The sequence below is a fragment of the Pseudomonas sp. JQ170C genome, from assembly GCF_035581345.1.
Lineage (GTDB): Bacteria > Pseudomonadota > Gammaproteobacteria > Pseudomonadales > Pseudomonadaceae > Aquipseudomonas.
In genome coordinates, this window is sequence record NZ_CP141608.1 from 4,863,881 (window position 1) to 4,977,517 (window position 113,637).

Genomic DNA, 113,637 nt, shown 5'->3' on the forward strand with positions numbered 1-113,637 from the left:
TTGCTCATCGCCCAGGCGACGCCCCAGGTCAATGTGCTCGGCAACGTAGCCATCGGACACATAGCTGGTCGTCAGGCGCGTCAGCGGCACATCGCCTGCGCGCTTGGGCACCAGGTTGATCACCCCGCCCACCCCGCCATTGGGCGCCATGCCGGTAAGCAGTGCCCCCGGCCCCTTCAGCACTTCGACCCGCTCAAGAAACTCGGTGGGGGTGTGGCCATCCGGCGCCAGGCCGTACAGGCCATTGACGGCGAGCTCGGTGGAGTCGAGCGAGTAGCCGCGGATCATGAAGTTCTCGTAGGTATGGCCTTCACCGGTACTGAAGCGAATCGACGGATCGTTGCGCAACACGGCGCCCACCGTGCCGCTCTGCTGGTTTTCCATGGCCTGGGCGGTGTAGGCAGAGACGTTGAACGGGGTGTCCATGATGTCGCGGTTGCCCAGTATCCCCAGGCGCGCACCACGGGCGACCTGGCCGCCGCTGTAGGCTTCGGGCAGGCCATCGGGAGTGCTGGCGGCGTTGATGTTCAGTTCACCGAGGGTCAGTGCGCCGTTGCTGTCGAGGCTGCGCAGGATGATCACGCCGTTTTCTTCGCTGGCGACCAGGCCGGTATTGGCCAGCAGCCGCTGCAGGGCCTGCTGCAAGGTGAACTCGCCGTGCAGGGCCGGCGCGCTGCGCCCGGCCAGCAACTGGCTGTCGGCGGCAATGGCCACGCCGGCTTCACGGGCCAGGGCGTGGACGGCGCTGTCCAGGGATTGCCCCGGCAGGTTCAGGCTCAGGGTCGGACCGCCAGTGTTCAGCGCCGCAGCCAGGGTAGTTGCCGGCAACAGACTGGCACTCCCCAGCGCACAGGCCAGCACCAGGTGGCGAAGGGTGCCGGGGAAAACCGCAGCGGCTGCCGGGCGGCCAGCCCGGGCGTGGAAAAACGACATGATCTGTCCTTGCAGAGGTGGGTTCGTGGATGAAGACGGGCCACCACGCCGTTACCCCTCAAAACTTTTGGTTCTTCACGGATTGGCGGGAACGTTTGGCTTGGGTGGTGGCGGTGGCGGTGGCGGTGGCGGTGGCGGTGGCGGTGGCGGCGGTGGCGGTGGCGGTGGCGGTGGCGGTGGCGGTGGCGGTGGCGGTGGCGGTGGCGGTGGCGGTGGAGCTTTATCCATTTTGTAGGGTGACGCCACTGGCCCTTCCGCCCTTACGGCGGCTTACTTTTTTTCAGTCGAAAAAAAAAGTAAGCAAACAATTCTTGCCCCACCAGGCCCTACGCTTCGCTTCGGGTCCCCTCGCTACGGTGTCGCTACGGGGCATTGCGAGCTACGACTTGCTTCGCCAAGTCTACGCTTCGCAACTTCGGCTACGGCCGAAGGCGCTTCGCGCTAGCCCCTACACGACACCTCCGCTCGGCCCTTCTGGTTAACGGGGCGGGTGGATCAAGATCAAGAGCACAATTCGCTGCGCTCTTGCTTTTGGACCCCGGTGAATCAGTAGGCACCGCTCTTTTGCTCTTTTGCTCTTTTGCTCTTTTGCTTGTGCTTTGGCGTTTGCTTTTGATCTTGCTTTTGATCTACCTGCCCCGTTAACCAGAAGGGCCGAGCGTAGGTGTCGTGGAGGGGTGAGTGCGAAGCACCTTCGGCGATAGCCGAAGTCGCGAGACGTAGAGTTGCTTGCAACTCGTAGGCCGCGATACCCCGTAACGACACCGGAGTGAGGGGACCCGGAGCGAAGCGCAGGGCCCCTGGTGGGGCGAGAATTTTTTGCTTACTTTTTTTTTTTTCGACTGAAAAAAAGTAAGGCGCCGTAAGGGCGCAAAGGTGACTCAGCGCCGCCTTGGCAAATGGATAAACCCGCAGCACTAAAAGCCACAAACCCACAAACCCACAAACCCACAAAGAACATCAAACCCGTAAATCCGTGAAGAACCAAACTTTTTTGCCGAACGCTGCACGCCGCGTTCAGCGCAGCGCCAGATGACGTTGCCCGCCCTGTTCCAGCAAGGTCACCGGCAGGATTCTGGGCAAGGTCTGCAAGAGCATTTCCGGCCGGTCACTGGGGAAGCTGCCCGTCAGGTGCAGACGCCCGGCTTCGACACCCAACGTCACCGGCTGCAGGGCATAGGCATTGAACTCGGCAATCACCTCGCTCAGCGGCGCTTCGGTGAACGACCACCAGCCATTGCGCCAGTGACGTTCATCCGGCGCAGCCTGGGCGCTGGCATCGAACGCCTGCAACTGGCCCTGCTCACCCAGGCGAATCCGCTGCCCGGCCTCCAGTACCTGTTCACCCCCGTGCAGGCCACGTACCGCGACCCGCCCTCGCGCCACCGCGACGTGAATCTCACCGCCCCGATCGCTGACGGTGAATGCGGTGCCCAGTACCTGCACCTCACCCAGCCGGGTGGTAATCAGGAAGGATCGCAACCGTTCGCGCGCCACATCGAAATAGACGTTGCCCTGAAGCAAGCGAACCTGGCGCAGCCCGTTGCTGTACTCCACCCGCACGCTGGTCTCGGCTGCCAGTACCAACTGGCTGCCATCGGGCAAGTGCTCGGTGCGCGGGGGTTCGGCATGGACAGTCTGCAGCAGTCGATCGAACTGCGGCACCCGCTGCCACAACCAGCCCAGCCAACTGGCGCCGGCCACCAGCGCGAGCACTCCGCCGCCCTGGCGCAGCAAACGCCGACGACCGAGATTGACCGGCTCCGGCGTCACGGCCGTGCGCAGTTGTGGCGTCAGCCGGTGCACCAGCTGCCAGCGCTGCTCGGCTTCCTGCCAGGCCCGCTCGTGCTCACCGCTCTTGCTGCGCCAGCGCTCCAGTTGGCCGCGCACCTGATTGACCCGCTCGGGGTCGTCGCTGTGCAGCGCGGCCAGATACGTCAATGCCTGCTGCACCTTGCGCGGGGAAGCGGGGGCCGAATCAGGCATCGCGGACCGCCAGGCTCAGCTCGGAAAGATCGAACACCGCCCGGCCGATATGCAGCTCGACCGCCTTGGCCGACAGCTCAAGCTCGGCACACACCTGGCGATGGCTATGGCCATGCAGGCGCACCCGCACGAACACCTCGCGGCGCAGGCGCGGCATGCGTTCGATGCGCTCGATCAGCTGTTGCAGTTGCTCACGGGCAATGAGGATGTCTTCCACACTCGGCGTCAGCACATCGGCGCGGGTCAGCCAGTCTTCCAGGGCCGATAGTTCGTTGCTCCGACGCCGGTGCTGGTCGATGCACAGGTTGCGCGCGGCCTGAAACAGCAACGCCCGGGCATTGATGACCGGGGCGTTGAGGGCATGGGCATAGACCTGGGCGAAGCTTGACTGGGCGATATCGGCGGCATCATCCGGATTGCGAAGCCGGCCGCAGAGGTAGCGACGCAGGTCGCTGTAATGCGCCAGCAAGTCGTGGACGACCTCCGGCAAAACTGCGGCGCAGGCGGTCCAGGGCGAGGAAAGCGAAGTCATTGAAGGCCGGCGTGAAGGAATGAAATGAAGTCATGAATAGGAATTCATATCATTCTCACATGATTGCGCGGCCTTGTGCCAGCCCTCAGGAGCGCGGCATCAGCCCCGGCAAGGCATGCATCAGCGCGTTGATGGCAAAGCCGATGAACATCACCCCGCAGGCACGGGTGATCCACAGTTCATAGCGGGTATAGAGGGTGCGCACATGACGGGCGCCGACGATGGCGATCAGGATCACGTAAGCCAGCAAACCGCCGAGAAAACTCAGGGCGATCAGCGCCGGCAGCATCGACCACTCCAGGGTTTCGGCGCGACTGGAGATCAGTGCGGTAAAGGTCGCCACGGCCACCGGATAGGCCTTGGGGTTGGTCAGGCCGAAGACGATGCCATGCCAGAACGGCTTGCGCACCGGCCCTTGCTCGCCGTTGCCACTGCCCGGGCGGCTGCGCAGGGCGCGCAGGCCGAGCCAGAACAGGTACAGGCCGCTGAGCAAACCGAGGATGTCGAACACCGAGCTGCCGATCTGCCGAGCGCCGACGATCGCTACCAGCGCCGTGCTGCACCACAGCACATCGCCCAGCAGGTGCCCGCAGAGAAACCCGGCCCCGGCCTTGCGCCCGCGGGATGCGCCAATGCCCAGCACCGCAAGCACGCCCGGGCCCGGGGTAATGCCATAGATGAATCCGGAGGCCAACACGGCAAACAGCAGCGAAAAGGTCATGGGCGAGGGAATCCTGAGCGATTGCGCAAAGCGCGGAGTCTACGGTAGCCGCAGGCGCCAGGCCAGATCCTCAATAGCCGTTGGCCTCGAGAATCTGCGCCTCGCCGAGCGCTGGCGAACGCGAGTAATAGCGCAGCAATTGGCCGCTGCGGTTGGTGAAGATGCCATCGACGCCGGCCGCCATGACCTTGTCGAAATCCACCGCCTCATCGACGGTGTACACATGCACCAGCAAGCCCTTGTCGTGGCTCATGCGGTTCATCCACGGCTGCACCAGGTCGGCATAACTCTGCGCACCGCCCGCCGTGCGAGCCGCAGACGGCCCGGTACCGATGGCACCGGCTGCCCTGGCGTAATCGAGCCAGCGCTCGAACTCGGCGTTGCTCCGGGGTTGCTGGCGGGCATAGAACGCGGCCTTGTCGGTTTCACCCGACTCGGCGAAGGTCTGCCCCGATGCCGATGCCATGCCCCCCTTGCCCACCCACAACAACAGTATCTTGGGCACCTGCGGCATGTGCTGGTGCAGCAGCGCCAGGCTGCTGCGATCAAAGCTCTGCAACACCACCCGACCGGGCTTGTCCAGCCAGCCACGGGCCTGCAACTTCGCCTTCAGGTCCGCTTCGATACCGGGGAACAGGCTGGGCACCTTGGTCTCGATGTACAGCCCGGGGCGGCGCTGCGCATTGCCCTGGGCGATGTCCATCACCTCATCCAGGGTGAGTATCTGCAGGCCCTTGAAGCGCTCGCGCGCCCGTTCGGGGTAGGCCTGATTGAACCAGCTGCCGGCATCCAGTGACTTGAGTTCGGCCAGGGTGAAGGCACTGACCGGGCTGCCCTGGCGCTCAGGAAAACGCTGAGCCACATCGCTGGTGCGTAGCAGATCGTCGTCGTGCACCGCCACCAGCACGCCGTCCCGGGTGCGCTGCAGGTCCAGCTCCAGATAATCGGCGCCCAGCTCCCGGGCCAATACATAGGCCGGGGCCGTGGACTCCGGCGCATCGAACGAAGCGCCGCGATGAGCGATCACCGCCGGGTACGGAATACCTTGCCTGGCCGCCAGTTCACTGCCCTGCCCCGCGTTGACCAGCCCGGCCAGCGACAGCAACGCCAGACAGCACCCCCTGCGCACACCCTTGCCCCCCATGAGCATTCCTCTTCATTGATTGCGAACCCAGCATAGTCGCCGAGCCTGATGACAGGGTGGTTGCGTGCTAAAGTCGCGCCGATCGAAACACATGCCCAACAGAGAACCCCATGCCCCACGCCGACCTCGACGCCAGCCTCCACCTCTGGCCAGATCTGAACCGTGCACACCCCAGCACCGGCCTGCTGCTGGGCAACGGTGCCAGTCGTGCGCTGTGGCGACCGTTCACTTATTTTTCGCTGTTTGAAGAAGCCCAGCGGGTGCGGCACAAGCCCCTGAACCTGACCGACCAGGCGCTGTTCAAGTCCCTGGGCAGCGAACTGTTCGAGCCGGTGCTCAGTGCCCTGAACGCCACGGTGCGCATCAACGCGGCCCTGGCCATCAGCTCGTCGGCACCGCTGAACCGCTACTACACCATCAAGGAAGCCCTGATCCACGCCGTGCGCAGCGTGCATGTTCCCTGGCGGTTGCTGCCGAAGAGCACCCTGCAGCGCCTCAACGCCGAGCTGCGCACTTACCAGAGCGTCTATTCGAGCAACTACGACCTGCTCTGCCACTGGGCCGCCAGCCAGGCCCCGGAAGGCTTCCAGCCGTTATTCGATGAAGAGGGCCACTTCGACATCCGCCAGACCCGCCGCCCCGGCACCCGCCTGCTGTACCTGCACGGCGGCCTGCACCTGCTCAAGCAACCGGATGGCACCACCCGCCAACGCAGCGCCAGCGATGGCCAGTTGCTCGACGGCTTTGCCGTAAACACCCCGGGTGATGTGCCGTTGTTCGTCAACGAAGGCAGCAGCGACGACAAGCTCAAGGCCATCCGCAGCTCCGACTACCTGAGCTGGTGCCTGGGCGAACTGGCCGTGCATCAAGGCGGGCTGTGCCTGTTCGGCCAGCACCTGGACAGCAGCGACCGTCACCTGCTGCAGGCCATCAAGCAGGCACGCCCGGCGCACCTGGCCATTGCCATACGGCCCTTGAGCGAGGCGTCGATCATCAGCCAGAAGCAGCACTACACCCAGCGCTTTGCCGACGCGCCGGAACTGGCGCTGCACTTCTTCGATGCCAGCAGCCACCCCCTGGGCGCCGCCGACCTTGAAATTCCGGTGCCGGTGACAGCGCGCAAGCGCCGTTGAGCCGATACGATTTACTCATAGCAAATGACAATTATTCTCGATACCATTCGCGACTTTCCATCCCGGTCCCTCCTGGAAAGCTTGCATGCAACGCCGCAAACCCGACCCCATAGCCCATGACACCTGTCGTGGGTTCTATGCCGACATCCTGCATTTCTTGCGCAAGCGCACAGACAATGCCAACGATGCCGCCGACATGACCCAGGACGTTTTCACCCAGTGGCTGGGGTATCGGGATCGCGCCCGGGTGGAGCAACCACGGGCGTTTCTGTTCCAGATGGCGCGCAATTTGTTGAGCGATCATTGGCGTCGGCAGAAGGTGCGCCACACCGTGCTCGAAGAAAGCACCGAGGCCAATGAACAGGCACCGGCCGACACCCGCAGCGACCCGCTGCATCATGCCCAGCACCAGCAACGCCTCGAACAATTGAAGCAGGTGCTCGCCGACCTCTCGCCGCGCCGCCGCGAAGCCCTTATGCTGCACCGCTTTGAAGGTTTGACGCAGGCGCAGATCAGTGAGCGCATGGGGATTTCGGTAAGCATGGTGGAAAAACACATCGCTGCTGCCCTGCTGCAGTGCAAGCAACGCCTGGACAGTGACAACGGCATGGAGCAGCCCGAATGAACCCCACTCTCGACACCGACAAGCCCTCGGTCGATGCCCAGGCTGCCAGCTGGTTTTCCCACAACCGCAACAAGCCTTCGCGCGATGCGCGCAAGGCATTTGCCCAGTGGATGCAGCACCCCGAACATGCGCGCGCCTACACCCAGTTTGAACAACTCTGGGATGACCTGGCGCTGCTCAAACGCATGAACCAACCCGTGACGCTGGTGCCGCGCAAAGTGCGGAACTGGCGCCCGGCACTGGCGACTGCCGCAGCCCTGGTGTGCGCCTTGCTGGTGGGCAACCTGGGCGTGGTACCTGCTCACTCGACACAGAGCGTGGCGGTGTCCGACGAGCAACCACGAACCCTGACACTCCCCGATGGCAGCCAACTGAGCGTCAACGCCCACACACGCCTGCGCATCGACTTTGACGCCGAACGCCGGCTGATTCACCTGGACCAGGGCCAGCTGTACATCGACGTCGCCGCCGACAAGGAGCGCCCGTTGTTCGTCGATGCCGGCAGCGCCATGGTGCGCGTGGTCGGCACTGCCTTCGACCTGCGCCGCGGCCAGCGGGAGCTGGTGCTGAGCGTGGCCCACGGCCAGGTCGCCCTCGACACACCCGGCGAGGAGCGCGACCCGGCCCTGCTCGGCGCACGCCAGCGCGCCGTCTACGACCCCGCCCGCGGCAGCCTCAGCGTGCAGCCCGTAAGCGATCAGGAAGTGGCCGACTGGCGCAGCGGCCACGTGACCTTTCGCGACCGCGAGCTGAGCAGCCTGATCGATGAGATATCGCTCTACCGGCCAGCGGCAATCGTGCTGGCCGACCCGGCGCTGGGCCGTCACAAGGTGTCGGGCAATTTCGCGGTCAACGACCCCGATGCCCTGCTCAATGCCCTGCCGGCCCTGCTGCCGGTCAATACGGTGACGTTGGCCGACGGCCGCCTGCGGATCGAGCGCAGGTAAAAATCTGAGAATATTTTTCATTCGCATATGAGGATTTTGCGCAACACCACGTCTTCCTCCCGTCTGCGTATTCATTGCAGGCCTTTTTGGCCTTTGTTGCCGTACTGGGGGATTTCATGTTGTCTGCGTTTCGTCCGTTCACACCCTTGTCTGCCCGTCCAACGCTGCTGGCAGCCTGCCTGGCCCTGAGCCTGCAGACCGAGGCGGCGCCGGTGGCGATCAACCTGCCGGCGCAATCGCTGGCCGTGTCGCTGAGCCAACTGGCCCAGCAGGCCAAGGTGCAGTTGCTGTTCGACGAATCGTTGCTGCGCAGCGTGCAAGCCCCGGCACTCAAGGGGGCTTTTGAAGCCGAAGACGCCATCGCCCAACTGCTGCGCAACAGCCGCTTTGCCGTGGTCAAGGTCGGCAGCACCTACGTGGTACGCCTGCGCGAAGACAACCCGACCGCCGACAACGGTATCCAGCTCGGCGCCCTGAGCATCGTCGGCGATGGCCAGCAAGTGGACCCGAGCACCGTCGGCCGCTCTACCCTGACCCAGGAAGAGATCGACCGCTACCAACCCAGCAACATTCCCAGCGTGCTCTCGACCCTGCCTGGCGTGAACATGGGCGGCTCGGCCAAACCCGGCGGCCAGACCATCAACATCTGGGGCCTGGGCGACGCCGAAGACGTCCCGATGACCGTCGACGGCGCCACCAAGAGCGGCTTTGAGCGCTATCAGCAGGGCACCGTGTTCATCGAGCCGGAGCTGATCAAGGACATCGAAGTCGAAAAAGGCCCGCACTCGATCTACACCGGCAACGGCGGCTTTGGCGGCAGCGTCAACATGACCACCAAGGATGCCCCGGACCTGCTGCAGGAAGGCCGCAACAGCGGCGCGATGGTCAAGTACGGCTATGCCAGCAACGATCACCAGCAGGTGTACAGCTCGGCCCTGTTCGGCCGTACCGATGATGGCCGCATGGACGCCCTGGTCTACCTGACCAAGCGCGACGGCGGCGACATGAAACTGGCCGACACCCTGCCCGATCCCGAGAATGACTACCCGATCAACCCCAAGCGTCTGCCCAACAGCGCCCTGGACCTGGACGGCGCGCTGCTCAAATTCAACCTGCACCTGACCGACGAGCACAGCCTGGGGTTTTCCTGGTCGCGCTCGGAAAGCGAACGCTGGGCACCGTTCTCGTCCACGTCCTACCCGACGCCGCCGACCCAGTCCGATATCGACAAGTACGGCTACGACAACGCTCTCAAGCGCTTCCTGGCCAATCGCACCACCACCGACACCACCTGGTCGACCACCTACAAGTACCAGCCCATCGAAAACCCGCTGGTAGACCTGCAGGTGAAGTACTCGGTGTCGGATACCGAGCAGACCGACGAGCGTAATGAAACCGCGTTCTTCCAGCCGGCCACCGGCGGGCGCAAGATGGACACCGAGTACACCGACCAGATGCTCGATGTGCGCAACACCAGCCTGTTCAACACCGGCCCGCTGGAACATGCGCTGTCCGCGGGGTTCCAGGTACGCCGCCACGAGCGCGACACGCAAATGTGGATGCCGGGCAAGACCTACGACGTACCCAAGTACAACTACGGTCTCTATCAGCCGTACTTCATGCCCAGTGGCAGCGTCGACAGCCAGGGGTACTTCATCCAGGACGCCATCACCCTGGGCGAGGTGACGCTCACGCCGTCCCTGCGCTACGACCACGTCGCCAACAAGGGCAAGGAAAACCAGGCGCCGTACTACAACGACCCGAAAATGGGCCACGACTACAGCGAGAAGACCTACAGCGGCTGGTCGCCGCGCCTGTCCGTGTTCTGGAAAGCCAGCGAGCAGACGGCCTTCTTTGCCGACTACAGCAAGACCTGGCGCGCCCCGGTGCTGGATGAGCAATACGAAGTCCAGGGCATCGGCAGCCGCACCGCCAGCAGCCGCAACCTGGACCCCGAACGCATCACCGCCCTGCGTGCCGGCAACATCACCAACCTGTCCAATGTGTTCACCGACCAGGACCGCGTGCTGATCCGCACCACCCTGTTCCGCAACGAGATCAAGGACGAGATCTTCAAGGCCACCGGCATCGGTTGCCCGGAGCAGCTGGTCGACGGCGAGAGCATTTCCAAGGTCTGCGGCGGTGGCTTGATGTCCAACTACCGCAACATCAAGGGCGTGACCATCAAGGGCTTCGAGGTTGAAAGCTTCTACGACTCCCCCTACCTGTTCGGCTCGGTGTCGTATTCGTGGATCACCGGTCGCCATGAAGGCGCCTACACCAACCCCTGGGGGCCGGACGTCTGGGCCAAGGACATTCCCGCGCCGAAATGGATCACCACCCTGGGCGTGAAGATCCCCAGCTGGGATGCCAAGGTGGGCTGGCAAGCGCAGTTCGTGCGCAAGACCGACCGCCTGCCCAGCGACAACTACCGCGAAGGCCCGGGCAGCGCCCTGGGTGACCGCTACTACGACCACTACGCCAACGAGGACTACGAGATCCACGGCCTGTTCGCCAACTGGAAACCCCAGCAGCCGTACCTCAAGGGCACCGAGGTCAACCTGACCATCGATAACCTGTTCAACAACGACTATCGCTCCGAACTCAGTGGCGCCTACGCCTACAGCCAGGGCCGCAACGCCAAGGTCAGCATCACCCGTTTCTTCTAGGCCGGGCGAACTGTACGGATGAACTTGTGACCAACTGTAACAAGATCATCCGCGCCGCCTGTGGCTCAATGGACGTACTTACCCGCCACAGGCGCTTGCCATGTCCAGCCGCGAAAACACCGGGATGGCCCTTGGGCTGCTCGGTGTCATCATTTTCAGCCTGACCCTGCCCATGACCCGAATCGTCGTGCAGGAACTGCATCCTTTGCTCAATGGCCTGGGCCGCGCCCTGCTGGCGGCGATTCCGGCGGCGGCGCTGCTGCTGTGGCGGCGGGAAAAGTGGCCAACCTGGCAGCAGATCAAAGGCCTGAGCCTGGTGGCGCTAGGTGTGATCCTGGGTTTTCCGGTGTTTTCGGCCTGGGCCATGCAAAGCGTGCCGGCCTCCCATGGCGCCCTGGTCAATGGCCTGCAACCGCTGTGCGTGGCGTTCTATGCCGCCTGGCTGTCCCATGAGCGTCCGTCAAAAGCCTTCTGGGCCTGTGCCGCGCTGGGCAGTGCGCTGGTGTTGGCGTATGCGGTCATCATGGGCGCTGGACAGATTCAGGCCGGTGACCTGCTGATGCTGGCAGCGATTGCCGTGGGCGGGCTGGGCTATGCCGAAGGCGGCAGGCTGGCGCGGGAGATGGGAGGCTGGCAGGTGATCTGCTGGGCGCTGGTGCTGTCGGCGCCGTTGCTGCTGGGGCCGGTGGTGTACCTGGCCTTGCAGCATCAGGGACCGGTGAGTGCCAAAGCCTGGTGGGCGTTTGGCTATGTGTCGCTGTTCTCGCAGTTCATTGGCTTCTTTGCCTGGTATGCGGGGCTGGCGCTGGGCGGGATTGCGCGGGTGAGTCAGATCCAGCTACTGCAGATCTTCTTCACCATCGCCTTTTCGGCGCTGTTCTTTGGCGAGCAGGTCGAGCCGATTACCTGGGTGTTTGCGGCAGGCGTGATCGGCACCGTGGTGCTGGGGCGCAAGACCCGTGTGTACCCGGCAGCGCAAACCACCTGACAGCACCGACTCTGTAGCCGCTGCCGCCAGGCTGCGATCGGCTGCGCAGCAGTCGCCGACGGGCCTTGGATGGTGGCCGCTTCGCGCCCAATCGCAGCCTCGCGGCAGCGGCTACCACACAGCTCAGGCCTGGGCGTTGATCAAGCCATCGGCCTGTAGCAACGTCTCCAGGCAATGCTCCTTGACCCCGTAGAATTCCTTGAGCTGCCGGATCTTCTCCAGCAAGGCCGTCGGGTCCACCGGCGTCTGGCGCTTCACCGCCAGGATCATCTTGTTCTTGTTGGTGTGCTCGAGGGAGATGAACTCGAACACCTTGGTCTCGTAGCCACAGGCTTCCAGGTACAGCGCTCGCAGGCTGTCGGTGAGCATTTCGGCCTGCTGGCCCAGGTGCAGCCCGTACTGCAGCATCGGTTTGAGCAACCCCGGGGTCTGCAATTGCGGGCGGACCTGTTTGTGACAGCACGGCGAACACATGATGATGGCCGCGTCACAGCGGATGCCGGTGTGAATCGCATAGTCGGTAGCGATGTCGCACGCATGCAGGGCAATCATCACGTCGATGGCGGCAGGCACCACACTGCGTACATCACCGCACTCGAATACCAGCCCCGGGTGCTCCAGGCGCGCAGCCGCTGCGTTGCACAACTCGACCATGTCCGGGCGCAATTCGACGCCGGTGACCTGGGCCTCTCGCTGCAGGGTGTTGCGCAGGTAATCGTGGATGGCGAAGGTCAGGTAGCCCTTGCCCGAGCCAAAGTCCGCCACGCTCAGGGGCTGGTCGGCCGCCAGCGGCGCCGAAGCGAGGGCATGGGAAAACACTTCGATGAACTTGTTGATCTGTTTCCATTTGCGCGACATCGACGGAATCAGCGCGTGCTGCTTGTCGGTCACGCCCAGGTCGTGGAGAAACGGCCGGCTCAGTTCCAGGTAGCGCTTTTTCTCGCGGTCATGCTCGCCTGCCGGGGCCTGCAGCGTTTGCTGCACGGCTTTGCTGTGGAGCATCGGCTTGCCCTTCTTGCTGAACTCCAATTGGGCTTCGTCGCTCAGGCTCAGCAGGTGCGCATTGCGAAACGAACCCGGCAGCAGCTCGTCCACCAGCGCCAGGGCTTCATCATTGGCCAGGTTGCGGGTGATGTCGCGCGTCTTGTAGCGGTAGACCAGCGACAGGCAGGCCTGGCCCTTGACGGTCAGCGGCTTGGCGATGATTCGCTGCAGGGCTTCGTCGGTGCCGACATGGCGCGCCAGCACCAGCTTGATCAGGGCGTTCTGTTGCAGGCTGGTGGCGAGCAGGCTCAGAAACTGCGCACGCGCATCCGGCGCGGCCTGGGCGGTGGGGGTATCGGACATCGGGGTGGGTGCCTCGGGTTGCGGAGGGAGCGGCTAGGCGCAATGGCGGGCATTTTACGTGGATGGCCGCCCCGCGCACAGCTTTTGTCGATCAGCGTTCCCGGCTCAGACCAGCACCACCAGGCGGTTGGGCAGTTCGTTGCGCTCGTGGGTCAGGGGCACATGCTGGCGCAGGAGCTCGCCACAGGCCTCGATGCAACTGACAAAACCCTGCAGGGTCTGCCCCTGGCGCACCTGCTCGGTGAAGCGCTGGACGATGCCTTCCCACACCTCGTTGCCCAGGTGCCGGGAGATGCCCTCATCCACCAGGATCTCGACGTAGCGCTCAGCCTCGCTGACAAAAATCAGCACACCGGTACTGCCCACCGTGTGGTGCAGGTTCTGTTCGAGGAACTGCCGCCGGGCAAGGTTGGAGGCGCGCCAGTGGCGTACCGAACGTGGAATCAGGCGGGTGGTGAGGCTGGGAAGGCGAAACAGCAGGCACAGTGCAAGAAAGGTCAGCCACTGGACGATCAGCAGGCTGTTAACGCTGAACCAGCCGGTGAGATAGAACAGCAGGCCCGGCACCAGCAGGGCCACCAGGCTGGCCCAGAGCAACGGGATATAGGCGTAGTCGTCGGCGCGACTGGCCAGCACCGTGACCAGCTCCGCGTCGGTGTGCTGCTCGACCCGGGCAATCGCCTCGGCGACCTGGCGCTGTTCGTGTTCAGTGAGCAAAGTCATGTGCAGGTGTTCCCCTTGATTGTTGTTCTACCAGCCACCGGAGGACCCACCACCACCGAAACCGCCGCCTCCCCCGCGGCCGCCACCCAAGCCGCCAAAACCACCGCCGAATCCGCCGCCCATGCCGCCACGACCGCCCCGGCCGCTGCCGCCAAGGCCCATGGACTGCAAGGCAAAGACAATCACGATCAGCAAGATGAACAGGCCGACGGACCAACCCGGTGCCTCGTCCCCGCCCCCGCCGCCCTGGGCCCGTGACGGCTCGGCCAATGGATTGCCACCCAGCACCTGGAGGATTGCCGCCGTTCCCTGGACGATGCCCAGGCTGAACTCGCCGCGACGAAATGCCGGTGTGATGATGCCGTTGATGATGACGGAGGCCTGGGCGTCGGTCAGGCGCTCTTCCAGGCCGTAACCGACTTCGATGCGCAGCTTGCGCGCCTTGGGGGCGACGATCAACAACGCCCCGTTGTCCTTGCCCTTCTGGCCGATGCCCCAATGGCGCCCCAACTGATAACCGAAGTCTTCAATGGGCAAGCCTTGCAAGTCATCGACCGTCACCACCACGACCTGCTCGGTGGTGGCCTGCTCGTGGGCCGCCAGCATACGTTCGAGCTGGCTGCGGCTACCGGCATCGAGCAGGCCGGCGTTGTCCACCACCCGGCCGGTCAGGGCCGGGAACGTCGGCTCGGCCTTCAACGGCGTGACGATGAACAGCGCCAGCAGCAGCGCCAGATGCACCAGGCGCATCAGAATTTCACTTCAGGGGCTTTGTCGGCGTCGCTGGCAGTGGCCTCGAAGTTCTCCCGCAGCGGCAGGCTGCTGTACATCACGGTGTGCCACAAGCGGCCCGGGAAGGTGCGGATCTCGGTGTTGTAGCGCTGCACGGCGGCAATGAAGTCCTTGCGTGCCACGGCGATGCGGTTTTCCGTGCCTTCGAGTTGCGACTGCAAGGCCAGGAAGTTCTGGTTCGATTTCAGGTCCGGATAGCGCTCCGAAACCACCATCAACCGGCTCAGCGCCCCGGTCAGCTGCGACTGGGCCTGCTGGAACTGCTGCAGTTTCTTCGGATCGTCCAGGGTGCTGGCATCGACCTGGATCGAGGTGGCCTTGGCCCGCGCTTCAATGACCGCCGTCAGGGTTTCCTGCTCCTGCTTGGCGTAGCCCTTGACCGTTTCGACCAGGTTGGGAATCAGGTCGGCGCGGCGCTGGTACTGGTTCTGTACCTGGGCCCAGGCGGCCTTGACCTGTTCGTCGTAGTTGGGAATGTTGTTGATGCCGCAACCGGACACAAGGCTTGCGAGCATCAGCAACAGCCCCACCCTGATGCCCTTGAACTGGATTACCTGCATTTTGCCTTGCTCCTTGATCAGCGTGAGTCATCGTACTTGAGGCATAATCCGTCACCGCCGCTGGATCGTAATGGCCCGATCGGCTAAAAGATGCCCCAGCAAACTACAACAATAGCCGCTTCCCCAACTTCGGCTGGGCAGTATCACCGTGAACACTGCCGCTAGCCCCGAGAACTGAATTCAATGAACAAGCTGTGTTTGCTGGGCCTTCTTGTCAGCCTGGCCAGTCAGTCGGCGTTTGCCGAAACCCCTGCCGAGCCGCTGAAGAACAAACAGGCGTTCATCGCCGACCTCATGCAGCAGATGACCCTGGACGAAAAGATCGGCCAGTTGCGCCTGATCAGCATCGGCCCGGAAATGCCCCGGGAGATGATCCGCAAAGAGATCGCCGCCGGGCGCATCGGCGGCACGTTCAACTCGATCACCCGCGCCGAAAACCGTCCGATGCAGGACGCCGCGGGCCGCAGTCGCCTGAAGATCCCCATGTTCTTCGCCTACGACGTGATCCACGGTCACCGCACCATTTTTCCGATCAGCCTGGCCCTGGCGTCGAGCTGGGACATGGGCGCGATCGCCAAGGTCGGCCGGGTTTCTGCGCTGGAAGCAGCCTCCGACGGCATCGACATGACCTTCGCACCGATGGTCGACATCGCCCGCGACCCACGCTGGGGCCGCACCAGTGAAGGCTTTGGTGAAGACACCTACCTGGTCTCGCGCATCTCCAAAGTGATGGTCGAGTCGTTCCAGGGCAAAAGCCCGGCAGAACCCACCAGCCTGATGGCCAGCGTCAAGCACTTCGCCCTGTACGGCGCAGTGGAAGGCGGGCGCGACTACAACACCGTCGACATGAGCCCGACCAAGATGTTCAACGACTACCTGCCCCCCTACCGCGCGGCCATCGACGCCGGCGCCGGGGGCGTGATGGTTGCCCTGAACTCGATCAACGGCGTACCGGCCACCTCCAACACCTGGCTGATGAACGATCTGCTGCGCAAGGACTGGGGCTTCAAGGGCGTGACCGTGAGCGATCACGGCGCGATCACCGAGCTGGTGCGTCATGGCGTGGCCCGCGATGGCCGCGAAGCCGCCAAGCTTGCCATCAAGGCCGGCATCGACCTGAGCATGAACGACTCGCTGTACGGCGAAGAGCTGGCCAGCTTGCTCAAGGCCGGTGAAATCAACCAGGCCGACATCGACAACGCCGTGCGCGAAGTGCTCGGCGCCAAGTACGACATGGGCCTGTTCGCCGACCCGTACCGTCGCATCGGAAAGGCCAGCGAAGACCCGGCCGATACCTACGCCGACAGCCGCCTGCACCGCGCCGAGGCCCGTGATGTCGCGCGCCGCAGCCTGGTGCTGCTGGAAAACCGCGAGCAGACCCTGCCGCTGAAAAAGGCTGGCACGATCGCCCTGGTCGGCCCGCTGGCCGACGCCCCCATCGACATGATGGGCAGTTGGGCCGCCGCCGGACGTCCGGCCCAGTCGGTGACCGTGCGCGAAGGCATGCGCCAGGTGCTGGGCGACAAGGCCAAGGTGATCTACGCCAAGGGTTCCAACGTCACCCACGACAAGGCCATCCTCGATTACCTGAACTTCCTCAACTTCGACGCGCCGGAAATCGTCGACGACCCACGTCCTGCCGCGGTGTTGATCGACGAAGCGGTCAAGGCTGCCAAGCAGTCCGACGTGGTAGTGGCGGTGGTTGGCGAGTCGCGTGGCATGTCCCACGAGTCCTCCAGCCGCACCACCCTGGAAATCCCGGCCGCCCAGCGCGAACTGATCAAGGCCCTGAAGGCCACCGGCAAGCCGCTGGTGCTGGTGCTGATGAATGGCCGTCCGCTGTCGCTGACCTGGGAGCGTGAGCAAGCCGACGCCATCCTCGAAACCTGGTTCAGCGGTACCGAAGGCGGCAACGCCATCGCCGATGTCCTGTTCGGCGACTACAACCCCTCGGGCAAGCTGGCGATCACCTTCCCGCGCTCGGTCGGGCAGATCCCGATGTACTACAACCACCTGAGCATTGGCCGCCCCTTCACCCCGGGCAAGCCTGGCAACTACACCTCGCAGTACTTCGAGGAGCCCAACGGCCCGCTGTACCCCTTCGGCTACGGCCTGAGCTACAGCGACTTCAGCCTCTCGGCGCTGACCCTGTCGAGCAAGACCCTGAAAAAGGGCCAGAGCCTCGAAGCCAGCATCCAGGTGAAGAACACCGGCAAACGTGACGGCGAAACCGTGGTTCAGCTGTATGTGCAAGACATCGCCGCCTCCATGAGCCGCCCGGTCAAGGAGCTCAAGAACTTCCAGAAAGTCATGCTCAAGGCCGGTGAAGAACGCACCGTGCGCTTCACCCTCAGTGAAGATGACCTGAAGTTCTACAATACCCAGCTGCAATGGGCAGCCGAACCTGGCGAGTTCAACGTTCAGGTCGGGCTGGACTCTCAGGTCGTGCAGCAACAGCGCTTCGAGCTGCTGTAAACCGTTGTCACGCTCCAGGGGAAGGCCAGGAGGCCTTCCCGAACCGCCGGGACTTGCACCATGCCTTATTCCTTTCGCGCCCTGCGTCTGGGGCTGATCGTTTTCTTCATCCTCGCCGGCACCCTGTTCACGGCTGGCTGGGCCATGCACCACGCCAAGCGCCAGTCGATGGTCGAGGAAGCCGGTCGCGCCAGCCAGCAACTGGGCCTGTATGCCACCTCGCTGCAGACCCTGATCGAACGCTACCGCGCCCTGCCCGCCGTACTGGCCCTGGACCCGGAGCTGATCAGCGCCCTGCAGGGCCCGGTCGACGGCCCGGTACAGGACGCCCTCAACCGCAAGCTTGAGCGTATCAACGGCGCGGCCAACTCCTCGACCCTGGAACTGCTCGACCGTACCGGCCTTGCCGTGGCAGCCAGCAACTGGCGCTTGCCCAGCTCCTACGTCGGCTCCAACTACGGCTTTCGCCCCTACTTCAAGCAGACCCGCAGCCAGGGTACCGGCCGCTTTTATGCCGTGGGCGTGACCAGCGGCGTGCCGGGCTACTTTCTCTCCAGCGCGGTGATGGACGAAAACAGCCGCTTTCTCGGCGCCATGGTGGTCAAGCTGGAGTTCCCGGAGCTTGAACGCGAATGGCGCCAGGGCAATGACATTTTGCTGGTCAGCGATGCGCGCGGAATCATCTTCATCGCCAACCAGGACGGCTGGCGCTACCGCGAACTCCAGCCCTTGAGCAGCGCCGACCGTGCCGAGCTGGCCGCCACCCGCCAGTACGACAAGCAACCGCTGGTGCCACTGCAGCACCAGGTACTCAACCGTTTCGACGACAACAGCCACCTGATGCGCGTGCAGGGCCCCGAAGGCACCACAGAGTACCTGTGGGAGAGCCTGCCCCTGGAAACCGAAGGCTGGACGCTGCACCTGCTGCGCAAACCCCAGGTCAGCGAAGACGGGCGCAATGCTGCCCTGGCGGCTGCGGCCGTGTGGCTGAGCCTGGTGTTCGCGCTGTTGTTCATCAGCCAGCGCCTGCGCCTGGCCCGCCTGCGCCAGCGCAGCCGCGAAGAACTCAAGCGCCTGGTCGAAGAGCGCACCCGCGACTTGCGCACCGCCCAGGAAGGCCTGGTGCAATCGGCCAAGCTGGCCGCCCTGGGGCAGATGTCGGCGGCCCTGGCCCATGAAATCAACCAGCCGCTGACCACCCAGCGCATGCAACTGGCGACCCTGCGCCTGCTGCTCGACAACCAGCGCTACGACGAAGCCCGCCGGGCCCTGGAGCCGCTGGAGCAAATGCTCACGCGCATGGCGGCCCTCACCGGTCACCTGAAGACCTTCGCCCGCAACAGCCCCAGCGGCCTGCGCGAGCGCCTGGACCTGGCCACCGTGGTCGATCAGTCGCTGCAACTGCTCGATGCGCGGATTCGTGCCGAACAGGTGGATGTCGCCTTGTACCTGGCTCGCCCGGCCTGGGTGCGCGGTGATGCCATCCGCCTGGAACAAGTACTGATCAATCTGTTGCGCAATGCCCTGGACGCCATGGCCGGCAAGCACTTCAAGCGCCTGGAAGTGCGCATCGAAGCCCAGGCCGATCAATGGCGCCTGAGCGTACTCGACAGCGGCGGCGGCATTGCCGCCGAACACCTGGCCAATGTCTTCGACCCGTTTTTCACCACCAAGCCGGTGGGTGAAGGCCTGGGCCTGGGGTTGGCGATATCCTATGGCATCATTCATGAGGCCGGTGGGCGCCTGTCGGTCGAGAACCAACCCGGCGGCGCCTGCTTCAGCCTGACCCTGCCCTGCGATCCGGAGCCTTGATGTTCAATTCGGTAATGGTTGTCGATGATGAAGCCAGCATCCGTACTGCCGTGGAGCAGTGGCTGAGCCTGTCAGGCTTCGATGTACAGCTGTTCAGCCGTGCCGAAGACTGCCTCAGGCAACTGCCTGGGCACTTTCCCGGCGTCATCCTGAGCGATGTGCGCATGCCGTGCATGGACGGGCTGCAGCTGCTTGAACAGCTTCAGGCCCGCGACCCCGACCTGCCGGTGATCCTGCTGACCGGCCATGGCGACGTGCCCATGGCGGTGGAGGCCATGCGCAATGGCGCCTACGACTTTCTCGAAAAGCCCTTCAGCCCGGAAAGCCTGCTGGGCAGCCTTCGCCGCGCCCTGGAAAAACGCCGGCTGATCCTGGATAACCGCCGCCTGCACGAGCAGGCCGACTTCAAGGCGCGCCTGGAACTGAACCTGCTGGGCATGTCCCAGGGAATGCAACAGCTGCGCCGCCAAGTGCTGGACCTGGCCAGCCTGCCGGTCAATGTACTGATTCGCGGCGAGACCGGCAGCGGCAAGGAACAGGTCGCACGCTGCCTGCACGACTTCGGGCCGCGGGCCGACAAGCCGTTCGTGGCCCTCAATTGCGCTGCCATTCCCGAACAATTGTTCGAGGCCGAACTGTTCGGCCATGAAAGCGGTGCGTTCACCGGCGCCCAGGGCAAGCGCATCGGCAAGCTCGAATACGCCAACGGCGGCACGGTGTTTCTCGATGAAATCGAGAGCATGCCCCTGGCCCAGCAGGCCAAGTTGTTGCGCGTCCTGCAGGAGCAGAAGCTTGAACGCCTGGGCGCCAACCAGAGCATCAGCGTTGATCTACGCATCATCGCCGCGACCAAACCCGACCTGCTCGAAGAAGCCCGCGCCGGGCGCTTTCGCGAAGACCTGGCCTACCGCCTGAATGTCGCCGAACTGCGCCTGGCCCCCCTGCGCGAGCGGCGCGAAGACATTCCGCTGTTGTTCCAGCACTTTGCCCGCAACGCCGCAGAACGTGTGGGCCGTACCGCCCCCTTGCTCAGCGGTGCGCACCTGGGCCGGCTGCTGAGCCACGACTGGCCCGGCAACGTCCGCGAGCTTGCCAACGCCGCCGAGCGCCACGCCCTGGGCCTGGGTGACCCTGTGGTTGCAACGGTGGAGTCCGGCCAGTCATTGGCCGCCCAGCAGGAAGCCTTTGAGGCCCAGTGCCTGCGTGCCGCCTTGAATCGGCACAAAGGCGAGATCAAGGCAGTGATGGAAGAGCTGCAGATCCCCCGGCGCACCCTCAACGAAAAAATGCAGCGCCACGGCCTCCAGCGGGAAGATTTCCTCGGCCCCCACTGACGCCCGATGAGCGGATTCTTGCCTATCACCCCTCGGCCAATAGGCGGATTTCCGCTTAACGCGCTGCGAAAACCCTTCTAGAACGGGCCTTCGGCACCTGGCACAGCTCCTGCTATAGACCTGCCAGGCTGCGTTTCGGCGCGCTCCACAAAAACAACTAGAAGGTTCCGTCCATGGACAACTCCTCTACCCTGCCTGCTGGGGCGGCTATTGCGCCTGCCGCAGAAAAAACCACCCGTAGCCGCCTCAAGTCGATCTTCAGTGGTTCGATCGGCAACATGGTCGAATGGTACGACTGGTACGTCTACGCCGCGTTTTCCCTCTACTTCGCCAAAGCCTTCTTCCCGGCCGGCGACACCACCGCACAACTCCTGAACACCGCCGCGATCTTCGCCGTGGGCTTCTTGATGCGCCCGATCGGCGGCTGGCTGATGGGTATCTATGCCGACCGCAAGGGCCGCAAGGCGGCGCTGATGGCGTCGGTATTGCTGATGTGCGCCGGTTCGCTGGTCATTGCCCTGACCCCAGGCTATGAAACCATCGGCGTTGCCGCCCCTGTCCTGCTGGTGGTCGCCCGCCTGATGCAAGGCCTGTCGGTGGGGGGTGAATACGGCACCTCGGCCACCTACCTCAGCGAGATGGCCACCAAGGAACGCCGTGGCTTCTTCTCCAGCTTCCAGTACGTGACCCTGATCTCCGGCCAGCTCATCGCCCTGGCGGTGCTGATCGTCCTCCAGCAGACCCTGACCACCGAGCAGCTGTATGCCTGGGGCTGGCGCGTACCCTTCGTGATCGGCGCCCTGTGCGCGGTCGTGGCCCTGTACCTGCGTCGTGGCATGGAAGAAACCGCCTCCTTCACCAAGAAGGAAAAGTCCAAGGAAAGCCTGATGCGCACCCTGATGCGCCATCCCAAGGAACTGGCAACCGTGGTCGGCCTGACCATGGGCGGCACCCTGGCGTTCTACACCTACACCACCTACATGCAGAAGTACCTGGTGAACACGGTGGGCATGAGCATCAGCGACTCGACCACCATTTCGGCGGCCACGCTGTTCCTGTTCATGTGCCTGCAGCCGATCATCGGCACCCTGTCCGACAAGATCGGCCGTCGCCCGATCCTGATCGCCTTCGGCGTGCTGGGTACCCTGTTCACCGTCCCGATCCTGACCACCCTGCACACCATCCAGAGCTGGTGGGGCGCGTTCTTCCTGATCATGGCGGCGCTGATCATCGTCAGCGGCTACACCTCGATCAACGCCGTGGTCAAAGCCGAACTGTTCCCCACCGAGATCCGCGCCCTGGGCGTCGGCCTGCCTTACGCCTTGACCGTGTCGATCTTCGGCGGCACCGCTGAATACATCGCGCTGTGGTTCAAGAGCATCGGCATGGAAACCGGTTTCTACTGGTACGTGACTGCCTGTATCGCCTGTTCGCTGCTGGTGTACCTGTTCATGAAGGACACCCAGAAACACTCGCGAATCACCACTGACTGAGGCGTCGGCCAAAGCCAGCAAAGAAGGGGCGTCCAGCGATGGACGCCCCTTTTTTCGTTTAACGGGCAATTAATCCGGTGGATTCATCGTGGGGATGTGGATCGCGGGGCAAGCCCGCTCCTACCGGTAGGAGCGGGCTTGCCCCGCGAACATACATCGAATTAACAGATTATTAAGCGCATGTTTTTGCGCTTTTTAATCAATTTAATCGGCGTAGCATTGAACCCATAGAAACAAACAACCTTCACCCCCCCGGAGCAACGACCATGAAAAGCAAACTGATCCTGACCCTGGCCTTCTCGGTACTGGCTGCCAACGCTTTCGCCGAAGATGGCTTCGACCGCACCAACGCCCACAGTTTCAGCGCCATCCAGAGCCAGTCGGCTACGTATGCAGAAGATGGTTTTGATCGCACTGGCGCTGCCAAATTCGCCGAAGACGGTTTCGATCGCACTGGCGCTGCCAAATTCGCCGAAGACGGTTTCGATCGCACCGGCGCTGCCAAATTCGCCGAAGACGGTTTCGATCGCACCGGCGCTGCCAAATTCGCCGAAGACGGTTTCGATCGCACCGGCGCCGCCAAATTCGCCGAAGACGGCTTTGATCGCACTGGCGGTGCCCGCTTCGCTGAAGATGGCTTCGATCGCACCCAGGCCCACCGCATCAGCTAACCCCTGATGGGATGCAGTCAGCCCGGCTTCGGCCGGGCTTAATCGTTTTCAGCCAGGTCAAGCCTTGGCACACTAGGCGCTTTCTCACAGGGAAGGCCTTACGGCCAGCGCAGATGTACTACTACGAACCCGCAAAAGGCCACGGCCTGCCCCACGACCCTTTCAATGCCATCGTCGGCCCGCGCCCCATCGGCTGGATTTCCTCCCAGGATGCCGAAGGCCGGCTAAACCTTGCGCCCTACAGCTTTTTCAACGCCTTCAATTACATTCCGCCGATCATCGGCTTCTCCAGCGTCGGCCGCAAAGACAGCCTGAACAACATCGAGAAGACCGGTGAGTTCGCCTGGAACCTGGCCACGCGCCCGCTGGCCGATGCCATGAACCAGAGCTGCGCCGCCGTTTCGCCCGAGGTCGACGAGTTCGCCCTGAGTGGTCTGACCCCCGTGGCGTCCAAGGTGATTGCCGTACCTCGGGTGCAGGAAAGCCCGGTGTCGTTTGAATGCAAGGTCACCCAGATCATCCAGCTGCAACGGGCTGACCAGGTGCTGGTGCCGAGCTGGTTGATCCTGGGGGAAGTGGTGGCGGTGCATATTGCCGAGCATCTGCTCAAGGACGGCATCTACGATACCGCCGCGGCGCAGCCGATCTTGCGTGGGGGTGGTCCTGCGGACTACTTCGAGCTGGGCAACCTGTTCAAGATGGCCCGCCCGCAGGTCAACGGCTGATTACCAGACCAGCTCGGCGTCGTCGCTGACGCCCTGCAGGCGCTCAAGCTCGGCGCAGGCCGCTTCGTCAGCAGCCAGTGCGGTCTTGAAGGTCTGCCCTTCAAGGACTTTGTGAAAGCGCGGTGCGCCAGTGGCGCCCAGGCCTTTGACGGCGATTGCTGCGTTATAGCCGTCTTCACCGCGCACGGCTGCCGAAACGGCTTCAAATTGCGAAAACTCTTTACGTGCCATGTGCCTCAAATCCACATCGGTTGCCTGAAAGCACCATTCTAACCCGCAGACGGCTCGCCAAAGGTATGCAGGTCGAGGCTGGCGACCACCTGGGCCTGAACCAGCTCGCCGAACAGGTCCAGCGTCGGCGAGGCAAAGTAGCCGCTCATCGCCTGGTGATCGCTCCAGAAACCGCTCAACAGCCACAGATCGGCATCGACCTGGGACTGTTGCAGGTTGAAGTGCAGGCAGCCCGGTGCCTGTCTCGACGGCTCGAGCAGTTGGCGCAAGCGCTCGCCCAGTTCCACTGAACGACCGCTGCTGGCCCGGATAAAAGCAAGGTGGGTGACCGAATGCGACGAGGTCATGAGCATCTCTCCTAGAGCAGCCAGTTGTTGTTGCCAGGCTGCACAGGTTAGGCGACGCCTCGCGCGTGCCGTTAGGCCATTCCTGTCGTGCGCTTGCCTGATCCTGCGCGCGGCAGGATCAGGCAAGCAGACGACAGCATCCGGCTAGCGCCACTGCTTGCACAAACCTATGCTGCACAGGTTCTTATCCGGAAGCGTCGCCATGACCACTGCCACCCCCGACCGCCTGATCCTCGATCCCGCACTGGAACAGCAGCGCCAGGAGCTGGCGGACCTGGTGCGTCGCCATGCCCCGAGCGCCTCCAGCGTCGAATCGGCTATCGAAGACCTGTACCTGGTGCAGTACACCGAAAGTGTCCGCTCGATGTCGGCCCTGGCCCAGCCGGCGCTGTGCATCCTTGCCCACGGCAGCAAGGAGATTTGCCTGGGCGATGAGCGCTACGTCTATGACCCGCTGCACTACATGGTGCTGTCGGTGGCATTGCCCATCAGTGGTGTGTTGCTGGAGGCGAGCCCGGAGAACCCGAGCCTTGGTGTGCGGATGAACATCGATCCTGCGCAGATCAACAACCTGATCGCCGAGGCTGGACCCATGGGCGTGCCGGGGCTGCCTTCGGGCAGGGGCCTGTATGTGGAACGCACCGATCCGCAATTGCTCGATGCCTTGCTGCGCCTGATGCGCCTGCTGGATACGCCCAAGGACATCCCGGTACTGGCGCCGCTGATCCGCCGCGAAATCCTCTACCGCCTATTGCGCGGGCCACAGGGTTGCCGGCTGTATGAGATTGCCATGTCCAGCAGCCAGACCCATCGGGTGTGCCAGGCCATCGAATGGCTGAACCAGCATTTTCATCGCCCGCTGCGTATCGATGACCTGGCCCGGGAAGTGAATCTGAGCAGTTCGACCCTGCACCACCGCTTCAAGGCAGTCACCTCCATGAGCCCGCTGCAATACCAGAAGCAGCTGCGCCTGCAGGAGGCGCGGCGGCTGATGCTCAATGACGGGCTGGAGGCGGCGGTGGCCGGGTATCGGGTGGGCTATGAGAGCCCGTCGCAATTCAGCCGCGAGTACAGTCGCCTGTATGGCGCGCCGCCGGTACGCGATCTGGCACGCTTGCGCAGCACCCTGTAGGAGCGGGCTTGCCCCGCGAGAGGCCGTTACATCCAGCCCGTCTGGTATTGCCTGGAACACGCTATCGCGGGGCAAGCCCGCTCCTACACGGCCCGCACCACATGCTTGATTTCCTGGAACGCACTCAAGCCCCAAGGCCCGAGTTCCCGCCCGATGCTGCTCTGCTTGTAACCTCCCCAGGCGGTCTGCGGGAAAATCACTTGCGGTGCGTTGATCCACACCAAGCCCGCCTGCAAGGCATTCGCGACCCGCTCAGCGGCATCCAGGTCCTTGCTGATGACACTGGACACCAGGCCGAACTCACTGTCATTGGCCAGGGCAACTGCCTCGGCTTCATTGGCCACCGGCCGCACACACAGCACCGGGCCAAAAATCTCCTGGCGCCACAGCGCGCTGTCCAGCGGCACGTCGGTGAACACCGTAGGGCTGATGAAATAGCCGCAGGGAAGATCCAGCGGACGCCCCCCACCGCACAGCAACCGGGCACCGGCCTCCAGGCCCGCTGCGATATGCCCTTGCACGCGCTGGTACTGCAAGGCGTTCACCAAAGGGCCCATTTCGCTATCGCCGGTGAACGGCTCGCCGACCCGGATCGCCTCAGTGCGCGTTTTCAAACGGGCGATAAAGTCCGGGTACAAGGCCTCGGCGACCAACACCCGGCTGGTTGCCGAGCACATTTGCCCAGCGTTGAAAAAGCCGCCCAGGCAGGCCAGCTCAACCGCCAATTCAAGGTCGGCATCCTCCAGCACCAGCAATGAGGATTTGCCGCCCAGTTCCAGGCTTACGCCCTTGATGGTTTCAGCGGCGCGCTGCATGACCTGCACACCCACCGCGTTGCTGCCGGTAAACGAAATCTTGGCGATGCGCAGGTCCGCCGCCAGCGGGGCGCCTACGGCGATACCGGTGCCGCACACCAGGTTGAACACGCCCTGCGGCAAGCCGGCTTCGGCAATGATCGCCGCCAGTTCCAGCTCTGCCAGCGGGGTGACTTCCGACGGCTTGAGGACCACACAGCAGCCGGCTGCCAGAGCGGGCGCCAGCTTCCAGGCCGTGGTGACCATCGGGAAGTTCCACGGCACGATCAGCCCCACCACACCACAAGGCTCACGTCGCAGGCGGGCGACAAAGTCGTCGCTGGGCAGTGCCACCGCGCTGTCCTGCGCGGCGTCCAGGCCATCGGCCAGTTCGGCGTAGTAACGGAAGGTGGCGATCACATCGTCGACATCCAACTGCGCTTCGCCCTGCGGCTTGCCGTTGTTGCTGGCCTGCAGAAACTCCAATCGCTCACGGCGTTGCTCGACACCCTCGGCGATGGCCCGCAGCACCTTGGCGCGCGCGGCGCCGCTGCTGCCCGACCAGGCGCCAAGGGCGGCCTTGGCCGCCACTGCGGCGCGGTCCACGGCGGCCCCGTCGCCGCCGGCCACTTCAGCCAGCAACTGCTCGTTGCTCGGATTGATCACCATCAGCGGATGCGAGCCGTGTTGCCACACACCGTCAATGTAGAGACCTGGCAGCTTCATCATGCTTGCACCGCCTGCTGCCACTGTTGCTGGTCGATTTCGATCAGGCTTGGGCCCTTGCGGTCGCACGCCTGGCGCAATGCTGCACGCAACGGCTCGACGCCTGCCACGGTCTCGGCGGCGCAACCCAGCGCTTTGGCCACACCGATGAAGTCCGGGGTGTGGATATCCACGCCTACCGGCTCAATGGCGCGGTTGACCATGTATTTCTTGATTTCTTCGTAGCCCTGGTTGTTCCACAGCAGCACGATCAGCGGCACCTGCGCTTCGGTGGCACTGGCCAGTTCGGGCAGGGTGAACTGCAAACCACCATCGCCAATCAGGCAGACTACCGGCGCCCGCTCGTTGATGGCTTCAGCACTGCCCAGCCAGGCCCCCATGGCCGCCGGCAAGGCGTAGCCCAGGGTGCCGTAGCCGGTCGAGGCATTGAACCAGCGACGCGGCTGGTCCATGTCCAGGGTCAGGTTGCCGGTGTAGACCGGCTGGGTCGAGTCGCCGACCAGAATCGCGCCCGGCAGGGTGTCGAGCAGGGTCTTGAGCATGCGCGTCTGGCTGTGCATCGGCAGGTCCCAGTCGGCCAGCAGCGTTGCACGCAAACGCTCGGCGCGACTGGCGCCCCAGTCACTGCCGCGCACGGGCGCCGGCAGTTCGGCCAGGGCCACCAGCAAGGCATCGGTGGCGACCGTGGCGTCAGCCACCAGGGCAACCTCCGGCGGATAGTTGCGCACGGTCTGGTCCGGGTCGATGTCGATACGCAGCAAGCGGCCCGGAATCTCGAAGCCGCCTTTGAAGGTGACGTCGTAATCGGTTTCGGCAAGCTCGGTGCCGATGGCCAGCACCACGTCCGCCTCGGCCACCAGGGCGCGGGTGGCCACCAGCGACTGGGTCGAACCGATTTGCAGCGGATGGCTGGAGGGCAGCACGCCCTTGGCATTGATGGTCAGGGCCACCGGTGCCTGCAGGTACTCGGCCAGACGGGTCAGCGCGGCGCTGGCGTCGATGGCGCCGCCACCGGCGAGAATCAGCGGTCGGCGCGCGCCGGCCAGCAAGGCAGCCATCTGCGCCACCGGCGCTGGGGCGGCACCGGCACGGGCAACCCGTACCGGTGTACTGGCCAGCAGGTGGTCGGCGTCTTCAACCAGTACATCCAGCGGAATCTCGATATGCACCGGACGCGGCCGGGCACCGTCGAATACGGCGAAGGCGCGGGCCAGCACCATCGGCAGGTCATCGGCGCACATCAGCGTATGCGAGAAGGCGGCGACACCGGCCACCAGGCTGCCTTGGGCCGGCAGTTCGTGCAGCTTGCCGCGTCCGCCACCCAGCGCATTGCGCGACTGCACGCTGGAAATCACCAGCATCGGGATCGAGTCGGCATAGGCCTGGCCCATGGCGGTGGTGATGTTGGTCATGCCAGGGCCGGTAATGATGAAGCACACGCCGGGCTTGCCACGGGTACGGGAATAGCCGTCAGCCATGAAGCCTGCGCCTTGCTCATGGCGCGGGGTGATGTGCCGGATGGAAGAGCGCGCCAGCCCCCGGTAGAGCTCGACGGTATGCACGCCGGGAATTCCGAAGACATGGTCCACGCCATAGCCTTCAAGGAGTTTGACCAGTACTTCGCCGCAAGTCGCCATGTTCGTGTGCCTGTTGTTGTGCTGAAAACAGGCTTTATTGGACCGCCGGCCCGCTACCGGCACAATGCATAAAAGCTCATACTAGCCATGTCCACAGATCATGGCTGACCTCTCAATGAAACGCCTGCCTCCCCTGCCCGCCCTGCACACGTTTCTGGTCACCGCCCAGTGCTGCAATTTCACGCGCGCAGCGCAATTGCTGCACATCACCCAGGGCGCCGTCAGCCGACAGATCGCCGGGCTCGAAGAGCATCTGGGCTATGCCCTGTTCCTGCGCCAGGCCCGCGGCCTGAGCCTGACCCGTGAAGGCCAGGACTGGCTGCCACGGGTCCAGCAGGTGTTCGCACTGATCGAGGAAGGGGTGCAGCAAGTCGGCGAACGCAGCGCCACCCTGCAACTCAAGGCGCCGACGTGTGTCATGCGCTGGCTGTTGCCACGGCTGATGGAGTGGCAGGCATTGCGCCCGGATGTGCCGGTGGAGCTGACCACCACGGTGCAGCACGGTGTGGACTTTCGCCGGGAAGTCTTCGATGCGGCCGTGGTGTATGGAGCGGCGCCCAACCACGGCTTGCACAAAATGAAGTTGTTCGATGAACAACTGACACCGGTCTGCGCGCCGCAATTGCTTGCGGGCCCGGTGCCGTTGCAACAATTGGCGGACCTGGAGCAGCACATGCTGCTGCACCCGACCCGCGATCAGCACGACTGGAATGTCTGGCTCGGTGCGGCCGGTGCCCACCTGCCTGGACATGGCAAGAACCAGCACTTCGAGACCCTGGACATGGCGATGTCCATGGCCTCGCAGGGGACCGGGGTGGCGATCGGCGATTGGTCGCTGATCGGTGATGACCTGCGCTGCGGGCGGCTGGTAACCCCCTTCCCGCTCAAGGTCAACACCGGCCAGGCCTATTACCTGGTGCGCCCGCAAGGCGCGGCGTCGCCGGCCTTGCAGGAACTGCTCGACTGGCTATGTGACCGCGCCCGCACCGTCCTGTAGGAGCGGGCTCGCCCCGCGAAAGCAATCACCCCGTCACACAGCTCCAACGGTGAAGCGCTGACGCGAATGAGCAGGCTTTTCCACTTCATCGAGCATGGCGATGGCGTAGTCGGCGAAGCTGATCCAGCTCTTGCCATCGTCACCAATGAGCAAGTGGTCCTTGCCGATGTTGTAGCGGCCGGTGCGCGGCCCTTCGACGAACTCGGCCGAGGGTGACAGGAAGGTCCAGTCCAGCTCCTTTTCCTGGCGCAGGGTGTCGAGGTAATGACCGCCGGCGGTGGCTTCGGCCTTATAGGCTTCCGGGAAGTCCGGGCTGTCGATGACCTTGTGCCCCGACGGCAGCAGCAAACTGCCTGCCCCGCCAACCACCAACAGGCGCTTGACCCCGGCCTTCTTCACCGGCTCGATGATCGCCTGGGGCTTGATGCTGGAAAAATGCGCCGCGCTGAGCACCACGTCATGCCCAGCCAACGCCTGCTCCAGCGCCGCGGCATCGCTGACATCCAATGCCACGGTCTTCACACCTTCCCGGCCCTGCAGCTTCGACGGATCACGGGCGATGGCGGTGACGCGATGACCACGACGCAGCGCTTCTTCCAGCAATTGGCTGCCTGCACGTCCGGTCGCCCCAATGATTGCAATGTTGCTCATGAAACACCTCCAGTCAGGATTGAATGTTGCCTACCACTTCATCTCGCCCTTGGCGACCTTGGCGCCGAGCTCAAGCGAGCTCACCTCACCAAGGTCCGGGTAACGTTTTTTCATCGCCGCAATCAGCTCGGCGGCATTGCCGGCCTTGGCGGTTTCCTGGTCGAACGCGCGGATGTAGCCAGCGGTAAAGTGAACCGCTTCAAGCGACGTGCCGGGCTGTCCCAGGTAATGCCCTGGCACCACGACCTGCGGCTTGAGCTGCTCGATGCGCGCAAGGGTCGCCAGCCAGTCCTTGTGCGACTGCGCCGTCTGGGTGTCGGCCATCCACACATGAAGGTTTTGCGCGACCACCACACCGCCGACGACCGCCTTGATCGAGGGGATCCAGACGAAGCTGCGATCCGGCTGCGGACCATCGAGGCCGATCACTTGCAAAGGCTGCCCTTCAAGCACCAGTTGATTGCCTTCCAGGATGCCCGGCACCACCAGCCTGTCCGGTTTGTCGGCGCCCATCTGCGGGCCCCAGTAGGCCAGCTTGCCGTCCATGGTCTGTTTGATGTGCGCCACCGTTGCCGCCGAGGCCACGACCCTGGCGTGAGGATAGGCGTCGGTCAGGGTCTGCAAGCCGAAGTAATAGTCCGGATCGCCATGGCTGATATAGATGGTGGTCAACTGCTTGCCGCTGGCCCGCAGCCGGGCCAGGACCTGTTCCGCCTGGCCTTTGCCGAACTGGGCATCGACCAGAATGGCGTCATGCTTGCCACTGACGATGACCGAGCTGACCGGGAACAAGGCATCCGTCCCCGGATTGAAGACATCCAGCTGCAGCGGCTGCTCGGCAGCATTTACCTGGGCCAGCGCCCCCAGGGTGGCGAAAGCCAGCAGCAAGCGGCGAAAGGAGAATGAACGACGCATCAAGCAATTCCTGTGGGTGAGCAATGAGCAACAGCTTAGTTGCACGAACCGATACAAAAAATGCGAAGATCGGACATAGTTTGTTTCTTGAATCGGGCAAATCATGGATCGTCTGACCGCTATGCGGGTGTTCGTCAGCGTGGTCGACCTGGGCAGCCAGTCGGCGGCGGCTGAGCATCTGGACCTTTCACGGCCGGTGGTTTCACGCTACCTGGCAGCGCTTGAGGACTGGGTCGGGGCCCGCCTGATGCAACGCACCACACGTCGCCTGAGCCTGACCGCCGCCGGCCAGGAAACCTTGCCGCGCTGTCGGCAGATGCTGGAGCTGGCGGGCGATCTGCAAGCGGTGGTGAGTGCACCAAACGATACGCCACGGGGCGAGTTGCGTATCAGTGTCAGCACCTCGTTTGGCCAGGCGCAGTTGATGGATGCGCTGGCCGACTACGTCAAACGCTATCCCGGGGTGAAAATTGACCTGCAGATGCTCGATCGCACGGTCAACCTGGTGGACGAGCGCATCGACTTGGCCATCCGTACCAGCAACGAACTTGACCCCAACCTGATCGCCCGCCGCCTGAGCGTCTGCCGCTCGGTGATCTGCGCCTCCCCTGCCTACCTGCGCGAACACCCGGCCCCTGAGCAGGTCCAGGACCTGGTCCGGCACAATTGCCTGACCCACTCCTACTTCGGCCGCAGCCTCTGGCAATTCGACGTGGAAGGCGACGTGGTGTCGGTGCCGGTGCAGGGCAACATCAGCGCCAACGAGGCCATGACCCTGCAACGTGCGGCGCTGGCCGGCGCCGGTATTGCCATGCTGCCGACCTATCAGACCGCCGCCGCCCTGCGCAGTGGCGAACTGGTTCGCCTGCTGCCTCAGGCCCGCCCGCAGGACCTGAACCTGACCGCCGTCTACACCTCGCGCAAGCACATGCCGGCCACCTTGCGCAGCATGCTCGACTTTCTCGCCGAGCGTTTTACCGCCGAGCCGGAATGGGACCGCGATCTGCTCTAGCCCGGGCACTCCTGGAAAAGCTGACCTATGCTTTCAATAGCACCTGTGTGCCGTTGAAAGAGGTGAGCATCATGGGCCTCAAATCCAGAAAGTGCGCCGTTGTCTTTGCCATCGTCTCGGTGGTCGGGCTCTACGCCGCAGCCGCCTATCGCGTCGAAATGGCTCGACATCAGCCGTATTCGGCAGCCAGTTGCAGCCTTGCCCATTGCGTGCCGCACACCGCAACCCTGAGCGCCCTGAGGTAATTCCGGGGCAGACGCTTAGCAAGCTATCGAGTAGACTGGCCAGCACTCACTTCCGCAGCACAAGCCTGCGGAACAACCCTGCCTTCCGAGCTGGCCTGTGACGCAACTCAATACCCCGCAACCCGTGCTGCGCAGCGTGCTTGTCGCCCTGATGCTGGCGATTTTCCTTGGCGCGCTGGACCAGACCATTGTTGCCGTGTCGATGCCGGCGATCTCCGCGCAATTCAATGATGTCGGCCTGCTGGCCTGGGTGATTTCGGGCTACATGGTCGCCATGACCGTGGCCGTGCCGATCTACGGCAAGCTCGGTGACCTGTACGGCAGGCGGCGGATGATCCTCACCGGCACCGCGCTGTTTACCCTGGCGTCACTGTTCTGCGCGCTGGCGCAGAACATGGAGCAACTGGTGTTGGCGCGTGTGCTGCAAGGGATTGGCGCCGGCGGTATGGTCTCGGTCAGCCAGGCGATCATCGGCGACTTCGTGCCGCCACGGGAACGCGGCCGCTACCAGGGTTATTTCAGCAGCATGTATGCGTTGGCCAGTGTCACGGGACCGGTATTGGGCGGGTATCTGACCGAGTACCTGTCCTGGCGCTGGGTGTTCTGGCTGAACCTGCCGCTGGGGCTGACGGCCTGGTGGGTCACCCGCCGTGCGCTGCGAACCCTGGTGGTGCCGCAAGGTCGGGCGCGGGTCGACTACGCGGGCGCCGCACTGCTGATTTTCGGTTTGAGCAGCTTGCTGCTGGGCATCACCCTGATCGGTCAGGGGCACCCCTGGCACGCTTTTGAAGTTGCCAGCCTGCTGCTCTGCGCGCTGGTCGGGTTGTGGGTATTCGTAGTTCACGAACGCCGTGCGCCCGAGCCCTTGCTGCCACTGAAGCTGTTCTCGAACCCCGTCGCCACCCTGTGCTGGTGCACCATTTTCTTCACCAGTTTCCAGGCCATCTCCCTGACCATGCTGATGCCGCTGCGCTACCAGAGCATTACCGGCGCAGGCGCCGACAGCGCGGCCCTGCACCTGCTGCCGCTGGCTATCGGCTTGCCGATCGGGGCTTATTGCGGGGGGCGGCTCACCAGTTTCACCGGTCGCTTCAAACCCCAGATACTGGGCGGTGCATTGCTGATGCCGTTCGCCATCGTCGGCATGGCGTTCACGCCTCCCCAGGCTGCCTGGCTCAGTGGCCTGTTCATGATCCTGACCGGGATTGCCTCGGGCTTGCAGTTCCCCACCTCGCTGGTGGCGACCCAGAGCGCGGTGGAGCCGCGGGATATCGGCGTGGCCACCAGCACCACCAATCTGTTCCGCTCACTGGGCGGCGCCATGGGCGTAGCATGCATGTCGGCACTGTTGCTGACGATGTTGCAGGACGGGGGCCTGAGCCTGGCGGGAGATGCGCTGCTCGGCAGCCTCAAGGCGGGCGAGCCGAGCCTGCAGATTCAGGAAGAGCTGACGATGACGTTCCGCAATCTGTTGCTCGGCAGCGCGATGGTCTCACTGCTCGGGCTGACAGCGGCATTGGCATTACCGGATAGGCAATTGCGCGGACGGCAGTAGGAATATGAGTGAAGGCTGTGGAAACAAATCATCACAAACCTTCACAAAGTGTCATTTGCGCAAGGTCGGACTCAAGCGCAGCATATCCAGCCCAGTATCGACCCAGTGCTCCGCTTCACCCAAGAGGTCGAAACTTTCCGGCAACAGCAGCCAGCGGCGAATCAGGCCATCGATATAGAAGTAGATCGCCATCGCTGCACGCTCGGGATCTACATCGGCGGGCAATTGCCCGCGCTTCACTGCATTGCCCAGCGACAGCGCGATATGGGCATGACATTCCACCGTCGAGGTCTGCCGTTGCTGGCGAATCTCGCACATATCGTCGGTGAACTCGCACTTGTGATGCAGAATTTCATTGATTCGCCGGGTTTTCGGGTCAAGCACCATCTGGTGCATCAACTGGACCAGCAACTTGCGCATGCAGCCAAGCGGATCAAGCTCCTCTTCGCTTTCACTGGCCCGGGCCAGGGCGTCAAGGGGCTCGTGCAGGCTATCGAGCATGGCTTCGACCAGCTCGGCCTTGTCATTGAAGTGCCAATAGATAGCACCACGGGTAACGCCGGCAAGCTTGGCGATATCCGCCAACGTGGTTCGCGCTACTCCGCGCTTGTAGAAGGCCTTTTCCGCAGCTTCCAGAATCTGGGCGCGGGTTTCCTGGGCTTCTTCTTTGGTTCGACGGACCATGGCAGTACGACCTCATCAAAACCCGGGTGCATGCACGGGCACCTGGGGGCTGAGCCGGATCAACTTTTTACAGGTTGTTACCGGTTAGATTCTGGGCTTGCGACGACGTGGGGCATCGCCTGCAAGGTATTTACAAACAACCATGAATGTAAGTATATTCCTTAGCAAGCTATTTATCCACACGACAACTTTTTTTCTATTCGCATCCTTTCCATTTATTCTTGAGCGTCTTCAGCTCTTGCGACCCGAGGATCTTCATGCAATTCAAGCCAGCTGTTACCGCTCTGGTATCCGCCGTCGCCCTGGCAACACTGCTCAGCGGCTGTAAAAAGGAAGAGGCCGCGCCAGTAGCGCAAGTTCCTCAGGTCGGCGTCGTCACCCTGCAAACCCAAGCCTATACCCTCACCTCCGATCTGCCGGGGCGTACCACTGCCTACCGTATCGCCGAAGTGCGCCCCCAGGTCAACGGCATCATCCTCAAGCGCCTGTTCAAGGAAGGCACCGAGGTCAAGGAAGGCCAGCAGCTCTACCAGATCGACCCTTCGGTGTACGAAGCGACCCTGGCAAGCGCTCAGGCCAACCTGCAATCGACCCGTTCGCTGTCCGAGCGCTACAAGCAGCTGGTAGCCGAACAAGCGGTCAGCCGCCAGGAATACGACGACGCACAAGCCAAACGTTTGCAAGCTGAGGCTGCACTGCGCAGCGCCCAGATCGACCTGCGCTACACCAAGGTCCTGGCGCCGCTGAGTGGCCGTATCGGTCGCTCCGCAGTCACTGAAGGCGCGCTGGTCAACAACGGCCAGGCCGACGCCATGGCGGTGATCCAGCAGCTTGACCCGATCTACGTCGACGTCACCCAGTCTTCGGCAGAGCTGCTCAAGCTGCGCCGTGAACTGGAAAGCGGCCAGCTGCAGAAAGTCGGCGACAACGCCGCCAAGGTCACCCTGACCCTGGAAGACGGCAGCACCTATCGCCAGGAAGGCCGCCTGGAGTTCTCGGAAGTCTCGGTCGACCCGACCACCGGCTCCGTGACCCTGCGCGCCGTGTTCCCGAACCCTGAGCACAACTTGCTGCCCGGCATGTTCGTCCACGCGCGGCTGAAGGCCGGTGTCAACGCCCAGGCGATCCTCGCCCCGCAACAAGGCGTGACCCGCGACCTCAAGGGCCAGCCAACCGCCCTGATCGTCAACCAGGAGAACAAGGTCGAGCTGCGCCAACTCAAGGCCACGCGTACCGTCGGTAGCGACTGGCTGATCTCCGAAGGCCTGAACGCCGGTGACCGCGTGATCACCGAAGGCTTGCAGTTCGTCAAGCCGGGTATCGAGGTCAAGGTCAGCGAAGCCACCAACGTCAAGCCTGCTCAGCCAACCCAGGCCAATGCAAAGACTGCAGGGGCCAAAGGGGAGTAAACCATGTCGAGATTTTTTATCGATCGCCCGATCTTTGCCTGGGTGATCGCCTTGGTGATCATGCTGGTCGGCGCATTGTCGATCCTGAAGTTGCCAATCAACCAGTACCCAAGCATCGCGCCGCCGGCCATCGCCATCGCCGTGACCTACCCGGGCGCCTCGGCGCAAACCGTGCAGGACACCGTGGTGCAGGTGATCGAGCAGCAGCTCAACGGTATCGACAACCTGCGTTATGTATCGTCGGAAAGTAACTCCGACGGCAGCATGACCATCACCGCGACCTTCGAGCAGGGGACCAACCCCGACACCGCCCAGGTCCAGGTGCAGAACAAGCTGAACCTGGCTACCCCGCTGCTGCCGCAAGAAGTACAGCAGCAGGGTATCCGCGTGACCAAGGCAGTGAAGAACTTCCTGCTGGTGATCGGCCTGGTATCCGAAGACGGCAGCATGTCCAAGGACGACCTGGCCAACTACATCGTCTCCAACATGCAGGACCCGATCTCGCGTACCGCAGGTGTCGGTGACTTCCAGGTGTTCGGTGCCCAGTACGCGATGCGCATCTGGCTCGATCCGGCCAAGCTGAACAAGTTCCAGCTGACCCCGGTCGATGTGCGCACCGCCGTGGCGGCGCAGAACGTCCAGGTATCGTCCGGTCAGCTTGGCGGCCTGCCTGCCCTGCCCGGCCAGCAACTGAACGCCACCATCATCGGCAAGACCCGCCTGCAGACCGCCGAGCAGTTCGAGAAGATCCTGCTCAAGGTCAACCGTGACGGCTCGCAAGTACGCCTGAAAGATGTCGCCACCGTAGGCCTTGGCGGTGAGAACTACGCCGTCAGCGCCCAGTTCAACGGCAAGCCGGCCTCCGGTCTGGCGGTCAAGCTGGCAACCGGGGCCAACGCCCTGGACACCGCCAAAGCCCTGCGCAAGACCATCAGCGACCTGGAACCCTTCTTCCCTGAAGGCATGAAGGCGGTGTTCCCGTACGACACCACGCCCGTTGTGACCGAGTCGATCAGCGGGGTAATCCACACCCTGATCGAAGCGATCGTGCTGGTGTTCCTGGTGATGTACCTGTTCCTGCAGAACTTCCGCGCCACCATCATCACCACCATGACCGTGCCTGTGGTACTGCTCGGCACCTTCGGCATCCTGGCCGCGGCGGGCTTCAGTATCAACACCCTGACCATGTTCGGCATGGTGCTTGCCATCGGCTTGCTGGTGGACGATGCGATCGTCGTGGTGGAGAACGTCGAACGGGTAATGGCCGAAGAGGGCCTGTCACCCAAGGAAGCCACCAAGAAGTCCATGGGCCAGATCCAGGGCGCCCTGGTCGGTATCGCCCTGGTGCTCTCGGCGGTACTGCTGCCCATGGCGTTCTTCGGTGGCTCCACCGGTGTGATCTACAAGCAGTTCTCGATCACCATCGTGTCGGCCATGGCCCTGTCGGTCATCGTTGCGCTGATCTTCACCCCGGCCCTGTGCGCCACCATGCTCAAGCCGATTCCAAAGGGTGAGCATGGCACGCCAAAGCGCGGCTTCTTCGGCTGGTTCAACCGCAACTTCGACCGCAGCGTCAAAAGCTACGAGCGCGGCGTGGGCAACATCCTGCGTCACAAGGCGCCGTACCTGCTGGCCTATCTGCTGATCATGGTCGGCATGATCTGGCTGTTCATGCGCATCCCCACCGCGTTCCTCCCCGAGGAAGACCAGGGCGTACTCTTCGCCCAGGTGCAGACCCCGGCCGGCTCCAGTGCCGAACGGACCCAGGTGGTGATCGATGAAATGCGTGCCTACCTGCTCGACAAGGAAGCCGATACCGTTGCCTCGGTGTTCACCGTAAACGGCTTCAACTTCGCCGGTCGCGGCCAGAGCTCGGGCATGGCCTTCATCATGCTCAAGCCGTGGGGCGAGCGTTCTGCCGAGAACAACGTGTTCAACCTGGCAGCCCGTGCCCAGCAGCACTTCTTCAGCTTCCGCGACGCGATGGTGTTTGCCTTTGCCCCGCCTGCGGTACTGGAGCTGGGTAACGCCACCGGTTTCGACGTGTTCCTGCAAGACCGTGCCGGTGTCGGCCACGACAAGCTGATGGAAGCGCGTAACCAGTTCCTGGGCCTCGCAGCTCAAAGCAAGATCCTCTCGGCAGTACGTCCGAACGGTCTGAACGATGAACCGCAGTACCAGCTGACCGTCGACGACGAGCGCGCCAGTGCCCTGGGCGTGACCATTGCCGATATCAACAACACCCTGTCGATTGCCCTGGGTGCCAGCTACGTCAACGACTTCATCGACCGCGGTCGGGTCAAAAAGGTGTACATCCAGGGTGAGCCTGGCTCGCGGATGAGCCCGGAAGACCTGCAGAAGTGGTACGTGCGCAACGCCGCTGGCGAGATGGTGCCGTTCTCCTCCTTCGCCACCGGCGAATGGATCTACGGTGCACCGAAGCTGTCGCGTTACAACGGCGTAGAAGCCATGGAAATCCTCGGTGCACCGGCGCCTGGCTACAGTACCGGTGAGGCCATGCTCGAGGTCGAGCGCATTGCCGCGCAACTGCCGGCAGGTATTGGCTACTCCTGGACCGGCCTGTCGTACGAGGAGCGCCTGTCGGGCTCCCAGGCGCCGGCGCTGTACGCCCTGTCGCTGCTGATGGTGTTCCTGTGCCTGGCGGCGCTGTATGAAAGCTGGTCGATTCCGATCGCGGTCATGCTCGTGGTACCGCTGGGGATCATCGGTGCGCTGCTGGCTACCAGCCTGCGCGGCCTGTCCAACGACGTGTACTTCCAGGTGGGCCTGTTGACCACCATCGGTCTGGCGGCGAAGAACGCGATCCTGATCGTCGAATTCGCCAAGGAACTGCATGAGCAGGGCCGCAGCCTGATCGATGCGGCCATCGAAGCCTGCCGGATGCGTCTGCGGCCGATCATCATGACCTCGCTGGCGTTCATTCTCGGCGTGGTACCGTTGGCTATCTCCAGCGGTGCGGGCTCGGGCAGCCAGCATGCGATCGGTACCGGGGTAATCGGCGGCATGCTGACCGCCACCGTACTGGCCATCTTCTGGGTACCGCTGTTCTTCGTTACCGTGTCGTCGATGTTCGGCAGCAAGAAGCCTGAAGAAGACGCCGCACCTGAAACTCCACGCTATGAGGCTGGGCAATGAGTAAGTCCCTGTTGTCCCTGGCGGTAACCGCTTTCATTCTTGGCGGCTGCTCGCTGATCCCCGACTACCAGACCCCGGACTCGCCGGTGGCCGCGCAGTGGCCGCAAGGCCCTGCCTATTCGCCGACCGAGTCGGCGGATGTGGCCGCCGCCGAGCAGGGCTGGCGTCAGTTCTTCAATGACCCGGCGCTGCAGCAACTGATCCAGGCCTCGCTGGTCAACAACCGCGACCTTCGGGTCGCGGCACTGAACATCGATGCCTACCGGGCGCAGTACCGCATCCAGCGGGCTGACCTGTTCCCGGCAGTCAGCGCCAATGGCAGCGGCAGCCGTCAGCGGATGCCGGCCAACTTGTCGCAGACCGGTGACTCCGAGATCACCAGCCAGTACTCGGCCACCCTCGGGGTGAGCTCCTACGAGCTGGACCTGTTCGGTCGGGTGCGCAGCCTCACCGAGCAGCAACTGGAAATCTACCTGTCCAGCGAAGAGGCCCGGCGTTCTACCCAGATCAGCCTGGTGGCCAGCGTTGCCAACGCCTACTTCACCTGGCAGGCCGACCAGGCCCTGCTCAAGCTGACCGAAGACACCCTCAAGACGTACGAGGAAAGCTACGCGCTGACCTTGCGCAGCAACGAAGTGGGTGTGGCTTCGGCCCTGGACCTGAGCCAGGCGCGTACCTCGGTTGAAGGTGCCCGGGTCAAGCTGGCCCAGTACCAGCGCCTGGTCGCCCAGGACCTGAACAGCCTGACCGTGCTGGTCGGCACCGGCCTGCCGGCCGACCTGCCGGCGGCGCGCAGCCTGGACAGCGATGTGCTGGCCGAAGTACCGGCCGGCTTGCCGTCCGAGGTGCTGCAACGTCGTCCGGACATCCAGGAAGCCGAGCACCTGCTCAAGGCCGCCAACGCCAACATCGGTGCGGCCCGTGCAGCGTTCTTCCCAAGCATCAGCCTGACCGCCAACGCCGGGACCCTGAGCCCCGACATGGGTGGACTGTTCAAGGGTGGATCGGGCACCTGGCTGTTCCAGCCGCAGATCAACCTGCCGATCTTCAACGCCGGTGCCCTGCGCGCCAGCCTCGACTACTCGAAGATCCAGAAGGACATCAACGTCGCGAAATACGAGAAAACAATCCAGACCGCCTTCCAGGAAGTCTCCGATGGCCTCGCCGCGCGCAAGACCTTCAACGATCAGCTGCAGGCCCAGCGCGACCTGGTCGCCGCCAACCAGGACTACTACCGCCTGGCCGAGCGTCGCTACCGCATTGGTGTCGACAGCAACCTGACCTTCCTCGACGCCCAGCGTCAGTTGTTCAACACCCAGCAGGCGTTGATCAGCGATCGTCTGTCGCAGCTGGTCAGCGAGGTCAACCTGTACAAGGCCCTCGGTGGCGGCTGGTACGAGCAGACCGGTCAGGCGCAGCAGCAGGCTGCGGTTGATTCGCCAAAAAGCTAAGCGTTAGCCGAATGAAAAAACCCACCCCTGCGGTGGGTTTTTTTATGCCAGCTCAAAGTAGGAGCGGGCTTGCCCCGCGATCCAGCCAAAACTAACCAACCAGTTAGCGTTCGATTATCGCCCGATTCCGCCTGTAACGAATTGATTCACCCCCACCCGCCACCGCACCATCCTTCGCAGCTTCTCCCACGTTTCTACCCAAAGATCGTTGCCCGGCCTGTGACCGTTAACCGTCACAGCGGATGGCTTCGGCTTACATAAAAACAAGAGACACATACAAAATGACCGCACTCCCACCCGCACGACACCTGCTTCCCGGCCTGCTGGCCATGACTTGCGCCCTGCCCGCCTTCGCGGCCGAAGGGGGCTTTGTCGAAGACGCCAAGGCCAGCCTCAACCTGCGCAACTTCTACATCAACCGCAACTTCGTCGACCCCGCCAACCCCCAGGGCAAGGCCGAGGAATGGACCCAGAGCTTCATCCTCGACGCCCGCTCCGGCTTCACCCAGGGCGTGGTCGGTTTCGGCGTGGACGTGCTGGGCCTGTACTCGGTCAAGCTCGACGGCGGCCGGGGCACGGCAAACACCAATCTGCTGCCGGTGCATGATGACGGCCGCCCGGCCGATGACTTCGGTCGCCTGGGCGTGGCGCTCAAGGCCAAGGTGTCGAACACCGAGCTGAAGGTGGGGGAATGGATGCCGGTGCTGCCGATCCTGCGTTCGGACGACGGCCGCTCGCTGCCCCAGACCTTCCGTGGCGGGCAAGTCACGTCCCAGGAAATTGCCGGGCTGACCCTGTACGCCGGCCAGTTCCGCGGCAACAGCCCGCGTAACGACGCGAGCATGGAAGACATGTCGATGAACGGCCGCGCGGCCTTCACCTCCGACCGCTTCAACTTTGCCGGCGGCGAGTACAGCTTCAACGACAAACGTACCCAGATAGGCCTGTGGAACGCCGAGCTCAAAGACATCTACAACCAACAGTTCATCAACCTGATACACAGCCAGCCGCTGGGCAACTGGACCCTGGGCGCCAACCTTGGCTACTTCATCGGCAAGGAAGACGGCGCCGCCCGCGCAGGCGACCTGGACAACCGCACCGCCTCGGCGCTGCTCTCGGCCCGCTATGGGGCCAGCACCTTCTACGTCGGTCTGCAGAAAGTCAGTGGCGATGATGCCTGGATGCGGGTCAACGGCACCAGCGGCGGTACCCTGGCCAACGACAGCTACAACTCAAGCTTCGACAACGCCCAGGAGCGCTCGTGGCAAGTGCGTCATGACTTCAACTTTGCCGGGGTGGGTGTACCGGGCCTGACCTTGATGAACCGCTACATCAGCGGTGACAACGTGCACACTAGCGCGATCACCGATGGCAAGGAATGGGCGCGGGAGTCGGAGCTGGCCTATGTGATCCAGTCCGGCGCCCTGAAGAACCTGTCGTTTAAATGGCGCAACTCGACCATGCGCCGGGACTACAGCAGCAATGCCTTTGATGAGAACCGCCTGATCGTCAGCTATCCGATCAGCATTCTCTGAAACCCTCGCGGGGCAAGCCCGCTCCTACCCGGTAGGAGCGGGCCTGCCCCGCGATTGCTATCAGACCCCGCGCGTGGTCCGGCTACGCTGCCCGGTCACCCCCACCGGCACATCCCCCTGCAAGGTCACCCGACGCACCACGCGCCCTTGGGTGCCGTAGTCATCCACCGCGTAATGCTGGGTGGCGCGGTTGTCCCAGATCGCCACGTCACCGGCCTGCCAGCGCCAGCGCACGGTGTTCTCCAGGCGGGTAACGTGGCTCTGCAGCAGATTGAACAGGTGGGTGGAATCAAACTGCGAGTAGCCCTTCAGGCGTTTGACGAAGTGGCCCAGCAGCAGGGTCTTCTCACCACTGACCGGATGCACGCGCACTACGGGGTGTTCGGTTTCATACACCGTTGAGGTGAAGATCCGGCGATAGCTCTCCTGCTGCTCCAGCGTAACGTTCGGCTTGGCCGCCGCGTAGTCGTACTCGTTGCTGTGCACCGCCCACAGCTGATCGGCCAGCGCCTGCAACTCGGCCGGCAGGTCCTGATAGGCCGTCGCCGTGTTGGCCCATACGGTGTCGCCACCAAAATCTGGCGCTACCACCGAACGCAGGATCGACGCCTTGGGATAGGCATCCACGAAGGTTACATCGGTGTGCCAGGAGTTGGCCCGGCGCCCTTCGCCGCCATCCAGTTCCAGCACGTAGCGCGTGCCTTCGCGCACCGGCACCGTGGGGTGGGCAATCGGCTCGCCGAGCAGATGGGCAAAGGCCTCCTGGCCCTGGTCATCAAGGTGCTGCTGGGCGTGGAAGAAGATCACCTTGTGCTGCACCAGCGCGGCCTGGATGGCCTCGATCACGGCAGGTTCAAGGTCGGCGCTCAACTGCACCCCACGGATCTCGGCACCGATGCGTCCGGCGACCGGGTGGATGTCCAGCGCATGGCTGACGGATGCTACGGCGCGTGCGGCATTGCTCATGGTATGACCCTCATCTGGCTGCTTTGCGAAAAGTGCCGATGAAACACTTGCGCTATCTATATGCAAATAAGCTCTAACAAATTTGCAAGTGCTTCATTGACGGAATAAGAGCTTGCATTTAAAACCTGAGCCTTCGTGGCGGCAAATACCTTCGCCGTATTTTTGGAATGCCGGGAAAGCATATGGATCTTCGCCAACTGCGTTACTTCATCGCCCTCACTGAACACCGCAGTTTTGTCCGCGCGGCCGACGCCATGGGCATCACCCAGCCAGCCTTCAGCCGCAGCATCCAGGGCCTGGAGCAAGAGTTCGGGTGTGTGCTGGTGGACCGCGGCAACAAGGACCTGCGCCCGACCCCCGAAGGCCAGGTGGTGCTGCAGCACGCCTTGCGCCTGGTGCAGGGCGCAGCCCTGCTCAACAGCGAAGTCCTGCAGATGACCAAGCTCGACGCCGGCGAATTGCACTTCGGTTGCGGCCCGGCGCCTGCCGTGCACCTGGTGCCCCGGGCGCTCGCGCAGTTTCTCGACGCCCACCCCAAGGTGCGCACCAGCCTTGAAGTGGATAACTGGGAAAAGCTCAGCCGGGCCTTGAACCGGGAGGAAATCGAGTTTTTCGTGGCCGATATCCGCCAGTTCGAGGCCGATCCCAACTTCCACACCTTGCCGCTGAGCCCCCGCCGCGGGCTGTTCTTCTGCCGCCCGGGGCACCCCTTGCTGGCCAAGGACAGCCTGTCGACCAACGACATGTTCGATTACCCGCTGGCCACCACGCTGATCCCGCCCGGCGTGCGCAAGCTCCTGGCCAATCTCAGCGGCAAGACCGACTTCACCCCGCAGCTGCAAACCGAACACCTGCCAACCCTGGTACGCCGGGTGCTGGGCAGTGACGCCATCGGCATCGGTACCGAGGAGGCCTTCGCCGACGAGATCCAGCACGGTCGCCTGATTCGCCTGCATTGGCGCAATTTGCCGGCCAACCTGGACAGCCTCAACGCCCGCTGCGGCATCGTCAGCCGCAGCGGTTATCGCCTGTCGCCAGCGGCGAAGGCGATGATCGACACCCTGATCAGCCTCGATCAGCAGCCAGCGCTACAGGTGCTGGCCGGATAGCCTGTGGGGCCAGCCACTGGGCAACCTTGAACGGTTTGCGGATCAGGCGTTGCTCGGCGGCCAGGTCGACCGACGCCTGCAACTGGTCAAGGAACGGCTGGTCCAGGCTGGAACGGAAGGTGTGCTTGAGCGGCTCGTCCTGCAAGTCACGCTCGAGGATCACTTTCGGGTAGCTCGCCAACCCTGACACCAGCTGGATATAGGCGTCCTTGTTGGCCTCGTCGCTCAACCATTGCACCGCCTGCTGCTGGGTATCGAGCAGGCGTTGAACCAGCTCGGGATGCGCATCGACAAACGCGCCCGCCCCCACCAGCACCGCCTGGATGCTGCCGGCACCGCCCAGGTCGCGGGTGTTGAGCGGCAGATCGGCCAGGCCGCGTGCCTGCAGGGCCGTCAGCCCCGACAGCCCCCAGGTGGCATCGATCTGGCGGGCGGCCAGGGCGGCGACGGCGGCGTTGAAGTCCAGGTTGATCACCTTCAGGTCCTTCTCGCTCAAGCCCTGACTGGCCAGGGCGGCGTCGAACGACAGCTGGCTGGCAGTGCCACGGAAGATCGCCACACGCTTGCCCTTGAGATCCTGCAGGGTCTTGATATCGCTGCCGGGCACCACGCCCAGGTAATGCTTGACGCCCCGCGCGGTGGCCGAGAGCAAGCGCGTGTCGACACCATTGGCCTTGCCGATGATGGCGGCCAGATCCCCCAGGTAGGCGAAATCCACCTGGCCGTTGGCGAAGGCTTCGTTGATCACCGGGCCCGCGCCCTTGAAGTAGTTCCACTGGATGGTGATGCCGTCGGCGGCAAAGGCTTTTTCCAGCAACTGCTGATTGCGCAGCACATCACTGACCCCGCCCCCCGAATTTTGCGTACCCGCACTCAGGTCCGGCACGGCGATACGGATTTCCCGCACGGCACTGGCCTGGGCCAGCGGCGGTAGCCAACCGACCACGGCAGCCAGGGCGGGGGCGGCAAACAGACTGAAAACACGGTTGATCGACAGGTTCATGGCACGCGACTCCTTGTAGTGGTGCGGCCACGCTAACCACATCCAGCACCTTCAAATAAATACTAATAAATTACATTTTAATAACTGATAAACATAAGCGAGCTACCACGGGGCTTGCGCCGAACGATGCCTGTGGCACACGAAAAATATGCTTCAAAGGCATTGGATACGGCGTTGGGCACCTGGTTTAAATGCACACTCTTATGAACTATTCGCATTGATACAAAGAAAAATATATCCGAAAGGAATATGTAAATTTCAATCCACGGAGGTCCGCCATGGCCCGAGCATCATTTTCCAGCCCCTCGCTGAGCGCGCCTGCGCAGCGTCCGAGCGTGGCCGGCAGGTTGCCCTGGGCACGGCTGCAGGCCTGGTACCTGCCTTTGGGCCTGGCCCTGCTGTGGTGGTTGGCCAGCCGAAACCAGTGGATGAGCGAACAGATACTGCCCGCCCCCAGCCTGGTCTGGCAGAGCGGGCTAGAGCTAGCCCGAGGCGAGCTGTGGGCGCACCTGGCAATCAGCCTGCAACGCCTGCTGCTAGGGCTGTTGGCCGGTGTTGTCAGCGGCGCGGTGTTAGGTGCCTGGCTGGGTTTCAGCCGCCGCGCCGAGCGCCTGGTGCTGCCCACCTTCAACGCCTTGGCGCAGATCCCGACCCTGGCCTGGGTGCCGCTGTTCATGGTGCTGTTCGGCATCGGCGAGCTGCTCAAGCTGGTGGTGCTGGTCAAGGCGATCATTGTCCCGGTCACCCTGCATACCCTGGTCGGCGTGCGCGATGCCCAGCCGCGCCTGCGTGAAGCCGCGGCAGTGCTCAGGCTGCCGCCGCCTTTACTCATCACCCGGCTGATCCTGCCGGCCGCCTTGCCCGCCTTCCTGGCCGGTGTGCGCCTGGCCCTGGCTACCGGCTGGTCATCGCTGCTGGCGGTCGAACTGCTCGCCTCCAGCGAAGGCATCGGTTACCTGATGGTCTGGGCGCGGCAATTGTTCATGCTCGATATCGTCTTCGTCTGCATCGCCGTGATCGGCCTGCTTGGCTTTGCCATGGACCGTGGCCTGGGCTGGCTGGACCGGCGCCTGGTGCATTGGCCGCATCCGGCCGGGGCGCAACTGCGGGTGCAGCAGCTGCGTGGTGTCGAGCGCCTGCACGCGCTGTGGCTGCCGCTGGGGTTACTGCTGCTCTGGCAGTTGGCCAACCAACTGCAGTGGGTTGATGCGCAGATCCTGGTCGCGCCCTGGCAAGTGCTGAGCACCGCCTGCAACGGTGTGCTCGACGGCTCGCTCACCTCGGCCCTGGCGGTGAGTGTCGGCCGCGCCCTGGGCGGGCTGCTGCTCGGTGGCGGGCTGGGGTTTGTCCTGGGCCTGTGGCTGGGCTTGTCGCGCCCTGCCGAACGCGTGCTCGGCCCTACCCTGGCCGGGCTTCGGCAGATCGCAATCTTTGCCTGGGTGCCATTGCTCACGGCCTGGTTCGGCCTCGGCGAACTGGCCAAGTGGGTATTCGTCGGCCTGGCCGCCTTCTTCCCCCTGTTCATCGCCACCCAGCGCAGCGTCGCCAACCGTTCCCCGCAACTGGACGAGGCCGCCCGGGTGCTGCACCTGAACCTGCGCCAGCGCTTGCTGCGCCTGGTGCTGCCGGGGGCGGCACCGGGGATTTTCGCCGGCCTGCGCATAGGCTTGATCTACGCCTGGCTGGGCACCATCGGCGCCGAATACTTCATGCCCTCCGGGGGCGGCATCGGCAGCCTGATGATCGGCGCCCAGCAACTGCTGCGCATGGACCTGATCATGGCCGCCATGCTTCTGGTCGGCCTCACTGGCGCGCTGTTGGGCGCCCTCGGACAACACATCGAATCGCGTGCCACGCGCTGGAGACGAGCATGAACGCCCTTGCCCATCCCTTGGTCAGCTTCAATCAGGTCGGCAAACACTTTGCGGTGGCCGGCGGCGAGCTGGAAGCCATCCGCGACTTCAACCTGCACATCGCCGACGGCGAATTCGTCGCCATCGTCGGCGCCAGCGGCTGCGGCAAGTCGACCCTGCTGCGCCTGTTGATCGGCCTGGACAGCGACTACCAGGGGCAGATCCTGATCGACGGCCAGCCGCTGACCGGTATCGGCCGCGAGCGCGGCATCGTGTTCCAGGAACATCGCCTGTTTCCCTGGCTGACAGTGCGGGAAAACATCGCCCTGGGGTTGGTCAACGAGCCGCTGAGCAGCGAACAGCGCGACCAGCGGATTGCCCATTACATCGCCCTGGTCGGGCTCGAGGACTTCAGCCAGGCCTATCCGCACCAATTGTCCGGCGGCATGGCCCAGCGGGTGGCGATTGCCCGTGGCCTGGTGGCCAGCCCGCGCATCCTGCTGCTCGACGAACCCTTCGGTGCCCTCGATGCCCTGACCCGCCAGCAAATGCAGGAAGAGTTGCTGGCGATCCGCGAACGCGCACGCATCACCACCCTGCTGGTGACCCACGATGTCGAGGAAGCCCTGTTTCTGGCTGACCGCGTGGTGGTGCTCGAACCGCGCCCAGGGCGCATCAAGCACATCCACAGCATTGACCTGCCCCACCCGCGCCAGCGCTCGAGCCTGGACTTTCATCGCCTGCGCGAAGCCCTGCTGCACGAGCTGACCGCCGATGACCGCTACCTGCCGGCCGCACCGGTACAGATCCACAACCTGCCCCTGTCCTACCTTGCCTATTGAGAACCGACCATGAGCCAACGCCCCAACTTTCTGGTCATCGTTGCCGATGACCTGGGATTCTCCGACCTCGGCGCGTTCGGTGGCGAAATCGCCACGCCGAACCTCGACACCCTGGCCAACGCCGGCCTGCGCCTGACCGACTTTCATACCGCGCCGACCTGCTCGCCGACCCGCTCGATGCTGCTCACCGGCACCGACCACCACATCGCCGGCATCGGCACCATGGCCGAAGCCCTGACGCCGGAGCTGATCGGCAAACCCGGCTACGAAGGCTATCTGAATGACCGCGTGGTGGCCCTGCCGGAACTGCTGCGCGAAGCCGGCTACCAGACGCTGATGAGCGGCAAGTGGCACCTGGGCCTGAAGGCGGAACTGGCGCCCCATGCCCGCGGTTTTGAACGCTCCTTTGCCTTGCTGCCCGGCGCGGCCAACCACTACGGCTTCGAGCCGACCTACGACGAGCAGACCCCGCGCCTGCTCAAGTCGACACCTGCGCTGTACATCGAGGACCAGACCTTCGTCGAGCAACTGCCCGAAGGCTTCTATTCCTCGGACGCCTTCGGCGACAAGCTGCTGGAGTACCTCAAGGAGCGCGACCAGAGCCGGCCGTTCTTTGCCTACCTGCCCTTCTCGGCACCGCACTGGCCGCTGCAGGCACCGGCCGAAGTGGTCGCCCGCTACAAAGGGCGCTATGACGCCGGCCCCGAAGTGCTGCGCCAGGAACGCCTGGAAAAACTCCGCCAACTGGGGCTGATCGCCGCCGACACCCGCGCCCATCCGGTAGATAACCATTGGGAAAGCCTCAGCGACGAACAGCGGCAACGTTCGGCACGCTCGATGGAGGTCTACGCGGCCATGGTCGAGCGCATGGACTGGAACATCGGCCGGGTGCTGGACTACCTGCGCAACCAGGGCCAGCTGGACAACACCCTGGTGCTGTTCATGTCCGACAACGGCGCCGAAGGCGCGCTGCTCGAAGCCTTCCCCAAGTTCGGCCCGCACCTGGCCAGTTACCTGGACCAGCACTACGACAACAGCCTGGAAAACATCGGCCGCGCCAACTCCTATGTCTGGTACGGCCCGCAATGGGCCCAGGCGGCTACCGCACCTTCACGGCTGTTCAAGGCCTTCACCAGCGAAGGCGGTATTCGCGTCCCGGCGCTGGTGCATTACCCGGCCTTGGCGCGCCAAGGACAGATCAGTCACCAGTTCAGCACGGTGATGGACATCACCCCGACCCTGCTGGACCTGGCCGGTATCCGCCACCCCGGCAAGCGCTGGCGCGACCGTGATGTTGCGCCGCTGCGCGGCAAATCGTGGCTGGGCTATCTGTCGGGAGAAACCGAACAGGTGCATGACGAAAACACCGTGACCGGCTGGGAGCTGTTTGGCCGCCGGGCCATTCGCCAGGGCCAGTGGAAGGCTGTGTACATCCCGGGCCCGGTGGGGCCGGCCACCTGGCAGCTGTATGACCTGGCCAGCGACCCGGGCGAAATCGACGACCTGGCCCTGGCGCAACCGGCCAAGCTGCAAGCGCTGCTGGGCGAGTGGCAGAAGTACGTCGAAGAGACCGGGGTGATTCTCAGCGAGTCACCGTTCCAGCCGGACTAGCTTGCAGGCTATCCTGAGGGGAGTGAGGCCCGCCCGCTCCCCTCAGGAGGAACAATAATGAAAACCCTGGTCGAACACCTCAGTCAGTACGCCGCCTACCACCGTGACCCGCGCAACATCGTCACCCACTTTGTCGGTATCCCGATGATCGTGGTGGCAGTCACCGTGCTGCTGTCACGCCCGGGGGTCGCCATGGCCGGCATGTGGCTGTCGCCGGCCTTGCTGGTGGCATTGGCGTCGGCCTGGTTTTACCTGCGCCTGGATCAACGCTTCGGCCTGATCATGGCCTTGCTGCTGGGCTTGTGCCTGTGGGTCGGGCAACTCCTGGCCGTGCAGAGCACGCCGGTGTGGCTGGGCGCGGGGCTTGGGTTGTTTGTGGTGGGCTGGGTGATCCAGTTTGTGGGGCATTACTACGAAGGGCGCAAACCGGCCTTTGTCGATGATGTCAGCGGGCTGATCATCGGGCCTCTTTTCGTGGTGGCGGAACTGGCGTTCCTGCTGGGGCTGTGCCCGGAACTGAAGCAGGCAGTGGAGCGCAATGCCGGGCCTGTGGTCTGACTACGCCATCGCGGGGCAAGCCCGCTCCTACCGCGCGTAGGAGCGGGCTTGCCCCGCGATGCGATCACTCGAACACAAGACTCAACTCCGCGACTCGACCCCCAACTCATCCCACACCGACTCGGCCAGGTGGAAGGTGGCATTGGCCGCCGGAATGCCGCAGTAGATCGCACTCTGCATCAGCACTTCCTTGATTTCTTCGCGGGTTACGCCGTTGTTGGCGGCCGCGCGCAGGTGCAGCTTGAGCTCTTCATTGCGGTTCATGCCGATCAGCATGGCAATGGTAATCAGGCTGCGGGTATGCCGCGGCAGGCCCGGGCGGGTCCAGATATCGCCCCAGGCATGGCGGGTGATCATCTCCTGGAACTCGCCGTTGAACTCGGTGAGATTGGTCAGGCTGCGATCGACATGGGCATCGCCAAGCACCGCGCGACGCACCTTCATACCCTCTTCGTAGCGTTGTTTCTCGTCCACGGAATACTCCTCAGCGGGCCAGCAGAAAGTCGATCACGCGGCGGCTGAACGGCTCGCCCACTTCGACGTTGGACAAGTGCGCGGCATGGAACTCAGCATATTCGGCGCCCTGCACATTCTCCTGGATGAACAGCCCGCCCGACGGCGGCGTGACCGCGTCATGACTGCCCGACACCACCAGCATCGGCACCTTGATTTCGCCCAGCTGATCGCGAAAATCGGCATCGCGCACCGCACCGCAGTTGGCCGCATAGCCTTCTGGCGAGGTGGCGGCGAGCATGTCGGTGATGCGTTTGGCCTGATCCGGATGGCTCGAGGAAAAGCCCGGGGTGAACCAGCGCTCGATCGAGGCATCGCGCAAACCGACCATCGCTGCCTGGCGATCACGCAGGACCATTTCGATACGCGGATTCCAGGTGTCTGGCGAGCCGATCTTGGCGGCGGTGTTGCACACCACCAGGCGGTTCAGCCGCGCGCCGGCATTGATGCCCAGCCACTGGCCGATAAGGCCGCCCATGGACAAGCCGCAGAAGTGCGCGCGTTCGATTTTCAGCGCGTCGAGCAGCGCCAGTACGTCCTGGCCCAGTTGCTCGATGCTGTACGGCCCTTCCGTCACCAGCGAGCCGCCGTGGCCACGGGTGTCGTAACGCAGTACGCGAAAGTGCGCGGCAAAGGCCGACACCTGGGTGTCCCACATGTGCAGGTCGGTGCCCAGGGAGTTGGACAGTACCAGCACCGGTGCGCCTTCAGGCCCATCGAGTTGGTAGTTGAGTGCGCCATCGGCGAGTTGTACCTGTGCCACTGCAGCCTCCTTCAGGCATTGAAACGGTGATGTTCGGCCAGCGCCCGCTCAACCCAGGCGCGCGCCTGGCCAAGGTAATGGGCGGGGTCGAGCAGACGATCGAGCTCGTCGGGTGAAAGTTCGGCGCTCACCTGGGGGTCGTCGCCGAGCACGGCGCGCAGGTGACGCTGTTCGGCCACTGCACGCTTGCAGCAGCTTTCGAGCAAATGATGGGCGCTGTCGCGGCCCAGGCGTTGAGCCAAAACGATGCTCACCGCTTCGGCCAGCACCAGGCCCTGGGTCAGGTCGAGGTTCTGGCGCATGCGTTCGGCGTCCACTTGCAGGCCATCGGCGATGATCTGGGCCTGGCGCAACGCACCGGAAACCAGGCAGCAGATTTCCGGCAGGGTTTCCCATTCGGCATGCCACAGGCCCAGGCTGCGCTCGTGCTCCTGGGGCATGGCGGCAAACATCGTCGACACCAGCCCCGGCACCCGGGTCGCAGCGCTGATCAGCACGGCAGCGCCGACCGGGTTGCGCTTGTGCGGCATGGTCGACGAACCGCCCTTGCCCGGTGCCGACGGCTCGAACACTTCGCCAGCTTCGGTCTGCATCAGCAGGCTGACGTCGCGACCCAGCTTGCCCAGGCTGCCGGCGATCAGGCCCAGCACCGAGGCGAACTCCACCAGGCGGTCGCGCTGGGTGTGCCAGGGCTGTTCGGGCAGTTGCAGGCTCAGTTGCCGGGCCAGGGCTTCGGCCACCGGCAATGCCTTGTCACCCAACGCCGCCAGGGTGCCGGAGGCGCCGCCGAACTGCAGGGTCAGCAAGCGTGGCTTGAGCTCTTGCAGGCGCTGGCGGTGACGGGTCACGGCGCCCAGCCAGCCGGCGATCTTCATGCCCAGGGTGACCGGCGTTGCATGCTGCAACCAGGTACGTCCGGCCAACGGCGTATCGGCATGGGTCTGGGCCTGCCGCGCGAGAGCATCGGCCAGGCGCTGCAGATCGTCTTCGATCAGGCCCAAGGCCTCACGCAGCTGCAGGACCAGCCCGGTATCCATCGCGTCCTGGCTGGTGGCCCCCAGGTGCACATAGCGTTCGGCCTCGGGCACGTCGCTGGCGATCACCTTGCCCAGTGCGTTGACCAGCGGGATGGCCGAATTGCCGGCAATGCCGATGGCCTCGGCCAGCGCTGCATAGTCATAGCGCTCGGCCTGGCAGGCGGTCTCGATGGGCGCCACCGCCACCTGCGGGATCACCCCCACGGCCGCTTCGGCGCGGGCCAGGGCAGCCTCGAAATCGAGCATGCCCTGTACCCGGCCACGGTCACTGAATACCTCACGCATGGCGGCGGCGGTGAAGTAGGCATCGAACAGCTGATTGCCCGGTCGCGGGTTCATCTACAAGTCCTTCAACAGGTCAATGGTCGTGGTGCAGGTAGGCGGCCTGTTTCGGCAGGCGCAGGCTGAACAGGAAGGCAATGGCCATCATGGCGGTAACGTACCAGTAAAAGGTGTTTTCCAGGCCAATGGACTTCAGCCCCAGCGCCACGTACTCGGCCGAACCGCCAAACAGAGCGTTGGCCACCGCATAGGCCAGGCCCACACCCAGTGCGCGCACCTGCGGCGGGAACATCTCGGCTTTGACCAGGCCGCTGATCGAGGTATAGAAACTGACGATGCACAGCGCCAGGGTGATCAGCACGAAGGCCAGGAACGGGCTGGTGACGGTCTTCAGGGCCAGCAGGATCGGCACGGTGCACAAGGTGCCCAGGGCCCCGAACCAGAGCATCGAATTACGCCGGCCGATTCGGTCGGAGAGCATGCCGAACAGCGGCTGCATGCACATGTACAGAAACAGCGCGCCGGTCATGATGAAGCTGGCAGTCTTGGCGCTCATGCCGGCGGTGTTCACCAGGTACTTCTGCATGTAAGTGGTGAAGGTGTAGAAAATCAGCGAGCCGCCCGCGGTGTAGCCAAGCACGGTGATAAAAGCTGCCGTGTGGTTGCGGAACAATCCGCTGATGCTGCCGGCCTCTTTGTCGTTACGGGTTTGCGCGCTGCTGGTTTCTTCCAGCGAGCGACGCAACAGCAACGAAATCACCGCGGCCACGGCGCCGACCACGAACGGAATCCGCCAGCCCCAGGCGCGCAGTTCATCTTCGCTGAGCAGTTGCTGAAGAATCACCACCACCAGCACCGCCAGCAACTGGCCGCCGATCAGGGTCACGTACTGGAACGAGGCAAAGAAACCGCGCTGGCCACGCAGGGCCACTTCACTCATGTAGGTGGCGGTGGTGCCGTACTCGCCGCCCACCGACAGGCCCTGGAACAGCCGCGCCAGCAACAGCAGCGCCGGCGCCCAGGCGCCGATCGAGGCATAGGTCGGCAGGCAGGCAATGACCAGGGAACCGGCGCACATCATCAGCACCGAGATCATCATCGAATTCTTGCGGCCATGACGGTCGGCCACGCGGCCGAACAGCCAACCGCCAATGGGGCGCATCAAAAAGCCAGCGGCAAATACCCCGGCGGTGTTGAGCAGTTGCACCGTCGGATCGTCGGAGGGAAAGAACGCCGGAGCGAAGTAAATGGCGCAGAAGGCGTAGACGTAGAAGTCGAACCATTCCACAAGGTTGCCCGAGGAAGCGCCGATGATGGCGAAGATGCGCTTACTGCGCTCCTCACCGGTGTAATAGGCTGAAGTCATGACAGTTCACTCTTTGAGGGTTACTGGAGTCTAGACACAACCAGTAACACTCTTGTTCCACAAGCAATCACCCCAGACCCGCGACCCTGCGTGGGGGCCGCCTGTCCGGGGTCATTGGTTTACACCCGCTCGATCGCCAAGGCCAGGCCCTGCCCTACGCCCACGCACATGGTCGCCAGGCCCTTGCGCCCGCCGGACTTCTCCAACTGGTGCAAGGCGGTGAGGATCAAACGCGCACCGCTCATGCCCAGGGGATGGCCCAGGGCAATGGCGCCGCCGTTCGGGTTGACCTGCGGTGCGTCGTCGGCCAGGCCGAGTTCGCGCAGCACGGCCAGGCCTTGGCTGGCGAAGGCTTCGTTGAGTTCGATCACGTCGAAATCACTGACCGCGACGCCCAGACGCTCGGTCAGCTTGCGCACCGCAGGCACCGGGCCTATGCCCATGACGCGCGGGGCAACGCCGGCGCTGGCCATGCCCAGTACCCGGGCACGCGGCGTCAGGCCGTGCTTTTTCACTGCCTCGGCCGAGGCCAGGATCAAGGCTGCCGCACCGTCGTTGACGCCCGAGGCGTTGCCGGCCGTGACCGTCTTCTCCGGGCCGTTGACCGGCTTGAGGCGGGTCAGGGCTTCGAGGGTGGTGTCGGCCCGTGGGTGCTCGTCCTGCTCGACGATGGTTTCGCCTTTTTTATGGGCGATACGCACCGGCACGATTTCTTCGGCAAAGAAGCCTGCGGCCTGGGCCGCGGCGGTGCGCTGCTGGCTACGCAGGGCAAAGGCGTCCTGGTCGGCGCGGGACACCTGGTAATCGTCGGCGACGTTGTCGGCGGTCTGCGGCATGGCATCGACGCCGTACTGGGCTTTCATCAAGGGGTTGATGAAGCGCCAGCCGATCGTGGTGTCTTCCAGTTTCATGTTGCGCGAGTAGGCGCTGTCAGCCTTGCCCATCACAAACGGGGCGCGGGACATCGACTCGACGCCGCCGGCAATCGCCAGCTCCATCTCGCCGCTGGCAATGGCGCGAAACGCAGTGCCTACCGCATCCATGCCCGAGGCGCAGAGGCGGTTGAGGGTCACACCCGGCACGCTGTCCGGCAGGCCGGCCAGCAACAGTGCCATGCGGGCAACGTTGCGGTTGTCTTCACCGGCCTGATTGGCGCAGCCGAGGAACACTTCGTCCACCTGATCCCATTGCACCTGTGGGTTGCGCTCGATCAGGGCCTTGATCGGCACCGCCGCCAGGTCGTCGGCACGCACACCGGCCAGGGCACCGCCAAAGCGGCCGATGGGGGTACGGATGGCATCGCAGATAAATACGTCACGCATCAGGCTTCTCCTGGCGCTTGGCCGTGGGCGGCGGCAGTGCGCGCTTCCAGGTCACGCAGGGCGGTGAGCTCGACGTCGCTTGGCTCAGCGGTGGTCGCCACATCGTCAGCGAAACGGATGGCCCATCCGGTGGCGGCAATGATCTGCTCGCGGGTCACGCCCGGGTGAATGGAGGTCACCACGAACTCGTGGGTGCCGGCTTCCGGCTCCATGATGCACAGGTCGGTGATGATGCCCACCGGCCCCTCGCCTGGCAGGCCCAGGCGCTTGCGCGAATCACCGCCCTCGCCGTGACCGACCGAGGTGATGAAGTCGAGCTTGTCGACAAAGGCGCGGTTGGACTGCTTGAGGATAATCAGCACCTGCTTGGCGGAACCGGCGATTTCCGGCGCGCCGCCAGCACCTGGCAGGCGCACTTTCGGCTGGTGGTAATCGCCCACCACGGTGGTGTTAATGTTGCCGAAGCGGTCGACCTGGGCGGCGCCGAGGAACCCCACGTCGATGCGGCCACCCTGCAGCCAGTAACGGAAGATTTCGCCGGTGGGCACCACGGTATCGGCGGTTTCGGCCAGCTCGCCGTCACCGATCGACAGCGGCAGTACGCTCGGCTTGGCGCCGATCGGGCCGGATTCGTAGATCAGCACCACGTCGGGGGACGAGGTCAGGCGGGCCAGGTTGGCGGCCTTGGAAGGCAGGCCGATGCCCACGAAGCACACTGCACCATTGCGCAGACGACGGGCTGCGGCGACGGTCATCATTTCATTGGTGGAGTAGCTCATTGTGCAGCCTCCGAAGCGCTGGCCAGTTTTGCCTTGAATTCGTTGAAGTCGGCGGTGCCGCGAATGTATTCGTCGATCCAGGCGGTGAAGGTTTCACGGTTGCGGGCAATCGGGTCCCAGGCCTGGTAGAAGCGGTTGTCACGCTCGTAGTAGCCGTGGGCGTAGGACGGGTGAGCACCGCCCGGCACCAGGCAGACTGCCGACAGTGCCCAGGTGGGCAGTACGCAGGCGTTCATCGGCGCGTTCAGGTCGTCGACGATTTCCTCGACGGTGACGATGCAGCGTTTGGCCGCCAGGGCCGCTTCTTTCTGCACGCCAAGAATGCCCCAGAGCAGCACATTGCCCTTGCGGTCGGCCTTCTGTGCGTGGATGACGGTGACGTCCGGGCGAACCGACGGCACGGCGGCCAGCACTTCACCCGTGAATGGGCAGGTGACGCTCTTGATCAGTGGGTTGACCTTGGGCAGATCGGAACCTGCGTAGGCACGCAGTACCGCAAACGGCAGGCCCGAAGCACCGGCGACGTAGGCGTTGGCCAGGTCGGCGTGGCTGTGTTCTTCGATTTCCATGGCCTGGGGCCACTGCTTTTCCACCGCGTCGCGCAGGCGGTGCAGGGAACCGACCCCCGGGTTGCCGCCCCAGGAGAAAATCAACTTGCGGGCACAACCGGAACCGATCAGTTGGTCGTAGATCAGGTCAGGCGTCATGCGCACCAGGGTCAGCTCTTTCTTGCCCTGACGAATGATTTCATGCCCGGCGGCGGTTGGAATCAAGTGGGTGAAGCCTTCGAGGGCGACGCTGTCACCGTCGTGGACGAACTGCTTCACGGCGTCGTGGAGCGAGAGGATTTCAGCCATTGCAGACTCCTGGATATGCTGAGTCGAGGTCGGTGTGCAAGGCGCCTTGAGCGGCGCCGGTATGGGTTCAGATTACGGATGGGCTTCGGCCGCTACAATCCGATAATCGACTAACTGTTCGATTATCGAACCGATTGTATGACCTGTAGGAGCGGGCTTGCCCCGCGATAGCGATGTGGATGGAAGGCCGCTATCGCGGGGCAAGCCCGCTCCCACAGCAAGTCCTCTCCACAGCAAGCCCTCTCCCACAACAAGCCCGCTCCTACGTGGCATCGGCGTGGCTGACCACGCCTTTGATGATCACTGCCACCGTGGCGATTGCCGCCGGGATCACCAGCGCGGTGAGCACTTGCTCGAAGTTCCAGCCCAGGCCCAGCAGGGTGGCACCCATCCAGGCACCGAGGATGGCGCCGAATCGACCGATGCCCAGCATCCACGAAACCCCCGTGGCCCGGCCTTGAGTCGGGTAGAAACGCGCCGCCAGCGACGGCATGGCCGATTGCGCGCCGTTGACGCACATACCGGCAATCAGCACCAGGGTCGCCAGCAGCGTGATGTTGCCCAGGCTCTGCCCTACTGCGTAGGCAAATACCCCGGCCAACAGATAGAAGATGCCAATCACCTTGTGCGGGTTGTAGCGGTCCATCGCCCAGCCCACAGCGACGGCACTGAGCACGCCGCCGAACTGGAACAGCGCACCAATGAACGCGGCCTGCTCCATGCTCGCGCCACTGTCGCGCATCAGGGTCGGCAGCCAGCTGGTCAGCAGGTACACAATCACCAGGCCCATGAAGTAGGTCAGCCACAACAGCAAGGTGCCGACGCTGTAAGTGCCCGAGAAGATCACGGCAAAGACGTTGCGCGCCTTGACCGTTTTCTGTTCCGGCACGCTGAAGCTCGATGCCTGGCCGACAATGGCCGGTTCGATCGGCGCCAGGGTCTTGCGCACTTTGTCGGTGCCACGGTTGCGTACCACCAGATAGCGCGCCGATTCCGGCAACCAGAACAACAGCACCACCGCCAGGATCAGCGGCAACACGCCGCCGATCAGCAGCAGGCTGTGCCAGCCGAAGGCCGGGATCAGTTTGGCCGAGATGAAACCACCACCGGCCATCCCCAGGTTGAAGCCGCAGAACATGCTGGTCACCAGCAGCGACTTGTGCCGTTCCGGGGTGTATTCGGACAGCAGCGTCGTGGCATTGGGCATGCCTGCGCCCAGGCCCAGGCCGGTCAGAAAGCGCAGCACCAGCAGTTGGTCGACGTTGGTGCTGTAGGCCGATGCCAGGCTGAAGGCGCCGAACAACACCACCGCCCCTACCAGCACCACTTTGCGCCCGAAACGATCAGCCAGCGGCCCGGACCCCAGGGCCCCGAAGACCATGCCGATCAGCGCGGCACTCATCACCGGGCCCAGGCTTGCGCGGTCAATGCCCCAGTCCTGTGACAGCGCCGGCGCAATAAAGCCCATCGCCGCCGTGTCCAGGCCATCGAGGAAAACAATCAGAAAACACAGGATCACCACCCGCCACTGATAGCGCGACAGCGGTTGTTGATTGATGAAGGACTGCACATCAAGGCAGTTTCCAACAGCAGCGTGGGGACTGTTCATTATTTTTATCCAGTAGGAGCGCGCAGGTGTGCGGGTGCGCGCGTGAACGGCACAAACGGTGAGGATCGGTTTAGGGCGTGCGGATCAGCCGCGCAGCAGGTACTGAAATAACTGCAGGCGGTGTTTGAAGGGGATGACAGTCATGGGGCATTCGCCTCTCGCTCATTATTATGGGCGGTCAGGGCAGGCTGACCGATGCGAGGGACATTAATAAGACACTGGAACCGGCGCAATTCGATAAACGCATCTGTGTGCGTTTATCGAACAGGAACTGCAGCGTCAGGCAAACAGCTGGGCACTCAGGTCACGGCTGGCCGCGAGCATGATGGGCAGGAAACGTTGCTCAAGTTCGGTGCGGCTGACCCGGCCCGCATGGGTGCTGACGTTCAGCGCAGCCAGCACCTGGCCGGAGGCATCGTAGACCGGTACGGCAATCGAACGCAGGCCCTGCTCCAGCTCCTGGTCGACCACGCACCAGCCCTGCTGACGGACTTGTTGCAGGCAGTCGAGCAGCGCCACCGGGTCATGAATGGTGCGGCTGGTCTTGGCTTGCAGGTCGGCATGCTCCAGGTATTCATGCAAGGTGGCATCGTCCAGGGCCGCCAGCAGGATTCGTCCCATGGAGGTGCAATAGGCCGGCAGCCGTCCCCCCACCGAGAGGTCGACCGAAATCAGGCGCTGTACCGTCGCCGAGCGGGCGATGTAAAGAATGTCATCGCCTTCGAGCGTGGCCATGTTGCAGGCCTCGTGCAGTTGGTCGCTCATGCGGTCCAGGTACGGCTGCGCCGAAACGGCCAGCGGCGTCGACGACAAATAGGCATGCCCCAGGGTCAGTACTTTGGGCAACAGCGAGTAGGTTCGCCCGTCGGTGGTGGCGTACCCCAGCTTCATCAGGGTGTGCAGGCAGCGGCGCACGGCGGCGCGGGGAATTTCGGTGCGGTGGCTGATCTGGGCGATGGTCAGGTGGCGCTTGCGCTCCTGAAACGCCTGAACCACAGCCAGCCCCCGGGCCAGCGACGTCATGAAATCGGGGTCACCGGTGAAGGCCTGGATACGCTTGGCCGGTGAAGCGACGATGGGGGGTGCCAGCGACGCAAACGAACTGCGCACCTGATCGTTCAATCCGGGCCCTTTGGGCGGTATTTCTTCTGTCATGGTTCACCTCGGCAACACGGTCACTGGGGCGATTATCGAACCAACGACCGATAATCGCAATTGACCGCTACCCTCAATTGCTTATACCTTTCTACCGCCACCATGTGGCTTCTTGGAGAGACTGGTCAGGTACCCACCGTAGAAGTCCCAGGCACGGCCTTGCCCACGAAGCGAGGCCGTTTTTTTCCTCCGGGACATTTGTTTTATCGCTATCCTGTGAACAGAAGCCCATGCGATAGTCCGGTTTTGTTCCAGCCTCGACAAGTGTGTAACAACACGCAGCCCTTGCTGTCATAAGCATCGTTATATAAGTTGCAGGCTAGTTCGTACCCACTGCCTGGCAGGCGTTCGGCGGATCCGATTCATACCTGCCGGAACTCATCGGGTAGCGGACAGACACAATTACCGCAAGGTTGAATACGCAGTTGTTCATATTTGTGTGCATACTCAAAACCTACTGTTGCTGCGACAGTCATGCCCCTCTGGCAGCGTAGCCGCATTGCAAGTTGTGCTGTTGCACCGCTCTAATGCGTTAACGCCAGAGTTTATTCATAACCAACAGGTAGCACTGTGACGAAAGACGAACTGCGCGCGGAACTTGAGCGCCAGGAACAACGTTACAAGGAAGTTTACGGCGGAGAAGTCACCACTTATGCCGCCCAGCCCGACCCTGAACGCAAGCCTTGGCGCAAACGCGCAAGCATCCGCGACCAGGCCTTTGCCCAGGAATTGCAGAAAATCGAAAAAGAGCTCAAGCCCGACGAGGGCTAGCATGTGCCGGTCGCTACCGCCTGCCTGATGCAGGCGGTCGACGCTGCAACAGAGGAAAGTCCGTAGCGGCAATCGTTACACTGCCTACAGCAGCTCGTAATGGAATCTCACAAATTTCATACGGCCGTTTGAATCTTTCATTGCAGCCAGGGAGCGCCCTAAACCTTTAAATTTTCAGGATTTTCCCTGATTTTCAAGGGTATTTTCCTAGTCGATCCCGGCACTTTCACCCTCGGCACGACGCCGAAAAGGCCAAGACCAGTCAGCAGCAAGTGCATCGATTAGCAGGGTTTTCTGGCATAATCGCGCCCCCTTATGACCGGGTCAGAAAACCTTCATGATCGATTTATTCAGCGGACTTGATGCCTGGGTACTGGTGAGCTTGCTGCTCGCTTTGACCTTCGTACTCGCCTTCGAGTTCATTAATGGCTTTCATGACACCGCCAACGCGGTTGCTACAGTCATTTATACCAAAGCCATGCCGCCGCACCTGGCGGTGTTCTTCTCCGGGGTGTTCAACTTCCTCGGCGTTCTGCTCGGCGGTGTCGGGGTGGCCTATGCCATCGTTCACCTGTTGCCGGTAGAGCTGCTGATCAATGTGAACACTGGCCACGGCCTGGCCATGGTCTTCTCCCTGCTGGCCGCAGCCATCGCCTGGAACCTGGGCACCTGGTACTTCGGTATCCCGGCGTCCAGCTCCCACACCCTGATCGGCTCGATCCTCGGCGTAGGCCTTGCCAACGCCCTGATCAGCGACATTCCACTGGGTGACGGGGTCAACTGGCAAAAAGCTGTCGACATCGGCATGTCCCTGGTGCTCTCGCCCATGGCCGGCTTTGCCGTGGCAGCCCTGGTGCTGCTGGGCCTGAAGTGGTGGCGCCCGCTGTCGAAGATGCACAAGACGCCGGAACAGCGCCGCAAACTCGACGATAAAAAGCACCCGCCGTTCTGGAACCGCCTGGTTCTGGTGATTTCGGCCATGGCTGTGAGCTTCGTACACGGCTCCAACGATGGCCAGAAAGGCATCGGCCTGATCATGCTGGTGCTGATCGGTATCGTTCCGGCGCAGTTCGTTCTGGACCTCAACAGCACCACCTACCAGATCGAGCGTACCCGCGACGCCACCCTGCACCTGAGCCAGTTCTACCAGCGCAACGAAGCGACCCTGGGTGAGTTCCTGGCCCTGGGCAAAGCGCAAGATGCCGACCTGCCGGAGCAGTTCAGCTGCAATCCGCAGCAGACCGAGCCGACCATCAATGCCTTGCTGCAATCGCTCAAGGGCGTGACCGAGTACCGCTCGCTGAGCCCGGAAAAGCGTATTGAAGTACGCCGCTACCTGCTCTGCCTGGACGACACGGCCAAGAAAGTCGGCAAGCTGCCGGGCCTGCAGCCACGTGAAAAGGCTGACCTGGACAAACTGCGCAAAGACCTCACGGCCACCACCGAATACGCACCGTTCTGGGTAATCCTGGCGGTAGCCCTGGCCCTGGGCCTGGGTACCATGGTCGGCTGGAAGCGTGTGGTTCTGACCATCGGTGAGAAGATCGGCAAGCAGGGCATGACCTATGCCCAGGGCATGTCGGCACAGATCACCGCGGCGTGCGCCATCGGCATGGCCAACATCTTCAGCTTGCCAGTGTCGACCACCCACGTACTGTCGTCGGGTGTGGCCGGTACCATGGTCGCGAACAAAAGCGGCCTGCAAGGCGGCACCGTTCGCACCATCCTGCTGGCCTGGGTACTGACCCTGCCGGCAACCGTGGGCCTGTCGGCAGCCTTGTTCTGGCTGGCGACCAAGTTCATCGTCTGAACTGTCCCGCATTGAAAAAGGCGCCTTCAAGGCGCCTTTTTCATGCCTGCGGTTCAGCGTTTCTTGCTGCCACCGAGCAATGAGCCCATCAACCCGCGCACCAGCTGACGACCGAACTGGTTGGCTGCCTGACGCACCGCCGACTTGATCGCTTGCCCCGCAGCGCTCTGCAGGAACTCGCCAGCCTTGTCGGCCAGGCTCTCCTCGGCAGCGGCCGGGGCTTGCCCGGGTGTCGGTGCCCCGCCCTTTCGCGCGGTGAGCATTTCGTAGGCCGACTCACGGTCCACGGGTTTGTCGTAGCGCCCGGCCAGCGGGGACGATGCAATCAACGCGGCGCGTTCGGCCGCGCTCAATGGCCCTATCCGTGACTGCGGCGGCGCGATCAGCACCCGCTGGACCATACCCGGCGTGCCTTTTTCCTGCAGGGTACCCACCAACGCTTCACCAATGCCAAGCTCGGTCAGCACGCTCAGGGTGTCGAACGCAGGATTGGGGCGAAAGCCATCGGCCACGGCCTTCAACGACTTCTGCTCCTTGGCGGTGAACGCCCGCAGGCCATGCTGGACACGCAGGCCCAGTTGCGCCAAAACGTCATCCGGCAGGTCACTCGGCGACTGCGTAACAAAGTAGACCCCGACACCCTTGGAGCGAATCAGCCGCACCACCTGCTCCAGTCGATCCTGCAAAGCCTTGGGCGTGCCGTTGAACAACAAGTGCGCTTCATCGAAGAACAATGCCAGCAGCGGTTTGTCGGCATCGCCGCGCTCGGGCAGTTGCTCGAACAGCTCGGCCAGCAGCCACAGCAGGAAGGTTGCATACACCTTCGGCGCCTCGTGCACCAGGCGGCTGGCATCAAGCAGGTGGATGCGTCCGCGCCCCTCGGCATCCGGGCGCAAGATATCTTCCAACTGCAACGCCGGTTCGCCAAACAGCGCTTCGGCGCCCTGCTGCTCCAGGGTAGCCAGGCGCCGCAACAGCGCCTGACTGGAGCCGGTCGTCATCAGGGCACTGTCTTCGCCCAGCAATTGCGGGTTGTCCTTGAGGTGGGCCAGCAGCGCCTTGAGGTCCTTGATATCGAGCAGCAGCAGACCTTCACGGTCGGCCACTTTGAAGGCGGCATACAGCGCCGCCTGCTGAGAGTCGGTCAGTTCCAGCAAGTTGCCCAGCAGCAACGGGCCCATTTCGCTGAGGGTGGTGCGCAAGGGATGGCCGGATTGGCCGTGGATATCCCACAGACTGACCGGATATGCCTGCGGCCGATGCTCAAGCCAGGGCATCCCGGCAATGCGCTCGGCCACCTTGCCCTGGGGATTGCCCACGGCGCCCAGGCCACACAGGTCGCCTTTGACATCGGCAGCGAATACCGCGACCCCGGCATCGCTGAAGGCCTCGGCCATGTGCTGCAGGGTCACGGTCTTGCCGGTACCGGTGGCGCCGGCGATCAGGCCGTGGCGATTGGCCAGGCGCATGGCCTGGGAGACCGGTTGGCCGGCAAGATCCGCGCCGAGCACGAACTGCGAAGAGTCAGGCATGTTTTTTCACCCTCTGTTTAAGCTTTGGCTCGAATCGGCCGATATCAAGTTAGCGATAGACCACCAGAAAGACAGGAATAGCCCGACAAGGAGAGGGGACCTGCACTGCTTTCAAACTGTTCTTTGTGCAAACGAACCCGGATAACAAAACCTTAGCGGACCGACACGTTATGAACAAAAGCCTCCGATTCAGCCACAAGATCCTTCTGGCCGCTTCTCTGATCGTCATGATCGCGTTCACACTCTTTACTTTGTACAACGACTTCTTGCAGCGTAATGCCATTCGCGAAGATCTGGAAAGTTATCTTGCCGAGATGGGCGATAGCACTTCGACCAATATCAAGAATCTTTTTGATGGCCGCATCCTCTTGGTTCAAAACGTGGCACAAAACATTGCCACCTACCCGGATGCCGAACACATCGGCACATTGCTCGGCCAACAAGCGCTGGTATCAAGTTTTCTGACGATCTACCTGGGTGACGTCAACGGTGGCTTCACCATTCGTCCGCAAACCAAAATGCCCGATGGCTACGACCCGCGTGTGCGTCCCTGGTACAAGGACGGCATGGCTGCCAACGGACCGATCCTGACCGAACCCTACATTGATGTCAGCACCGGCAAAATGGTGATTTCAGTCGTCGCCACCGCGGCACGCAACGTCGGTGTGATAGGCGGCGACCTGGCCCTGGACGGCCTGGTGGAGATCATCAATTCGCTGAACTTCGGCGGCATGGGCTACGCCTTCCTGGTCAACGACCAAGGCAAGATCCTGGTCCATCCAGACAAGAACCTGGTGATGAAGTCGCTGTCGGACCTGTTCCCGCAGAACACCCCGCGCCTGACCAAGGACCTCAGCGAAGTCCAGCTCAACGGCGAAACCCGCCTGCTGACCTTCGCCCCGGTCAAGGGTCTGCCGTCTGCCAACTGGTACATCGGCCTGTCAGTCGATAAAGACAAAGCCTATGCGATGCTCAGCGAGTTCCGGACTTCGGCGGTGATTGCCACCCTGGTCGCCGTGGTGATCATCATCGCCCTGCTCGGCCTGCTGATCCGCGTGCTGCTGCAACCGCTGAACACCATGACCCGGGCCATGGAAGACATCGCCGAAGGCGAAGGCGACCTGACCAAACGCCTGACCATCCATAACCACGACGAATTCGGCACCCTGGGTACGGCATTCAACCGCTTCGTGGAACGTATCCACGGCTCGATCCGTGAAGTGTCGTCCGCTACCGAGCAGGTCAACGAAGTCGCCCTGCGGGTGGTCAGCGCCTCCAACTCCTCGATGGTCAACTCCGACGAGCAGTCCAACCGCACCAACAGCGTGGCCGCGGCCATCAACCAGCTCGGCGCCGCCGCCCAGGAAATCGCCCATAACGCAGCGCAAGCTTCGCAACAGGCAAGCTCTGCCCGTCACCTGGCCGAAGAAGGCCAGCAGGTGGTCGATCGCAGCATCGCCGCGATGAACCGTCTGTCGGATTTGATCTGCACCTCCAGCTCGCACATCGAGACGCTCAACAGCAAGACCGTGAACATCGGCCAGATCCTCGAAGTGATCACCAGCATCTCCCAGCAGACCAATTTGCTCGCCCTCAACGCCGCCATTGAAGCGGCGCGCGCCGGTGAAGCCGGACGCGGCTTTGCCGTGGTCGCCGATGAGGTCCGCAACCTGGCCCACCGCACCCAGGAATCGGCGCAACAGGTGCAGAACATGATCGAGGAGTTGCAGGTCGGTGCGCGTGAATCGGTCGACACCATGGGCCAGAGCCAACGCCACAGCCAGGACAGCGTGGAAATCGCCAACCAGGCCGGCGAACGCCTGGGCAGCGTGACCTTGCGCATCGGTGAAATCGACGGCATGAACCAATCGGTGGCCACCGCCACCGAAGAGCAGACCGCCGTGGTCGACTCGATCAACATGGACATCAACGAGATCAACATGCTCAACCAGGAAGGGGTCGAGAACCTGCAATCGACCCTGCGCGCCTGCGCCGACCTGGAACAACAAGCCAGCCGCCTGAAACAGCTAGTGGGCAGCTTCCGCATCTAAGCGCCCCGGGCAGCGGCGCCCGCCGCTGCCCCTCCCCTTAAGCCCGATCGAACAAACTATCCTTAACAGAGGTCAACCTTAGGGCGCGTCCTCAGGTGCATGCCAATGCCTGATGACACACTCTGAATGCGATCTCGGAGGGATGCTGATCGTGCACATCGCTGACATCACCATGTTCTATGCCCCCGCCAGCGGCGGCGTGCGTACCTATCTTGATGCCAAACATCGCCGCCTAGGACTCACCCCCGATGTCCGCCACAGCCTGTTGATTCCGGGTGCCAGCGCCAGCCATGCCAATGGCATCTATCAGGTCCCGGCCCCGGCCCTGCCCTTCGGCAACGGTTACCGTTTTCCGTTGCGCCTGGCCCCCTGGCGCAACGTGCTGCACGACCTGCAACCCGACCTGATCGAAGTCGGCGACCCCTACCTGACCGCCTGGGCAGCCCTGGATGCGCGGCGCCAACTCGATGTGCCAGTGATCGGGTTTTATCACTCCGATCTGCCGCTGCTGGTCAGTAACCGCATGGGCAACTGGTTCACGCCCAATGTCGAGGCCTATGTCAGCAAGCTGTATGGCAACTTCGACCGGGTCCTGGCCCCCAGCCAGGTGATGGCCAACAAACTGCGAGGCCTGGGCATCGACAACGTGCATGTACAGCGCCTTGGCGTTGACCTCACGGCCTTTCACCCGCGTCACCGCGATAACACGGTGCGCCAAGCGTTGAACATTGCCGACAGCACTCATCTGCTGGTGTTTGCGGGCCGCGGCTCGCGGGAGAAGAACCTGCCGGTGCTGCTCGACTGCATGAAACGCCTGGGCAAGCACTATCACCTGTTGCTGGTCGGCTCGCACATGCCCGCCATGGTGCCGGCCAATGTCACGGTCATCGACCACTTCTGCCCCGCCAATGAAGTCGCCCGACTGCTGGCCAGCGCCGACGCCCTGGTCCATGCCGGCGACCAGGAGACCTTTGGCCTGGTCATTCTCGAGGCCATGGCCAGTGCGATTCCGGTGATTGCGGTAGCGGCGGGCGCCTTCGAGGAAATCATCGACGAGCGCTTCGGCCGCTTGTGCCAACCCAATGACGGCCTGGCCATGGCCAGGGCCGTGCGCGAGGTTTTCGAGCAAGGCGCCCCGCAGCTTGGTCAACAGGGACGCCTGCATGCCGAGCAGCATTACGCCTGGGACACGGTGGTCAACGGCCTGCTGGCCCACTATCGCGCGGTGCTCGGCTATAGCCTGCCGGTACGCGCCCATGCCTGAGCACACTGGCAGCCAAACGGTCGGACGCAGCCTGCTGCTGGTGCTGCACGACGTGGCCCCCCATACCTGGCCCGACTACCAGCCGTTCGTCGAAGCGGTGGATGCCCTGGGCAACATCCCCCTGACCTGGCTGGTGGTACCGGACTTTCACAAGCGCGACCCACTGGCCCGGGCCACTGAATTTCGCCGGCTGCTGGACCGGCGCCTCCTGCGCGGTGACGAACTGGTCCTGCATGGCTATTTCCACCTCGATGACAGCCCTCCCCCACGCTCGCCAGGCAACTGGTTCATGCGCCGCATCTATACCCACGAAGGCGAGTTCTACAGCCTCGACCGGGCGACGGCCCTGGAGCGCGTGCAGGCCGGCATGGCGCTGTTCGAGCGTTTCGACTGGCCATTGGCCGGCTTCGTCGCCCCGGCCTGGCTGATGAGCGAAGGCACCCGCCAGGCCCTGGCCAGCGTGCCTTTGCAATACACCAGCGACCCGCGCCACCTCTATCGTTTGCCAAATTTTTCCGCGGTTGCTGCCCCCGGTCTTGTATGGAGCGCACGCAGCGCCTGGCGCCGGGGTCTGTCACGGATGGCCTGCGACCTTCAAGTCGCCCGCCTTGAACAGGCGCCGGTCATTCGCCTGGGCCTGCACCCGGTCGATATGCGCCACGGCACGTCCCGGCAGTACTGGATGCGCACCTTGCAGCGCCTGTTGCGCCAGGGCCGCACGCCCCTGACCAAATCCGCCTGGCTGGCCGGCGGGCCTGCACCGTGAAGCGCCTGGCCTGGTTGCTCTTCGCCCTCATGCTGGCCCTGTTGGTGCCAGCCTTGCTCGGCGGCAGCGATCTGGTGGCCCGCCTGCGTGCCTTTGCTCCCGGGTTGATGCTGGGCTTGCTGGGCATGATCCTGCTGTGCTGGATCATCAATGCCATCCGCCTGCGCCTGTTGCTCGGCATCCAGGGGGCCAACCTGGGCCGCTTCCGGAGCTTGGGGGTGATCATGGCCACCGAGTTCGCCATCTGCACCACCCCCGGGGGTAGCGGCGGGCCGCTGGCCTTGATCGCCCTGCTGGCCCGGGATCGCATCAGCCCTGCGCGCAGCGGCGCGGTGTTCGCCGCCGACCAGATCAACGACTTGCTGTTCTTTCTCTGCGCCATGCTCGGGATCGCCGGTTACGCCGTGTTCCACAGCCTGGGCCGCAGCCTCGAAGGCATGCTGGCGGGCAGCGCCCTGTTGATGGGTGGGGTGCTCGTGGTCGTGGGGCTATTGGTGGGCTGTCGAAGAGCGCTGCTACGGCTCAATGGCCGGCTGCTGCGCCGGTTGAAGGTGTCGGCCGCTCGGCGCCGTCGCTGGACGCGCAAAGTGTTGCACTTCTTCCGCGCCCTGGCCGACACCTGGCGTTTGCCCAAACGCACACTCGCCCTGGTGTTCGCCCTGACCTGCGTGCATTGGGGGTTGCGCTACAGCGTGCTGTACCTGGCCCTACGCGGGCTGGGCGTGGATGTGCAATGGGTACTGAGTTTTCTGGTGCAGATGCTCTCGCTCAGCGCCGGGCAGTTCAGCCTGCTGCCAGGCGGTGCCGGGGCCGCCGAACTGACATCGGCGACCCTGCTGACGCCCCTGGTGGGCAAATCAACTGCGGCGGCGGCGATTCTGATCTGGCGTGCGGTGACCTATTACTTCTACTTGATCGCCGGGGGCCCGGTGTTTCTCTGCCTGCTGGGGCGTCCACTGCTGGAACGCCTGCGCTTCAATCAGGCTCGGGTTCGTCGCGAGAAGGTTTGAGCTGCTTCCAAAGTTCGGCGGCACCGGGAAAGTCGGTGCCATCCTCACTGCTGAGCGCATCCGGGTCGTAGCGACTGAGGCAGCCCTCGCCGAGGGTCGGCGGGGCCTTGGAGGTTGCCTTGTCGAGGGGATCGGACATGCTGCAACCTCCCGAGGGGACGCTTAGTTGAAGACCACCGTCTTGTTGCCGTGAACCAGCACGCGGTCCTCCAGGTGGTAGCGCAGGCCACGGGCCAGGACCATCTTCTCGACGTCACGGCCGAAACGCACCATGTCTTCGATGCTGTCGCTGTGGCTCACACGCACCACGTCCTGCTCGATGATCGGGCCGGCATCCAGCTCTTCGGTCACGTAGTGGCAGGTGGCGCCAATCAGCTTCACGCCACGCAGCGATGCCTGGTGGTACGGCTTGGCACCCACGAACGACGGCAGGAAGCTGTGATGAATGTTGATCACCTGCTGCGCATACTCCTGGCACAGCTGTGGCGGCAGGATTTGCATGTAGCGGGCCAGCACCACCACATCGGCGCCGTGTTCCTTGACCAGGCGCGAGACTTCGGCGAATGCCGGCTGCTTGTCCTGCGGATCGACCGGAACGTGGAAGAACGGAATACCGTGCCACTCGACCATGCTGCGCAGGTCGTTGTGGTTGGAGATAACGCAAGGGATATCGCAGTCCAGTTCTTTGGCGTGCCAGCGGTGCAGCAGGTCGGCCAGGCAGTGGGACTCACGGCTGGCCATCAGCACCACGCGCTTTTTCTGGTCGGTGTCGGTAATACGCCAGACCATGGAGAACTCTTCGGCAATCGGCGCAAACGCCTCGCGAAATGCCTCGATACCAAATGGCAGGGTTTGTGCGCGGATTTCGTGGCGCATGAAGAACCAACCGCTCTGCTCATCGGAGTGATGGCTCGCTTCGTTGATCCAGCCGTTATAGGACGCCAGAAAATTACTGACTTTGGCGACGATGCCAACGCGGTCGGGGCAAGCAATCACCAGCCGGTAGGTGCGCATGAATGAGACTCCAGATACTTCGCAAAGGCGCACATTCTAGCGAGTGCCCGGAAAAACTGCAGTAGGCAATGCACACGTCCCGTCGCCCGCCTCGCCAGCAGCGCATCGGGCCCGAGCCCCCGTTACATGCCGCATGGCGCCAAAGTTAGGCATTATCCGAATGTCTTAGTTTGTAAATTTTTCTTAATGAAATCTATCGCATCGATTTAACGCGGCACCGGATAACTGCCAAGTTTAATGTTTACTTGGCAGTACGCTCTGACTATTATTGCCCCACTGTCTACCAGATACCTCAATTCCCAAGGAACGCCACATGTCCCTGATCAACGAATATCGCGCCACCGAAGAAGCCATCAAAGAACTGCAGGCCCGTTTGCAGAACCTGTCGCAAGACGACAAGCTGAAAACCGAGCTGGAATTTGAAGGCAAACTGCGCGCGCTGATGGGCGAATATTCGAAGTCGCTGCGTGACATCATTGCCCTCCTGGACCCGGAAGCCAAACTGAACAAAGCCCCACGTGGCGCAGTTAAAACCACCGGCACCAAGCGCGCGCGCAAGGTCAAGCAATACAAGAACCCGCACAACGGCGAAGTCATCGAAACCAAAGGTGGCAACCACAAAACCCTGAAAGAGTGGAAAGCCAAGTGGGGTGGTGATGAGGTTGAAAGCTGGGCAACCCTGCTGGGCTAATTGCCCGACTGCGTGACCAAATGTTACGCCAATAAAAAACGCCAGCATGCTGGCGTTTTTTTATTTCTGTCTGTCGCTGCCCCCTTCAACGTCGCTTAAATTCCGAACTGCAACTTCAAGGCCTGGGCATGTGCGCGCCAGTGGCCGAGCAATTCGCGTTGCGCGGCATCGGCCTGTTCCCAGCAGCTCTGCAGGGCCTGCTCGAAATCCCCCAAGGTGTTGGGCGCCCCCATGTGCGGGTCAGTCAGCCGCTGTGTGCAGAACAATTGCCAGCGCTGACGCTCCTGTTCATTCAAGGTGTCGATAAAATTGCGCGCGCGGTAACGAAACAGTAATTCGGGCAAACGTTCATCATCAAACATCCAGTGCCCCTGGCCTAATTGATGCGGATCAACCGACCGGACTTGCTCGCACAAACGCCGATCTCGATCACCAATAAAACCGTCATACAACTGCTGTTCCGGATCTTCACAAGGCGCAAACTCCTCCTCGCTGTAGATAGTCTGCAGTTTTTCCTGCCAGTTCTGCTGTGCCGCGATCAGGCTGGATGCCCGCACGTCAAACAAGGACATATCCAGCCCAAGACGTTGCTGATCTTGTGCTCGCAATACATTCAACGGCGCCACCACCGGACAGCGATTGATATGCACCAACTTCAAGGGGACCGGTAATTGTCCTTCAGGCATTTCTTCACGCCGGGTGTATAAGCGCTGGCGTAATGCATCGCCCTCCTCCTGCAACAAGGGTTGCGGATCCATTTGCAGATCACAGACGATCAGGGCATTACGGTTGCGCGGATGCCAGGCCAGCGGCAAGACCACACCCAGATAATTGCGCGCCGCAGAGAAACGTCCGGAAATATGTACCATCGGTTGTAGCAAGCGAACCTGATCCAGGACTTTCTGTTTACTGCGTAATTGAAACAACCAGTCATAGAGTTTCGGCTGTTTCTGCCGAATCAATTTCGCCAGCGCAATGGTTGCTCTTACATCGCTGAGGGCCTCATGGGCCTGACCATGGTCGATACCGTTGGCGGCGGTCAGCAGTTCCAGGCGCAAGCTGGTGCGCCCCTCCTGCTGGGGCCAGACAATGCCATCCGGGCGCAGCGCATAGGCGGTGCGCACCACATCGATCAGGTCCCAGCGGCTGTTGCCGCCCTGCCACTCGCGGGCATAGGGGTCGAAGAAGTTGCGGTACAGGCTGTAACGGGTGACCTCGTCATCGAAGCGCAAACTGTTGTAACCCGCCCCACAGGTGCCCGGACGTGCCAGTTCGGCATGGACCCGGGTCATGAACTCGGCTTCGCCCAAGCCCTGGCTTGCCAGCTGCGCCGGGGTGATGCCCGTGACCAGGCAGGCCGCCGGGTGCGGCAGGATGTCGTCGCTGGGTTGGCAATAGAGGTTGATCGGCGCTTCGATCTCATTGAGATCGAGGTCAGTGCGCACACCGGCCACCTGCAAGGGGCGATCACAACGCGGGTTGATGCCAGTCGTTTCGTAGTCGTGCCAGAAGATGCTGGAGCTCACGGGGCGTTCCTGAACAGAAGATCGTCCAGAGTCTAGGGCCACTGGCCCGTCACGGCCAGTCTCAGGCCGAGGCGTTCAACGGCTGGAAGCTGAAGTAACGGTGCAAGGCTTTGACCAACTGCGCGTATTCACGTGGGGCCTGCAACAGCATGAACCCGGAATCGTAGTGACCCGGCGTCTGCTCTTCATGGCACCACAGGCAACTGGCGGTGAGGTTGATCAGGTGCAGTTCACCATCGCGGCCCGGCACTTTGAGTTGCAACTCAAAATCCGGGCCGATCAGCATCGGCAGCTGGCTGATCAGCATAAGGCCGTCTTCGGACACGTTCCCCAGGTAGCCGATGGGCTGGTCGGTAAAGCGGTTGAAGACCTTGAGGTAGTAAGGGAGCTGATGACGCTCGATGTGGCGCTCGTGAAGCATGGTCGGAATCGCTGTCGAAGACCCTTATAGCAGGGTCGCGCTAGTGCGGCTGTAACGCGGATACGTCACTCTCAAGCTTAGTCCAATCCCACCCCAGCGTCACAGCCACGTCGGCACACTTTAGTGTTAACGCCAAGGCGTAGTAGTGGTGGGACGGGCAATGGCCGTCTCGCCGCTACGGAAGTGGCCCAACTGCTCCAGGGTCTGCAAACGGGCCCGGGCACGGTAGGCGTATTCGTTCTGCGGATAGCGCTGGATGAGGTACAGGTAGGTCTGCGCCGCATCGACATACAGCTTCTGCCGCTCCAGGCACTGGCCGCGCAGCATCGACACTTCCGGATGGATGAACGGCCGGGCGCGGCTGGTACGGTCGACCTGGGACAACTCGAGCATCACCTTCTCGCAATCGCCGCGATCATAGGCGCGGTAGGCGTTGTTCAGATGATGGTCCATCGACCAGCGGGTGCAGCCGACGACACTGGTGGCCAGGGCTAGAACGATCAAGGCTCGCATGGGGGAATCTCCTTCAATGAACAGTGTATCGGCGCGCCGGTGAAATTCTGTAGGCGCGGGCTTGCCCCGCGATAGCGGTGTGTCAGGTAGATCGCCATCGCGGGGCAAGCCCGCGCCTACCGTTCAAACGCCCCCCTGCCCCGCCGGCAGGTAGTGCAAAGGAACAATGACTACAGCGAAATTCCAGAGTAGCCTTTCGCTGCGCTTCACTATAGGAGTCTGTGCATGACCATCCGCCGCACCAAAATCGTCGCCACCCTTGGCCCCGCCAGCAACTCGCCGGAAGTTATCGAACAACTGATCCTTGCCGGCCTGGATGTCGCCCGCCTGAACTTCTCTCACGGCACCCCCGATGAGCATAAAGCCCGCGCCCGCCTGATCCGTGAGATCGCTGCGCGCCTGGGTCGCCACGTGGCACTGCTGGGCGACCTGCAAGGCCCGAAGATTCGTATCGCCAAATTCGCCAACAAGCGCATCGAACTCAAAGTCGGTGACCGCTTCACCTTCTCCACCGCTCACCCGCTGACCGCAGGTACCCAGGAAATCGTCGGTATCGACTATCCGGACCTGGTCAAGGATTGCGGCGTCGGCGACGAGCTGCTGCTCGACGACGGCCGCGTAGTGATGCGTGTTGAAACCGCCACTGCCGACTCCCTGCACTGCTCGGTCCTGATCGGCGGCCCGCTGTCGGACCACAAAGGTATCAACCGTAAAGGTGGCGGCCTGACCGCGCCGGCCCTGACCGAAAAAGACAAGGCCGACATCAAGCTGGCTGCAGAAATGGACCTGGACTACCTGGCCGTTTCCTTCCCGCGTGACGCCAGCGACATGGAATATGCCCGTCGCCTGCGCGACGAAGCCGGCGGCAGCGCCTGGCTGGTGGCCAAGATCGAACGCGCCGAAGCGGTCGCCGACGACGAAACCCTCGACGGCCTGATCGCCGCCAGTGACGCCGTGATGGTGGCCCGTGGTGACCTGGGCGTGGAAATCGGCGACGCCGAGCTGATCGCGATCCAGAAAAAGATCATTCAGCACGCCCGTCGCAACAACAAGGCCGTGATCGTCGCCACCCAGATGATGGAGTCGATGATCCAGAACCCGATGCCGACCCGCGCCGAAGTGTCGGACGTCGCCAACGCCGTACTGGATAACACCGACGCGGTCATGCTCTCGGCCGAAAGCGCCGCCGGCGCCTACCCGATCGAAGCCGTACAGGCCATGGCCCGCATCTGCCAGGGCGCTGAAAAGCACCCGACCAACCAGAAGTCCAGCCACCGCCTGCACACCCGCTTCGAGCGTTGCGACGAAAGCATCGCCCTGGCGGCCATGTACACGGCCAACCACTTCCCCGGCGTCAAGGCGATCATCGCCCTCACCGAGAGTGGCTACACCCCGCTGATCATGTCGCGCCTGCGTTCGCACGTGCCGATCTTCGCCCTGTCCCCGCACCGCGCCACCCAGGCTCGCGCCTCGATGTTCCGCGGTGTCTACCCGATTGCCTTCGACCCGGCTGCCCTGCCGGCGGAAAAAGTCAGCCAGGCTGCGGTGGACGAACTGCTCAAGCGCGGTTTGGTCGAGCCAGGTGACTGGGTGATCCTGACCAAAGGCGACAGCTACCACACCATCGGTGGCACCAACGGCATGAAGATCCTGCATGTCGGTGACTCGCTGGTCTGATCAGGCCTTCGCAGCACAAAAAAACCGCAGCCTGTGCTGCGGTTTTTTTATGCCTGCCCTTCAGGCGCGGCCCGTGAAGGTGTCGGCGAACAGTTGGTTGCGCGGCAAGCCGGCCAGAAACAATCGGCGGGCAAACTGCTCGACACTGGCGGGCGACCCACACGCCAGCGCGATGGTCTGCCTGGATTGCAAACGCAAGGCAGCCAGTGCCTGGGGCAGCGTCTGCGAGGTCAGCAGTTCGACCTGAAGTTGCGGATGACGCGCAGCCAGCGCTGCGAGCTCGTCGGCCAGATAGTGCCCTTGGTCGTCATGGGCCAGGTGTAGCAACCGGATCGGCCCGTGGTGCTCCTGGCGCAAGGCCTCGCGCACAATGCCCCACAATGGCCCCAGCCCCGTGCCCGCCGCCAGCAACCACAGCGGGCGTTCCTGCCAGTCGGCACCGTAGTGCAGCGCCCCGCCGCGCAACTCGCCCAGCCTCACCGCGTCACCGGCCTGCAACTGGCGCGCCTCATCACAGAATGCACCGGGCTGGCGACAATCGAGGTGAAATTCCAGGAAGGGCTCTTCGCCGGGCAAGCTGGCCAACGAGTAAGGCCGGGCCACGCCCTGCGCACTCCACAGCACCAGGTGCTGACCGGCCTGGTAGCGCAAGGGACGCTCAGGCTGAAGACGCAGGCGCAACACCTCGGCACTCAGCCACTGCACCTCGCCGACGCGGGCGGGCAAACCGTCACGCTGTGGATCGAACACCGCCACCCGCAGGTCATCCTCGACCTGGCACTGGCAGGCCAGGCGCCAGCCCTGTTCGCGCTTGTCGGCGCTCAAGGCACCGGGCAACGCATCGCCCGGCTCACCGTCAAGACAGCGCACCAGGCAGGCATGGCAGCTACCGGCCCGACAACTGTAGGGCACCGAGCATCCACCGCCGTTCAGCGCATCGAGCAAGTTACTGCCCGCCGGCACCGTCCAGCAGCGCTCGCCCACACAGAGTTCAGGCATTGATCGTCTCCCACTCGCAATCACCATGGCCAACCGCCACTTTAGGGACAAAGCCCGGCGCTGGCACGCAAAAAGGGTGCCCATCGGCAGCCGACCTTCGTCCAGACCACTCGCAGGTGTGCCGGGCACGGATGCGCGCTATACTGCCGCGCCTTTTTGCGCCGCCGGCCTGTCCGTCGTCGCGCCGTGAAAGGTCGTTTCGACACCTCGGCCTGTCCGCGTCGGAATACCTTATTGAATGTTCCCGTCTTTAAGAGGAGCGCGCTGCATGACCGTGATCAAGCAAGACGACCTGATTCAGAGCGTTGCCGACGCCCTGCAGTTCATTTCGTACTACCACCCCGTTGACTTCATCCAGGCCATGCATGAGGCCTATCTGCGTGAAGAGTCGCCTGCCGCGCGCGACTCCATCGCTCAGATCCTGATCAACTCGCGCATGTGCGCCACCGGCCACCGCCCAATCTGCCAGGACACCGGTATCGTCACCGTGTTCGTGCGCGTGGGCATGGACGTGCGCTGGGATGGCGCGACCATGAGCCTGGACGACATGATCAACGAAGGCGTGCGCCGCGCCTACAACCTGCCAGAAAACGTCCTGCGTGCGTCCATCCTTGCCGACCCGGCAGGTGCGCGCAAGAACACCAAGGACAACACCCCAGCAGTCATCCACTACTCCATCGTCCCGGGTAACACCGTGGAAGTGGACGTGGCGGCCAAGGGCGGCGGTTCCGAGAACAAGTCGAAAATGGCCATGCTCAACCCGTCCGACTCGATCGTCGACTGGGTTCTGAAGACCGTTCCGACCATGGGCGCCGGCTGGTGCCCACCTGGCATGCTCGGCATCGGCATCGGCGGTACCGCCGAGAAAGCCGCGGTCATGGCCAAGGAAGTGTTGATGGAATCCATCGACATTCACGAGCTCAAAGCCCGTGGCCCGCAGAACCGTATCGAAGAAATCCGTCTGGAGCTGTTCGAGAAGGTCAACCAACTGGGCATCGGTGCCCAGGGCCTGGGCGGTCTGACGACCGTGCTCGACGTCAAGATCATGGACTACCCGACCCACGCCGCCTCGCTGCCGGTCTGCATGATCCCCAACTGCGCCGCCACCCGTCACGCCCACTTCGTGCTCGACGGCTCGGGCCCTGCCGACCTGGAAGCGCCGTCGCTGGACGCCTACCCGGAAATCGTCTGGGAAGCCGGCCCATCGGCCCGCCGCGTCAACCTCGACACCCTGACCCCGGAAGAAGTGCAGAGCTGGAAGCCGGGCGAGACCATCCTGCTCAACGGCAAGATGCTCACCGGCCGCGACGCTGCGCACAAGCGCATGGTCGAGATGCTCAACAAGGGCGAAGAACTGCCGGTCGACCTCAAGGGTCGCTTCATCTACTACGTTGGCCCGGTTGATCCGGTTGGCGACGAAGTGGTGGGCCCGGCTGGTCCGACCACCGCTACGCGGATGGACAAGTTCACCCGTCAGATCCTCGAGCAAACCGGCCTGCTGGGCATGATCGGCAAGTCCGAGCGTGGCCCGACCGCCATCGAGGCGATCAAGGACAACAAGGCCGTGTACCTGATGGCTGTCGGCGGCGCTGCCTACCTGGTCGCCCAGGCGATCAAGAAGTCCAAGGTCCTGGCCTTTGCCGAACTGGGCATGGAAGCGATCTACGAGTTCGACGTCAAGGACATGCCAGTGACTGTGGCTGTCGACAGCAATGGCGAGTCGGTACACATCACCGGCCCTGCGATCTGGCAAAACAAGATCGCCCAGAGCCTGGCGGTGGAAGTGAAGTAAACCTCAGGGTTTGCGAGTACAAAAAAGCGGCGGGGGCCAGACCCCCGCCGCTTTTTTTTGCCCACCCGGTAGGAACGGGCTTGCCCCGCGATGCGATTTCCCTGGTACCTCGCATCGCGGGGCAAGCCCGCTGCTACGTCAGTCGCGCCGGTCCAGCAAGTTCACCACCACCCGGTCCAGCCAGCCCCACAGCCGCTGCTGCGCCCGCTTCCACAACGGCCGTGCATGCCAGTGCTCAAGGTCGATACACAAGCTCTGGGCAAAGTCGCGCTCAAAGCTCGCCGCCACCGCTTCAGTCAACGGCGGGTCCAATGCCTCGACGTTGGCCTCAAGGTTGAAACGCAGGTTCCAGTGATCGAAGTTGCATGAACCAATACTGACCCAGTCGTCCACCAGCACCATTTTCAGGTGCAGGAAACACGGCTGGTACTCATAGATGGTCACCCCGGCGCGCAACAACCGTGGGTAATAGCGATGCCCGGCATAGCGCACCGAAGGGTGATCGGTACGTGGGCCAGTCAGCAGCAGGCGCACATCGACTCCCCTGGCCGCCGCACGACGCAGGGACCGCCGCACTTTCCAGGTCGGCAGGAAATACGGCGTCGCCAGCCAGATCCGCCGTTGACCGCTGTTCAACGCCCGCACCAGCGATTGCAGGATGTCCCGGTGCTGACGGGCGTCGGCGTAGGCCACCCGGCCCATGCCCTGGCCGCTGTCAGGCACATGGGGCAAGCGCGGCAGGCCGAAATGGGTGGGGGGGCGCCAGGCGGTGCGGCGCAGGTTGGCGCGCCATTGGCGATCGAAGAGCATTTGCCAGTCAGCCACCAACGGCCCTTGCATCTGCACCATCACTTCGTGCCACTCGCTGACGTCTTCGTCAGGCATCCAGAACTGGTCAGTGACACCGGTACCGCCCACCACCGCCCAGCTCTGGTCAACCAGGAGCAACTTGCGGTGATCACGATAGAGGTTGCGAAAGCCCCGGCGCCAGCGCAGGCGGTTGTACCAGCGCAGCTCCACGCCAGCAGCGGTCAGGCGCTGGCGCAGGCTCAGGGTGAAGGCCAGGGCGCCGTAGTCATCGAACAGGCAACGCACCTGTACGCCCCGTTCGGCGGCACCCACCAGTGCTTGCACCATAGCCTCGGCACAAGCGCCCGCCTCCACCAGGTACAACTCCAGATCGACCTGATGCTCGGCCCGCACAATGGCGGTGAGCATGCGGGGGAAAAACTCGGGGCCGTCGATCAATAACTCGAACCGGTTGCCGTCTCGCCAGGGGAAGACCGGTCCGGCCATATCAGCGCGCCGTGAAGATCAGGACCGCAGACACCGGCACCGAAGGGCTGATGGATTTGAGCCCGGCCACCTTGCGCAGCGCCTCAAGGCCCGGCACCAGGTCGAAGTCATCGGCGCGCAGCATCAGCGGCTCCAGAGTCACCACCTGAAACCGCCGCTCATCCAGGCGCGTGGCCAGCAGCAAGGCGTTGTAGCTGTGCTCCTTGCCATGCAGCTTGACGGTCACCGGCAGGCGCAATTCCACCTGGGCGCCGTTGGCCAGGTCGTTGATCGGGCGCAGGTCGATCTGGGCGTAGACGTTGGCTTCCGGGAAGCGCGCAAAGTCGAACAGGTCCTTGCGCATGCGTTCGTCACGCAGCGGCACGCCGCTGCTGTTGGAGTCCATTTCGATCATCAGCTCGGCCGCGCCTTTGCGGTCGACCTTGCCGTGCAAGACCAGGAAGCGGTGAACTTCGGCGGTATCGCCATTTTTGCTGGAGATGAACGACAGGCGCGACGATTCGCCATCCAGGTGCCAGTTGGCCTGGGCCGAAAGGCTCACAAACGCGAGGGCGGCCAACAGAAGACGGGGCAGAGAGAACATGAGAAATCCTGTAACACAGAGGCCGTCAACCTTACCCGGCTGCCTTCACGGCAGCAAGCCACAGCCCTCACGTACGCCGCGCCACACGGCGGTATTTGCTACCCCCAGCCCGACGGCCGTCACCACTCGGGCCGGGGTATCTTCATCAAGGCGGCTCAAGGGCAAGTACTGGCGTACATACCCTTGGCAATACGGCGCATCAAAGCCCATGACAAAGCGGCACGAGCAGTACTCCTTGGCCGAGTAGGCGCTGAGGATGCCGGGGAAGTCCGCCAGCGCCTGGCGTTCATACCAGCCCCAGGCGCCCGCCAGCAGTAGCGCTGTCAGCAACAAACGCTTCATGGTCGGCCCTCGGCTTGCGCGGCCAGCACGCGCTTGAGCAGTTCGTTGTGCTGGAACTGCCCGTCGCGGTCATCGGCGTAGCGCACGATCACCAACTGCTCCTGCGGCAAGACATACAGGCCCTGCCCCCAATGCCCCAGCGCCGCAAAGGTGTCGGCCGGGGCATCCGGCCAGGGCCGCCCGCTGCCGGGCAAGGGTTGATTGAGCCACCAGTGCCCACCCGGATTGGCCTCACCGGGCGAGGCCTTGGCCTGGGGAAACAGACTGCGGTTGAACGCCACCCAGTCGCGATGCAGTACCTGCTGCGACTGCCAGCGCCCGTCCCGCAGCATCAGCAGGCCGATGCGCGCCAGATCCCGTGCACTCATATACAGGTAGGAAGAGCCCACCAGGGTGCCGCTGGCATCCCGCTCCCAGGCCGCCGACTCGATACCCAACGGGATGAACAGCGCTTGCCAGGGATAATCGCCATAGCCTTGCTCGCCGACCATGCCACGCAAGGCTGCCGCGAGCACGTTGCTGTCACCGCTGGAATAGAGAAAGCGCTGGCCCGGCCCGACCGCTGCAGGCCGGGCGGCGGTGTAGGCCGCCATGTCGCTGTGCCCGCGGGTGTAGAGCATGGCCACCACCGAGGATTTGAGCGGGGCGTATTCATAGTCTTCCTGCCACGCCAGGCCGCTGGCCCAGTGCAGCAAATCTTCAAGGCGAACGTCAGGATGGGCCTGCATCGCCGGGTAATAGCGAGCAGCCGGGTCATCGAGGGCGAACCGCCCTTCTCGCCGAGCGACGCCCAGCACGGTGGCCAGCACGCTCTTGCTGATCGACCAGGTCAGGTGCGGTGTCGCGGCAGAGGACGGCGGCGCATAGTGCTCATACACAATGCGCCCGTCCTTGATCACCAACAGGGCATCGGTGCGCACGCCTTCCCGGGTGTGTTCGTTGCGGGGCGCAAATGCGTAGGCCTGCACCTCGTTCCAGGCAGCGCTGTTGCTGTCCGGCGCCAGCAGCCAGTCCGGAGCCGGCCAGCGCTCCTGCCCCAGGGCTGCGGCGCTGGTGATGGAAAAACCGAGCCACAGGCCCAGCAGTGTTTTGTACATGTGGCGTCACTCAAAGGCCGGCGTGCGTCCAGCCTAGCGCCCCGTCATGACAATCCGGCGCTGGCCCAGGCCTTGGCCAGGCGCTTGGCCCGCGCCGCACTGGCGATTTCCAGCAAGCCCTGGTCGCGCTGCCACAGCGCCGCCCACTCACCGGTACTGCTGTCCAGCGCCTGATTGATTTCATCCTTGAGCGCGGCGAATTGGGCGAACAGGCCGCCCAGCAACAAATGGCAGGCCGTTGAGTCGGCGCACTGCCGACTGCCCTCGGCGCAGCCTCCCAGAAGGCCGATCAAGCGCAATTGCAGCCCTTGGGGCCAGCCGCTGTCCTGGCCGACGCCATACAGCCAGGCGCACAGGGCACTGAGCACGTAGAGGTCTTCGAGAGAGCGGAAGGGTTTGACGTAGGCATCCCAGCCATCACCGGCCAGGCGCTCGCACAAGGCCTGGTCCAGGTGCAGGCGGGCATGACCCACTTCCGGCATCAGCGGCAAGGCTGGCAACGGCTCCAGCCGTACCCCCGGTTCGCCGGGATAGACCACCGCCAGGCTCAGGTGCGGCGACTCGCCCGCAGGCTCGCTGCGCGCCGCCACCAACAACCAGTCCGCATCAAGCCCGCCGGTGACGAAATCCTTGCTGCCGGTCAGACGCAAGTCATCCAGGCGAACCTGCATGTCGGCGGGGCGCACGCTGCGTCGCTCACTGGCGCACAAGGCGCCCAGGCTCGACGGGGCACTGGGCCAGAGCACGCGCAAGGCCGCCTGGTAGCCAATCAAAAAAGCCAGCCCCGGTGTCGGCATGGCGCGGGCACCGAGTACCGCCAGCTCGAACGGGCTGACCGTGCCCAGGCGCGCCAGCAGGCTGGCGTAGGTGTCAGCCAGGCTGGCCGACAGGGTGTGTCGCTGTGGGTCGTTGAGTCGTTGCAGCCAGGCCATCGAAGCGCTCCTTGGGGGTGTCATACAAGCATCACCAAAGGTTCATGGGGGTGACACCGCGTCTACCTAGGCTGAGCTTGCACAACAAAGTCGACCGGCCGCAACCCCATGGCTGGCTTATGGAGACTCGCAATGACTCAGATCGCTCGCTCTGGCGACAACAGCACTGAACGCCGTCTGCAAGCCGAACGCCTGGTAGGCCCTGCAGCCCTGCAGGAAGCACAAGCCCTGCGCTTCAGTGTATTCAGCGGTGAATTCAAGGCCAAACTCAAGGGCGCCGAACTGGGCCTGGACATGGATGACTACGACATTCATTGCCGTCACATCGGTGTGCGCGACCTCAACAACGGTCGCCTGGTGGCCACCACCCGCCTGCTCGACCATCAGGCCGCCAGCAGCCTGGGCCGCTTCTACAGTGAAGAAGAATTCAGCCTGCACGGCCTTGGCCACCTGCAAGGCCCGATCCTGGAGCTGGGTCGCACCTGTGTCGACCCGGCCTACCGCAATGGCGGCACCATCGCCGTGCTCTGGGCCGAGCTTGCCGAAGTGCTCAACGAAGGCCGCTACAGCTACCTGATGGGGTGCGCCAGCATCCCCATGCAGGACGGCGGCGTGCAGGCCCATGCGATCATGCAGCGCCTGCGCGAACGCTACCTGTGCACCGAACACCTGCGCGCCGAACCGAAGAACCCACTGCCCAGCCTGGCCCTGCCCGGCAACGTCATCGCCGAAATGCCGCCCCTGCTCAAGGCCTACATGCGCCTGGGCGCGAAGATCTGCGGCGAACCGTGCTGGGACGAAGACTTCCAGGTGGCCGACGTGTTCATCCTGCTCAAGCGCGACGAACTCTGCCCGCGCTATGCACGCCACTTCAAGGCGGCAGTCTGATGCCGCGCCTGCGCGTCATGGCGCGCATGCTCCGGGTCGTGCTGGTGGTGCTGTTCGGGCTGGGCATGGCCGCGCTGTTCAGCCTCTATGAACGCCTGCGCATCCCCGCCTCGACCGAGCGGCGCCAGCGCTGGTCGCAACTGTTCATGAACCGACTGAGCAATGCCCTGCCCTTCAAGGTCCGGGTGATTGGCCCGTTACCGCAACAGCCGATGCTCTGGGTCAGCAACCACGTGTCCTGGACCGACATTCCGCTGCTGGGCATGCTGGCCCCGCTGTCGTTCCTGTCCAAGGCCGAAGTACGCACCTGGCCGGTTGCCGGCTGGCTCGCGCTCAAGGCCGGCACCCTGTTCATCCGCCGCGGTGGCAACGACAGCCAACTGTTGCGCAAGCAGATCAGCCAGCACCTGCAACAGGCCTGCGCCTTGCTGATCTTTCCCGAAGGCACCACCACTGATGGCCGCAGCCTGCGGACCTTCCATGGTCGCCTGCTGGCCAGCGCCATCGACACCGAAGTACCGCTGCAGCCGGTGGCCTTGCGTTACCTGCGCAATGGCCAGACCGACCCGATTGCCCCGTTCATTGGTGACGACGACCTGCTCTCGCACTTGATGCGCCTGTTCGCCAATGACTGCGCAGAGGTGGAAATCCAGCTGCTGGCACCGATCCCGAGTGCCGGTGAAGAGCGCGCCGCCCTGGCCTTCAAGGCCCAGCAGGCGATCCAGGTGGCGCTGTTCGGTGCCCAGGAGCCGGTCCATCAGCCGCAGCGCCGGGCCAAGGCCGCCTGACCTTAGAGCTGGGCCAGGGACTTCCCGGCGAACGCCTGTAGCTCGGGGTAGAACGCCCGGAAGTCGTCGCTCAAGGGGACATACAGCGCGTCGACCAGCTCCAGGGCACCGTCCATTCCTTCAGGTTTCGACAACCGCCGGGCGATACCGCGGAATACCTGCTCCAGCACCGCGAACTCGCGGTACGAACCCAGCCAGTCATCCGCCGCCATGTAAGGCGCTATCTGGGCCAGCCGCCCCGGCAGGTCCGCTTGCGCCGCCAGCACCTGGTACACCCGCCCGGTGAACTGTTCCAGGGGCTGTTCGGCATAGTCCTGCCAATGCAAGGCCAGGCAGTGATCGAAGAACACATCAAGCATGATCCCGGCAAAACGCCGCCGCTCGCGCGGGAACCGTGACAGCGCGCCGAGCACCAGGGGGTGACTGTCGGTGAAGACGTCGATTTGCCGGTGCAGGCGAATCGCGGCCTCCAGCGGCAAGGGAAAGCGACCGTCCAACGGCCCCTTGACGAAGTCGCCATAGAGGCTGCCGAGCAATTGCTCGGGTTGTTGGCCGCCCAGATGAAGGTGTGCGAGGTAGTTCATGGGCGCAGTCTAGCACCTGCCCGACTCATATCGTTATAACCCGATATAGCGATTTACGCTGAGCTCAGAACCTCTTCATATTTGTATATCGCGAAATACCGATTTATATTTCGCTCCATCGCGATATACCGCTACACAACCATGAGCCCAACCATGCCTCTCGATCTCGACGAAATAATAAAAGCCCTGGCCCACCCAGTACGGCGAGAAATCCTCAACTGGCTGAAAGACCCTGACGTGCAGTTCCCCGACCAGCACCACAGCACCGAGCACGGTGTGTGTGCCGGGCAGATCGACCAACGCTGCGGCCTGTCGCAGTCGACGGTGTCAGCCCACCTGGCGACCTTGCAGCGTGCGGGGCTGATCAGCAGCCAGAAGATCGGACAGTGGCACTTTTTCAAACGCAACGAGGAAACCATCCAGGCCTTCCTCAAGCAGATGAGCCAAGAGCTCTGACAAGGACTTTGCAATGCCCCTTTCGCTACTGATCCTGGCGCTCAGCGCCTTCGCCATCGGCACCACCGAGTTCGTCATCATGGGCCTGTTGCCCGATGTGGCGGCGGACCTCGGTGTGTCGATCCCGGGTGCCGGCTGGCTCGTCACGGGCTACGCCCTGGGCGTGGCCATCGGCGCACCGTTCATGGCCCTGGCCACTTCGCGCCTGCCCCGCAAGGCGGCGCTGATCGCGCTGATGGGGGTGTTCATCGTCGGTAACTTGCTGTGTGCGGTGGCCGCCGACTACAACTTGCTGATGTTTGCCCGGGTGGTCACGGCTTTGTGCCACGGCGCCTTCTTCGGCATCGGCTCGGTGGTTGCCGCCAGCCTGGTGCCTGCCAATCGCCGTGCCTCGGCCGTGGCGCTGATGTTCACCGGCCTGACCCTGGCCAACGTGCTGGGCGTACCGCTGGGCACCGCCCTGGGCCAGGTATACGGCTGGCGTTCGACGTTTTGGGTGGTCACCGTGATCGGCGTGATTGCCTTGATCGGCCTGATCCGCTTCCTGCCCTATCGCCATGACGAGGAAAAACTCGACATGCGCGCTGAACTGGCCGCCCTGAAAGGCGCGGGTATCTGGCTGTCGCTGTCGATGACCGTGTTGTTCTCGGCCTCGATGTTTGCCCTGTTCACCTACGTGGCACCGCTGCTGGGTGACGTCACCGGCGTATCGCCCCAGGGCGTGACCTGGACGCTGCTGCTGATCGGCCTGGGCCTGACCCTGGGCAACATCGTCGGCGGCAAGCTGGCGGACCGGCGCCTGAGTGCGACCCTGATCGGTGTGTTCATCAGCATGGCCGTGATCTCCACCGCGCTGAGCTGGACCAGCACCGCCCTGATCCCGGCCGAAATCACCCTGTTCCTCTGGGCCACCGCAGCCTTCGCCGCCGTACCGGCGCTGCAGGTCAACGTGGTGACCTTCGGCAAGGCGGCGCCCAACCTGGTATCGACCCTGAACATTGGCGCCTTCAACCTGGGCAACGCCCTGGGTGCCTGGGTCGGCGGCACCGTCATCGCCCAGGGCCTGGGCCTGACCCGCGTGCCCCTGGCGGCCGCTGCACTGGCCGTGCTGGCCCTGATCGTCACCCTGATCACCTTCAGCCAGAGCGGCAAGAACGCCGAACTGGCCCCTGCTACACACTGACAAGCCCTGAGGTACCTATGACGACTATTTTCGATCCGATCACCCTCGGCGACCTCGAACTGCCAAACCGCATCATCATGGCGCCGCTGACCCGCTGCCGCGCCGATGAAGGTCGAGTGCCCAATGCGCTGATGGCCGAGTACTACGTGCAGCGCGCCAGTGCCGGCCTGATCCTCAGTGAGGCCACCTCGGTGACCCCGATGGGCGTTGGCTACCCCGACACCCCGGGCATCTGGACCAACGACCAGGTTCGCGGCTGGACCAACGTGACCAAATCGGTGCATGGCGCTGGCGGGCGGATTTTCCTGCAGCTGTGGCATGTGGGGCGCATTTCCCACCCGATCTACCTCAACGGCGAAGCCCCGGTGGCACCGAGTGCGATCCAGCCCAAGGGGCATGTCAGCCTGGTACGTCCGCTGGCCGACTACCCGACGCCACGTGCGCTGGAAACCGCTGAAATCGCCGACATCGTCGAGGCCTACCGCACCGGTGCCGAAAACGCCAAGGCGGCCGGTTTCGACGGCGTTGAAGTACATGCGGCCAACGGCTATCTGCTCGATCAGTTCCTGCAGAGCAGCACCAACCAGCGCACCGACCTGTACGGCGGCTCGCTGGAAAACCGCGCACGGCTATTGCTGGAAGTGACGGATGCCGTAATTGATGTGTGGGGTGCGCAGCGTGTCGGCGTGCACCTGGCGCCTCGGGCCGACTCCCATGACATGGGCGATGCCAACCGCGCCGAGACCTTCACCTATGTGGCCCGTGAACTGGGCAAGCGCGGCATTGCCTTCATCTGCTCGCGGGAGAAGGAAGCCGATGACAGCATCGGTCCGTTGATCAAGGAAGCCTTCGGCGGCCCCTACATCGTCAACGAGCGCTTCACCAAGGCCAGCGCCAACGCTTCACTGGCCAGCGGCCGGGCCGATGCGGTGGCCTTCGGGGTACCGTTCATTGCCAACCCGGACCTGCCGGCCCGGCTGGCGGCGGACGCACCGCTGAACGAGGCGCACCCTGAGACCTTCTACGGCAAAGGGCCGGTGGGTTACATCGATTATCCGAGGATGTAACACACTCGGTGTGTGGGAGCAGGCCTGCTGTGGGAGCGGGCTTGCTGTGGGAGCGGGCTTGCTGTGGGAGCGGGCTTGCTGTGGGAGCGGGCTTGCCCCGCGATAGGGGCATAACTGGACACTCGCTATCGCGGGGCAAGCCCGCTCCTACGTCAGGTCAGGGACGGGCGTTGATCTGCCGTTGCAGGTTCTGCACCTGGCTCTGCAGTGTGTTGATCGTGCGCGTCATCTGCGCCCGAAACGCATCGAACTCAGCCACCGAAGCACCACCCGCCGTCGGCGCCGGACGATTCTCCTGCTCGCTCTTGAGCACCAGCAAATCCTGCTCAAGGCGCTCGATCGCAGCGCTGGGATTGCCCTGCTTCTTCAAGTTCGCCACGTCAGCGCTCAGGCTCTTGAGCTGACCATCGAGCTTGCCGCCATCGACCTGGGCCGCCTTCAACGCCGCCAGCTCGGCGTTCACCGACTTCAATTGCGCCTGCAGTTCAGTCTGCAATCTGGCATTGGCCGCCTGCTGCTCACTGGCCTGGGCCAGCACCTGCTCCAGACGCTTGCCCAGATCCCCGGCCTGCCCGGCCACGCCCTGCTGTTGCTTGCCCTGCTCGGCGAGGCTGGCCTGCAGCTGCCTGATCTGCAGCTTCAAGGCTTCACTGCCGGTGTTGACGTTGGACTCACTGGCCTCGACCTTGCCGCTGATCGCCTGCAAGCGCCCGGCCGCCTCTTCGCTGATACGGGCAAAACTTTCCTGGGTAGCGACCAGTTGCTGCTCCATCAGCGAGACCTGCTGAAAGCTCCACCAGCCAAGGCCCGCCAAGGCAATGAACGAGGCACCCAGCAGCGCCCACAATGGCCCGGTGCTGGGCGCGCGGGCCGCTTTGCGCCCAGTGCCTGCAACAACGCCACGGTCCATCGGCAGCGGTTCAAAGTCATCGTCATCCCGCGTACCGGCCCGCAGGCTCGGGACATTGTCGAAATCGTCTTGAAGATCGTTACGCATGAGAGCCTTCAACCGCCGTAGTAGCAAATGGGCACTAGTATAAACCGCTTATGCGGCGCTCTGATCGACCGCAAACCGCCGCCTGGGTTCAGTGCTGCGAATCCTGGGCCTTCCACCAGCCACAGAACTCGTCCAGCGCCGACCACAGGCTGACCGTGGGTCGATAATTCAACAGATGCCGGGCGCGGCTGATGTCCAGGGTGAAGTCCTTGCTCATGACTTGCATGCCCAGGCGCGACAGGGTCGGCTGCGGACGCCCGGGCCAAAGCATGCAGGCACCTTCGTTCAAAGCCGCCATGCTGTAGGCCAGGCCATAGGAGCGATAACGGCTGACCTGGGGCAACTGCATCTGACGCATCACATAATTGACCACATCCCACACCGGCAGCGGATGGCCGTTGCTGATGTTATAGGCCTGGCCCAAGGCTTCTTCGTCGGCGAACAGCGCGCTGAGCAGCGCTTCGTTGAGGTTCTGCACGCTGGTGAAGTCGACCTTGTTCAGGCCGTTGCCAATGATGGCCAGGCGGCGCTTGCGCTGCATCTGCAGCAGGCGCGGAAAAATGCTCACATCCCCGGCGCCAGTGACAAAGCGCGGGCGCAAGGCCAGCACTTCAAGGCCGAATTCCTGGGCACCGAAGACTTTCTGCTCGGCCAGGTACTTGGTGGCCCCGTAGTGATCATGAAAGCGTCGTGGCACCTGATCTTCGCGAATGTCCCGTTGCGAGCGGCCATTGAAGTAGATCGAGGGTGAGGACAGGTGCACCAGGCGACGCACATGCTCTTTCAGGCAGGCCTCGACCACGTTCTCGGTGACCGCCACGTTGCCCTGATAGAAATCCTGGTAGCGCCCCCAATTGCCCACTGCGCCCGCGCAGTGCACCACGGCATCGACGCCCTGGCACACGCGCCGGGCCAGCTCCGGGTCGCCCAGGTCCCCCGGGGTAAACTGCGCCCCGCGCCGCACCAGGTGCTCGACGCCTTCGGCACGCCGGCCGTTGACCCGGACTTCAAGGCCCTGCTCCAGGGCAAAACGCGCAAAGCGCCCGCCAATGAAGCCGCTTGCGCCGGTGACCAGAATTCGCATGTACCACTCCGCCTTACCAGATTTCAGATGCTGCTGACGCCGCCAACGCCTACAAGGGCACCAGCCATTGCCGGGCCGTGTGGCGCAGATGCTCGGTCAGTTGCGCGAGCAATTGCCCGCCATTGCGCCAATGATGCCAGTACAACGGCACATCGATGGGTTTATCCGCGGAAATTTCTACCAGGCGGCCACCGGCCAGTTGCTCGCGAACCTGCAACTCCGGCACCAGTCCCCAGCCGAGCCCCGCTTCGGTCATGCGCAAAAAGCCTTCGGAAGAAGGGCACAGGTGGTGCAGAAAGCCGTCTGCAATCCCCAGTGAGGCCAGGTAGCGATGCTGCAGAAAGTCATCCGGGCCAAACACCAGCGCCGGCGTGCGCGGCAACCGCGCGGCATCGAAGCCATGGGGAAAGTAACGGGCCATGAAGGCGGGGCTTGCCAGCGCCCGGTAGCGCATCGCCCCCAGCGGAGAACTGCGCGCACCGGCCACCGGCCGTTCGCTGCCACACAGGCAAGCCGCCACTTCACCGGCCCGCATGCGCTTGAGCCCAACCTCCTGGTCCTCGACCACCAGATCCAGCAGCACCTGCTGCTCTGCACAGAAGACCCCCACCGCGCCGGCCCACCAGGTCGCCAGGCTGTCGGCGTTCAGGGCGATGCGCAGGCGTTCGGGCATGCCCTCCTCGTTCAGCGCCGGCACCTGGCGTTGCAGGTCGCGTTCAAGCAGCCGCACTTGCTGCACATGGTTGAGCAACTGGCGCCCGACATCGGTGGGGCTGGGCGGGTTGGCCCGTATCAGCACCGGTTGCCCGACCCGCGCTTCGAGCAATTTGATGCGCTGGGAGATCGCCGACTGGGACAGCCCCAGCACCTGGGCGGCACGCTCGAATCCGGCCTGTTCGATGACGGCGGCGAGCGCTGAAAGCAGTTTGTAGTCGAACATTATTTTTCCTAATGCCGGATCAGTTTTATTTGTTTTTCTTATACAGATCCAGCCCCCAGAATGGCCAGCATCTTTTTGGCTTAAGCGCCGCGTCCTGCTGGCGCCTGTGGAGTGTCCCCCTATGTGGCAAAGCTACCTGAACGGCTTGCTGGTCGCCTTCGGCCTGATCATGGCAATCGGTACCCAGAACGCTTTCGTCCTGGCCCAGAGCCTGCGCCGCGAACATCACCTGCCGGTGGCTGCCCTGTGCGTGTTCTGCGATGCCCTCCTGGTCGCTGCCGGGGTGTTCGGCCTGGCCACGGTGCTGGCCCAGAACCCGACGTTGCTGGCCGTGGCCCGTTGGGGTGGCGCCGTGTTCCTGATCTGGTACGGCAGCAAGGCGCTGCTGCGCGCCTGTTCGACCCAGAGCCTGCAACAGACCGAAGGCCAGGGCCTGCGCTCGCGCCGGGCGGTGCTGCTCAGCGCCCTGGCGGTAACCCTGCTCAACCCCCACGTGTACCTCGATACCGTCCTGCTGATCGGCTCGCTGGGTGCCCAGCAGACGGTGCCGGGTGCCTATGTGGCCGGCGCGGCCAGTGCCTCTTTGGTGTGGTTCTTCACCCTGGCACTGGGTGCGGCCTGGCTGGCCCCCTGGCTGGCACGTCCCGGCACCTGGCGCCTGCTCGATCTGATGGTGGCGGTGATGATGTTCGCCGTGGCGGCCCAGTTGATTCTCACCTGATCACCACTCGTCCGGCGGTGGCGAAGGCTCTGGAACCTCTTTCCCGTACACTTGTTGCGTGGTTAAGCCCAGGGCCCGGTGCTATGATCCTGCCCTTGCGTCGCAAAGAGTAAAAACTCCCCGACGCACTCCGGCCGCCCGTGATCGGCCTTGCGCTCACCGCAACAGACCTGATTAGGAGAATCACCATGGCTTTTGAATTGCCGCCGCTGCCTTACGCACACGACGCCCTGCAGCCGCATATTTCCAAGGAAACCCTGGAATACCACCACGACAAGCACCACAACACCTATGTCGTGAACCTGAACAACCTGGTGCCAGGCACCGAGTTCGAAGGCAAGACTCTGGAAGAGATCGTCAAGACCTCCTCGGGCGGTATCTTCAACAACGCCGCTCAAGTCTGGAACCACACCTTCTACTGGAACTGCCTGGCTCCTAACGCCGGCGGCCAACCAACCGGCGCCCTGGCTGAAGCCATCAACGCCGCGTTCGGCTCTTTCGACAAGTTCAAGGAAGAGTTCACCAAGACTTCCGTCGGCACCTTCGGCTCCGGCTGGGGCTGGCTGGTGAAAAAGGCTGACGGTTCCCTGGCCCTGGCCAGCACCATCGGCGCCGGTTGCCCGCTGACCAGCGGCGACACCCCGCTGCTGACCTGCGACGTCTGGGAGCACGCCTACTACATCGACTACCGCAACCTGCGTCCGAAGTATGTCGAGGCATTCTGGAACCTGGTCAACTGGAAATTCGTAGCTGAGCAGTTCGAAGGCAAGACCTTCACTGCCTAAGCGAAACCAGTGATAAAAAAACCCGGCCTGTCCGGGTTTTTTTTCGTCTGCAGCAACCCCTGAGGCTCTTGCTCCAGGCGGATACCGCGCTAACATCAAACGTTGGGAAGTATGACGCCCACAATTAAAGTCGCAGGGTCGGGAACCGATACAGGGGTGACAGGACATCAACGCCGGAAGGGCGTCGGGTTCTGCCAAGGGCCGATAGTGGATTGCCAAGTTTGATGGCAAAATGATGCCATGCGCATGGATTAAGGAAACCCCATTGAAGCTGGAACTCAAGAACAGCTTATCGGTCAAGTTGCTCAGGGTTGTACTGCTCTCGGCACTGGTAGTTGGTGTCGTCCTCAGTTGCGCGCAGATCGTCTTCGATGCCTACAAGACTCGTCAGGCAGTGGCCAATGACGCCCAGCGAATCCTCGACATGTTCCGCGACCCTTCCACCCAGGCCGTCTACAGCCTGGACAAGGAAATGGGCATGCAGGTCATGGAGGGGCTGTTCCAGGATGAGTCGGTGCGCATGGCCGCCATCGGCCACCCCAATGAAACCATGCTGGCGGAGAAAAACCGTCCGCTGCAGGAATCCCCGACCCGCTGGCTGACCGACCTGATCCTGGGCCAGGAGCGCACCTTCACCACGCAATTGGTGGGCCGCGGCCCCTATAGCGAGTATTACGGCGACCTGAGCATCACCCTGGACACTGCCAGCTACGGCAAAGGGTTTCTGGTCAACTCGGTGATCATCTTCATTTCCGGGGTGTTGCGCGCCCTGGCCATGGGCCTGGTGCTGTACCTGGTCTATCACTGGATGCTGACCAAGCCGCTGTCGAAGATCATCGAGCACCTTACCCAGATCAATCCCGACCGCCCCAGCCAGCACCAGATCCCGCTGATCAAGGGCCACGAACTCAACGAGCTGGGGCTGTGGGTCAACACGGCCAATCAGTTGCTGGCCTCTATCGAGCGCAACACCCATCTGCGCCATGAGGCCGAGAACAGCCTGCTGCGCATGGCCCAGTACGACTTTCTCACCGGCCTGCCCAATCGCCAGCAACTGCAACAGCAGCTGGACAAGATCCTGGTCGATGCCGGCCGCCTGCAACGCCGGGTGGCGGTTCTGTGCGTCGGCCTCGACGACTTCAAGGGCATCAACGAGCAATTCAGCTACCAGACCGGCGACCAATTGCTGCTGGCCCTGGCCGATCGCCTGCGTGGCCACAGTGGCCGGCTCGGCGCCCTGGCGCGCCTGGGGGGCGATCAGTTTGCCCTGGTCCAGGCCGATATCGAACAACCCTACGAAGCGGCGGAACTGGCCCAGAGCATCCTCGATGACCTGGAAGCCCCCTTTGCCCTCGACCACCAGGAAATCCGCCTGCGCGCCACCATCGGCATCACCCTGTTCCCCGAAGACGGCGACAGCACCGAGAAGCTGCTGCAAAAGGCCGAGCAGACCATGACCCTGGCCAAGACCCGCTCGCGCAATCGCTACCAGTTCTATATCGCCAGCGTCGACAGCGAGATGCGCCGCCGTCGCGAACTGGAGAAAGACCTGCGCGAAGCCCTGCCACGCAATCAGTTGTACCTGGTCTATCAACCGCAGATCAGCTACCGCGACCACCGCGTGGTCGGCGTCGAGGCCCTGTTGCGCTGGCAGCATCCGGAGCTGGGCATGGTCCCGCCGGACCAGTTCATCCCCCTGGCCGAGCAGAACGGCAACATCATCGCCATTGGCGAGTGGGTGCTCGACCAGGCGTGCCGACAACTGCGCGAATGGCACGACCAGGGCTTCAGTGAACTGCGCATGGCGGTCAATCTGTCGACCGTGCAGTTGCACCACAATGAACTGCCGCGGGTGGTCAACAACCTGCTGCAGATCTACCGCCTGCCGCCCCGCAGCCTGGAGCTGGAAGTCACCGAAACCGGCCTGATGGAAGACATCAGCACCGCCGCCCAGCACTTGCTCAGCCTGCGTCGCTCCGGTGCGTTGATCGCCATCGACGACTTCGGCACCGGCTACTCCTCGCTCAGCTATCTGAAATCGCTGCCGCTGGACAAGATCAAGATCGACAAGAGCTTCGTCCAGGACCTGCTCGATGACGACGACGATGCCACCATCGTCCGGGCCATCATCCAGCTGGGCAAGAGCCTGGGCATGCAGGTCATCGCCGAGGGCGTGGAAACCGCGGAGCAGGAGGCCTACATCATTGCCCAGGGCTGCCATGAAGGTCAGGGCTACCACTACAGCAAACCCTTGCCCGCGCGGGAGCTGACAGCCTTCCTCAAGCAGGCGCAACGCAATCAGCTTTCTATTCTGTAACCCCCACCGGCATTGAGCAAAAGGGCACAACCACGCATTTGAATATTTACGTGACTGCCCCTTTACACAAAATGCAAATCTTTCGCATTATGTTGCAGCTTTGCGTACCCCGGTACGCGTGTCCAACCTCTCGACGCAGGAATTCACCATGATTCGTATGCCTCTGGCCACCGCCAGTCTGTTGGCCATTGCCATCTCTCTCGCCGGTTGCGGCGACGACAAGGACAAGGCCGCCGCACCGCAAGCCCAAGCGCCTGCCGCCAGCGCAGCAGCACCGGCTGCCGGTGCCGTCGACGAGGCCGCCGCCAAGGCCGTGGTCAAGCACTACGCCGATATGGTCCACGCCGTGTACAGCGACTCGCTGAGCACCGCCAAGACCCTGCAAACCGCTATCGATGCCTTCCTCGCCAAACCCAACGACGAAACCCTGAAGGCCGCCAAGGCCGCCTGGGTAGCCTCGCGCGTTCCATACCTGCAGAGCGAAGTGTTCCGCTTCGGCAACACCATCGTCGACGACTGGGAAGGCCAAGTGAACGCCTGGCCCCTGGACGAAGGCCTGATCGACTACGTCGACGCCAGCTACGAGCACGCCCTGGGCAACCCGGGTGCTTCGGCCAACATCATCGCCAACACTGAAATCCAGGTCGGTGAAGACAAGATCGACGTCAAGCAAATCACCCCGGAAAAACTCGCCAGCCTCAATGAGCTGGGCGGTTCCGAAGCCAACGTAGCCACTGGCTACCACGCCATTGAATTCCTCCTCTGGGGCCAGGACCTCAACGGCACCGGCCCAGGTGCCGGCGCACGTCCAGCCTCCGATTACCTGGAAGGCGCAGGCGCCACCGGTGGTCACAACGAACGTCGCCGCGCCTACCTCAAGGCCGTGACCCAACTGCTGGTCAGCGACCTTGAAGAAATGGTCGGCAACTGGGCGCCGAACGTCGCCACCAACTACCGCGCCACCCTGGAAGCCGAGCCTGTCACCGACGGCCTGCGCAAAATGCTGTTCGGCATGGGCAGCCTGTCGCTGGGCGAGCTGGCGGGCGAGCGCATGAAGGTTTCCCTGGAAGCCAACTCCCCTGAAGACGAACACGACTGCTTCAGCGACAACACCCACTACTCGCACTTCTACGACGCCAAGGGCATCCGCAACGTCTACCTGGGCGAGTACCTGCGCGCCGATGGCACCAAGATGACCGGCCCGAGCCTGTCGTCGCTGGTCGCCAAGATCGACCCGGCCACCGACGCCACCCTCAAGGCCGACCTCGAAGCCACCGAAGCGAAGATCCAGGTCATCGTCGACCACGCCAACAAGGGTGAGCACTACGACCAACTGATCGCTGCCGACAACACTGCGGGCAACCAGATCGTGCGCGACGCCATCGCCTCGCTGGTCAAGCAGACCGGTGCCATCGAACAGGCTGCAGGCAAGCTGGGCATTGCCAACCTGAACCCGGACACTGCTGATCACGAGTTCTGATTCAGCGGCTGGATAAAAAAGGCGACCCTCGGGTCGCCTTTTTTGTGGGCTGCACACCCTGTAGGAGCGGGCTTGCCCCGCGATAGCGATCTGTCAGGCGCATCGCTATCGCGGGGCAAGCCCGCTTCTACAGCAAACCCTCTGGATAACACCGATTTCATCTGCCAAACGCAAATCCCTCTTATTCGATGTCCCTTAGCCTGCTAAGCTTGCACGCCGGTTTTTACCCCAAGCCCCAGGATTTTCGATGTCCTCGTTGCTTCACCGCCTTTGTCCCCTGCTGCTGGCCCTCAGCCTGGCAGGCTGCGACGACGCCCCGCGTTTCACCCAGGCCGAGCCCGGCGAAGCCCTGGGCGGCGGCCAGACGACGGTCAACAAACGCGACCAGAACGCCTACTCCATGCCTTCAGCCAACCTCGCGCCCAGCCGGCGCCTGGACTTCAGTGTCGGCAACAGCTTCTTCCGCAACCCCTGGGTGATCGCGCCTGCCACCACCACCGCCCGTGACGGTCTGGGGCCGCTGTTCAACACCAACGCCTGCCAGAACTGCCACATCAAGGACGGCCGCGGCCACCCGCCTGGCCCCAGCGCCAAGCATGCCGTGTCGATGCTGGTACGCCTGTCGATTCCTGACCAGCCGCACTACGCCAAGGTGATCGAACAACTGGGCATCGTCCCGGAGCCGGTCTACGGCGGTCAGTTCCAGGACATGGCCGTGCCCGGCGTAGCCCCCGAAGGCAAGGTACGGGTCGAGTACTCCCCTGTGCCGGTGACCTTCAAGGACGGCACCACCGTAGAACTGCGCCAGCCCACGCTGAAGATCACCCAACTGGGCTACGGCCCGATGCACGCCGATACGCGCTTTTCCGCCCGCATCGCTCCGCCGATGATCGGCCTGGGTCTGCTCGAAGCCATCCCCGAAGCCGCACTGCTGGCCAACGCTGACCCCGATGACCGCAACGGCGATGGCATCCGCGGCCGCCCCAACCAGGTCTGGGACGATGCCCAGGGCAAGACCGTCATGGGCCGCTTCGGCTGGAAGGCCGGGCAACCGAACGTCAATCAGCAGAACGTGCATGCGTTCTCCGGCGACATGGGCCTGACCACCCGCCTGCGGCCGATGGACGACTGCACCCCGGCGCAGGTCGACTGCCTCAATGCACCCAACGGCAACGGCGCCAACGGCGACCAGGAAGTCAGCGAAAACATCCTGCGCCTGGTGCTGTTCTACACCCGCAACCTGGCGGTGCCGATCCGCCAGGACGTCGATTCGCCCCAGGTGCTGGCCGGCAAGAACCTGTTCCACCAGGCCGGTTGCCAACGCTGCCATACCCCAAGCTTCACCACCGCGGCCGATGCCGCCGAGCTGGAGCTGGCCAATCAGTTGATTCGCCCCTACAGCGACCTGCTGTTGCACGACATGGGCCCAGGCCTTGCCGACAACCGCACCGAGTTCAAGGCTGGCGGCCAGGACTGGCGTACGCCCCCTCTGTGGGGTATCGGCCTGACCCAGACCGTCAGCGGTCACACCCAGTTTCTTCACGATGGCCGCGCCCGCGACCTGCTCGAAGCCGTGCTCTGGCACGGCGGCGAAGCCGAAGCGGCCAAGCAGCATGTCTTGACCTTCAATGCCGAACAGCGCACCGCGCTGCTGGCATTCCTGAATTCACTTTAAGCCAAAGGAGCCGGGCATGTTCCGACCCAAACTGTTGTTCACAAGCCTCGCCGCCCTTGCCCTGGGTGCGTGCTCGCCGCAGGACCCGCAAGCGGTAACTTCGGCCGCCATCGCCAAGCAGGTGATCCTGCCGACCTACAGCCGCTGGGTCGAAGCCGACCGCCAGCTGGCCGTCAGCGCCCTGGCATTCTGTGAAGGCAAGGCCGACCTGGCCACCGCCCGTGCCGACTTCCTCCACGCGCAAAAAGCCTGGGCGGAACTGCAACCGCTGTTGATCGGCCCGCTGGCCGAAGGCAACCGCGCCTGGCAGGTACAGTTCTGGCCAGACAAAAAGAACCTGGTGGGTCGTCAGGTCGAGCAACTGGTCAATGGCGACAAGCCGGTCGATGCCGCCTCCCTGGCCAAGTCCAGCGTCGTGGTGCGTGGCCTCTCCGCCTACGAATACATCCTGTTCGACAGCAAGCCAGATGCGGCCAACGCCGAGCAGAAAGCCCGCTACTGCCCGCTGCTGGTCGCCATCGGTGAGCATCAGAAGGCCCTGGCCGAAGAGATCCTCAAAGGCTGGAACAACACCGACGGCATGCTGGCGCAGATGACCAAGTTCCCCAACCAGCGCTATGCCGACTCTCACGAAGCGATCGCCGATCTGCTGCGCGCCCAGGTCACCGCCCTGGATACCCTGAAGAAAAAGCTCGGCGCGCCCATGGGCCGCTTGAGCAAGGGCATCCCGCAGCCGCTGCAGGCCGAAGCCTGGCGCAGCCATTCCTCGCTCAAGAGCCTGGAAGCCAGCCTGAAAGCCGCAGAGACCGTCTGGGTCGGTGTCGACAACCAGGGCCTGCGTGGCCTGCTGGGCAAAGACCAGAAAGCCCTGGCCGACAAGATCGATGCCGCCTATGCCAGCGCCCTGAAACTGCTGGCCGACAATCAGAAGCCACTGGGTGAGCTGCTCGATGACGAAGCCGGCCGCCAGCAGCTCAATGCAATCTACGACAGCCTCAACGTCATCCACCGCCTGCACGAGGGCGAGCTGGCCAAAGCGTTGAATATTCAGCTGGGCTTCAATGCCAACGACGGTGACTGATCATGTTGCGACGCCAGGCTCTCAAACTCGGTAGCGTTCTGCTCAGCGCCCTCACCCTGGGCGGCTGGACCCTGTTTCGCGGCAAAGACAGCGGCCCGCTGCTGCTCTCGGCCCGCGATGACGGCGACGGCAAGCACTACGCCGTCGGCTATCGCCTGGATGGCACCCAGGTGTTCGCCACCCAGGTGGGCCAGCGTTGCCACGACATCATCAACCACCCCGAGCAGCCGATTGCCCTGTTCGTGGCCCGGCGCCCCGGCACCGAGAGTTACCTGATCGACCTGCGCGATGGCCGTCTGCTGCAGACCATCACCTCGCAGCCGAACCGGCATTTCTATGGCCACGCGGTCATCCACAAGGGCGGCGAATGGCTGTATGCCACCGAGAACGACACCACCGATCCCGGTCGTGGCGTACTCGGTGTCTACCGTTTTGACGGCGAGCGCCTCAGCCATACCGGCGAGATTTCGACCCACGGTATCGGCCCGCATCAGGTGTCATGGATGCCCGATGGCGAAACCCTGGTGGTCGCCAACGGCGGCATTCGCACCGAGGCCGAAAGCCGGGTGGAGATGAACCTCGACGCCATGGAGCCAAGCCTGGTGCTGATGCAACGCGATGGCACCCTGCTGAGCAAAGAAGTACTGCCCCAGCAGATGAACAGCGTGCGCCACCTGGCCATTGCCAGCGACGGCACCATCGTCGCCGGCCAGCAGTTCATGGGCAGCGGCGATGAAACCGCCGAGCTGTTGGCGATCAAGCGTCCGGGGCAAGCATTCCAGGCGTTTGACGTGCCGGAGCATCAGCTTCAGTCGATGGCCAACTACACCGCCAGCGTGGCCATCCACAACGAGCTGCGCCTGGTCGCCTTGACCGCACCACGGGCCAATCGCCTGTTCATCTGGGACCTGGACACCGCACAGGTGCGCCTGGATGCACCGATGCCCGACTGCGCCGGCGTCGGCGCGGTAGCCGACGGTTTTGTCGTCACGTCCGGCCAAGGTCGCTGCCGGCTGTACGACTGCCGCAAGGCCGAACTGATCGGCCACCCCCTGCAACTGCCTTCCGGGCTGTGGGACAACCACCTGCACCTGGCCTGAAACAACCCGGGAACAGAAAGTTCCCAAACCCGGTCAAACGCGTAATATCGCTACATCGCACGTGGGCAGGAACGCCCCGCAGTCGTGCCATCGAACAATAAATCGTATCCAAGGAACTGGACTATGCTGCGCCGCCGCATGCTGATCATGTTGGGTGTTGTTCTGCTGCTCGTGCTGATCCTGGGGGGCTACAAGGCGTTCTCCATTTATCAGCAGGTCCAGATGTTCTCGGCCCCCAAGCCACCGATCAGTGTGGCGGCGACCGAGTCGACTGAGCGCATGTGGCAAAACCGCCTGCCCGCGGTGGGCAGCCTCACCGCCCTGCAAGGGGTCGACCTGAGCCTGGAGATCGCCGGCACGGTCAAGACCCTGCAGTTCGAGTCCGGGCAGAAAGTGAGCAAGGGCCAGCCCTTGCTGCAACTGGACAGCGACGTGGAAACGGCTCTGCTCGGCACCGCCCTGGCAGATCTTGGCCTGGCCCAGGTGGACTTCAATCGCGGCAGCCAGCTGGTGGGAAGCCAGGCAATTTCCCGCGGCGAGTACGACCGACTCAATGCCCAGTACAAGCGCAGCAAGGCGGTGGTCGACCAGCTCAAGGCGGCCCTGGCGAAAAAAAGCATCAATGCCCCCTTCGGCGGCACCATCGGCATCCGCCAGGTGGATGTCGGCGACTACCTGGCCAGCGGTACGGTGATCGCGACCCTGCAGGACCTGAGCAGCCTGTACGTGGACTTCTTCGTGGCCGAACAGGCAGTCCCCAGGCTGAGCATCGGCCAGCAAGTGCTGGTCAGCGTCGCGGCCTACCCGCAACAGACCTTCCCCGGCACCATCAGTGCGATCAACCCCAAAGTCGAGGACAGCACGCGTAACGTGCAGGTACGCGCGACCCTGGCCAACCCCGAGGGCAAGCTGTTACCCGGCATGTTCAGTAGCCTGCAGGTGCTGCTGCCCGACCCCGGGCCGCAGATCGTGGTGCCCGAAAGCGCCGTGACCTACACCCTCTATGGCAACTCGGTGTACGTAGCCGTGCCGAAAAAGACCGAAGACGGCCAGCCACAGAAAAACGCCGAAGACCAGCCCGAGCTGATCGCCGAGCGGCGCTTCGTCGATACCGGTGAGCGCCGCGATGGCCTGGTGGTCATCCACAAGGGCCTCAAGGCCGGGGAGCAGGTGGTGACCGCCGGCCAGTTGAAGCTGACCCAGGGCGCGTCGATCACCCTCAGCCCGGACAAGACCCTGCAAGCACCGTCCAACAACTCGGCGCACGCCAACTGATCGAGGAGGCGTCATGGCTTTTACCGATCCATTCATCCGCCGTCCGGTGCTGGCCAGCGTTGTCAGCCTGCTGATCGTGCTGCTGGGCTTCCAGGCCTGGAGCAAACTGCCCATCCGCCAGTACCCGCAGATGGAAAACGCGCTGATCACAGTGACCACCGCCTACCCCGGCGCCAACGCCGAGACCATCCAGGGCTATATCACCCAGCCCATGCAACAAAGCCTGGCCAGCGCCGAAGGCATCGACTACATGACCTCGGTGAGCCGGCAGAACTTCTCGGTGATTTCGGTCTACGCGCGCATCGGCGCCGACAGTGACCGGCTGTTCACCGAACTGCTGGCCAAGGCCAACGAGGTGAAGAACAAGCTGCCCCAGGACGCCGAAGACCCGGTACTGAGCAAGGAAGCCGCCGATGCCTCGGCACTGATGTACATCAGCTTCTACAGCGGCGAAATGAGCAACCCGCAAATCACCGACTACTTGTCACGGGTGATCCAGCCCAAGCTCGCGACCCTGCCCGGCATGGCCGAAGCGGAGATCCTCGGCAACCAGCTGTTTGCCATGCGCCTGTGGATCGACCCGGTGAAACTGGCCGGCTACGGCCTGAGCGCCAACGAAGTGACCGACGCGGTGCGCCGCTACAACTTCCTGTCGGCCGCCGGCGAGGTCAAGGGTGAGTACATCGTCACCAGCATCAACGCCACCACCGAGCTGAAGACCGCCGAAGCCTTCGCCAATATCCCGCTCAAGACCAGCGGTGACAGCCGGGTGCTGCTCGGGGACGTAGCGCGGGTGGAGATGGGCGCGGAAAACTACGACACGGTGAGCTCGTTCGACGGCACCCCCTCGGTGTACATCGGTATCAAGGCCACGCCCGGCGCCAACCCGCTGGATGTGATCAAGGAGGTGCGCAAGCTGATGCCCGAGCTGGAAAGCCAGCTGCCGCCCAATCTGAAAGCCTCCATCGCCTACGACGCCACCCTGTTCATTCAGGCTTCGATCGACGAGGTGGTCAAGACCCTGGTCGAGGCGGTGCTGATCGTCATCGTCGTGGTGTTCCTGTTCCTTGGCGCCTTGCGCTCGGTGCTGATCCCGGTGGTCACCATTCCGTTGTCGATGATCGGCGTACTGTTCTTCATGCAACTGATGGGCTACTCGCTGAACCTGCTGACCTTGCTGGCGATGGTGCTGGCCATCGGCCTGGTGGTGGACGATGCCATCGTGGTGGTGGAGAACATCCACCGCCACATCGAAGAAGGCAAGACGCCCTTCGAGGCGGCGCTGGAAGGTGCCAGGGAGATCGCCATGCCAGTGGTGTCGATGACCATCACCCTGGCAGCGGTCTACGCCCCTATCGGCTTTCTGGAGGGGCTCACGGGGGCATTGTTCAAGGAGTTCGCCCTGACCCTGGCCGGTGCGGTGATCATTTCCGGCATCGTCGCCCTGACCCTGTCGCCGATGATGTGCGCGATGCTGCTGCGTCACGAGCAGAACCCCAGCGGCCTGGCCCATCGCCTGGACAATCTGTTTGAAGGGCTCAAGGTGCGCTACCAGAAACTGTTGCATGCCACCCTGAACACCCGGCCGGTGGTGCTGGTATTCGCGGTGATCGTGCTGTGCCTGATTCCGGTGTTCCTGATGTTCACCAAGAACGAGCTGGCACCGGATGAAGACCAAGGCGTCATCTTCATGATGGCCACGGCACCGCAACCCACCAACCTGGATTACCTCAGCGCCTACACCGACGAGTTCATCGACATCTTCAAGGCGTTCCCCGAGTACTACTCCTCGTTCCAGATCAACGGTTTCAACGGCGTGCAATCGGGGATTGGCGGCTTCCTGCTCAAGCCCTGGAACGAACGCGAGCGCACCCAGATGGAGTTGCTGCCGCTGGTGCAAAGCAAGCTCGAAGGCATTGCCGGCCTGCAGATCTTCGGGTTCAACCTGCCCTCGCTGCCGGGCACGGGCGAAGGCTTGCCCTTTCAGTTCGTGATCACCACGGCCAATGACTATGAGTCGTTGCTGGAAGTGGCCGAACGGGTCAAGGAACGTGCCCAGGCGTCGGGCAAGTTCGCCTTCCTCGACATCGACCTGGCCTTCGACAAACCCGAAGTGGTGGTCGATATCGATCGGGCCAAGGCTGCACAGATGGGGGTATCCATGGATGCCCTGGGGGGGACGCTGGCAACCCTGCTGGGTGAGGCAGAGATCAACCGCTTTACCATCGACGGGCGCAGCTACAAGGTCATTGCCCAGGTCGAGCGGCCCTATCGCGACAACCCTGACTGGTTGAGCAACTACTACGTCAAGAACCAGCAGGGTCAGATGCTGCCGCTCTCGACCCTGATCACCCTCAGTGACCGCGCGCGGCCACGCCAGCTCAACCAGTTCCAGCAATTGAACTCGGCGATCATCCAGGGCTTTCCCATGGTCAGCATGGGGGAAGCCCTGGACACCGTGAATGGCATTGCCCGTGAAGAAGCACCGGCAGGCTACACCTTCGACTACGCCGGGGCGGCGCGCCAGTTCGTGCAGGAAGGCAGTGCGCTGTGGGTCACCTTCGGCCTGGCCCTGGCGATCATCTACCTGGTACTGGCCGCCCAGTTCGAGAGCTTCCGTGACCCACTGGTGATTCTGGTAACGGTGCCGCTTTCGATCTGCGGCGCGCTGATTCCGCTGTTCCTGGGCATCTCGAGCATGAACATCTACACCCAGGTGGGCCTGGTGACACTGATCGGGCTGATCAGCAAGCACGGCATTCTGGTGGTCGAGTTCGCCAATCTGCTGCGCCAGCAAAAAGGCCTGAGCGCCCGTGAAGCCGTCGAAGAAGCAGCGGCGATCCGCTTGCGCCCGGTGCTGATGACCACAGCAGCCATGGTCTTTGGCATGGTGCCGCTGATTCTGGCCACCGGTGCCGGGGCGGTGAGCCGCTTTGATATCGGTACGGTGATTGCCACCGGCATGTCGGTGGGCACGCTGTTCACCCTGTTCGTGCTGCCTTGCGTCTATACCCTGCTGGCCCGGGCTGACGTACCCCAGGCGCAGACGCAAACCGCCTGAAGCACATGCAAAAAGGCCTCGTCAGTGACGAGGCCTTTCCGTGCTCAAGCATTCAGTGAATCAGTGGGAACGCAAACCCTGACTCATACCGAACAGGAACAGCAACAGGTCCTGATCGGGTTGTGCGGTGGACTGGTTCTTTACCACCCTGGGCAGCGGGCACTGGGACGCAGGGTCGACCTTGCTCACAATCTGCGGGCCCGGTTCTTCCCAGGCAGCTGCCGCAGCCGTAGCCACTGCCAGTGCCAACACCAGAAACAAACCTCGAGCTAATTCTAGTTTCATTGCTCTAAACCTTTGACAGCGCTGCCAAACGCCACGTTGTAAAAGTAGAGCAGCTTGCGCCACTCTGCGTCATTGAATGACGAATGGCGGCGCAATTGCTTCAGGTCATTTGCAGCGGCACGATGGCAGCTGATACGCCGTCGGCACTTCTCAAGGTCCAGCAGGGCCACTTCTGCCCGGGCCTGATCACCCTCGCCGATCACCTTGATGAACACATGCTTGCCGTACAGGCAGCCATGTTGCCAATGGCCTCGGTGCATGCGGGCCAGATTGGTGGCCAGGTCCTGCAGCATGCTGTCGTGCAGCGCATCACCATAACGCTCGCGTGCGCCCTTTTCGTACCAGCTGTCGCTGTCTTCAAAACCATCCAGGGCCTTGCTGACCAGCAGGGCCCGCCACTGGTGATCGGCGTCACGCTCCACACCGCAATACACAATGTGGGGGACCCGCACACCCAGTTGCTCGAAGCTGTTGATGGCATCGTATTCGCGCAGCACCGTCGGCCGCCCGAACGGGTGCAGGAAACTGCGGTAGATGTGCCCAATCTGACGCTTGGAATACAGCAACTGCCCACTTTCGTCGTTCAACCGCTGTACACCACTTTCACCACCCCGGCGCTGGTTGGGTTCTTCTACCCACTCACCCTGCTGCTGCCAGAAATGGTCGAACCGGCTATTGCCCGTCAATGTTTCTGAACGCCCTACCGCCATGCCCTACCCCTTACGCAATACGTACACTCGCCACATGGCATAGAACGGCAAAAAGTCCAATCGTTCCTGAATCCGGAAACCAGCGGCTTCAAATTCTTCCTCGACCGTAGCCGCCGGTAACACAAAACGATTCTGGTAACTGCCCTCGCCGGTTTCGGCGTAACGACGCTGCTCCAGCTTTTTACGGCGCCAGGCCTTGAAGTTGCCGTCCACCCACAGCGACAGGATCACGCTATCGCGGGTAACTCGTTGAAATTCCGAGAGAAGTGTCTTGCGATGCGCAGCGTCACCGATGTGGTGCATCAGGCGCATGCAGAAGATGCTGTCGACTGAATTGTCCGGCAGGTCAATTGCAAAGGCAGATGTTTGCAAAGTACGTACCCGTTCAACGATGTGCGCGGGTTGAGATTTGGTTGCCGTTTCCAGCATGGCCTCGGAGTTGTCGGCACCGATGATCACGCGATTGGGCTTTTCCGCCAGCAGCGGCCAGAAACGACCCGCGCCACACGGCAGGTCAAGCACCAGACCGGGTTCGCCCGCCAGGGTCAATGCACGACGCGCCAGCTGTTCATCTCGTTTGTGCGACATGCGCCGCGCCAGGCCATCCTGGTGCTTGAGGAAGTATTCCTGGGCATGCTGCTGGTCGTACTTTTCGGAAAATTCGAGCTTGATGGGACTACGCATTGTGCATCTCCTGACTCCAATTTGCCCACAGTAGGCGGGCAAGCGTTGGCGCCAGGTCATACGAATGTGAAAAATTCGTTGCAAGCCTGAATAAACGTAACAAGAAATGAATGACTGTAACGGCCGGACCTCACTCGAACGCCGGTACCCCGCCTCGGCCATGAGTCAGGTCGACATGGAAGCGACAGCCATGGGGCACCGTTCCTGTCAGCGTCACCGTCCAGCCCTGGTCGTCGCAGATCCGCTGTACCAGCGACAACCCCAGGCCAAGCCCTTCACCCCGACGTTCATCGCCGCGAACAAAGGGACGGAACATGGCCTCACGCTGCTCCTCGGGGATGCCCACGCCACTGTCCTCGACCATGAATCCCTTGGGGTCCAGGGTCAGGCGAATAAAGCCATAGTCGGTGTAGTGCGCAGCATTACGCAGCAGATTGCCCATTACCGCTTGCAGGAACGTGGCGTTATAGAGCGTCGGAGAACTCGCCTTGGCGTCATAGAGCAGTGTCAGGCCTTTCTGTTCGATGGTGTCGCGCCAGACCCCGGTCAGGTCATCGGCCACTTCCTTGAGCGTCGCCTGTGACGCCACCGCGCCCTCATCACGCTGGGCCCTGGCCAGCATCAGGAAGGTTTTCACCAGTTCCTGCATCTCTTCGGTGGCCCTGGCAATGCGCTCGACCTGCGAGCGCGCGCGCGGGTCGATGTTCGGGTTGACCAGCAACAGCTCGCACGAGCTGGCCAGTACCATCAGGGGGGTGCGCAGTTCATGGCTGACGTCACTGGTAAACAGCCGTTCACGGGTCAAGGCATCGCGCAGGCGTCCCAGGGTATCGTCGAAGGCCACGGCCAGTTGCCCGACCTCATCGGCCGCATAGTCCGGCGCCAGGGGCGGCGCCAGGCCCAATAACTGGTCACGATGTCGAACCTGGCGGGCCAGGCGAATAACCGGTGCCATGACTTTGCGTGCCAGCACCCAGCCCAGGAACACCGCCAGCGCCAGGCTGAGCACAAAGCCCACCACCACGACCGCGAACAGCACGCGCTCGCGTTCCTCGAAATCGCTCTGGTCCTGCAGCAACACATAGCGCCGCCCATCCACGATCTCGACCATGGCGTGGTAGGACAACTGCTCGCGAAACACTTCATGAAAACCCGGTGACAGGTGCCGCAGGTCCTTGGGCAACTCGAATTCGTCTCGCCCGCCGCTGTAGTAGAACAGCTGGTCGGGGCGCGGCCGGTGGCTCCAGTCGCTGACGCTGTCCATGCGCAGCAGGCGCTGCAGATCGCCACCCAGCACCGCCGAGATCAAGCGCTCTTCGACCAGGTGAACGGTGGCAACGATACCGAAGGCAAATGCACCGGCCACCAGGGCGCTCATCAACGCAAAAGCGATGATGATCCGCTGGGCGAGGCTTTGTTTAAACTCCATCGCGGCCCTCGGCCAGGCGATAACCGACGCCATGGACGGTATGCAGCAGGGGTTTGTCGAAGGGCTTGTCGATGACCTGGCGCAGTTGGTGGACGTGGCTGCGCAAGCTGTCGCTGTCGGGGCAATCATCGCCCCAGAGGGCCTCTTCAAGCACCTCGCGGCGTAACACATGGGGGCTTTTCTGCATCAGCACCGCCAGCAGCTTCAAGCCGACCGGGTTGAGCTTGAGCAGCTTGCCGTCGCGGGTCACTTCGAGGGTGTCGAGGTCGTAGCACAGGTCACTGACCTGCAAGGTACGCCGGCCACCGCCCTGGGCCCGACGCAGCACCGCTTCGATGCGTGCCGCCAGCTCCGACAGGGCAAAGGGCTTCAACAGGTAATCATCGGCACCGGAGCGAAACCCCTGCAGGCGATCATCGAGCTGGTCGCGGGCGGTGAGCATGATTACCGGAGTGTCGCGCCTGGCATCCTCGCGCAGGCGTTTGCACAGCGTATAGCCGTCAATGCCCGGGAGCATGATGTCGAGCACGATCAGGTCGTAGTGTTCGGTAGCGGCCAGGTGCAACCCGGACAGACCATCCTGGGCACAGTCAACCGTATAGCCTTTGAGGCCCAGATAGTCGGCCAGGTTGGCTAGGATATCGCGGTTGTCTTCAACCAGTAGAATTCGCATAGGGTTCTCCCGTCCGGGTCTTTTGCCTGCTTGGCAGGCGCAGCTTACGGCCATCGACAGCGCTCGGCTAGGCTGCAGCAGGTTTATTGGCAGTTAACGTTTTTTTCACCCAGCCTTCACGGACACACCATAGCAATCGCCGCACAATCGCCGGTCGTTGTGTCACTCCGCTTCCCGGCACGGGCTACCGGCCGGACCCGATTTTTCGACCTGCCTGGACCTGCCATGCCTGCCACTCACGCCTCTCGCCCGCTCAATCCGTGGTTTTCCCTGGGTATACCGCTGCTGACGGCAGCGATCCTGATCCTGCTGGAACTGACGTCACTGGACATGGACCTGGCCAAACTGGCTTTCGATCCGGTCACCGGGCAGTTCATCGGACGGCACAGCTACTTCCTCGAAGACATCCTGCATGATCGCGCCAAACAAGCGGTCATCGTCCTGGGGCTGGGTGCCATTGCCGCCTTTGCGGCAAGTTTCTTCTGGCAGCGCCTGCAAGGCTGGCGTCGCGAGCTGGGCTACCTGGTAATGGCCATGGCGCTGTCGACCAGTTTTGTCACCCCGATCAAGGCGGTGACTGCCGTGCAGTGCCCTTGGAGCCTGCAGGAATTTGGCGGCAAAGAAGTCTACAGCGAGTTGCTCAGCCCCAGGCCGGCGACCGACAAACCAGGACGCTGCTGGCCCGGTGGCCATGCCGCCACCGGATTTACCCTGTTTGCCCTGTTCTTCATGCTGCGTGATCGCCGCCCCCGCCTGGCCCGTGCAGCGCTGCTGTTTGCCTTCGCCCTGGGCACGGTGTTCTCAGTGGGACGAATGCTGCAAGGCGCGCATTTCTTCTCCCACAACGTCTGGACAGCGGTGTTCTGCTGGCTGATCAGCCTGGGCTGTTACCACTGGCTGCTGTACCGCAAGCCTGTAGGCGCGGGCTTGCCCCGCGAAGCAGCCGATGCTGCATCATCCACTGCCTGAGACACCGCATCGCGGGGCAAGCCCGCTCCTACCGGTCCAATTGGCGGGAGTGAGCCGCCGCTGGCGCCAGCCCGCGACCAGCTCACTCAGGGCAGGAGCGGGCTTGCCCCGCGAGAGGCCGGTACAGCCAGCAAAACGGGTGTTGTCTGAACGATTGATCGCGGGGCAAGCCCGGTCCCACGGCAATCAGTGCAAGCCCGCCGTACAGGCAAAAAAAAGCCCCGCACTAAGCGGGGCTTTTTCTCAAGCGGGTAAGGCTGGCTTACATCATGCCGCCCATACCGCCCATGCCACCCATGCCGCCCATATCAGGCATGCCACCAGCAGCAGCTTCCTGAGGCGCATCAGCAACCATGGCTTCGGTAGTGATCATCAGACCACCGATCGAAGCAGCAGCTTGCAGGGCCGAACGGGTTACCTTGGCAGGGTCTAGGATACCCATTTCGATCATGTCGCCGTACTCGCCGGTCGCAGCGTTGTAACCGAAGTTACCCGAACCTTGTTTGACCTTGTCGACCACTACGCTTGGCTCGTCGCCAGCGTTGGCAACGATCTGGCGCAACGGCGCTTCAACAGCGCGACGCAGCAGCTGGATACCGACGTTCTGGTCTTCGTTGTCGCCTTTGAGTTCGGAGATCGCTTGCAGCGAACGAACCAGGGCAACACCACCGCCAGGAACCACGCCTTCTTCAACGGCTGCACGGGTAGCGTGCAGGGCGTCTTCAACGCGGGCTTTCTTCTCTTTCATTTCAACTTCGGTGCCAGCACCGACCTTGATCACGGCAACACCGCCAGCCAGCTTGGCCAGACGCTCTTGCAGTTTTTCACGGTCGTAGTCCGACGAAGTCTCGGCAACCTGGGCACGGATCTGGGTGATGCGTGCTTCGATGTCGCCCTGTACGCCAGCACCGTCAACGATGATGGTGTTTTCCTTGGACAGGGTGACGCGCTTGGCGTTGCCCAGGTGCTCCAGGGTAGCGGACTCCAGGCTCAGGCCGATTTCTTCGGAGATCACGGTACCGCCGGTCAGGACGGCGATGTCCTGCAGCATGGCCTTGCGGCGGTCGCCGAAGCCTGGTGCCTTGACCGCAGCAACTTTGACGATGCCGCGCATGTTGTTGACAACCAGGGTCGCCAGCGCTTCGCCTTCAACGTCTTCAGCCACGATCAGCAGAGGACGGCCGGCCTTGGCAACGGCTTCCAGAACTGGCAGCAGTTCGCGGATGTTGGAGATCTTCTTGTCAACCAGCAGCAGCAGAGGGCCATCCAGCTCGGCGACCATGGTGTCTGGCTTGTTGACGAAGTAAGGGGACAGGTAGCCACGGTCGAACTGCATGCCTTCTACAACCGACAGTTCGTTTTCCAGGCCCGAGCCTTCTTCAACGGTGATCACGCCTTCTTTACCGACTTTTTCCATGGCTTCGGCAATGATGTCACCGATGGAGTTGTCGGAGTTGGCCGAGATGGTACCGACCTGAGCGATGGCCTTGGAGTCGGCGCATGGCTTGGACAGGGACTTCAGCTCTTTGACGATGGCGATGGTGGCCTTGTCGATACCACGCTTGAGGTCCATCGGGTTCATGCCGGCAGCAACGGCTTTCAGGCCTTCGCTGACGATGGCCTGAGCCAGAACGGTTGCGGTGGTGGTGCCGTCACCGGCTTCGTCGTTGGCCTTGGAGGCTACGTCTTTGAGCAGCTGGGCGCCCATGTTTTCAAAGGCGTCTTTGAGTTCGATTTCTTTGGCAACCGAAACACCGTCTTTGGTGATGGTCGGAGCGCCGAAGCTCTTGGCCAGAACAACGTTACGGCCTTTTGGGCCCAGGGTCGCTTTTACAGCGTCAGCCAGAACGTTGACACCAACGAGCATTTTTTTACGGGCGGAATCGCCGAATTTTACGTCTTTAGCAGCCATGATCGTTTAATCCTTGAATACTTTGGAGTAACGGGAAACCAGCGGAATCAGCCTTCGATAACAGCGAGAATTTCGTTCTCAGCCATTACCAGCAGGTCTTCGCCGTCAACTTTCACAGTGTTGCTGCCCGAGTAAGGGCCGAAAACCACCTTGTCACCCACTTTCACGGCCAGCGCACGCACTTCACCGTTGTCCAGGATGCGACCGGTACCTACAGCGACGACTTCGCCACGGTTAGGTTTTTCAGCGGCCGAACCTGGCAGAACGATACCGCCAGCGGTTTTCGATTCTTCTTCGCTGCGACGGATAACGACGCGGTCATGCAGAGGACGAAGCTTCATTGTCGATCTCTCCTAATTGTGGTTTTCATCGGCCGGTGTCGACACCGGCGGGTTGATGCTTGCGGCGTAGCCGCTCGTAGCTCGCGGGGCGAACCACACATGTAATGTCTGGGGCGAGCCACCAGAAACCTTGCGGTGACCCATACATGAGGTCGCCAAGGGCAATTACAAGGCTTGCTGATGAAAATTTTTAGCGGCCCGCCCCTGTAAAGCAGAACGGCCCCTTTCGGGGCCGTCCGGTCAAACGCTTGCCTTGCTCACAAATCCCGTGGATCACGAAGATTGCGGGTGTCGCGAGGGTCTTGCGGATCGCGGTGCTCATACTCACCTTCGATCACATTCGGCTGACGCGACTGGCCACCCGGGTTGCCCGGGCGCCCCATGAAGGGATCGTCGCCAAACGCACGCTGGCGCATGGCCTGGGCCTCGGCGCGCTCGCGCATCTTGCGCGCGAGCAGGCGGCGAGTGAACGGCAGCAGGCAGACCAGACCGATCACGTCACTGATAAAGCCTGGCAACAGCAGCAAGCCGCCACCCAGTGCCAGCATCAGGCCATGGAACATGTCTTCAGCGGGCAACTCGCCACGCTGCAGGCTTTCACGGGCTCGCAAAGCCGTAGCCAGACCGGCCACCCGCACTACCAGAACACCCAGGGCAGAGCCTGCGATGATCAACAGCAGCGCCGGAAAGAAACCGATCGCGGTGCTGACCTTGAAAAACACGTACAGCTCCAGCACCGGAAAAATCAGAAACAGCAATAGAAAAGCACGCATCAACGGGTTCCTCTGCGCAAGATGACCTTGCAGTACACCTTTAATGGTTGCGGGCAGTCGCTATTTCAAGCCTCGGTCGCTTCACGTGCCGGCCATTGATCGGCGCGCGCCAGAAAAACCAGGGCTTCTCGCACTTGTAACGGCGTATTACAAGGCGCAGCGAATGGCAGCCAGTGCACGGCCTGGCCAATGCGCAGGTGCATGCCCTCGGCATCAATGCCGACCATCTGCGCCGCAGCCGTCTGCGGCAAGCCGCTGAGCTGGACGTAATGTTCGATGGCGTTGGCATGATCGCTGTTCATATGCTCGATCATGCTCAGCTCGGCCTTGCCGGCAAAGGGGTTTGCCAGGGAGAGGTTATCGACCCAGTGAATCGCGCCAAACCCGCCGATGTAACGGTGACGCACAGGCGCAAGCACCCAGAAGTCGAAGTCGTGGGCCTTGTGGTAATTGCTCGATTCGGGGAAGTAGCGGTAGTAGCGCTCGGCAGCCGCTTCGACCGCCGCAGGCTCTTCGAGCTTGTGCGCCTGGGCCAGTACGGTCAGACGACCGACGGCCTGCACATCCTCGGCATCGCGCTCGCCGACCAGCAGCGAGCACTTGGGATCTTTCTGCAAGTTGTGGGTGTGCTGGGCGATACGGCTGATCAGGATCAGCGGATTGCCTTCGGCATCGAGGCAGTACGGCACTACCGAGCCGAACGGAAAGCCCGGCATCGACTTGGAATGGGTCGACAGGACCCCACGGTATTCCTTGAGCAGCAGCTCCCGTGCCTGTTGTGCGACTTTAGCGCTCACTGTGTGACTCCCGACTCGACGATTAGCTGAAGGCTGGCCGCAGGTGCCCTGCGGCCGAATGCTCAGCCGACAAAATAATCATTATCGACGGCGGTTGCCACAAGACTTACCAGGTGACGCCAAAGCCTGCGGTGTAGCGGGTCTTGTCCAGGTCACTGTCACGGGTGCCGCTGATGACATCCTTCTCGGCCTTGAGGTTGAGCGAGGCCCACTCGGTGACCTTGTAGCGCAGGCCGACTTCGGCATCCAGCGCGTAGTTGGCAACGCCATCCAGCGGTTTGCCGACCTCGCCGTTGGTGAAGAACTCGACCCGCTTGCCGATCAGGTAGCGGTTGTAGTCCCACTTCATGGCCAGGGCGTAGAAGTTGTCCTTGCCGCCGTCGGCGTATTCATAGTCGGTACGGTTGATCAGCGAGCCCAGGGAGAAGGCCCCCAGCTCGTCATCCCAGAACTGGTAACCCGGGCCGGTACCCACGGTGCGCTGGCGCGCCAGGTCTTCAATGTGGTCACGCTTGTATTCCAGGCGACCCTGCCAGAACCACTTCTCGGTCATGAAGCGGTCCAGCGCGTATTCGGCGCTCCAGTTGTTGGTGGTGGTGACGTCGTCCTTGCTCTCGCGGTTGTATTCGCCTTCGGCCTGGTGCCGCCAGCGGCCATGACGGGCGGTGGTCTTGAAGTCGATGTCATAGTCATCGCTGTCGGACTCGGCGCGCTTGTAGTCCATGGCCAGGTCGACATTGCCCTTCCACGACAGGTCTTCGATCACAGGCTTGGGCTTCATGATCTGCTGGATACTGGCCAGCTCGACGGTCTTGGGCGTCTCGCCGTTGGCCAGGGTCACCTTGCCCTCGTCGGCCGCGTGGAGCGACTTGGCTTTCTCGCCGGTGTAGGCATCCTGCTTGACCAACAGCTCCTGGTCGCTTTCCAGGGTCTTGACCTGTTTCCAGTCCAGGGCGATCGAGCCACCGTACTCGGTCTTGAGCAGCAGTTTGCCGCCATCGAAGACGGTGATCTTGCCGCTGAGCCGGTCGCCGTTCTTCATCCAGACAGTGTCAGCGACAGCCTGGGAGCAGACGACAAGGGCAGCAAGGCACAACAGGGCTCTAGAATACATAAGCAAGCAACGGACTCTGGTTCGCGAAAAAAGTCGGGCATTATCCAGATACACGACCGTAGAGCAAGGACTGACCCACCCCATGCCGATGAGTTCAATTCCCATTTGCCCGACCAACGCGGCAAATTCCCCGCAGAAGCCCGTGAGGCCGCAATGAATCCCCCTCCCGGCGATCCGACGGAAAACGCCCAGGCCCGACGAATGGCGCTCTACCTGGTGCTCGGCCAGGTGCCTGCGGGCAAGGTGGTCAGCTATGGCCAGCTGGCCGAACTGGCGGGATTGGGGCGCGCGGCGCGCTGGGTGGGGCGCACCCTGAGCCAACTGCCGCCTGACACCCAATTACCCTGGCACCGGGTCCTGGGTGCCGGCGGTCGGCTGAGCCTGACCCTGGGCACGCCTTCAGGCGACGAGCAGCGCGCCAGGCTGCGGGCAGAAGGCGTCACTCTGCACAATAATCGTGTGGATATGTCGCGCCATGGCTGGCGCCCAATGGAGCACAGCGGTTAGAGTGCGCGCTTTGTTTTCGTAAACTTGAGGCAGATGTTGGCCCATGCCCCGTAAAACCTGGCGCGCTGCGCTCGCTGCCTATGCCAGTCCGTCGACCCTGGTGCTGTTGCTGCTCGGCTTTGCCGCCGGCCTGCCCTATATGCTGGTGTTCTCGACCCTGTC

The 113,637-nt window shown here is 63.1% G+C and carries 104 protein-coding genes and 2 pseudogenes (2 of these 106 only partly in view); 53 read left to right on the plus strand and 53 right to left on the minus strand.

Features of this window, described 5'->3' with window-relative positions; all coding sequences use genetic code 11:
* A protein-coding gene (locus U9R80_RS22085) for a TonB-dependent receptor (RefSeq protein WP_301841183.1) crosses the window boundary here: on the minus strand, positions 1–933 show its 5' portion. It extends 1,488 nt beyond the left edge of the window; the window shows 933 of its 2,421 coding nt (coding positions 1–933); its start codon is at positions 931–933; its stop codon lies off the left edge, out of view.
* Between the two features lie 82 nt (positions 934–1,015).
* On the opposite strand from U9R80_RS22085, the gene U9R80_RS22090 reads away from it, so the two are divergent.
* Positions 1,016–1,168: a hypothetical protein gene (locus U9R80_RS22090; protein WP_324803955.1), complete on the plus strand. Its 153-nt coding sequence runs from the start codon at positions 1,016–1,018 to the stop codon at positions 1,166–1,168.
* Positions 1,169–1,950: 782 nt separating this feature from the next.
* Here the strand turns inward: U9R80_RS22090 and U9R80_RS22095 are convergent.
* From U9R80_RS22095 to U9R80_RS22110, 4 genes are all read right to left on the minus strand, one after another.
* Positions 1,951–2,919, minus strand: a complete 969-nt coding sequence (locus U9R80_RS22095; RefSeq protein WP_301840417.1) for a FecR family protein — start codon at positions 2,917–2,919, stop codon at positions 1,951–1,953.
* A complete protein-coding gene (locus tag U9R80_RS22100) occupies positions 2,912–3,451 on the minus strand; it encodes an RNA polymerase sigma factor (protein WP_301840416.1) in 540 nt (179 codons plus the stop codon). Before U9R80_RS22100 ends, U9R80_RS22095 begins: the two co-directional genes overlap by 8 nt.
* A gap of 85 nt (positions 3,452–3,536) precedes the next feature.
* Positions 3,537–4,172, minus strand: a complete 636-nt coding sequence (locus U9R80_RS22105; RefSeq protein ID WP_301840415.1) for a LysE family translocator — start codon at positions 4,170–4,172, stop codon at positions 3,537–3,539.
* Between the two features lie 70 nt (positions 4,173–4,242).
* A complete protein-coding gene (locus tag U9R80_RS22110) occupies positions 4,243–5,316 on the minus strand; it encodes a glycerophosphodiester phosphodiesterase (RefSeq protein WP_301840414.1) in 1,074 nt (357 codons plus the stop codon).
* Positions 5,317–5,426: 110 nt separating this feature from the next.
* On the opposite strand from U9R80_RS22110, the gene U9R80_RS22115 reads away from it, so the two are divergent.
* The 5 genes from U9R80_RS22115 to U9R80_RS22135 all read left to right on the plus strand — a co-directional run bounded on the left by U9R80_RS22115 (position 5,427) and on the right by U9R80_RS22135 (position 11,678).
* Entirely contained in the window at positions 5,427–6,449 is a 1,023-nt protein-coding gene (locus U9R80_RS22115) for a DUF4917 family protein (protein WP_301840413.1), read from the plus strand.
* An 85-nt stretch (positions 6,450–6,534) separates the two neighbouring features.
* A complete protein-coding gene (locus tag U9R80_RS22120; RefSeq protein WP_301840412.1) occupies positions 6,535–7,074 on the plus strand; it encodes an RNA polymerase sigma factor in 540 nt (179 codons plus the stop codon).
* Positions 7,071–8,021, plus strand: a complete 951-nt coding sequence (locus U9R80_RS22125; protein ID WP_301840411.1) for a FecR family protein — start codon at positions 7,071–7,073, stop codon at positions 8,019–8,021. The genes U9R80_RS22120 and U9R80_RS22125 overlap by 4 nt, the downstream gene beginning before the upstream one ends.
* Before the next feature lie 116 nt (positions 8,022–8,137).
* Positions 8,138–10,690 carry a TonB-dependent receptor gene (locus U9R80_RS22130; RefSeq protein WP_301840410.1) on the plus strand — a complete coding sequence of 851 codons (2,553 nt, stop codon included), beginning with the start codon at positions 8,138–8,140 and terminating at the stop codon, positions 10,688–10,690.
* Between the two features lie 100 nt (positions 10,691–10,790).
* Positions 10,791–11,678, plus strand: a complete 888-nt coding sequence (locus tag U9R80_RS22135) for a DMT family transporter (RefSeq protein WP_301840409.1) — start codon at positions 10,791–10,793, stop codon at positions 11,676–11,678.
* A gap of 123 nt (positions 11,679–11,801) precedes the next feature.
* Here U9R80_RS22135 and U9R80_RS22140 read toward each other — a convergent pair whose 3' ends face one another.
* The 4 genes from U9R80_RS22140 to U9R80_RS22155 form a co-directional block, all read right to left on the minus strand.
* The gene (locus tag U9R80_RS22140) at positions 11,802–13,025 is read right to left on the minus strand and encodes a class I SAM-dependent methyltransferase (RefSeq protein WP_301840407.1); all 1,224 of its coding nucleotides are present in this window, start codon (positions 13,023–13,025) and stop codon (positions 11,802–11,804) included.
* Positions 13,026–13,130: 105 nt separating this feature from the next.
* Entirely contained in the window at positions 13,131–13,748 is a 618-nt protein-coding gene (locus tag U9R80_RS22145; protein WP_301840405.1) for a TPM domain-containing protein, read from the minus strand.
* 27 nt (positions 13,749–13,775) lie between these two features.
* On the minus strand, positions 13,776–14,498 hold the full coding sequence (locus U9R80_RS22150; protein ID WP_301840402.1) for a TPM domain-containing protein: 723 nt from the start codon (positions 14,496–14,498) through the stop codon (positions 13,776–13,778).
* The gene (locus tag U9R80_RS22155) at positions 14,498–15,100 is read right to left on the minus strand and encodes a LemA family protein (protein ID WP_301840401.1); all 603 of its coding nucleotides are present in this window, start codon (positions 15,098–15,100) and stop codon (positions 14,498–14,500) included. Before U9R80_RS22155 ends, U9R80_RS22150 begins: the two co-directional genes overlap by 1 nt.
* A gap of 183 nt (positions 15,101–15,283) precedes the next feature.
* On the opposite strand from U9R80_RS22155, the gene bglX reads away from it, so the two are divergent.
* The 6 genes from bglX (at position 15,284) to U9R80_RS22185 (ending at position 23,610) form a co-directional block, all read left to right on the plus strand.
* Positions 15,284–17,575, plus strand: coding sequence for a beta-glucosidase BglX (gene bglX / locus U9R80_RS22160; RefSeq protein WP_301840399.1), 2,292 nt, complete (start codon positions 15,284–15,286; stop codon positions 17,573–17,575).
* Between the two features lie 60 nt (positions 17,576–17,635).
* Positions 17,636–19,387 (plus strand): sensor histidine kinase, encoded by a 1,752-nt coding sequence (locus U9R80_RS22165; protein WP_301840398.1) that lies wholly within the window; start codon positions 17,636–17,638, stop codon positions 19,385–19,387.
* Positions 19,387–20,721, plus strand: coding sequence for a sigma-54-dependent transcriptional regulator (locus U9R80_RS22170; protein ID WP_301840397.1), 1,335 nt, complete (start codon positions 19,387–19,389; stop codon positions 20,719–20,721). Before U9R80_RS22165 ends, U9R80_RS22170 begins: the two co-directional genes overlap by 1 nt.
* Positions 20,722–20,894: 173 nt before the next feature.
* Positions 20,895–22,214, plus strand: a complete 1,320-nt coding sequence (locus U9R80_RS22175) for an MFS transporter (RefSeq protein WP_301840395.1) — start codon at positions 20,895–20,897, stop codon at positions 22,212–22,214.
* Between the two features lie 266 nt (positions 22,215–22,480).
* Positions 22,481–22,885, plus strand: coding sequence for a heme utilization protein (locus tag U9R80_RS22180; protein ID WP_324803966.1), 405 nt, complete (start codon positions 22,481–22,483; stop codon positions 22,883–22,885).
* A 113-nt stretch (positions 22,886–22,998) separates the two neighbouring features.
* The gene (locus U9R80_RS22185) at positions 22,999–23,610 is read left to right on the plus strand and encodes a flavin reductase family protein (RefSeq protein WP_301840392.1); all 612 of its coding nucleotides are present in this window, start codon (positions 22,999–23,001) and stop codon (positions 23,608–23,610) included.
* Here U9R80_RS22185 and U9R80_RS22190 read toward each other — a convergent pair whose 3' ends face one another.
* Positions 23,611–23,841, minus strand: coding sequence for a hypothetical protein (locus U9R80_RS22190; RefSeq protein WP_301840391.1), 231 nt, complete (start codon positions 23,839–23,841; stop codon positions 23,611–23,613). It lies immediately after the preceding gene.
* 38 nt (positions 23,842–23,879) lie between these two features.
* Complete coding sequence (locus U9R80_RS22195; RefSeq protein WP_301840390.1) at positions 23,880–24,188, minus strand: antibiotic biosynthesis monooxygenase family protein; 309 nt, start codon at positions 24,186–24,188, stop codon at positions 23,880–23,882.
* A 202-nt stretch (positions 24,189–24,390) separates the two neighbouring features.
* On the opposite strand from U9R80_RS22195, the gene U9R80_RS22200 reads away from it, so the two are divergent.
* Positions 24,391–25,320 (plus strand): AraC family transcriptional regulator, encoded by a 930-nt coding sequence (locus U9R80_RS22200; protein WP_301840389.1) that lies wholly within the window; start codon positions 24,391–24,393, stop codon positions 25,318–25,320.
* A gap of 83 nt (positions 25,321–25,403) precedes the next feature.
* Here the strand turns inward: U9R80_RS22200 and U9R80_RS22205 are convergent, their stop codons facing one another.
* Both U9R80_RS22205 and U9R80_RS22210 read right to left on the minus strand, forming a co-directional pair.
* Positions 25,404–26,843: an aldehyde dehydrogenase family protein gene (locus U9R80_RS22205; RefSeq protein ID WP_301840388.1), complete on the minus strand. Its 1,440-nt coding sequence runs from the start codon at positions 26,841–26,843 to the stop codon at positions 25,404–25,406.
* Positions 26,840–28,477 (minus strand): 5-guanidino-2-oxopentanoate decarboxylase, encoded by a 1,638-nt coding sequence (locus tag U9R80_RS22210; RefSeq protein ID WP_301840387.1) that lies wholly within the window; start codon positions 28,475–28,477, stop codon positions 26,840–26,842. Before U9R80_RS22210 ends, U9R80_RS22205 begins: the two co-directional genes overlap by 4 nt.
* Before the next feature lie 115 nt (positions 28,478–28,592).
* Between U9R80_RS22210 and U9R80_RS22215 the strand changes: the two genes are divergently transcribed.
* The gene (locus U9R80_RS22215) at positions 28,593–29,474 is read left to right on the plus strand and encodes a LysR substrate-binding domain-containing protein (RefSeq protein WP_301840386.1); all 882 of its coding nucleotides are present in this window, start codon (positions 28,593–28,595) and stop codon (positions 29,472–29,474) included.
* Between the two features lie 33 nt (positions 29,475–29,507).
* Here U9R80_RS22215 and U9R80_RS22220 read toward each other — a convergent pair whose 3' ends face one another.
* On the minus strand, positions 29,508–30,125 hold the full coding sequence (locus tag U9R80_RS22220) for an NAD(P)-dependent oxidoreductase (RefSeq protein ID WP_301840385.1): 618 nt from the start codon (positions 30,123–30,125) through the stop codon (positions 29,508–29,510).
* A gap of 30 nt (positions 30,126–30,155) precedes the next feature.
* Positions 30,156–31,040 carry an MBL fold metallo-hydrolase gene (locus U9R80_RS22225; RefSeq protein ID WP_301840383.1) on the minus strand — a complete coding sequence of 295 codons (885 nt, stop codon included), beginning with the start codon at positions 31,038–31,040 and terminating at the stop codon, positions 30,156–30,158.
* A 103-nt stretch (positions 31,041–31,143) separates the two neighbouring features.
* Between U9R80_RS22225 and U9R80_RS22230 the strand changes: the two genes are divergently transcribed.
* From U9R80_RS22230 to U9R80_RS22240, 3 genes are all read left to right on the plus strand, one after another.
* Positions 31,144–32,052, plus strand: coding sequence for a LysR family transcriptional regulator (locus U9R80_RS22230; protein ID WP_301840382.1), 909 nt, complete (start codon positions 31,144–31,146; stop codon positions 32,050–32,052).
* Between the two features lie 71 nt (positions 32,053–32,123).
* Entirely contained in the window at positions 32,124–32,297 is a 174-nt protein-coding gene (locus U9R80_RS22235; protein WP_301840380.1) for a hypothetical protein, read from the plus strand.
* 151 nt (positions 32,298–32,448) lie between these two features.
* The gene (locus tag U9R80_RS22240) at positions 32,449–33,852 is read left to right on the plus strand and encodes an MDR family MFS transporter (protein WP_324805256.1); all 1,404 of its coding nucleotides are present in this window, start codon (positions 32,449–32,451) and stop codon (positions 33,850–33,852) included.
* A gap of 51 nt (positions 33,853–33,903) precedes the next feature.
* Here the strand turns inward: U9R80_RS22240 and U9R80_RS22245 are convergent, their stop codons facing one another.
* Positions 33,904–34,536, minus strand: coding sequence for a TetR family transcriptional regulator (locus U9R80_RS22245; protein WP_301840377.1), 633 nt, complete (start codon positions 34,534–34,536; stop codon positions 33,904–33,906).
* Between the two features lie 257 nt (positions 34,537–34,793).
* Here U9R80_RS22245 and U9R80_RS22250 point away from each other — a divergent pair, with 257 nt between their 5' ends.
* From U9R80_RS22250 to U9R80_RS22265, 4 genes are all read left to right on the plus strand, one after another.
* On the plus strand, positions 34,794–35,945 hold the full coding sequence (locus tag U9R80_RS22250) for an efflux RND transporter periplasmic adaptor subunit (RefSeq protein WP_301840376.1): 1,152 nt from the start codon (positions 34,794–34,796) through the stop codon (positions 35,943–35,945).
* A 3-nt stretch (positions 35,946–35,948) separates the two neighbouring features.
* Positions 35,949–39,101: an efflux RND transporter permease subunit gene (locus tag U9R80_RS22255; RefSeq protein WP_301840375.1), complete on the plus strand. Its 3,153-nt coding sequence runs from the start codon at positions 35,949–35,951 to the stop codon at positions 39,099–39,101.
* On the plus strand, positions 39,098–40,552 hold the full coding sequence (locus tag U9R80_RS22260; RefSeq protein WP_301840374.1) for an AdeC/AdeK/OprM family multidrug efflux complex outer membrane factor: 1,455 nt from the start codon (positions 39,098–39,100) through the stop codon (positions 40,550–40,552). Before U9R80_RS22255 ends, U9R80_RS22260 begins: the two co-directional genes overlap by 4 nt.
* Positions 40,553–40,833: 281 nt before the next feature.
* On the plus strand, positions 40,834–42,087 hold the full coding sequence (locus U9R80_RS22265) for an OprD family porin (RefSeq protein WP_301840372.1): 1,254 nt from the start codon (positions 40,834–40,836) through the stop codon (positions 42,085–42,087).
* A 60-nt stretch (positions 42,088–42,147) separates the two neighbouring features.
* On the opposite strand, the gene U9R80_RS22270 is transcribed toward U9R80_RS22265, so the two are convergent.
* A complete protein-coding gene (locus U9R80_RS22270) occupies positions 42,148–43,053 on the minus strand; it encodes a TauD/TfdA dioxygenase family protein (RefSeq protein ID WP_301840370.1) in 906 nt (301 codons plus the stop codon).
* Positions 43,054–43,235: 182 nt separating this feature from the next.
* Between U9R80_RS22270 and U9R80_RS22275 the strand changes: the two genes are divergently transcribed.
* Positions 43,236–44,162 carry a LysR family transcriptional regulator gene (locus U9R80_RS22275; RefSeq protein WP_301840367.1) on the plus strand — a complete coding sequence of 309 codons (927 nt, stop codon included), beginning with the start codon at positions 43,236–43,238 and terminating at the stop codon, positions 44,160–44,162.
* On the opposite strand, the gene U9R80_RS22280 is transcribed toward U9R80_RS22275, so the two are convergent.
* Entirely contained in the window at positions 44,119–45,165 is a 1,047-nt protein-coding gene (locus tag U9R80_RS22280) for an ABC transporter substrate-binding protein (RefSeq protein ID WP_301840366.1), read from the minus strand. The two genes, U9R80_RS22275 and U9R80_RS22280, sit on opposite strands and share 44 nt — an antisense overlap.
* A gap of 278 nt (positions 45,166–45,443) precedes the next feature.
* Between U9R80_RS22280 and U9R80_RS22285 the strand changes: the two genes are divergently transcribed.
* The 4 genes from U9R80_RS22285 to U9R80_RS22300 are packed head-to-tail and all read left to right on the plus strand — an operon-like array spanning position 45,444 to position 50,029.
* Positions 45,444–47,039 carry an ABC transporter permease gene (locus tag U9R80_RS22285; RefSeq protein ID WP_301840364.1) on the plus strand — a complete coding sequence of 532 codons (1,596 nt, stop codon included), beginning with the start codon at positions 45,444–45,446 and terminating at the stop codon, positions 47,037–47,039.
* Entirely contained in the window at positions 47,036–47,860 is an 825-nt protein-coding gene (locus U9R80_RS22290; RefSeq protein WP_301840363.1) for an ABC transporter ATP-binding protein, read from the plus strand. Before U9R80_RS22285 ends, U9R80_RS22290 begins: the two co-directional genes overlap by 4 nt.
* A gap of 9 nt (positions 47,861–47,869) precedes the next feature.
* Positions 47,870–49,471, plus strand: coding sequence for an arylsulfatase (locus tag U9R80_RS22295; RefSeq protein ID WP_301840362.1), 1,602 nt, complete (start codon positions 47,870–47,872; stop codon positions 49,469–49,471).
* A 57-nt stretch (positions 49,472–49,528) separates the two neighbouring features.
* Complete coding sequence (locus U9R80_RS22300) at positions 49,529–50,029, plus strand: Mpo1 family 2-hydroxy fatty acid dioxygenase (RefSeq protein ID WP_301840361.1); 501 nt, start codon at positions 49,529–49,531, stop codon at positions 50,027–50,029.
* A gap of 81 nt (positions 50,030–50,110) precedes the next feature.
* Here the strand turns inward: U9R80_RS22300 and pcaC are convergent, their stop codons facing one another.
* The 9 genes from pcaC to pcaR form a co-directional block, all read right to left on the minus strand.
* Complete coding sequence (gene pcaC, locus U9R80_RS22305) at positions 50,111–50,503, minus strand: 4-carboxymuconolactone decarboxylase (protein ID WP_301840360.1); 393 nt, start codon at positions 50,501–50,503, stop codon at positions 50,111–50,113.
* A gap of 10 nt (positions 50,504–50,513) precedes the next feature.
* Positions 50,514–51,305, minus strand: a complete 792-nt coding sequence (pcaD, locus tag U9R80_RS22310; RefSeq protein WP_301840359.1) for a 3-oxoadipate enol-lactonase — start codon at positions 51,303–51,305, stop codon at positions 50,514–50,516.
* Positions 51,306–51,316: 11 nt separating this feature from the next.
* A complete protein-coding gene (locus tag U9R80_RS22315; RefSeq protein ID WP_301840357.1) occupies positions 51,317–52,681 on the minus strand; it encodes a 3-carboxy-cis,cis-muconate cycloisomerase in 1,365 nt (454 codons plus the stop codon).
* A 19-nt stretch (positions 52,682–52,700) separates the two neighbouring features.
* A complete protein-coding gene (locus tag U9R80_RS22320) occupies positions 52,701–53,990 on the minus strand; it encodes an MFS family transporter (protein ID WP_301840356.1) in 1,290 nt (429 codons plus the stop codon).
* 119 nt (positions 53,991–54,109) lie between these two features.
* Complete coding sequence (gene pcaF, locus U9R80_RS22325; protein ID WP_301840429.1) at positions 54,110–55,315, minus strand: 3-oxoadipyl-CoA thiolase; 1,206 nt, start codon at positions 55,313–55,315, stop codon at positions 54,110–54,112.
* Positions 55,312–56,091 carry a CoA-transferase subunit beta gene (locus tag U9R80_RS22330; protein ID WP_301840354.1) on the minus strand — a complete coding sequence of 260 codons (780 nt, stop codon included), beginning with the start codon at positions 56,089–56,091 and terminating at the stop codon, positions 55,312–55,314. Before U9R80_RS22330 ends, pcaF begins: the two co-directional genes overlap by 4 nt.
* Positions 56,088–56,948: a CoA transferase subunit A gene (locus U9R80_RS22335; RefSeq protein WP_028943361.1), complete on the minus strand. Its 861-nt coding sequence runs from the start codon at positions 56,946–56,948 to the stop codon at positions 56,088–56,090. The genes U9R80_RS22330 and U9R80_RS22335 overlap by 4 nt, the downstream gene beginning before the upstream one ends.
* Positions 56,949–57,210: 262 nt before the next feature.
* A complete protein-coding gene (locus tag U9R80_RS22340; protein WP_301840353.1) occupies positions 57,211–58,557 on the minus strand; it encodes an MFS transporter in 1,347 nt (448 codons plus the stop codon).
* A 279-nt stretch (positions 58,558–58,836) separates the two neighbouring features.
* Positions 58,837–59,712 (minus strand): pca regulon transcriptional regulator PcaR, encoded by an 876-nt coding sequence (gene pcaR, locus U9R80_RS22345; protein ID WP_301840352.1) that lies wholly within the window; start codon positions 59,710–59,712, stop codon positions 58,837–58,839.
* Between the two features lie 570 nt (positions 59,713–60,282).
* On the opposite strand from pcaR, the gene U9R80_RS22350 reads away from it, so the two are divergent.
* The gene (locus tag U9R80_RS22350; protein WP_301840350.1) at positions 60,283–60,483 is read left to right on the plus strand and encodes a hypothetical protein; all 201 of its coding nucleotides are present in this window, start codon (positions 60,283–60,285) and stop codon (positions 60,481–60,483) included.
* Between the two features lie 337 nt (positions 60,484–60,820).
* Positions 60,821–62,293: an inorganic phosphate transporter gene (locus U9R80_RS22355; protein ID WP_301840349.1), complete on the plus strand. Its 1,473-nt coding sequence runs from the start codon at positions 60,821–60,823 to the stop codon at positions 62,291–62,293.
* Between the two features lie 53 nt (positions 62,294–62,346).
* Here U9R80_RS22355 and U9R80_RS22360 read toward each other — a convergent pair whose 3' ends face one another.
* Complete coding sequence (locus U9R80_RS22360) at positions 62,347–63,825, minus strand: helicase HerA-like domain-containing protein (RefSeq protein WP_301840348.1); 1,479 nt, start codon at positions 63,823–63,825, stop codon at positions 62,347–62,349.
* A gap of 314 nt (positions 63,826–64,139) precedes the next feature.
* On the opposite strand from U9R80_RS22360, the pseudogene U9R80_RS27415 reads away from it, so the two are divergent.
* The 5 genes and pseudogenes from U9R80_RS27415 to U9R80_RS22380 form a co-directional block, all read left to right on the plus strand.
* Positions 64,140–64,970, plus strand: a pseudogene (locus U9R80_RS27415) (HAMP domain-containing protein); the annotation flags it as partial.
* A 309-nt stretch (positions 64,971–65,279) separates the two neighbouring features.
* Positions 65,280–65,876, plus strand: a pseudogene (locus U9R80_RS27420) (methyl-accepting chemotaxis protein); the annotation flags it as partial.
* Between the two features lie 142 nt (positions 65,877–66,018).
* Positions 66,019–67,140, plus strand: coding sequence for a glycosyltransferase family 4 protein (locus U9R80_RS22370; RefSeq protein WP_301840428.1), 1,122 nt, complete (start codon positions 66,019–66,021; stop codon positions 67,138–67,140).
* A complete protein-coding gene (locus U9R80_RS22375; RefSeq protein ID WP_301840345.1) occupies positions 67,133–67,906 on the plus strand; it encodes a polysaccharide deacetylase family protein in 774 nt (257 codons plus the stop codon). The genes U9R80_RS22370 and U9R80_RS22375 overlap by 8 nt, the downstream gene beginning before the upstream one ends.
* Positions 67,903–68,916, plus strand: coding sequence for a lysylphosphatidylglycerol synthase transmembrane domain-containing protein (locus tag U9R80_RS22380; protein ID WP_301840343.1), 1,014 nt, complete (start codon positions 67,903–67,905; stop codon positions 68,914–68,916). Before U9R80_RS22375 ends, U9R80_RS22380 begins: the two co-directional genes overlap by 4 nt.
* Here the strand turns inward: U9R80_RS22380 and U9R80_RS22385 are convergent.
* On the minus strand, positions 68,882–69,055 hold the full coding sequence (locus U9R80_RS22385) for a hypothetical protein (RefSeq protein WP_301840341.1): 174 nt from the start codon (positions 69,053–69,055) through the stop codon (positions 68,882–68,884). The genes U9R80_RS22380 and U9R80_RS22385 overlap by 35 nt on opposite strands.
* A gap of 23 nt (positions 69,056–69,078) precedes the next feature.
* A complete protein-coding gene (gene purU / locus U9R80_RS22390; RefSeq protein ID WP_028943351.1) occupies positions 69,079–69,930 on the minus strand; it encodes a formyltetrahydrofolate deformylase in 852 nt (283 codons plus the stop codon).
* 313 nt (positions 69,931–70,243) lie between these two features.
* On the opposite strand from purU, the gene mvaT reads away from it, so the two are divergent.
* Positions 70,244–70,621 carry a histone-like nucleoid-structuring protein MvaT gene (gene mvaT / locus U9R80_RS22395; protein WP_028943350.1) on the plus strand — a complete coding sequence of 126 codons (378 nt, stop codon included), beginning with the start codon at positions 70,244–70,246 and terminating at the stop codon, positions 70,619–70,621.
* Positions 70,622–70,716: 95 nt separating this feature from the next.
* Here the strand turns inward: mvaT and sbcB are convergent, their stop codons facing one another.
* The 3 genes from sbcB to U9R80_RS22410 all read right to left on the minus strand — a co-directional run bounded on the left by sbcB (position 70,717) and on the right by U9R80_RS22410 (position 73,081).
* Positions 70,717–72,147 (minus strand): exodeoxyribonuclease I, encoded by a 1,431-nt coding sequence (gene sbcB / locus U9R80_RS22400; protein WP_301840338.1) that lies wholly within the window; start codon positions 72,145–72,147, stop codon positions 70,717–70,719.
* A gap of 61 nt (positions 72,148–72,208) precedes the next feature.
* Positions 72,209–72,568: a PilZ domain-containing protein gene (locus U9R80_RS22405; protein WP_301840336.1), complete on the minus strand. Its 360-nt coding sequence runs from the start codon at positions 72,566–72,568 to the stop codon at positions 72,209–72,211.
* A 126-nt stretch (positions 72,569–72,694) separates the two neighbouring features.
* Complete coding sequence (locus U9R80_RS22410; protein ID WP_028943347.1) at positions 72,695–73,081, minus strand: tetratricopeptide repeat protein; 387 nt, start codon at positions 73,079–73,081, stop codon at positions 72,695–72,697.
* A gap of 225 nt (positions 73,082–73,306) precedes the next feature.
* Here U9R80_RS22410 and pyk point away from each other — a divergent pair, with 225 nt between their 5' ends.
* Positions 73,307–74,758 carry a pyruvate kinase gene (gene pyk, locus U9R80_RS22415; protein ID WP_028943346.1) on the plus strand — a complete coding sequence of 484 codons (1,452 nt, stop codon included), beginning with the start codon at positions 73,307–73,309 and terminating at the stop codon, positions 74,756–74,758.
* A gap of 60 nt (positions 74,759–74,818) precedes the next feature.
* On the opposite strand, the gene U9R80_RS22420 is transcribed toward pyk, so the two are convergent.
* Positions 74,819–75,757 carry an iron-sulfur-binding ferredoxin reductase gene (locus U9R80_RS22420; RefSeq protein WP_301840333.1) on the minus strand — a complete coding sequence of 313 codons (939 nt, stop codon included), beginning with the start codon at positions 75,755–75,757 and terminating at the stop codon, positions 74,819–74,821.
* Positions 75,758–76,025: 268 nt separating this feature from the next.
* Between U9R80_RS22420 and U9R80_RS22425 the strand changes: the two genes are divergently transcribed.
* The gene (locus U9R80_RS22425) at positions 76,026–77,549 is read left to right on the plus strand and encodes a fumarate hydratase (RefSeq protein ID WP_301840331.1); all 1,524 of its coding nucleotides are present in this window, start codon (positions 76,026–76,028) and stop codon (positions 77,547–77,549) included.
* 138 nt (positions 77,550–77,687) lie between these two features.
* On the opposite strand, the gene U9R80_RS22430 is transcribed toward U9R80_RS22425, so the two are convergent.
* From U9R80_RS22430 to U9R80_RS22450, 5 genes are read right to left on the minus strand one after another with little or no spacing between them, the layout of a single operon-like run.
* Complete coding sequence (locus U9R80_RS22430; RefSeq protein ID WP_301840330.1) at positions 77,688–78,845, minus strand: phospholipase D-like domain-containing protein; 1,158 nt, start codon at positions 78,843–78,845, stop codon at positions 77,688–77,690.
* 1 nt (position 78,846) lies between these two features.
* Positions 78,847–79,428, minus strand: coding sequence for a YceI family protein (locus U9R80_RS22435; protein WP_301840328.1), 582 nt, complete (start codon positions 79,426–79,428; stop codon positions 78,847–78,849).
* 45 nt (positions 79,429–79,473) lie between these two features.
* Positions 79,474–79,770 carry an amidase gene (locus U9R80_RS22440; RefSeq protein WP_301840326.1) on the minus strand — a complete coding sequence of 99 codons (297 nt, stop codon included), beginning with the start codon at positions 79,768–79,770 and terminating at the stop codon, positions 79,474–79,476.
* A complete protein-coding gene (locus tag U9R80_RS22445) occupies positions 79,767–80,867 on the minus strand; it encodes a serine hydrolase domain-containing protein (protein ID WP_301840324.1) in 1,101 nt (366 codons plus the stop codon). Before U9R80_RS22445 ends, U9R80_RS22440 begins: the two co-directional genes overlap by 4 nt.
* Positions 80,868–80,911: 44 nt before the next feature.
* Complete coding sequence (locus tag U9R80_RS22450) at positions 80,912–81,799, minus strand: acyl-CoA dehydrogenase (RefSeq protein ID WP_301840323.1); 888 nt, start codon at positions 81,797–81,799, stop codon at positions 80,912–80,914.
* Between the two features lie 132 nt (positions 81,800–81,931).
* Between U9R80_RS22450 and olsB the strand changes: the two genes are divergently transcribed.
* Positions 81,932–82,687: an L-ornithine N(alpha)-acyltransferase gene (olsB, locus tag U9R80_RS22455; protein WP_301840322.1), complete on the plus strand. Its 756-nt coding sequence runs from the start codon at positions 81,932–81,934 to the stop codon at positions 82,685–82,687.
* Positions 82,687–83,475 carry a lysophospholipid acyltransferase family protein gene (locus U9R80_RS22460; RefSeq protein WP_301840320.1) on the plus strand — a complete coding sequence of 263 codons (789 nt, stop codon included), beginning with the start codon at positions 82,687–82,689 and terminating at the stop codon, positions 83,473–83,475. The genes olsB and U9R80_RS22460 overlap by 1 nt, the downstream gene beginning before the upstream one ends.
* A gap of 2 nt (positions 83,476–83,477) precedes the next feature.
* Here U9R80_RS22460 and U9R80_RS22465 read toward each other — a convergent pair whose 3' ends face one another.
* Entirely contained in the window at positions 83,478–84,059 is a 582-nt protein-coding gene (locus U9R80_RS22465) for an acyl carrier protein phosphodiesterase (RefSeq protein ID WP_301840318.1), read from the minus strand.
* 153 nt (positions 84,060–84,212) lie between these two features.
* Here U9R80_RS22465 and U9R80_RS22470 point away from each other — a divergent pair, with 153 nt between their 5' ends.
* The 3 genes from U9R80_RS22470 to U9R80_RS22480 are packed head-to-tail and all read left to right on the plus strand — an operon-like array spanning position 84,213 to position 86,765.
* Positions 84,213–84,515 carry an ArsR/SmtB family transcription factor gene (locus U9R80_RS22470; RefSeq protein ID WP_038607345.1) on the plus strand — a complete coding sequence of 101 codons (303 nt, stop codon included), beginning with the start codon at positions 84,213–84,215 and terminating at the stop codon, positions 84,513–84,515.
* A gap of 13 nt (positions 84,516–84,528) precedes the next feature.
* Positions 84,529–85,698 (plus strand): MFS transporter, encoded by a 1,170-nt coding sequence (locus U9R80_RS22475; RefSeq protein WP_301840314.1) that lies wholly within the window; start codon positions 84,529–84,531, stop codon positions 85,696–85,698.
* Between the two features lie 17 nt (positions 85,699–85,715).
* On the plus strand, positions 85,716–86,765 hold the full coding sequence (locus U9R80_RS22480) for an alkene reductase (protein WP_301840312.1): 1,050 nt from the start codon (positions 85,716–85,718) through the stop codon (positions 86,763–86,765).
* A gap of 157 nt (positions 86,766–86,922) precedes the next feature.
* Here U9R80_RS22480 and U9R80_RS22485 read toward each other — a convergent pair whose 3' ends face one another.
* The 3 genes from U9R80_RS22485 to U9R80_RS22495 form a co-directional block, all read right to left on the minus strand.
* A complete protein-coding gene (locus tag U9R80_RS22485; protein ID WP_301840311.1) occupies positions 86,923–87,762 on the minus strand; it encodes an ATPase in 840 nt (279 codons plus the stop codon).
* An 88-nt stretch (positions 87,763–87,850) separates the two neighbouring features.
* A complete protein-coding gene (locus U9R80_RS22490; protein WP_301840310.1) occupies positions 87,851–88,846 on the minus strand; it encodes an NAD-dependent epimerase/dehydratase family protein in 996 nt (331 codons plus the stop codon).
* 49 nt (positions 88,847–88,895) lie between these two features.
* Positions 88,896–89,786, minus strand: a complete 891-nt coding sequence (locus tag U9R80_RS22495; RefSeq protein ID WP_301840309.1) for a LysR family transcriptional regulator ArgP — start codon at positions 89,784–89,786, stop codon at positions 88,896–88,898.
* Between the two features lie 121 nt (positions 89,787–89,907).
* Here U9R80_RS22495 and U9R80_RS22500 point away from each other — a divergent pair, with 121 nt between their 5' ends.
* The 9 genes from U9R80_RS22500 to U9R80_RS22540 all read left to right on the plus strand — a co-directional run bounded on the left by U9R80_RS22500 (position 89,908) and on the right by U9R80_RS22540 (position 103,281).
* Positions 89,908–90,507 carry a LysE/ArgO family amino acid transporter gene (locus U9R80_RS22500; RefSeq protein WP_301840308.1) on the plus strand — a complete coding sequence of 200 codons (600 nt, stop codon included), beginning with the start codon at positions 89,908–89,910 and terminating at the stop codon, positions 90,505–90,507.
* Positions 90,508–90,695: 188 nt separating this feature from the next.
* The gene (locus U9R80_RS22505; protein WP_274115081.1) at positions 90,696–91,292 is read left to right on the plus strand and encodes a superoxide dismutase; all 597 of its coding nucleotides are present in this window, start codon (positions 90,696–90,698) and stop codon (positions 91,290–91,292) included.
* 235 nt (positions 91,293–91,527) lie between these two features.
* Positions 91,528–93,609, plus strand: a complete 2,082-nt coding sequence (locus U9R80_RS22510) for a putative bifunctional diguanylate cyclase/phosphodiesterase (RefSeq protein WP_442964989.1) — start codon at positions 91,528–91,530, stop codon at positions 93,607–93,609.
* A 148-nt stretch (positions 93,610–93,757) separates the two neighbouring features.
* Positions 93,758–95,089 (plus strand): imelysin family protein, encoded by a 1,332-nt coding sequence (locus tag U9R80_RS22515; protein ID WP_301840304.1) that lies wholly within the window; start codon positions 93,758–93,760, stop codon positions 95,087–95,089.
* Between the two features lie 247 nt (positions 95,090–95,336).
* A complete protein-coding gene (locus U9R80_RS22520; protein WP_301840303.1) occupies positions 95,337–96,764 on the plus strand; it encodes a di-heme oxidoreductase family protein in 1,428 nt (475 codons plus the stop codon).
* 16 nt (positions 96,765–96,780) lie between these two features.
* Positions 96,781–97,845 (plus strand): imelysin family protein, encoded by a 1,065-nt coding sequence (locus U9R80_RS22525; protein WP_301840302.1) that lies wholly within the window; start codon positions 96,781–96,783, stop codon positions 97,843–97,845.
* Positions 97,846–97,847: 2 nt separating this feature from the next.
* On the plus strand, positions 97,848–98,945 hold the full coding sequence (locus U9R80_RS22530) for a DUF1513 domain-containing protein (protein WP_301840301.1): 1,098 nt from the start codon (positions 97,848–97,850) through the stop codon (positions 98,943–98,945).
* Between the two features lie 123 nt (positions 98,946–99,068).
* Positions 99,069–100,220 (plus strand): efflux RND transporter periplasmic adaptor subunit, encoded by a 1,152-nt coding sequence (locus U9R80_RS22535; RefSeq protein WP_301840300.1) that lies wholly within the window; start codon positions 99,069–99,071, stop codon positions 100,218–100,220.
* A 13-nt stretch (positions 100,221–100,233) separates the two neighbouring features.
* A complete protein-coding gene (locus U9R80_RS22540; protein WP_301840299.1) occupies positions 100,234–103,281 on the plus strand; it encodes a multidrug efflux RND transporter permease subunit in 3,048 nt (1,015 codons plus the stop codon).
* A gap of 60 nt (positions 103,282–103,341) precedes the next feature.
* Here the strand turns inward: U9R80_RS22540 and U9R80_RS22545 are convergent, their stop codons facing one another.
* From U9R80_RS22545 to colR, 5 genes are all read right to left on the minus strand, one after another.
* Positions 103,342–103,566 carry a hypothetical protein gene (locus U9R80_RS22545; protein ID WP_301840298.1) on the minus strand — a complete coding sequence of 75 codons (225 nt, stop codon included), beginning with the start codon at positions 103,564–103,566 and terminating at the stop codon, positions 103,342–103,344.
* Positions 103,563–104,276 carry a lipopolysaccharide kinase InaA family protein gene (locus U9R80_RS22550; RefSeq protein WP_301840296.1) on the minus strand — a complete coding sequence of 238 codons (714 nt, stop codon included), beginning with the start codon at positions 104,274–104,276 and terminating at the stop codon, positions 103,563–103,565. The genes U9R80_RS22545 and U9R80_RS22550 overlap by 4 nt, the downstream gene beginning before the upstream one ends.
* 3 nt (positions 104,277–104,279) lie before the next feature.
* A complete protein-coding gene (locus tag U9R80_RS22555) occupies positions 104,280–104,960 on the minus strand; it encodes a class I SAM-dependent methyltransferase (protein ID WP_301840294.1) in 681 nt (226 codons plus the stop codon).
* Positions 104,961–105,090: 130 nt separating this feature from the next.
* Positions 105,091–106,389, minus strand: coding sequence for a sensor histidine kinase (locus U9R80_RS22560; protein ID WP_301840293.1), 1,299 nt, complete (start codon positions 106,387–106,389; stop codon positions 105,091–105,093).
* Complete coding sequence (colR, locus tag U9R80_RS22565; protein ID WP_301840292.1) at positions 106,379–107,062, minus strand: two-component system response regulator ColR; 684 nt, start codon at positions 107,060–107,062, stop codon at positions 106,379–106,381. Before colR ends, U9R80_RS22560 begins: the two co-directional genes overlap by 11 nt.
* A 225-nt stretch (positions 107,063–107,287) precedes the next feature.
* On the opposite strand from colR, the gene U9R80_RS22570 reads away from it, so the two are divergent.
* Entirely contained in the window at positions 107,288–108,031 is a 744-nt protein-coding gene (locus tag U9R80_RS22570; protein WP_301840289.1) for a phosphatase PAP2 family protein, read from the plus strand.
* A 262-nt stretch (positions 108,032–108,293) separates the two neighbouring features.
* Here U9R80_RS22570 and groL read toward each other — a convergent pair whose 3' ends face one another.
* From groL to U9R80_RS22595, 5 genes are all read right to left on the minus strand, one after another.
* Complete coding sequence (gene groL / locus U9R80_RS22575) at positions 108,294–109,943, minus strand: chaperonin GroEL (RefSeq protein ID WP_274115068.1); 1,650 nt, start codon at positions 109,941–109,943, stop codon at positions 108,294–108,296.
* 47 nt (positions 109,944–109,990) lie between these two features.
* Entirely contained in the window at positions 109,991–110,284 is a 294-nt protein-coding gene (locus U9R80_RS22580) for a co-chaperone GroES (RefSeq protein WP_003260750.1), read from the minus strand.
* A gap of 257 nt (positions 110,285–110,541) precedes the next feature.
* On the minus strand, positions 110,542–111,057 hold the full coding sequence (locus U9R80_RS22585) for an FxsA family protein (protein ID WP_301840288.1): 516 nt from the start codon (positions 111,055–111,057) through the stop codon (positions 110,542–110,544).
* 65 nt (positions 111,058–111,122) lie between these two features.
* Entirely contained in the window at positions 111,123–111,854 is a 732-nt protein-coding gene (locus U9R80_RS22590) for a HugZ family pyridoxamine 5'-phosphate oxidase (RefSeq protein ID WP_301840287.1), read from the minus strand.
* Between the two features lie 106 nt (positions 111,855–111,960).
* A complete protein-coding gene (locus tag U9R80_RS22595) occupies positions 111,961–112,968 on the minus strand; it encodes a DUF481 domain-containing protein (protein WP_301840286.1) in 1,008 nt (335 codons plus the stop codon).
* A gap of 153 nt (positions 112,969–113,121) precedes the next feature.
* Here U9R80_RS22595 and U9R80_RS22600 point away from each other — a divergent pair, with 153 nt between their 5' ends.
* Both U9R80_RS22600 and U9R80_RS22605 read left to right on the plus strand, forming a co-directional pair.
* On the plus strand, positions 113,122–113,475 hold the full coding sequence (locus U9R80_RS22600; protein ID WP_301840285.1) for an MGMT family protein: 354 nt from the start codon (positions 113,122–113,124) through the stop codon (positions 113,473–113,475).
* A 43-nt stretch (positions 113,476–113,518) separates the two neighbouring features.
* On the plus strand, positions 113,519–113,637 hold the beginning of the coding sequence (locus U9R80_RS22605) for an AmpG family muropeptide MFS transporter (RefSeq protein WP_301840282.1). It continues 1,432 nt past the right edge of the window; the window shows 119 of its 1,551 coding nt (coding positions 1–119); the start codon lies at positions 113,519–113,521; the stop codon falls past the right edge of the window.

Excerpts from the sequence above, each read along its gene's own strand:
- U9R80_RS22095 (WP_301840417.1), bottom strand. The coding sequence starts at position 2,919 with ATGCCTGATTCGGCCCCCGCTTCCCCGCGCAAGGTGCAGCAGGCATTG.
- U9R80_RS22100 (WP_301840416.1), bottom strand. The coding sequence starts at position 3,451 with ATGACTTCGCTTTCCTCGCCCTGGACCGCCTGCGCCGCAGTTTTGCCG.
- U9R80_RS22105 (WP_301840415.1), bottom strand. The coding sequence starts at position 4,172 with ATGACCTTTTCGCTGCTGTTTGCCGTGTTGGCCTCCGGATTCATCTAT.
- U9R80_RS22110 (WP_301840414.1), bottom strand. The coding sequence starts at position 5,316 with ATGGGGGGCAAGGGTGTGCGCAGGGGGTGCTGTCTGGCGTTGCTGTCG.
- U9R80_RS22115 (WP_301840413.1), top strand. The coding sequence starts at position 5,427 with ATGCCCCACGCCGACCTCGACGCCAGCCTCCACCTCTGGCCAGATCTG.
- U9R80_RS22120 (WP_301840412.1), top strand. The coding sequence starts at position 6,535 with ATGCAACGCCGCAAACCCGACCCCATAGCCCATGACACCTGTCGTGGG.
- U9R80_RS22125 (WP_301840411.1), top strand. The coding sequence starts at position 7,071 with ATGAACCCCACTCTCGACACCGACAAGCCCTCGGTCGATGCCCAGGCT.
- U9R80_RS22130 (WP_301840410.1), top strand. The coding sequence starts at position 8,138 with ATGTTGTCTGCGTTTCGTCCGTTCACACCCTTGTCTGCCCGTCCAACG.
- U9R80_RS22135 (WP_301840409.1), top strand. The coding sequence starts at position 10,791 with ATGTCCAGCCGCGAAAACACCGGGATGGCCCTTGGGCTGCTCGGTGTC.
- U9R80_RS22140 (WP_301840407.1), bottom strand. The coding sequence starts at position 13,025 with ATGTCCGATACCCCCACCGCCCAGGCCGCGCCGGATGCGCGTGCGCAG.
- U9R80_RS22145 (WP_301840405.1), bottom strand. The coding sequence starts at position 13,748 with ATGACTTTGCTCACTGAACACGAACAGCGCCAGGTCGCCGAGGCGATT.
- U9R80_RS22150 (WP_301840402.1), bottom strand. The coding sequence starts at position 14,498 with ATGCGCCTGGTGCATCTGGCGCTGCTGCTGGCGCTGTTCATCGTCACG.
- U9R80_RS22155 (WP_301840401.1), bottom strand. The coding sequence starts at position 15,100 with ATGCAGGTAATCCAGTTCAAGGGCATCAGGGTGGGGCTGTTGCTGATG.
- bglX (WP_301840399.1), top strand. The coding sequence starts at position 15,284 with ATGAACAAGCTGTGTTTGCTGGGCCTTCTTGTCAGCCTGGCCAGTCAG.
- U9R80_RS22165 (WP_301840398.1), top strand. The coding sequence starts at position 17,636 with ATGCCTTATTCCTTTCGCGCCCTGCGTCTGGGGCTGATCGTTTTCTTC.
- U9R80_RS22170 (WP_301840397.1), top strand. The coding sequence starts at position 19,387 with ATGTTCAATTCGGTAATGGTTGTCGATGATGAAGCCAGCATCCGTACT.
- U9R80_RS22175 (WP_301840395.1), top strand. The coding sequence starts at position 20,895 with ATGGACAACTCCTCTACCCTGCCTGCTGGGGCGGCTATTGCGCCTGCC.
- U9R80_RS22180 (WP_324803966.1), top strand. The coding sequence starts at position 22,481 with ATGAAAAGCAAACTGATCCTGACCCTGGCCTTCTCGGTACTGGCTGCC.
- U9R80_RS22185 (WP_301840392.1), top strand. The coding sequence starts at position 22,999 with ATGTACTACTACGAACCCGCAAAAGGCCACGGCCTGCCCCACGACCCT.
- U9R80_RS22190 (WP_301840391.1), bottom strand. The coding sequence starts at position 23,841 with ATGGCACGTAAAGAGTTTTCGCAATTTGAAGCCGTTTCGGCAGCCGTG.
- U9R80_RS22195 (WP_301840390.1), bottom strand. The coding sequence starts at position 24,188 with ATGACCTCGTCGCATTCGGTCACCCACCTTGCTTTTATCCGGGCCAGC.
- U9R80_RS22200 (WP_301840389.1), top strand. The coding sequence starts at position 24,391 with ATGACCACTGCCACCCCCGACCGCCTGATCCTCGATCCCGCACTGGAA.
- U9R80_RS22205 (WP_301840388.1), bottom strand. The coding sequence starts at position 26,843 with ATGATGAAGCTGCCAGGTCTCTACATTGACGGTGTGTGGCAACACGGC.
- U9R80_RS22210 (WP_301840387.1), bottom strand. The coding sequence starts at position 28,477 with ATGGCGACTTGCGGCGAAGTACTGGTCAAACTCCTTGAAGGCTATGGC.
- U9R80_RS22215 (WP_301840386.1), top strand. The coding sequence starts at position 28,593 with ATGAAACGCCTGCCTCCCCTGCCCGCCCTGCACACGTTTCTGGTCACC.
- U9R80_RS22220 (WP_301840385.1), bottom strand. The coding sequence starts at position 30,125 with ATGAGCAACATTGCAATCATTGGGGCGACCGGACGTGCAGGCAGCCAA.
- U9R80_RS22225 (WP_301840383.1), bottom strand. The coding sequence starts at position 31,040 with ATGCGTCGTTCATTCTCCTTTCGCCGCTTGCTGCTGGCTTTCGCCACC.
- U9R80_RS22230 (WP_301840382.1), top strand. The coding sequence starts at position 31,144 with ATGGATCGTCTGACCGCTATGCGGGTGTTCGTCAGCGTGGTCGACCTG.
- U9R80_RS22235 (WP_301840380.1), top strand. The coding sequence starts at position 32,124 with ATGGGCCTCAAATCCAGAAAGTGCGCCGTTGTCTTTGCCATCGTCTCG.
- U9R80_RS22240 (WP_324805256.1), top strand. The coding sequence starts at position 32,449 with ATGCTGGCGATTTTCCTTGGCGCGCTGGACCAGACCATTGTTGCCGTG.
- U9R80_RS22245 (WP_301840377.1), bottom strand. The coding sequence starts at position 34,536 with ATGGTCCGTCGAACCAAAGAAGAAGCCCAGGAAACCCGCGCCCAGATT.
- U9R80_RS22250 (WP_301840376.1), top strand. The coding sequence starts at position 34,794 with ATGCAATTCAAGCCAGCTGTTACCGCTCTGGTATCCGCCGTCGCCCTG.
- U9R80_RS22255 (WP_301840375.1), top strand. The coding sequence starts at position 35,949 with ATGTCGAGATTTTTTATCGATCGCCCGATCTTTGCCTGGGTGATCGCC.
- U9R80_RS22260 (WP_301840374.1), top strand. The coding sequence starts at position 39,098 with ATGAGTAAGTCCCTGTTGTCCCTGGCGGTAACCGCTTTCATTCTTGGC.
- U9R80_RS22265 (WP_301840372.1), top strand. The coding sequence starts at position 40,834 with ATGACCGCACTCCCACCCGCACGACACCTGCTTCCCGGCCTGCTGGCC.
- U9R80_RS22270 (WP_301840370.1), bottom strand. The coding sequence starts at position 43,053 with ATGAGCAATGCCGCACGCGCCGTAGCATCCGTCAGCCATGCGCTGGAC.
- U9R80_RS22275 (WP_301840367.1), top strand. The coding sequence starts at position 43,236 with ATGGATCTTCGCCAACTGCGTTACTTCATCGCCCTCACTGAACACCGC.
- U9R80_RS22280 (WP_301840366.1), bottom strand. The coding sequence starts at position 45,165 with ATGAACCTGTCGATCAACCGTGTTTTCAGTCTGTTTGCCGCCCCCGCC.
- U9R80_RS22285 (WP_301840364.1), top strand. The coding sequence starts at position 45,444 with ATGGCCCGAGCATCATTTTCCAGCCCCTCGCTGAGCGCGCCTGCGCAG.
- U9R80_RS22290 (WP_301840363.1), top strand. The coding sequence starts at position 47,036 with ATGAACGCCCTTGCCCATCCCTTGGTCAGCTTCAATCAGGTCGGCAAA.
- U9R80_RS22295 (WP_301840362.1), top strand. The coding sequence starts at position 47,870 with ATGAGCCAACGCCCCAACTTTCTGGTCATCGTTGCCGATGACCTGGGA.
- U9R80_RS22300 (WP_301840361.1), top strand. The coding sequence starts at position 49,529 with ATGAAAACCCTGGTCGAACACCTCAGTCAGTACGCCGCCTACCACCGT.
- U9R80_RS22315 (WP_301840357.1), bottom strand. The coding sequence starts at position 52,681 with ATGAACCCGCGACCGGGCAATCAGCTGTTCGATGCCTACTTCACCGCC.
- U9R80_RS22320 (WP_301840356.1), bottom strand. The coding sequence starts at position 53,990 with ATGACTTCAGCCTATTACACCGGTGAGGAGCGCAGTAAGCGCATCTTC.
- U9R80_RS22330 (WP_301840354.1), bottom strand. The coding sequence starts at position 56,091 with ATGAGCTACTCCACCAATGAAATGATGACCGTCGCCGCAGCCCGTCGT.
- U9R80_RS22335 (WP_028943361.1), bottom strand. The coding sequence starts at position 56,948 with ATGGCTGAAATCCTCTCGCTCCACGACGCCGTGAAGCAGTTCGTCCAC.
- U9R80_RS22340 (WP_301840353.1), bottom strand. The coding sequence starts at position 58,557 with ATGAACAGTCCCCACGCTGCTGTTGGAAACTGCCTTGATGTGCAGTCC.
- pcaR (WP_301840352.1), bottom strand. The coding sequence starts at position 59,712 with ATGACAGAAGAAATACCGCCCAAAGGGCCCGGATTGAACGATCAGGTG.
- U9R80_RS22355 (WP_301840349.1), top strand. The coding sequence starts at position 60,821 with ATGATCGATTTATTCAGCGGACTTGATGCCTGGGTACTGGTGAGCTTG.
- U9R80_RS22360 (WP_301840348.1), bottom strand. The coding sequence starts at position 63,825 with ATGCCTGACTCTTCGCAGTTCGTGCTCGGCGCGGATCTTGCCGGCCAA.
- U9R80_RS22370 (WP_301840428.1), top strand. The coding sequence starts at position 66,019 with ATGCTGATCGTGCACATCGCTGACATCACCATGTTCTATGCCCCCGCC.
- U9R80_RS22375 (WP_301840345.1), top strand. The coding sequence starts at position 67,133 with ATGCCTGAGCACACTGGCAGCCAAACGGTCGGACGCAGCCTGCTGCTG.
- U9R80_RS22385 (WP_301840341.1), bottom strand. The coding sequence starts at position 69,055 with ATGTCCGATCCCCTCGACAAGGCAACCTCCAAGGCCCCGCCGACCCTC.
- purU (WP_028943351.1), bottom strand. The coding sequence starts at position 69,930 with ATGCGCACCTACCGGCTGGTGATTGCTTGCCCCGACCGCGTTGGCATC.
- mvaT (WP_028943350.1), top strand. The coding sequence starts at position 70,244 with ATGTCCCTGATCAACGAATATCGCGCCACCGAAGAAGCCATCAAAGAA.
- U9R80_RS22405 (WP_301840336.1), bottom strand. The coding sequence starts at position 72,568 with ATGCTTCACGAGCGCCACATCGAGCGTCATCAGCTCCCTTACTACCTC.
- U9R80_RS22410 (WP_028943347.1), bottom strand. The coding sequence starts at position 73,081 with ATGCGAGCCTTGATCGTTCTAGCCCTGGCCACCAGTGTCGTCGGCTGC.
- pyk (WP_028943346.1), top strand. The coding sequence starts at position 73,307 with ATGACCATCCGCCGCACCAAAATCGTCGCCACCCTTGGCCCCGCCAGC.
- U9R80_RS22420 (WP_301840333.1), bottom strand. The coding sequence starts at position 75,757 with ATGCCTGAACTCTGTGTGGGCGAGCGCTGCTGGACGGTGCCGGCGGGC.
- U9R80_RS22425 (WP_301840331.1), top strand. The coding sequence starts at position 76,026 with ATGACCGTGATCAAGCAAGACGACCTGATTCAGAGCGTTGCCGACGCC.
- U9R80_RS22430 (WP_301840330.1), bottom strand. The coding sequence starts at position 78,845 with ATGGCCGGACCGGTCTTCCCCTGGCGAGACGGCAACCGGTTCGAGTTA.
- U9R80_RS22435 (WP_301840328.1), bottom strand. The coding sequence starts at position 79,428 with ATGTTCTCTCTGCCCCGTCTTCTGTTGGCCGCCCTCGCGTTTGTGAGC.
- U9R80_RS22440 (WP_301840326.1), bottom strand. The coding sequence starts at position 79,770 with ATGAAGCGTTTGTTGCTGACAGCGCTACTGCTGGCGGGCGCCTGGGGC.
- U9R80_RS22445 (WP_301840324.1), bottom strand. The coding sequence starts at position 80,867 with ATGTACAAAACACTGCTGGGCCTGTGGCTCGGTTTTTCCATCACCAGC.
- U9R80_RS22450 (WP_301840323.1), bottom strand. The coding sequence starts at position 81,799 with ATGGCCTGGCTGCAACGACTCAACGACCCACAGCGACACACCCTGTCG.
- olsB (WP_301840322.1), top strand. The coding sequence starts at position 81,932 with ATGACTCAGATCGCTCGCTCTGGCGACAACAGCACTGAACGCCGTCTG.
- U9R80_RS22460 (WP_301840320.1), top strand. The coding sequence starts at position 82,687 with ATGCCGCGCCTGCGCGTCATGGCGCGCATGCTCCGGGTCGTGCTGGTG.
- U9R80_RS22465 (WP_301840318.1), bottom strand. The coding sequence starts at position 84,059 with ATGAACTACCTCGCACACCTTCATCTGGGCGGCCAACAACCCGAGCAA.
- U9R80_RS22470 (WP_038607345.1), top strand. The coding sequence starts at position 84,213 with ATGCCTCTCGATCTCGACGAAATAATAAAAGCCCTGGCCCACCCAGTA.
- U9R80_RS22475 (WP_301840314.1), top strand. The coding sequence starts at position 84,529 with ATGCCCCTTTCGCTACTGATCCTGGCGCTCAGCGCCTTCGCCATCGGC.
- U9R80_RS22480 (WP_301840312.1), top strand. The coding sequence starts at position 85,716 with ATGACGACTATTTTCGATCCGATCACCCTCGGCGACCTCGAACTGCCA.
- U9R80_RS22485 (WP_301840311.1), bottom strand. The coding sequence starts at position 87,762 with ATGCGTAACGATCTTCAAGACGATTTCGACAATGTCCCGAGCCTGCGG.
- U9R80_RS22490 (WP_301840310.1), bottom strand. The coding sequence starts at position 88,846 with ATGCGAATTCTGGTCACCGGCGCAAGCGGCTTCATTGGCGGGCGCTTT.
- U9R80_RS22495 (WP_301840309.1), bottom strand. The coding sequence starts at position 89,786 with ATGTTCGACTACAAACTGCTTTCAGCGCTCGCCGCCGTCATCGAACAG.
- U9R80_RS22500 (WP_301840308.1), top strand. The coding sequence starts at position 89,908 with ATGTGGCAAAGCTACCTGAACGGCTTGCTGGTCGCCTTCGGCCTGATC.
- U9R80_RS22505 (WP_274115081.1), top strand. The coding sequence starts at position 90,696 with ATGGCTTTTGAATTGCCGCCGCTGCCTTACGCACACGACGCCCTGCAG.
- U9R80_RS22510 (WP_442964989.1), top strand. The coding sequence starts at position 91,528 with ATGCCATGCGCATGGATTAAGGAAACCCCATTGAAGCTGGAACTCAAG.
- U9R80_RS22515 (WP_301840304.1), top strand. The coding sequence starts at position 93,758 with ATGATTCGTATGCCTCTGGCCACCGCCAGTCTGTTGGCCATTGCCATC.
- U9R80_RS22520 (WP_301840303.1), top strand. The coding sequence starts at position 95,337 with ATGTCCTCGTTGCTTCACCGCCTTTGTCCCCTGCTGCTGGCCCTCAGC.
- U9R80_RS22525 (WP_301840302.1), top strand. The coding sequence starts at position 96,781 with ATGTTCCGACCCAAACTGTTGTTCACAAGCCTCGCCGCCCTTGCCCTG.
- U9R80_RS22530 (WP_301840301.1), top strand. The coding sequence starts at position 97,848 with ATGTTGCGACGCCAGGCTCTCAAACTCGGTAGCGTTCTGCTCAGCGCC.
- U9R80_RS22535 (WP_301840300.1), top strand. The coding sequence starts at position 99,069 with ATGCTGCGCCGCCGCATGCTGATCATGTTGGGTGTTGTTCTGCTGCTC.
- U9R80_RS22540 (WP_301840299.1), top strand. The coding sequence starts at position 100,234 with ATGGCTTTTACCGATCCATTCATCCGCCGTCCGGTGCTGGCCAGCGTT.
- U9R80_RS22545 (WP_301840298.1), bottom strand. The coding sequence starts at position 103,566 with ATGAAACTAGAATTAGCTCGAGGTTTGTTTCTGGTGTTGGCACTGGCA.
- U9R80_RS22550 (WP_301840296.1), bottom strand. The coding sequence starts at position 104,276 with ATGGCGGTAGGGCGTTCAGAAACATTGACGGGCAATAGCCGGTTCGAC.
- U9R80_RS22555 (WP_301840294.1), bottom strand. The coding sequence starts at position 104,960 with ATGCGTAGTCCCATCAAGCTCGAATTTTCCGAAAAGTACGACCAGCAG.
- U9R80_RS22560 (WP_301840293.1), bottom strand. The coding sequence starts at position 106,389 with ATGGAGTTTAAACAAAGCCTCGCCCAGCGGATCATCATCGCTTTTGCG.
- colR (WP_301840292.1), bottom strand. The coding sequence starts at position 107,062 with ATGCGAATTCTACTGGTTGAAGACAACCGCGATATCCTAGCCAACCTG.
- U9R80_RS22570 (WP_301840289.1), top strand. The coding sequence starts at position 107,288 with ATGCCTGCCACTCACGCCTCTCGCCCGCTCAATCCGTGGTTTTCCCTG.
- groL (WP_274115068.1), bottom strand. The coding sequence starts at position 109,943 with ATGGCTGCTAAAGACGTAAAATTCGGCGATTCCGCCCGTAAAAAAATG.
- U9R80_RS22580 (WP_003260750.1), bottom strand. The coding sequence starts at position 110,284 with ATGAAGCTTCGTCCTCTGCATGACCGCGTCGTTATCCGTCGCAGCGAA.
- U9R80_RS22585 (WP_301840288.1), bottom strand. The coding sequence starts at position 111,057 with ATGCGTGCTTTTCTATTGCTGTTTCTGATTTTTCCGGTGCTGGAGCTG.
- U9R80_RS22595 (WP_301840286.1), bottom strand. The coding sequence starts at position 112,968 with ATGTATTCTAGAGCCCTGTTGTGCCTTGCTGCCCTTGTCGTCTGCTCC.
- U9R80_RS22600 (WP_301840285.1), top strand. The coding sequence starts at position 113,122 with ATGAATCCCCCTCCCGGCGATCCGACGGAAAACGCCCAGGCCCGACGA.